112 protein-coding genes, 4 tRNA genes and 1 pseudogene (1 of these 117 running past the window's edge) are annotated in these 114344 nt (G+C 56.2%); 50 read left to right on the forward strand and 67 right to left on the reverse strand.

From position 1 onward, the window contains the following. A pseudogene (gene glyA / locus G7G_RS23240) lies at positions 1-404 on the forward strand (serine hydroxymethyltransferase); the annotation flags it as partial. 272 nt (positions 405-676) lie between these two features. On the opposite strand, the gene G7G_RS0116510 reads toward glyA, so the two are convergent. Beyond that, positions 677-1051, reverse strand: coding sequence for a hypothetical protein (locus G7G_RS0116510; protein ID WP_010442552.1), 375 nt, complete (start codon positions 1049-1051; stop codon positions 677-679). Between the two features lie 89 nt (positions 1052-1140). On the opposite strand from G7G_RS0116510, the gene G7G_RS0116515 reads away from it, so the two are divergent. Beyond that, on the forward strand, positions 1141-1899 hold the full coding sequence (locus G7G_RS0116515; RefSeq protein ID WP_010442553.1) for an alpha/beta fold hydrolase: 759 nt from the start codon (positions 1141-1143) through the stop codon (positions 1897-1899). Here G7G_RS0116515 and G7G_RS0116520 read toward each other — a convergent pair whose 3' ends face one another. The 6 genes from G7G_RS0116520 to G7G_RS0116545 all read right to left on the reverse strand — a co-directional run bounded on the left by G7G_RS0116520 (position 1900) and on the right by G7G_RS0116545 (position 10792). Beyond that, on the reverse strand, positions 1900-2085 hold the full coding sequence (locus tag G7G_RS0116520; RefSeq protein ID WP_010442554.1) for a hypothetical protein: 186 nt from the start codon (positions 2083-2085) through the stop codon (positions 1900-1902). It lies immediately after the preceding gene. Positions 2086-2170: 85 nt separating this feature from the next. Continuing rightward, entirely contained in the window at positions 2171-2563 is a 393-nt protein-coding gene (locus tag G7G_RS0116525) for a rhodanese-like domain-containing protein (protein ID WP_010442555.1), read from the reverse strand. A 72-nt stretch (positions 2564-2635) separates the two neighbouring features. Next, positions 2636-3976 carry an HlyD family type I secretion periplasmic adaptor subunit gene (locus G7G_RS0116530; RefSeq protein ID WP_010442556.1) on the reverse strand — a complete coding sequence of 447 codons (1341 nt, stop codon included), beginning with the start codon at positions 3974-3976 and terminating at the stop codon, positions 2636-2638. A gap of 3 nt (positions 3977-3979) precedes the next feature. Continuing rightward, positions 3980-6271: a type I secretion system permease/ATPase gene (locus G7G_RS0116535; protein WP_010442557.1), complete on the reverse strand. Its 2292-nt coding sequence runs from the start codon at positions 6269-6271 to the stop codon at positions 3980-3982. A gap of 36 nt (positions 6272-6307) precedes the next feature. Continuing rightward, positions 6308-8251 (reverse strand): hypothetical protein, encoded by a 1944-nt coding sequence (locus G7G_RS0116540; protein WP_010442558.1) that lies wholly within the window; start codon positions 8249-8251, stop codon positions 6308-6310. 129 nt (positions 8252-8380) lie between these two features. Then, positions 8381-10792 (reverse strand): hypothetical protein, encoded by a 2412-nt coding sequence (locus G7G_RS0116545; RefSeq protein ID WP_010442559.1) that lies wholly within the window; start codon positions 10790-10792, stop codon positions 8381-8383. 432 nt (positions 10793-11224) lie between these two features. Here G7G_RS0116545 and G7G_RS23735 point away from each other — a divergent pair, with 432 nt between their 5' ends. Together G7G_RS23735 and G7G_RS0116555 are read left to right on the forward strand one after the other, a co-directional pair. After that, positions 11225-12166: a helix-turn-helix transcriptional regulator gene (locus tag G7G_RS23735; RefSeq protein ID WP_158005279.1), complete on the forward strand. Its 942-nt coding sequence runs from the start codon at positions 11225-11227 to the stop codon at positions 12164-12166. A gap of 37 nt (positions 12167-12203) precedes the next feature. Beyond that, positions 12204-12656 carry a hypothetical protein gene (locus tag G7G_RS0116555; protein WP_238528824.1) on the forward strand — a complete coding sequence of 151 codons (453 nt, stop codon included), beginning with the start codon at positions 12204-12206 and terminating at the stop codon, positions 12654-12656. An 8-nt stretch (positions 12657-12664) separates the two neighbouring features. Here G7G_RS0116555 and G7G_RS0116560 read toward each other — a convergent pair. Next, positions 12665-12750, reverse strand: a tRNA-Leu gene (locus tag G7G_RS0116560). A gap of 215 nt (positions 12751-12965) precedes the next feature. On the opposite strand from G7G_RS0116560, the gene G7G_RS0116565 reads away from it, so the two are divergent. From G7G_RS0116565 to G7G_RS0116600, 8 genes are all read left to right on the forward strand, one after another. Further along, positions 12966-14009: a pyridoxal-phosphate dependent enzyme gene (locus tag G7G_RS0116565; RefSeq protein ID WP_010442562.1), complete on the forward strand. Its 1044-nt coding sequence runs from the start codon at positions 12966-12968 to the stop codon at positions 14007-14009. Beyond that, positions 14006-15151 (forward strand): M24 family metallopeptidase, encoded by a 1146-nt coding sequence (locus G7G_RS0116570; protein ID WP_010442563.1) that lies wholly within the window; start codon positions 14006-14008, stop codon positions 15149-15151. The genes G7G_RS0116565 and G7G_RS0116570 overlap by 4 nt, the downstream gene beginning before the upstream one ends. Next, entirely contained in the window at positions 15148-15861 is a 714-nt protein-coding gene (locus G7G_RS0116575; RefSeq protein ID WP_010442564.1) for a maleate cis-trans isomerase family protein, read from the forward strand. Before G7G_RS0116570 ends, G7G_RS0116575 begins: the two co-directional genes overlap by 4 nt. A gap of 132 nt (positions 15862-15993) precedes the next feature. Next, on the forward strand, positions 15994-17094 hold the full coding sequence (locus tag G7G_RS0116580; protein ID WP_010442565.1) for an ABC transporter ATP-binding protein: 1101 nt from the start codon (positions 15994-15996) through the stop codon (positions 17092-17094). Between the two features lie 102 nt (positions 17095-17196). Beyond that, complete coding sequence (locus G7G_RS0116585; protein WP_010442566.1) at positions 17197-18288, forward strand: extracellular solute-binding protein; 1092 nt, start codon at positions 17197-17199, stop codon at positions 18286-18288. 69 nt (positions 18289-18357) lie between these two features. Continuing rightward, the gene (locus tag G7G_RS0116590) at positions 18358-19632 is read left to right on the forward strand and encodes an ABC transporter permease (protein WP_029622103.1); all 1275 of its coding nucleotides are present in this window, start codon (positions 18358-18360) and stop codon (positions 19630-19632) included. Positions 19633-19637: 5 nt separating this feature from the next. Further along, positions 19638-20849, forward strand: a complete 1212-nt coding sequence (locus tag G7G_RS0116595) for an ABC transporter permease (RefSeq protein WP_010442568.1) — start codon at positions 19638-19640, stop codon at positions 20847-20849. A gap of 160 nt (positions 20850-21009) precedes the next feature. Further along, on the forward strand, positions 21010-22230 hold the full coding sequence (locus G7G_RS0116600) for an aminopeptidase P family protein (RefSeq protein WP_010442569.1): 1221 nt from the start codon (positions 21010-21012) through the stop codon (positions 22228-22230). Positions 22231-22325: 95 nt separating this feature from the next. On the opposite strand, the gene G7G_RS24720 is transcribed toward G7G_RS0116600, so the two are convergent. Both G7G_RS24720 and speB read right to left on the reverse strand, forming a co-directional pair. Then, complete coding sequence (locus tag G7G_RS24720; RefSeq protein WP_010442570.1) at positions 22326-22637, reverse strand: hypothetical protein; 312 nt, start codon at positions 22635-22637, stop codon at positions 22326-22328. A gap of 124 nt (positions 22638-22761) precedes the next feature. Further along, a complete protein-coding gene (speB, locus tag G7G_RS0116610) occupies positions 22762-23733 on the reverse strand; it encodes an agmatinase (RefSeq protein WP_010442571.1) in 972 nt (323 codons plus the stop codon). Between the two features lie 315 nt (positions 23734-24048). On the opposite strand from speB, the gene G7G_RS0116615 reads away from it, so the two are divergent. Then, a complete protein-coding gene (locus G7G_RS0116615) occupies positions 24049-25419 on the forward strand; it encodes a DUF3179 domain-containing protein (RefSeq protein WP_010442572.1) in 1371 nt (456 codons plus the stop codon). Here the strand turns inward: G7G_RS0116615 and G7G_RS0116620 are convergent, their stop codons facing one another. The 17 genes from G7G_RS0116620 to G7G_RS0116700 form a co-directional block, all read right to left on the reverse strand. Then, positions 25420-27105 carry a chloride channel protein gene (locus tag G7G_RS0116620; protein WP_010442573.1) on the reverse strand — a complete coding sequence of 562 codons (1686 nt, stop codon included), beginning with the start codon at positions 27103-27105 and terminating at the stop codon, positions 25420-25422. A 104-nt stretch (positions 27106-27209) separates the two neighbouring features. After that, the gene (gene recN, locus G7G_RS0116625; protein ID WP_010442574.1) at positions 27210-28859 is read right to left on the reverse strand and encodes a DNA repair protein RecN; all 1650 of its coding nucleotides are present in this window, start codon (positions 28857-28859) and stop codon (positions 27210-27212) included. Positions 28860-28894: 35 nt separating this feature from the next. Continuing rightward, positions 28895-29755 carry an outer membrane protein assembly factor BamD gene (locus G7G_RS0116630; RefSeq protein ID WP_010442575.1) on the reverse strand — a complete coding sequence of 287 codons (861 nt, stop codon included), beginning with the start codon at positions 29753-29755 and terminating at the stop codon, positions 28895-28897. Between the two features lie 126 nt (positions 29756-29881). Next, positions 29882-30802: a UDP-3-O-acyl-N-acetylglucosamine deacetylase gene (gene lpxC, locus G7G_RS0116635; protein WP_029622104.1), complete on the reverse strand. Its 921-nt coding sequence runs from the start codon at positions 30800-30802 to the stop codon at positions 29882-29884. A 214-nt stretch (positions 30803-31016) separates the two neighbouring features. Next, the gene (gene ftsZ, locus G7G_RS0116640) at positions 31017-32618 is read right to left on the reverse strand and encodes a cell division protein FtsZ (RefSeq protein ID WP_010442577.1); all 1602 of its coding nucleotides are present in this window, start codon (positions 32616-32618) and stop codon (positions 31017-31019) included. A 348-nt stretch (positions 32619-32966) separates the two neighbouring features. Continuing rightward, a complete protein-coding gene (locus tag G7G_RS0116645) occupies positions 32967-33386 on the reverse strand; it encodes a hypothetical protein (protein ID WP_010442578.1) in 420 nt (139 codons plus the stop codon). Further along, positions 33373-34707, reverse strand: coding sequence for a cell division protein FtsA (ftsA, locus tag G7G_RS0116650; RefSeq protein ID WP_010442579.1), 1335 nt, complete (start codon positions 34705-34707; stop codon positions 33373-33375). The genes G7G_RS0116645 and ftsA overlap by 14 nt, the downstream gene beginning before the upstream one ends. 8 nt (positions 34708-34715) lie before the next feature. Further along, positions 34716-35720 carry a cell division protein FtsQ/DivIB gene (locus G7G_RS0116655; protein ID WP_010442580.1) on the reverse strand — a complete coding sequence of 335 codons (1005 nt, stop codon included), beginning with the start codon at positions 35718-35720 and terminating at the stop codon, positions 34716-34718. After that, positions 35708-36625, reverse strand: coding sequence for a D-alanine--D-alanine ligase (locus G7G_RS0116660; RefSeq protein ID WP_010442581.1), 918 nt, complete (start codon positions 36623-36625; stop codon positions 35708-35710). Before G7G_RS0116660 ends, G7G_RS0116655 begins: the two co-directional genes overlap by 13 nt. A 111-nt stretch (positions 36626-36736) precedes the next feature. Continuing rightward, positions 36737-37660, reverse strand: a complete 924-nt coding sequence (gene murB, locus G7G_RS0116665) for a UDP-N-acetylmuramate dehydrogenase (protein ID WP_010442582.1) — start codon at positions 37658-37660, stop codon at positions 36737-36739. Then, positions 37657-37950, reverse strand: a complete 294-nt coding sequence (locus G7G_RS0116670; RefSeq protein WP_010442583.1) for a hypothetical protein — start codon at positions 37948-37950, stop codon at positions 37657-37659. The genes murB and G7G_RS0116670 overlap by 4 nt, the downstream gene beginning before the upstream one ends. A 22-nt stretch (positions 37951-37972) precedes the next feature. Then, on the reverse strand, positions 37973-38239 hold the full coding sequence (locus G7G_RS0116675) for a DUF2484 family protein (RefSeq protein ID WP_010442584.1): 267 nt from the start codon (positions 38237-38239) through the stop codon (positions 37973-37975). Beyond that, positions 38236-38484: a DUF2484 family protein gene (locus G7G_RS0116680; RefSeq protein WP_010442585.1), complete on the reverse strand. Its 249-nt coding sequence runs from the start codon at positions 38482-38484 to the stop codon at positions 38236-38238. Before G7G_RS0116680 ends, G7G_RS0116675 begins: the two co-directional genes overlap by 4 nt. Positions 38485-38488: 4 nt before the next feature. Then, on the reverse strand, positions 38489-39895 hold the full coding sequence (murC, locus tag G7G_RS0116685; protein ID WP_010442586.1) for a UDP-N-acetylmuramate--L-alanine ligase: 1407 nt from the start codon (positions 39893-39895) through the stop codon (positions 38489-38491). Further along, positions 39892-40983, reverse strand: a complete 1092-nt coding sequence (locus tag G7G_RS0116690) for a UDP-N-acetylglucosamine--N-acetylmuramyl-(pentapeptide) pyrophosphoryl-undecaprenol N-acetylglucosamine transferase (RefSeq protein ID WP_010442587.1) — start codon at positions 40981-40983, stop codon at positions 39892-39894. The genes murC and G7G_RS0116690 overlap by 4 nt, the downstream gene beginning before the upstream one ends. Next, complete coding sequence (ftsW, locus tag G7G_RS0116695; protein WP_010442588.1) at positions 40983-42146, reverse strand: putative lipid II flippase FtsW; 1164 nt, start codon at positions 42144-42146, stop codon at positions 40983-40985. Before ftsW ends, G7G_RS0116690 begins: the two co-directional genes overlap by 1 nt. A 170-nt stretch (positions 42147-42316) precedes the next feature. After that, positions 42317-43363 carry a Hint domain-containing protein gene (locus tag G7G_RS0116700; protein ID WP_010442589.1) on the reverse strand — a complete coding sequence of 349 codons (1047 nt, stop codon included), beginning with the start codon at positions 43361-43363 and terminating at the stop codon, positions 42317-42319. Positions 43364-43604: 241 nt separating this feature from the next. Here G7G_RS0116700 and G7G_RS0116705 point away from each other — a divergent pair, with 241 nt between their 5' ends. Beyond that, positions 43605-44783 carry a BaiN/RdsA family NAD(P)/FAD-dependent oxidoreductase gene (locus G7G_RS0116705; RefSeq protein WP_010442590.1) on the forward strand — a complete coding sequence of 393 codons (1179 nt, stop codon included), beginning with the start codon at positions 43605-43607 and terminating at the stop codon, positions 44781-44783. On the opposite strand, the gene G7G_RS0116710 is transcribed toward G7G_RS0116705, so the two are convergent. The 10 genes from G7G_RS0116710 to G7G_RS0116755 form a co-directional block, all read right to left on the reverse strand. Next, positions 44780-45160, reverse strand: a complete 381-nt coding sequence (locus G7G_RS0116710; protein ID WP_010442591.1) for a glycine zipper family protein — start codon at positions 45158-45160, stop codon at positions 44780-44782. The two genes, G7G_RS0116705 and G7G_RS0116710, sit on opposite strands and share 4 nt — an antisense overlap. Positions 45161-45266: 106 nt before the next feature. Next, a complete protein-coding gene (gene murD, locus G7G_RS0116715; RefSeq protein WP_010442592.1) occupies positions 45267-46661 on the reverse strand; it encodes a UDP-N-acetylmuramoyl-L-alanine--D-glutamate ligase in 1395 nt (464 codons plus the stop codon). Between the two features lie 150 nt (positions 46662-46811). After that, complete coding sequence (mraY, locus tag G7G_RS0116720) at positions 46812-47894, reverse strand: phospho-N-acetylmuramoyl-pentapeptide-transferase (RefSeq protein ID WP_010442593.1); 1083 nt, start codon at positions 47892-47894, stop codon at positions 46812-46814. Positions 47895-47928: 34 nt separating this feature from the next. Beyond that, positions 47929-49323 (reverse strand): UDP-N-acetylmuramoyl-tripeptide--D-alanyl-D-alanine ligase, encoded by a 1395-nt coding sequence (locus G7G_RS0116725; protein ID WP_010442594.1) that lies wholly within the window; start codon positions 49321-49323, stop codon positions 47929-47931. Beyond that, positions 49320-50801, reverse strand: coding sequence for a UDP-N-acetylmuramoyl-L-alanyl-D-glutamate--2,6-diaminopimelate ligase (locus tag G7G_RS0116730; protein ID WP_010442595.1), 1482 nt, complete (start codon positions 50799-50801; stop codon positions 49320-49322). The genes G7G_RS0116725 and G7G_RS0116730 overlap by 4 nt, the downstream gene beginning before the upstream one ends. A gap of 22 nt (positions 50802-50823) precedes the next feature. Next, positions 50824-52611: a peptidoglycan D,D-transpeptidase FtsI family protein gene (locus tag G7G_RS0116735; RefSeq protein ID WP_010442596.1), complete on the reverse strand. Its 1788-nt coding sequence runs from the start codon at positions 52609-52611 to the stop codon at positions 50824-50826. Then, positions 52608-52976 carry a cell division protein FtsL gene (ftsL, locus tag G7G_RS0116740; RefSeq protein WP_010442597.1) on the reverse strand — a complete coding sequence of 123 codons (369 nt, stop codon included), beginning with the start codon at positions 52974-52976 and terminating at the stop codon, positions 52608-52610. The genes G7G_RS0116735 and ftsL overlap by 4 nt, the downstream gene beginning before the upstream one ends. After that, positions 52973-53965 carry a 16S rRNA (cytosine(1402)-N(4))-methyltransferase RsmH gene (rsmH, locus tag G7G_RS0116745; protein ID WP_010442598.1) on the reverse strand — a complete coding sequence of 331 codons (993 nt, stop codon included), beginning with the start codon at positions 53963-53965 and terminating at the stop codon, positions 52973-52975. Before rsmH ends, ftsL begins: the two co-directional genes overlap by 4 nt. Positions 53966-53969: 4 nt before the next feature. Beyond that, the gene (gene mraZ, locus G7G_RS0116750) at positions 53970-54437 is read right to left on the reverse strand and encodes a division/cell wall cluster transcriptional repressor MraZ (protein WP_010442599.1); all 468 of its coding nucleotides are present in this window, start codon (positions 54435-54437) and stop codon (positions 53970-53972) included. 337 nt (positions 54438-54774) lie between these two features. Beyond that, complete coding sequence (locus G7G_RS0116755; RefSeq protein ID WP_139056619.1) at positions 54775-55047, reverse strand: hypothetical protein; 273 nt, start codon at positions 55045-55047, stop codon at positions 54775-54777. Between the two features lie 328 nt (positions 55048-55375). On the opposite strand from G7G_RS0116755, the gene G7G_RS0116760 reads away from it, so the two are divergent. Together G7G_RS0116760 and G7G_RS0116765 are read left to right on the forward strand one after the other, a co-directional pair. Then, positions 55376-55600, forward strand: coding sequence for a DUF1127 domain-containing protein (locus G7G_RS0116760; RefSeq protein ID WP_029622106.1), 225 nt, complete (start codon positions 55376-55378; stop codon positions 55598-55600). Positions 55601-55969: 369 nt separating this feature from the next. Next, positions 55970-56260, forward strand: coding sequence for a DUF1330 domain-containing protein (locus G7G_RS0116765; protein ID WP_010442602.1), 291 nt, complete (start codon positions 55970-55972; stop codon positions 56258-56260). Positions 56261-56263: 3 nt separating this feature from the next. Here the strand turns inward: G7G_RS0116765 and G7G_RS0116770 are convergent, their stop codons facing one another. Further along, entirely contained in the window at positions 56264-58660 is a 2397-nt protein-coding gene (locus G7G_RS0116770; RefSeq protein WP_029622107.1) for an ATP-dependent helicase, read from the reverse strand. A gap of 296 nt (positions 58661-58956) precedes the next feature. Here G7G_RS0116770 and G7G_RS23250 point away from each other — a divergent pair, with 296 nt between their 5' ends. The 3 genes from G7G_RS23250 to G7G_RS0116785 all read left to right on the forward strand — a co-directional run bounded on the left by G7G_RS23250 (position 58957) and on the right by G7G_RS0116785 (position 64835). Next, a complete protein-coding gene (locus G7G_RS23250) occupies positions 58957-60618 on the forward strand; it encodes a sensor domain-containing diguanylate cyclase (RefSeq protein ID WP_010442604.1) in 1662 nt (553 codons plus the stop codon). Between the two features lie 324 nt (positions 60619-60942). Next, entirely contained in the window at positions 60943-64380 is a 3438-nt protein-coding gene (locus tag G7G_RS0116780) for a pyruvate carboxylase (RefSeq protein WP_010442605.1), read from the forward strand. Between the two features lie 71 nt (positions 64381-64451). After that, a complete protein-coding gene (locus G7G_RS0116785; protein ID WP_010442606.1) occupies positions 64452-64835 on the forward strand; it encodes an MAPEG family protein in 384 nt (127 codons plus the stop codon). 15 nt (positions 64836-64850) lie between these two features. Here the strand turns inward: G7G_RS0116785 and G7G_RS24415 are convergent, their stop codons facing one another. Beyond that, positions 64851-65003, reverse strand: coding sequence for a hypothetical protein (locus tag G7G_RS24415; RefSeq protein WP_158005280.1), 153 nt, complete (start codon positions 65001-65003; stop codon positions 64851-64853). A 149-nt stretch (positions 65004-65152) separates the two neighbouring features. On the opposite strand from G7G_RS24415, the gene G7G_RS0116795 reads away from it, so the two are divergent. The 6 genes from G7G_RS0116795 (at position 65153) to G7G_RS24585 (ending at position 67639) form a co-directional block, all read left to right on the forward strand. Further along, positions 65153-65227: transfer RNA gene (locus G7G_RS0116795), tRNA-Gly, on the forward strand. Between the two features lie 34 nt (positions 65228-65261). Next, a tRNA-Gly gene (locus G7G_RS0116800) sits at positions 65262-65336 on the forward strand. Between the two features lie 112 nt (positions 65337-65448). Then, a complete protein-coding gene (locus tag G7G_RS23255; protein ID WP_139056621.1) occupies positions 65449-66666 on the forward strand; it encodes a RidA family protein in 1218 nt (405 codons plus the stop codon). 106 nt (positions 66667-66772) lie between these two features. Beyond that, positions 66773-66931 carry a hypothetical protein gene (locus G7G_RS24575; RefSeq protein ID WP_010442609.1) on the forward strand — a complete coding sequence of 53 codons (159 nt, stop codon included), beginning with the start codon at positions 66773-66775 and terminating at the stop codon, positions 66929-66931. A 138-nt stretch (positions 66932-67069) separates the two neighbouring features. Continuing rightward, a complete protein-coding gene (locus G7G_RS24580; protein WP_010442610.1) occupies positions 67070-67234 on the forward strand; it encodes a hypothetical protein in 165 nt (54 codons plus the stop codon). Beyond that, positions 67235-67639 (forward strand): GNAT family N-acetyltransferase, encoded by a 405-nt coding sequence (locus tag G7G_RS24585; RefSeq protein ID WP_010442611.1) that lies wholly within the window; start codon positions 67235-67237, stop codon positions 67637-67639. Here G7G_RS24585 and G7G_RS0116815 read toward each other — a convergent pair. Continuing rightward, the gene (locus tag G7G_RS0116815) at positions 67636-67875 is read right to left on the reverse strand and encodes an Lrp/AsnC family transcriptional regulator (RefSeq protein ID WP_010442612.1); all 240 of its coding nucleotides are present in this window, start codon (positions 67873-67875) and stop codon (positions 67636-67638) included. The two genes, G7G_RS24585 and G7G_RS0116815, sit on opposite strands and share 4 nt — an antisense overlap. A 154-nt stretch (positions 67876-68029) precedes the next feature. Here G7G_RS0116815 and hisB point away from each other — a divergent pair, with 154 nt between their 5' ends. Both hisB and hisH read left to right on the forward strand, forming a co-directional pair. Continuing rightward, on the forward strand, positions 68030-68617 hold the full coding sequence (gene hisB / locus G7G_RS0116820) for an imidazoleglycerol-phosphate dehydratase HisB (protein WP_010442613.1): 588 nt from the start codon (positions 68030-68032) through the stop codon (positions 68615-68617). Continuing rightward, positions 68618-69256, forward strand: coding sequence for an imidazole glycerol phosphate synthase subunit HisH (gene hisH / locus G7G_RS0116825; RefSeq protein WP_010442614.1), 639 nt, complete (start codon positions 68618-68620; stop codon positions 69254-69256). A 4-nt stretch (positions 69257-69260) separates the two neighbouring features. On the opposite strand, the gene G7G_RS0116830 is transcribed toward hisH, so the two are convergent. Then, positions 69261-69662, reverse strand: a complete 402-nt coding sequence (locus G7G_RS0116830) for a DUF2147 domain-containing protein (protein ID WP_010442615.1) — start codon at positions 69660-69662, stop codon at positions 69261-69263. A 133-nt stretch (positions 69663-69795) separates the two neighbouring features. On the opposite strand from G7G_RS0116830, the gene hisA reads away from it, so the two are divergent. Together hisA and G7G_RS0116840 are read left to right on the forward strand one after the other, a co-directional pair. Then, positions 69796-70518 (forward strand): 1-(5-phosphoribosyl)-5-[(5-phosphoribosylamino)methylideneamino]imidazole-4-carboxamide isomerase, encoded by a 723-nt coding sequence (hisA, locus tag G7G_RS0116835; protein WP_010442616.1) that lies wholly within the window; start codon positions 69796-69798, stop codon positions 70516-70518. Positions 70519-70522: 4 nt separating this feature from the next. Then, the gene (locus tag G7G_RS0116840; protein WP_010442617.1) at positions 70523-70987 is read left to right on the forward strand and encodes a DUF2867 domain-containing protein; all 465 of its coding nucleotides are present in this window, start codon (positions 70523-70525) and stop codon (positions 70985-70987) included. Between the two features lie 12 nt (positions 70988-70999). Here G7G_RS0116840 and G7G_RS0116845 read toward each other — a convergent pair whose 3' ends face one another. Further along, complete coding sequence (locus G7G_RS0116845; RefSeq protein WP_029622109.1) at positions 71000-71446, reverse strand: DUF302 domain-containing protein; 447 nt, start codon at positions 71444-71446, stop codon at positions 71000-71002. Positions 71447-71566: 120 nt separating this feature from the next. Here G7G_RS0116845 and hisF point away from each other — a divergent pair, with 120 nt between their 5' ends. The 3 genes from hisF to G7G_RS0116860 all read left to right on the forward strand — a co-directional run bounded on the left by hisF (position 71567) and on the right by G7G_RS0116860 (position 73278). Then, the gene (gene hisF, locus G7G_RS0116850) at positions 71567-72328 is read left to right on the forward strand and encodes an imidazole glycerol phosphate synthase subunit HisF (protein ID WP_010442619.1); all 762 of its coding nucleotides are present in this window, start codon (positions 71567-71569) and stop codon (positions 72326-72328) included. Next, on the forward strand, positions 72325-72642 hold the full coding sequence (locus tag G7G_RS0116855; RefSeq protein WP_010442620.1) for a phosphoribosyl-ATP diphosphatase: 318 nt from the start codon (positions 72325-72327) through the stop codon (positions 72640-72642). The genes hisF and G7G_RS0116855 overlap by 4 nt, the downstream gene beginning before the upstream one ends. Before the next feature lie 69 nt (positions 72643-72711). Next, on the forward strand, positions 72712-73278 hold the full coding sequence (locus tag G7G_RS0116860; protein WP_010442621.1) for a hypothetical protein: 567 nt from the start codon (positions 72712-72714) through the stop codon (positions 73276-73278). Between the two features lie 76 nt (positions 73279-73354). Here G7G_RS0116860 and G7G_RS0116865 read toward each other — a convergent pair whose 3' ends face one another. The 5 genes from G7G_RS0116865 to rlmB all read right to left on the reverse strand — a co-directional run bounded on the left by G7G_RS0116865 (position 73355) and on the right by rlmB (position 76254). Further along, entirely contained in the window at positions 73355-73807 is a 453-nt protein-coding gene (locus G7G_RS0116865) for a GFA family protein (RefSeq protein WP_029622111.1), read from the reverse strand. A gap of 169 nt (positions 73808-73976) precedes the next feature. Continuing rightward, a complete protein-coding gene (locus tag G7G_RS0116870; RefSeq protein ID WP_010442623.1) occupies positions 73977-74447 on the reverse strand; it encodes a CoA-binding protein in 471 nt (156 codons plus the stop codon). A 201-nt stretch (positions 74448-74648) separates the two neighbouring features. Then, positions 74649-75020, reverse strand: a complete 372-nt coding sequence (locus tag G7G_RS0116875) for a YHS domain-containing (seleno)protein (RefSeq protein WP_010442624.1) — start codon at positions 75018-75020, stop codon at positions 74649-74651. 175 nt (positions 75021-75195) lie between these two features. Then, positions 75196-75468, reverse strand: a complete 273-nt coding sequence (locus tag G7G_RS25005) for a hypothetical protein (protein WP_083829027.1) — start codon at positions 75466-75468, stop codon at positions 75196-75198. 12 nt (positions 75469-75480) lie between these two features. Beyond that, on the reverse strand, positions 75481-76254 hold the full coding sequence (gene rlmB, locus G7G_RS0116885) for a 23S rRNA (guanosine(2251)-2'-O)-methyltransferase RlmB (RefSeq protein WP_010442626.1): 774 nt from the start codon (positions 76252-76254) through the stop codon (positions 75481-75483). A gap of 116 nt (positions 76255-76370) precedes the next feature. Here rlmB and G7G_RS24420 point away from each other — a divergent pair. Beyond that, a tRNA-Tyr gene (locus G7G_RS24420) sits at positions 76371-76454 on the forward strand. A 203-nt stretch (positions 76455-76657) separates the two neighbouring features. Here the strand turns inward: G7G_RS24420 and G7G_RS0116890 are convergent. Beyond that, positions 76658-77503 (reverse strand): LysR family transcriptional regulator, encoded by an 846-nt coding sequence (locus G7G_RS0116890; protein ID WP_010442627.1) that lies wholly within the window; start codon positions 77501-77503, stop codon positions 76658-76660. 106 nt (positions 77504-77609) lie between these two features. Between G7G_RS0116890 and G7G_RS0116895 the strand changes: the two genes are divergently transcribed. The 5 genes from G7G_RS0116895 to G7G_RS0116915 are packed head-to-tail and all read left to right on the forward strand — an operon-like array spanning position 77610 to position 82404. Continuing rightward, the gene (locus tag G7G_RS0116895) at positions 77610-78209 is read left to right on the forward strand and encodes an amino acid synthesis family protein (RefSeq protein ID WP_010442628.1); all 600 of its coding nucleotides are present in this window, start codon (positions 77610-77612) and stop codon (positions 78207-78209) included. After that, positions 78181-78969, forward strand: coding sequence for an alpha/beta fold hydrolase (locus G7G_RS0116900; protein WP_010442629.1), 789 nt, complete (start codon positions 78181-78183; stop codon positions 78967-78969). Before G7G_RS0116895 ends, G7G_RS0116900 begins: the two co-directional genes overlap by 29 nt. Next, on the forward strand, positions 78956-79879 hold the full coding sequence (locus tag G7G_RS0116905) for a flavin reductase family protein (RefSeq protein WP_010442630.1): 924 nt from the start codon (positions 78956-78958) through the stop codon (positions 79877-79879). Before G7G_RS0116900 ends, G7G_RS0116905 begins: the two co-directional genes overlap by 14 nt. A 3-nt stretch (positions 79880-79882) precedes the next feature. Beyond that, positions 79883-80917: an LLM class flavin-dependent oxidoreductase gene (locus G7G_RS0116910; RefSeq protein ID WP_010442631.1), complete on the forward strand. Its 1035-nt coding sequence runs from the start codon at positions 79883-79885 to the stop codon at positions 80915-80917. An 8-nt stretch (positions 80918-80925) separates the two neighbouring features. Next, positions 80926-82404, forward strand: a complete 1479-nt coding sequence (locus G7G_RS0116915; protein ID WP_010442632.1) for an aldehyde dehydrogenase — start codon at positions 80926-80928, stop codon at positions 82402-82404. A 127-nt stretch (positions 82405-82531) separates the two neighbouring features. Here the strand turns inward: G7G_RS0116915 and G7G_RS0116920 are convergent, their stop codons facing one another. The 6 genes from G7G_RS0116920 to G7G_RS0116945 form a co-directional block, all read right to left on the reverse strand. Beyond that, positions 82532-83227: an ABC transporter ATP-binding protein gene (locus G7G_RS0116920; RefSeq protein WP_010442633.1), complete on the reverse strand. Its 696-nt coding sequence runs from the start codon at positions 83225-83227 to the stop codon at positions 82532-82534. Further along, positions 83220-83951: an ABC transporter ATP-binding protein gene (locus tag G7G_RS0116925; protein ID WP_010442634.1), complete on the reverse strand. Its 732-nt coding sequence runs from the start codon at positions 83949-83951 to the stop codon at positions 83220-83222. The genes G7G_RS0116920 and G7G_RS0116925 overlap by 8 nt, the downstream gene beginning before the upstream one ends. After that, positions 83939-84880 (reverse strand): branched-chain amino acid ABC transporter permease, encoded by a 942-nt coding sequence (locus G7G_RS0116930; RefSeq protein ID WP_010442635.1) that lies wholly within the window; start codon positions 84878-84880, stop codon positions 83939-83941. Before G7G_RS0116930 ends, G7G_RS0116925 begins: the two co-directional genes overlap by 13 nt. Beyond that, positions 84880-85806, reverse strand: a complete 927-nt coding sequence (locus tag G7G_RS0116935) for a branched-chain amino acid ABC transporter permease (protein ID WP_010442636.1) — start codon at positions 85804-85806, stop codon at positions 84880-84882. The genes G7G_RS0116930 and G7G_RS0116935 overlap by 1 nt, the downstream gene beginning before the upstream one ends. 30 nt (positions 85807-85836) lie before the next feature. Further along, entirely contained in the window at positions 85837-87129 is a 1293-nt protein-coding gene (locus tag G7G_RS0116940) for an ABC transporter substrate-binding protein (RefSeq protein ID WP_010442637.1), read from the reverse strand. Between the two features lie 90 nt (positions 87130-87219). After that, the gene (locus G7G_RS0116945; RefSeq protein ID WP_050806474.1) at positions 87220-88557 is read right to left on the reverse strand and encodes a hypothetical protein; all 1338 of its coding nucleotides are present in this window, start codon (positions 88555-88557) and stop codon (positions 87220-87222) included. An 87-nt stretch (positions 88558-88644) separates the two neighbouring features. On the opposite strand from G7G_RS0116945, the gene G7G_RS23745 reads away from it, so the two are divergent. Next, a complete protein-coding gene (locus G7G_RS23745; RefSeq protein WP_010442639.1) occupies positions 88645-89412 on the forward strand; it encodes a copper chaperone PCu(A)C in 768 nt (255 codons plus the stop codon). A 69-nt stretch (positions 89413-89481) separates the two neighbouring features. Here the strand turns inward: G7G_RS23745 and G7G_RS0116955 are convergent, their stop codons facing one another. After that, positions 89482-90285 (reverse strand): ferredoxin--NADP reductase, encoded by an 804-nt coding sequence (locus G7G_RS0116955; protein WP_010442640.1) that lies wholly within the window; start codon positions 90283-90285, stop codon positions 89482-89484. Positions 90286-90510: 225 nt separating this feature from the next. On the opposite strand from G7G_RS0116955, the gene G7G_RS0116960 reads away from it, so the two are divergent. After that, positions 90511-91677 (forward strand): amidohydrolase family protein, encoded by a 1167-nt coding sequence (locus G7G_RS0116960; protein WP_010442641.1) that lies wholly within the window; start codon positions 90511-90513, stop codon positions 91675-91677. Between the two features lie 61 nt (positions 91678-91738). Here G7G_RS0116960 and G7G_RS0116965 read toward each other — a convergent pair whose 3' ends face one another. The 7 genes from G7G_RS0116965 to G7G_RS0116995 are packed head-to-tail and all read right to left on the reverse strand — an operon-like array spanning position 91739 to position 99246. Next, positions 91739-92164 (reverse strand): MarR family winged helix-turn-helix transcriptional regulator, encoded by a 426-nt coding sequence (locus tag G7G_RS0116965; RefSeq protein WP_010442642.1) that lies wholly within the window; start codon positions 92162-92164, stop codon positions 91739-91741. Between the two features lie 8 nt (positions 92165-92172). After that, positions 92173-92757 carry an amino acid synthesis family protein gene (locus G7G_RS0116970; protein ID WP_010442643.1) on the reverse strand — a complete coding sequence of 195 codons (585 nt, stop codon included), beginning with the start codon at positions 92755-92757 and terminating at the stop codon, positions 92173-92175. Continuing rightward, positions 92754-93335, reverse strand: coding sequence for an amino acid synthesis family protein (locus G7G_RS0116975; RefSeq protein ID WP_010442644.1), 582 nt, complete (start codon positions 93333-93335; stop codon positions 92754-92756). The genes G7G_RS0116970 and G7G_RS0116975 overlap by 4 nt, the downstream gene beginning before the upstream one ends. Then, positions 93322-94185, reverse strand: coding sequence for a UPF0280 family protein (locus G7G_RS0116980; RefSeq protein ID WP_010442645.1), 864 nt, complete (start codon positions 94183-94185; stop codon positions 93322-93324). Before G7G_RS0116980 ends, G7G_RS0116975 begins: the two co-directional genes overlap by 14 nt. Further along, positions 94182-95666, reverse strand: coding sequence for a hypothetical protein (locus G7G_RS0116985; RefSeq protein WP_010442646.1), 1485 nt, complete (start codon positions 95664-95666; stop codon positions 94182-94184). The genes G7G_RS0116980 and G7G_RS0116985 overlap by 4 nt, the downstream gene beginning before the upstream one ends. Then, positions 95666-98401, reverse strand: coding sequence for a molybdopterin-dependent oxidoreductase (locus G7G_RS0116990; protein ID WP_010442647.1), 2736 nt, complete (start codon positions 98399-98401; stop codon positions 95666-95668). Before G7G_RS0116990 ends, G7G_RS0116985 begins: the two co-directional genes overlap by 1 nt. After that, positions 98401-99246: an FAD binding domain-containing protein gene (locus tag G7G_RS0116995; RefSeq protein ID WP_310793661.1), complete on the reverse strand. Its 846-nt coding sequence runs from the start codon at positions 99244-99246 to the stop codon at positions 98401-98403. The genes G7G_RS0116990 and G7G_RS0116995 overlap by 1 nt, the downstream gene beginning before the upstream one ends. Before the next feature lie 154 nt (positions 99247-99400). On the opposite strand from G7G_RS0116995, the gene G7G_RS0117000 reads away from it, so the two are divergent. Genes G7G_RS0117000 through G7G_RS0117030 form a run of 7 tightly spaced genes read left to right on the forward strand, consistent with a single transcriptional unit; the run spans position 99401 to position 105912 of the window. After that, the gene (locus G7G_RS0117000) at positions 99401-100132 is read left to right on the forward strand and encodes a GntR family transcriptional regulator (RefSeq protein WP_010442649.1); all 732 of its coding nucleotides are present in this window, start codon (positions 99401-99403) and stop codon (positions 100130-100132) included. Between the two features lie 5 nt (positions 100133-100137). Further along, on the forward strand, positions 100138-101163 hold the full coding sequence (locus tag G7G_RS23270; protein ID WP_010442650.1) for an ADP-ribosylglycohydrolase family protein: 1026 nt from the start codon (positions 100138-100140) through the stop codon (positions 101161-101163). Then, complete coding sequence (locus tag G7G_RS0117010) at positions 101160-102092, forward strand: PfkB family carbohydrate kinase (RefSeq protein ID WP_010442651.1); 933 nt, start codon at positions 101160-101162, stop codon at positions 102090-102092. Before G7G_RS23270 ends, G7G_RS0117010 begins: the two co-directional genes overlap by 4 nt. Before the next feature lie 41 nt (positions 102093-102133). Further along, positions 102134-103174, forward strand: a complete 1041-nt coding sequence (locus G7G_RS0117015; protein ID WP_010442652.1) for an ABC transporter substrate-binding protein — start codon at positions 102134-102136, stop codon at positions 103172-103174. A 28-nt stretch (positions 103175-103202) separates the two neighbouring features. Beyond that, positions 103203-104066: an ABC transporter permease gene (locus G7G_RS0117020; protein ID WP_010442653.1), complete on the forward strand. Its 864-nt coding sequence runs from the start codon at positions 103203-103205 to the stop codon at positions 104064-104066. Then, a complete protein-coding gene (locus G7G_RS0117025) occupies positions 104063-104848 on the forward strand; it encodes an ABC transporter permease (protein ID WP_010442654.1) in 786 nt (261 codons plus the stop codon). Before G7G_RS0117020 ends, G7G_RS0117025 begins: the two co-directional genes overlap by 4 nt. Beyond that, on the forward strand, positions 104848-105912 hold the full coding sequence (locus G7G_RS0117030; protein WP_010442655.1) for an ABC transporter ATP-binding protein: 1065 nt from the start codon (positions 104848-104850) through the stop codon (positions 105910-105912). Before G7G_RS0117025 ends, G7G_RS0117030 begins: the two co-directional genes overlap by 1 nt. A 418-nt stretch (positions 105913-106330) precedes the next feature. Here the strand turns inward: G7G_RS0117030 and G7G_RS0117035 are convergent, their stop codons facing one another. The 4 genes from G7G_RS0117035 to G7G_RS0117050 form a co-directional block, all read right to left on the reverse strand. Then, positions 106331-107848 carry an ABC transporter permease gene (locus G7G_RS0117035; protein ID WP_010442656.1) on the reverse strand — a complete coding sequence of 506 codons (1518 nt, stop codon included), beginning with the start codon at positions 107846-107848 and terminating at the stop codon, positions 106331-106333. Positions 107849-107858: 10 nt separating this feature from the next. Then, the gene (locus G7G_RS0117040; RefSeq protein ID WP_010442657.1) at positions 107859-108908 is read right to left on the reverse strand and encodes a quaternary amine ABC transporter ATP-binding protein; all 1050 of its coding nucleotides are present in this window, start codon (positions 108906-108908) and stop codon (positions 107859-107861) included. Between the two features lie 64 nt (positions 108909-108972). After that, a complete protein-coding gene (locus G7G_RS0117045; RefSeq protein WP_010442658.1) occupies positions 108973-109941 on the reverse strand; it encodes an ABC transporter substrate-binding protein in 969 nt (322 codons plus the stop codon). Between the two features lie 35 nt (positions 109942-109976). Then, positions 109977-112298 (reverse strand): DUF1989 domain-containing protein, encoded by a 2322-nt coding sequence (locus G7G_RS0117050; RefSeq protein WP_010442659.1) that lies wholly within the window; start codon positions 112296-112298, stop codon positions 109977-109979. 104 nt (positions 112299-112402) lie between these two features. On the opposite strand from G7G_RS0117050, the gene G7G_RS0117055 reads away from it, so the two are divergent. Continuing rightward, on the forward strand, positions 112403-113416 hold the full coding sequence (locus G7G_RS0117055) for a LacI family DNA-binding transcriptional regulator (RefSeq protein ID WP_083829028.1): 1014 nt from the start codon (positions 112403-112405) through the stop codon (positions 113414-113416). Positions 113417-113520: 104 nt separating this feature from the next. On the opposite strand, the gene G7G_RS0117060 is transcribed toward G7G_RS0117055, so the two are convergent. After that, on the reverse strand, positions 113521-113874 hold the full coding sequence (locus G7G_RS0117060) for a winged helix-turn-helix transcriptional regulator (protein WP_010442661.1): 354 nt from the start codon (positions 113872-113874) through the stop codon (positions 113521-113523). A gap of 41 nt (positions 113875-113915) precedes the next feature. On the opposite strand from G7G_RS0117060, the gene G7G_RS24730 reads away from it, so the two are divergent. Both G7G_RS24730 and G7G_RS24735 read left to right on the forward strand, forming a co-directional pair. Then, positions 113916-114269: an FAD-dependent oxidoreductase gene (locus G7G_RS24730; RefSeq protein ID WP_259462656.1), complete on the forward strand. Its 354-nt coding sequence runs from the start codon at positions 113916-113918 to the stop codon at positions 114267-114269. Between the two features lie 72 nt (positions 114270-114341). After that, positions 114342-114344 carry the 5' end (the start) of an FAD-dependent oxidoreductase gene (locus tag G7G_RS24735; protein ID WP_238528825.1) on the forward strand. 693 nt of this gene lie beyond the right edge of the window, so 3 of the gene's 696 nt are visible here — the first part of the coding sequence; its start codon is at positions 114342-114344; its stop codon lies off the right edge, out of view.

Genomic DNA, 114344 nt, shown 5'->3' on the forward strand with positions numbered 1-114344 from the left:
TTGTGAACGCTCAGGCCCTTTCAGATCAGCTGATCAAGGGCGGTCTCGACACCGTGACCCACGGCACCGACACCCATGTGGTGCTGGTCGACCTGCGCCCCAAAGGCGTTAAGGGCAACGCGACCGAGAAAGCATTGGGTCGTGCGCATATCACCTGCAACAAGAACGGCGTTCCGTTTGACCCCGAGAAACCAACTATCACCAGCGGCATCCGCCTTGGTTCTCCTGCTGGCACGACACGAGGTTTTGGAGAAGTCGAGTTCCGTCAAATCGCAGATTGGATCATCGAAGTTGTCGATGGTCTGGCCGCCAATGGCGAAGAAGGCAATGCCGCAGTCGAGGCAAAAGTCAAAGCCGAAGTCGCTGAGCTTTGCGCCAAGTTTCCGATCTATCCGAACCTCTGAAAAGTCCGGACTTTGGTCATTAAAGCGGCGTCCTTCGGGCGCCGCTTTGCTATATACATTGACGTGCACGTGAGAAATCAGTGGTGACTGATGCATCCAGTGTCGTTGGCAAAATCTGCTGGGTGCACATCAGATAAACAGATGCGGGCAATACAAGCCTCAACCGCCTCAAAAATATTGTTCTCGGAGGTGTGACGTCTGATCTGGGTTTTAGCCGACCGGAGGCTTTCTTCATGAGCCTCGCACTTGCGCGATCGCGCCTGAATTGCGAATCAGATCAAGCCGCGCGACCTGAGGATAAAGATCGACACGGCGGTCAAAACCAGCAAGCCCAAAGCAAGCGACCCCAGAAAGCTTAGAAACCACCCCCAGCGCCGGTCAGCAAGGTTGATAGCATTCAGATGGCTTTGCACATCCTCCGATGCCTGCTCGAGTTTGGGTGTATCCAGCAATAGCCGTAGCTTTGGATGAACTGCCATCTTCTCGGCCTGCGCAAGCACCAGTGCCTGCTTATAGACCTTACGCGGCAATCTACGTCTCGCGCGGCGAACCGATGCTGTCAGGGTTTTGTCCCGCACACCAAGCTTTTTACGCAGCAGTAAGATGGTCTGCGCGATTTGGCTCTGTATATCGAATTCCTGCGACATTCACGTCTCCTGACGGGGCAATCTAACCGCGCTCAATGCTGACGACAATGGGGCTGGTTGTTCCATGTGGTGGCAGGTATCACATAGCCATGTTGAACACGATCATCCATGGTGACCCGACCGACCAACCTCCTTTGTTGATTGCGCATGGCCTATATGGCTCGGCGCGAAACTGGGGTGTGATTGCGCGGCGCTTGTCAGACGAGCGGCAGGTGATCGCAGCCGATATGCGCAATCATGCCTACAGCTTTTGGAATGATCAGCATGGATACTCCGAATTGGCGCAGGATTTGGCCGAAGTGATCGACAGCATAGGCGGTGCCGCAGATGTCGTCGGGCATTCTATGGGCGGAAAGGCCGCAATGGTGCTAGCCCTAAAGCACGGAAACAAGGTTCGCAAACTGGTGGTCGCCGACATTGCACCGGTTTCCTACGGACATAGCCAGATCAAATACATTGAAGCGATGCGCGCTGTTGATATGTCACATGTTGAACGACGATCTGATGCTGAATCGCAGCTGGCGGATCAGGGAGTTGAAAAAGCACTTCAGAGCTTCTTCACGCAATCTCTGGATGTCGAGAACAAGAAATGGCGTTTGAATCTTGATGTTCTGGCTCATGAAATGCCCAAAATTATGGGTTTTCCAGAGGTGTCTGGCAATTGGGATGGTCCGACTCTTTTTCTTTCTGGTGCCGCATCGGATTATGTCTTGCCCGAATATCGCGACCAAATCCGTCAGATGTTTCCCGCTGCACGCTTTGCCAAAATTCCCGGCGCAGGCCATTGGCTGCACGCCGAGAAACCTCGTGAATTCGAAGCGGCCGTCAGAACCTTTCTGAACGCGTGATCATGCACCTTGATAGAGACGCTTGGCCACGAGCCATGACGCGGGTGCGGCAACAACAGCACCTGCAGCTGCCGCGGAAATGATCGCCACCGAACTGACCATCCCGGCGGCCAGAACGGCGATTACAGCACTACCTGCAATTGCGGTAGCGATCAGAGAATAAAGCATGGCTGCAAGGCGTATCATGGCCAGTCGTCCTGTCTTTTGGTTCCTGTCCAAGTCATTACACCCCTAGTACATTCGTGGCTTTGATTTGGGTCAGAATTCGTCGCTACATTCCGCGATCCATCGGACCGATGGTTTCTCCGCCACCCTCAACCCAATCTGAGTAGCCACCCAAATTGTAGACATGAGAAAATCCCATATCCTTAAGCAGTTTTCCTGCCAGCGCTGCCCGGCCTCCTGACGCGCAATGCAGGATGATCACCCTGTCCTTGCGCAATTCAGGATCATGAGACGGCAAATCTGGATCAGCCCGAAATTCCAACATTCCGCGTGGGATATGGTGCGAACCAACGGCGCGACCGGTACGTTCCAGTTCTGGTGCGTCGCGAATATCCAAAAGTAATGCCCCCTGTCCCAGCAATTCCTGCGCCTTGCTGGCACCAATACGCTCAACCGCGGCGTTCGCTGCTTGCATCATGTCCTTGACCGTCAGTGCCATCTTCGTCTCTCCTGCTCGTTGATCCGCTAAAGGCTAACATGCAGAAAATTGAAGGTGTAGAGGTTCAGGCAATCAATGTTCCCTGAAGGCACGTGACATACTGTCGACAACCGGTTTGGCGATATAAGCGGCAAATGTGCGCTCTTCGGTTTGGATCATGATCTCGGCAGGCATTCCGGGCGTGGGAACAAACCCTCGTACGCGGCTCATCTCATCGGCGGTCAACGAGATGCGCGCCAGATACACCTCTTGCGGCATGCCAGCAGAATCTTCGACAAGCGAGTCGGCCGATACGTAGAACACCTCACCTTCCAGAACAGGCGTCGTACGCTGGTTGAGGGCCACGAGCCGTACCGTCGCAGTCTGGCCAGTTATGACGCTGTCGATCTCGGTTCTCGGGATTTGCGCTTCGATAATCAACGGCGCGTCAGCGGGTAAGATCTCGGCGATCTGTTCGCCTGTTTCGATAACGCCACCGGGCGTGTGATGGTGTAACCTTACGACGGTTCCTGTGACCGGCGCCCGCACCACAGCACGGTCAAGAACACTGCGGGCCTGGCGCGCCTTTTCGCGCACACTTTCCAGATCGGCTTCGATAACGCCCAATTCGTCCAGAGCGGCCTCACGATAGGCTGATCGTGTCCGCAGAATCTGTTCTTCGTATTTCAACAACATCTGATTGACCTCGGCAGTCTCTGCCCGCAGGCGTGCCAATTGACCCTCAGCCTCGGCCTGTACCCGGCGGATCGTGTTCAGATCGCCCTTGCGCACAAGCCCTTTCTCAAACAGTGAAAGTTTGGTGTCATATTCTTCCTTCAATATGTCCGAGCGGCGCTCCATACTGGTCAACTGCGCCTCAAACCCCGAGGCACGGATTTTCAATGCCTCCATGTTCCGCTGAAGCAGGGCGATGTCGTTCAGTAAAGTCTTGCGCGAAACATCAAAGCTGAGTTTCTGATTGTCGAGGATCGTCATGACCTCAACGTCGTCTGACGCATCAATCAGCGCTGGCGAAAACACCAGGTTTTCCTGTTCGCTGTGCTCGGCCAGAAGCCGCTCAGTCATCGCTTGAAGGCGGATCTTGCGGATGAACAACTCGCGCTCATTTGCCTCGGCCGAGGTCTGGTCCAATGTCATCATGATCTGTCCGGCCTGAACGGATTCTCCTTCCGCGACCAGAATGTTCTCGATGATCCCACCTTCCAGGTGCTGCACGATTTTATTACGACCGGTGGCGACAAAGCTGCCTTGCGCGATGACCGCAGCCGCCAGAGGTGCGCGGAATGACCAGACGCCGAAGCCACCAAAACAGATGATCAGCATGGCTAACCCAATCACTATGAACTTGGTGATCGAGCGCGGAACCTCGGCATACCAAAGCCCGGATTCGTCGGTGCGTGCCACTTCGTTCATCGCTTAATCCCCCTTGCCCTGAATTTCGGGTGGTTGCTGGCGCGGCCCGTTGAGCTTTTCCAGCACCTGTTCGCGTTGCCCGAACAGCGCCACACGTCCGTCAGTCAGCAGCATGATCTTGTCGACCACATTCAGTAGTGTTGGTTTTTGTGTGATGACGACCACGGTGATCTTGCTTTCCTTGGCCTGTTCAATCGCCCGTGCCAGCGCCTTGTCGCCCGCCACATCGAGGTTCGAGTTCGGTTCATCCAGAACAACCAGTCGCGGGTTTCCGAAGAAAGCCCGTGCCAAAGCGATACGTTGCTTTTGCCCGCCAGAAAGGGGCGAACCGTCTGCGGCCACCACGGTTTCATAACCTTGTGGCAGCGTCGCGATCATGTTGTGTACGTCTGCCAGAACGGCGGCATCGTGGATCTGCTCATCTGTGGCGTCCGCACGCATCCGGCCGATGTTGTCCTTGATGGTACCTGGGAACAGCTGCACGTCCTGCGGAAGATAGCCAATATTCTCGCCAAACTGGCGTGGATCCCAATTGCGGATATCCATCAGATCCAACCGGACGCTTCCCGAGGTCGGAAGAATCGAACCCACCAGCGTTTTGCCCAGCGTAGTTTTCCCCGCGCCTGAATTCCCGATGACTGCCAAAGTTTCCCCGGGGTTCAGTGCAAAGGTAATCCCGTTTAGAACGACACTCTTGGTTCCACCCGGGACATAGAGCAGACGCTCTACATCCAGCCGTCCCTCGGGCCGCGGCAGGCGTAATTTTTCGTATTGCAGAGCCGAACTCGACAGCAGAGCCTTGATCCGGCCAAAAGCACCTCGCGTCAGCAGGAATGTATTCCAGCCCTCAATCGATCCCTCAATCGGAGCGAAGGCCCGGCCCGCGATGATCGAAGCGGCGATTACCATTCCTCCGGTGATCTCTCCCTGCAGGGCCAAAAAGGCGCCCCACCCCAAAATGCTGATTTGTGTCAGCAAGCGAACGGCACGGGAAATAGCAGCGAAGATGACATTGCGGTCCTGCGCTTTGACCTGCCAGGTCAGCGATTGTGCGGTGTCACGACCCCAGATGCGCACCGCCTCGGGGATCATCGCTAACGCGTTGATGATCTGACTGTTGCGCGACATCGAATCCAAATGCTGGTTGGCCAAAGATTGCGCCTGATTGGCCTTGGCAAAGGGCTTGGCCGTCATCTTCTGGTTGATCAGCGCGATCACCATCAGGATAAGAGCCGTCGTCACGACAATCATCCCCAATTGCGGGTGGACCAGAAAGATCATCAGGATGAAGAGCGGCGCAAACGGAACATCGAGAAACGAAATCAATGTGCCAGAAACCAGAAAGCCCCGCACCTGCTGCAGATCACCCAAGGTCTGATATTCACGTCCATTACCATGCAGAGAAGCGTGTGCAGCGGCACTCAAAACCGGAGCACCAAGACGCGCGGCCACTTCAACCGCCGTGCGCATCAACATGAATCGCCTAACCGCATCAAAGGCTGATTGAAAAATGACCGCCCCGGCGACGATAGCGGTCAGCATGATAAGCGTATCCAGCGACCGGCTGGTCAGAACTCGGTCACTGATTTGAAACAGGTAAATTGGGATCGCAAGGATCAGAACATTAGTTGCGCAAGTCAGAACCAGCACGAAAGCCAGATTACGCCAAATCGCCCGCAGCGATGTGCGCAGCGTCTTCTGGAAATCTTCGGGCGGGGTGCGTTTGTGAAAAGTTTGGGGTGGCCCTTTCCCGTCGCCGCCTCCCGTTTCCAGGCGCATCAACGGTTCATTTGCCTTAGCCTCGATCGTGGTGCCCATGCGATTTTTGCCGTCCGACGGCACAGAGGGGGTCATGCGCGCAGTCGATTGATCGGCGGCGTCACGATCAGGGGCTTCCGCATCGGCCACCCCAGCGTCGCCACCCACAGGATCCTTGTCTTTTTTGGGCCGCGACCGCGTGCGCCGAAGGGGAGAGCCAGCGCACGATTTTGAATTTGCATTCTGCTGCTCTGCCTCTGCTTCTGCCTGCGTCGGTCTGTATGTTTGTTGCGCCGCACGTGGCAATTCTTCTGGATCATTGGGGTGCGTCGCAGGTTCTGCAGCTGCCGTTCCAACGCAAGGCTCAGGCATCCGCATTTCAGGGGTCAACCGTAATCGTGCCTCTGTTTTCGACAAAGAATTCCCGTTTGACTTGGCCACGCGATCACGGGTTTTGAGGGTCAGCGGACCCCCTCCTCCGTGCCTGTCCAATGGGCTAGCAAATCGGGTGCGGCGCGACGAAAAAACGATCGACATAAACTAACCTTCCGGTCACTCGTAAATCAGGGAAAATCAGGCCAGCATGGTTTGCAGGCCATCAGAGGAATTTGCCATTTCGCTGGGCGTGAGGTCATTGCCGTTTGGAGCGATGTCGCCTTGGTGTCCGGGCATCCCCGCCTCTGCCATAATCGCGGCAATGGCTTCGTTAGTCATTTCCGAGACTTCCTCATTGGTCGGCATGTCAATCAGGCTCGCCTGATGCAGCAGCAGGTCCGAAAATGCACCGTCCTGCGCCATCACGACTGAATCCACGCCAGCCTTGGTGATGTTCGCCGCGTTCAACATCGCACTACTGCCAGCTATTACTTGAGTCTCATCAGCGTGTTGGCCATGCAGGTGAACGTCATCCTGATCAGCGAGGACCGTCGATTGTTCGGTCACATTGACCTGAACCAGAGAACCATCCACTTTGAGTACCCGCATCTGTTCCATGCCGGCGAACATCGGATCGTTCATCAGCGCTTCTTCCAGCGCGGCCATGTCGTCTTCACCAAAGGCCATTGCTTCGGCCATTGAACTATGCATCTCCTGATGCGTGTCTTCGCCTTCTTTCTTCAGAGAAACCTCGTTCATGACCAGGTTCTCATCCGATCCTTCGATGGGCCCAGGCAGTCCACCCATAACCACATCGTCATCCATCAACACATGGGTCTGGATGAACGCATCGACCGTAATCATGTCGCCTTCGATCATGATCAGATCATAATAGCTGCCAAGCTGGAGGATATTTGTGACATCCACCATCTCATTGTCGCCCAGTGCATAGAGCGTCGTCGTCGCGTTGATCTCGGTATCAATGTGATCGATATCTGTCGCATCAATGTTCTGCTTCACAAAATTAGCGACGATCAGGTCAGTGGTGATCCAATCAACATGTATGAATGCCGGAGCGTCGTCGTTTGCCCCCTGCATCAACCAAGGGGCTGAATTACCTTCTACTTCGATCGTCGATGAGTGCACAACATTGGTGCCCGATCCGCCATTCGTGCCTACATCCATATCCGACACAACAGCAACTTGGCTGATCATGGCCAACTCGATCGATTTACCACCCACCGCGATGTAGGGCGCGTCGACCCACGCTACAGTTGCGTTCACTTCGTTGATCGCCAGATTGCCGCCTGCAATCACCGTGTGGCCATCGGCAAATTCGGAATCCTCATCCTGATCCCATTCCGCGGGCATCGCATCAGGCGTTTCGTCCTCTTCCTCTTCGTCGGGCCTGTGATGCTCTGGCAATAGGTCATCCCAAACCGGGGCTTCGTCCACATACTCACCATTGACGATTACACCCATCGCGTCTTCGCCGTGGAACTGATAAACAACTGCGCCTTCAACTTCGATATTGATCGGTGCGAGCATCTCTGCGGCCAATGTCTCCACATATTCGATAGACAGATAGTCGGAGATCGAGAATGAAGGCACAGCAAACCCATGCATCGAGGCCGCAACCTGCGCTGCTGCTTCTGCCTGGGCGATAAGTTGGTCGACGTCGCGAAAATCCCCTTCGCCAACGACATCATTGTCGCGTAGAAAAATGTTCTGGAATGTATAGGTTACTGCCGAGCCGATAAGTTCGGTCACAATTTCAAGCTTCTGTTCGATTATGAACGTTGCGCCAATGCCGGTGGTCGTCTCAGGCAACGGTGGACCGTCAGTGAGTGGTGGCTCTAGTGTGATGGCCGTTTGAATGTCCGGTCCCTCAACCAGTGGTGGAAGTTCAGGAGTGGCCGGGGGGGTGTTGAACCCATAGGGTAGCGGGCCAAATTTGCCCGGGTCTAATTCAAGATCTGCTTTGACCCGGATTTTTGCGGGCTCTTCCAGTTCGTCGAGTTCCGCCTTGCGTCTGACGGCGGTGAACTCTTCGTACTGATCCCTCAGCCGGGCTTTTTCAATCGTGAGATCAAAAGTTCCAATAAAGTGTGCAATCTTTTCGGTAACACTATCGAATGACATTTCGATGATCCCTTACCCCCTTACCTGCATAAATTTCCGGTTCGGGATTTACTGGGCCAAGGCCACATCGTGTGGCCCCGGCGATTTCATTTAACGGGGGCCGAGAATGCGGCTCCCGAAAGGTTGGTCTTACACGTCGGTGTCGTCGCTTGCGTAGGACGATGTCATCGAACCACCAACCATGGTCGTATCGACCGAGTTACCAAGCACGTTGGCACCCATGACGATCGATTGGTTGAAGGCCGATGTATCGACTACTGCAGCTGCTGATGCGTAGGACTCACCGTTGACGATACCATCGCCACCGTTGTTCGAGCCCCACATTCCGCCGTCACCACCAGCACCACCGGCACCTGAATATGCGCCGGAAGCTTCGCCACCGGTGTTCATCGCACCCGTGGTTGCACCGCCAGTCGACGAGCCCATGACGTCACCACTGGTTCCGCCATTCGACGCCGCTGCACCGCCTGCACCACCGGCGCCGGACGTTGCGGTACCGGTTGCGTCACCCGAAGCCGACGAGTCTGCATCATTGTCAGATGACGCGTCACCACCGTATCCGGCAATCGCTTCGGCAAGGCTTTCTGCATAACCGTCATTGGCTGCATCGGACCACGCTTCGGAATCGCCACCGTTTCCGGCTTCGTTGGTTGCGTCAGCAGAACCTGCGCCGCTTGCCGCCGAGCTTGACTCGGGGTTGGCTGTTCCGCCTGCACCACCAGTACCTTCGGCGGTTGCCATACCATCACCGCTGGCGTCCGCAGATCCATTGGTTGTGTTGGTTCCACCGTTACCACCGGAACCATCAACGTCCTGATCGTTATCAGCCGAGCCGTCGATGTCACCGGGTGACTGCGTGATTACCGGACCAGCGGCATCTTGGTCACCAACGCCTTGCGCTGCCGCATCTGTGTCTACGTAACCGCCACCTGCGCCCCCGGTTCCTGTACCACCAGTACCTGTACCACCAGTACCTGTACCACCAGTACCCGTACCACCGGTACCCGTACCGCCAGTACCCGTACCACCGGTACCAGCACCACCAGTACCACCGTCACCGCCGGTACCGTTCGAGTTACCAGCTGCAGCTTCTTCTTCACCGTCTGGATCTTCCTCTTCGACAAGGAGTACCGGGAATGGGAAGGCTTCTTCTACAGAGCCCGAATCTCCACCGGTACCGTCACCACCGTTGGCGTCGCCACCAGTGCCGGAACCGCCTGTGCCTTCGCCACCAGAGCCTTCGCCACCAGAACCTTCACCACCTGAGCCTTCACCACCTGATCCTTCGCCGCCAGAACCGCTACCGCCATCGGCATCGTTCAGGCCAAGTGCACCCGCACCCGCCAGACCCAGACCGATATTACCACCAGAGGAAGATTCGTTAGCTTCGTTGGTTCCTTCGCTGGAGTTGTCAGCCGAACCGTCATTTTCAGCGTCACCATCTCCACCATCAGCATCTCCGGTTGACGAGTCATTGCCTGCTAGGCCGAGACCGGCAGCCAGCGCGCCTGAGGCGTTATCACCACCATCTGCATCGCCATCAGCGTTCGATCCGGACAGAGCAAGGCCAAGACCAAGACCAAACGATTCAGCGTTACCACCGTCGCCACCGGTCGAGTCGCTGTCTGCGCTTGCTTCACCGTAGTTATCCGCATTGGACTCGCTATCGGCGTCACCGCCATCACCACCAGTGCTGTCACCGCTGGAGTGTGCACCGGAAAGACCAAGACCAAGGCTTGCGTTATAGGCATCACCCGAAGATGCGCCATCACCACCGGTCGCTGAACTATCAGCACTTCCAGAATGACCACCGAGTGCAAACGAATGGCTGCCGCTGGTGTCGCCATCGGCATCACCTCCATAGCTCTCTCCGCCATCACCCGAGTCGCCACCATCGTTATTTACGTCGATACCGTCTTCCGCGTAGGCCTCACCTCCATGAGCGTTGCCACTTTGGCTAAAGTCACCTGAATTTGATACCGATGCGTTACCTAGTGAGTCGTTATCCTCTAGGCTCGCGTACTGGCTGTTGATGGATGCGAAGTCGTTTCCTGGGCCATCTTGTGAGATATCAATGTTGATATCATCACCGGGATCATAGTCCAGGTCGTCACCAGCGGTGATTACGTCGCCTACATCACCATCAATATCTTCGATATCGACATCTACTTTGTCGTCATCGCGCGGAATCCACTCGCCGCCACCGAAGTCGATGTTCACTTCGTTGTGGTTCGAGTTGTCATTGTTGTTGTTGTCTTCTCCACCGTTGGTGTTTTGCTGGTTCTGATTTTGGTTTTGGCGCTGATCCTGATCGTTGTCATTATCATTTCTTGAACGTTGTGATTGATCTTGGTCCTGTGAGTCAGAATTGTTCGCAGAATTATCAACATCTTGCTCTTGTTGCTGTTGTTGAGCGTTGATGTCCGCTTCGATATTTGCTTCGTCTACCGCGATATCAGTATCAAAATCGGCGTCCAGATCGTCGATTTGGACTTCATCAACTGTTGTTACGGTTGTCGTTTGATTAGGCTGGCGTCTCATAATAAATTCCACTTTTACGGAAGCACCCGACCGCCATTCATCTACAAAGCGGTTACTGGCGCGGTTAAAACAAACGTCGCGCACAGAGCGTCAAACTGGACACTCGCGCGGCAGTGATCGTCTTCTGTTTGGTTTGCCCCCCTTTCTCGGCTTAGCCGATTCCGTGACCACGGGGGTCTCGCCAAAATACGCGAATCCATGGGCACGTCAGGTTCAAGTGCGCTTTACAAATCAAAGCACCATCATGGTTGCAGTCATGAGCGGGCATGCATAGCTGGTCGAAAGCATTAGTTTCTTTAACTGCTTATTATTAATGCGCTTTATTGGGAAAATTGCCCCTTCCATCGCCAAATCGAAGGGGAAACAATCTCGGCAGATCGAACATTATTATTAATGAAGCCATTTCATCAGGTTAGGCAATCTGGAGTGAAGTTGAACCTGATCAAAGGTTCTAGATATGCGGCTCCTAAGTACTGCCTCTGGTTGCTGAAACCCGTACTTTCAGGTATGATGAAATGTAATTTGAATAAAAAAATTTTCTCACGTCGCTTAACCCTGTGCCCGCATTTTTTGGCTTCAGAAGGTGACGTTTTTACTAGTGGGGGAAGATCAGTGAGTTATTCCTTACAAGACCATGCCCGTAGTCAGATCGAATATCCCGAAGAGCTTTCGATCATATTTATCGGTAAAGAACTGTTCTATTCGGACCAAACCCTAAGAAGTGTTCAAACTGAATTCGGTGTTGGTGCAGAGCGTTTTGATCACCTGGAAGACGTGCTGGCCAAAAGTAGTGTCGCGAGTTCCGCCGAACGAATAATCGTGGTGGATCAGATGATGCTGGATGAGCTGCTGGCTCGACCCGCCGATTATGCAAAAATTGCCGAAAACGGCTGCCTTGCCTTCGCCTATCGCAAGAAAGGCCCCGCTCGGATATTGTTCGAACACTGGGACCGCACGAGTTTTGGCAACATCGGATATCTGCCGATGAACGTCGCTCCGGATGTGTGGCGGGCGATATTGCGGCTTCTCATGCATGAGGAACTACACCTACCTTGTTTTCTGGCCGACAGTATGGCGGCATCGCCAGGCGCAGCGGACGTACCAATCGAAAAACAGCCTGCGACCAGAACTCGGTCACCCGACAAACTACTGCAATACGCAAAGCTTACACGCCGGGAAAAACAAGTTTTGAGGCTTGTTTCCAAAGGCCAAAGCAACAAAACGATTGCGACCAGGCTGGGCATTACTGAACATACAGTCAAACTGCATATGCATAATGTTTCGGGCAAAATCGATGTGAGCAACCGGACCGAGGCCGCTCATTTCTATTTCGAGGTCGCGCCGAACGAAGCGCGTAGCGCAGCCGTTGGATGAGGCTTTCGAAACCCGATTTGACCGGCTCATCCTGCTGGTGGGTCGCCTCAATTACATGTGGACAAATACCGAAAGCCTTCTGATCCATCTCATTGCTGGGCTAACCGAGGCCAACAAAGATGTAGCAGTGATCATTTTCCTGACTTTGAACACGACGCGAGCCCGCATCGATCTGGTCGAGCGTCTTGCGAAGATGGAAGGTCGCGCACCTGAAATCCGTGATCCGATCCTTGAACACACCCAGCGATTGTCTCGCTTGTCCTCCATCCGGAATAAGTACAACCACTGCATTTACTCCTTTGATCAGGAAAGCGGAAATCCCAAGACCATCCTGATGAGAATCGCTGATCGCAAAACTGATATTAAATTAGGGCGGGAAGATACGGTGGATGACAAAGCGATGAAAGAAATCGAGGATGTCGTCTCTCAGCTTTCGGACGCGAACAAAGACATCTGGAAACTGATATCCCGGCTGGGTTTCCCGGTCTGAAGCTCAACTGGTGCGGGCGGTGGGACTCGAACCCACACGGCGCTAAGGCCTTCGGATTTTAAGTCCGATATGTCTACCATTCCATCACGCCCGCATATCACCTGAGCGATAAATTCAAACCACACTGATGATCTAGGCAATCTCTTACAAGCAACCAAAACGATTGAAAAGATACTCAATGGATTGATCCATAAATTCGAATGTCGGTGCGATCAAAATTCAGGACCGGACGTGTCAAGGAAACGCTTTACTTGACAGGGTTCGGGCAATTCGTTCACGTCTGCGCATAAACCGGTCAGGGAGCGAAGAATGAAGATAATCAGCAACCCGTTTCGAAACGGATCCAAGCTTGCAGATCAGGCCCCCTACCCGTCAGTCGAAACCGTTCGACTGGGGCGGCACCGTTCGTTCTGCCCGGATTTTGAGCCAACGCCCTTGGTTGATGCATCAGCGATTGCACCGGTCGCAAGCCTCTGGGTCAAAGATGAACGGCCCCGCATGAGTCTGGGATCGTTCAAGGCCCTGGGCGCTGCTTATGTTATTGCCTGTCAGGCGAACGAGGCTTCGGACAAACCAGGCAGCGACACCCTCAAAGGGCGTACATATGTCACGGCAAGCGCGGGCAATCACGGGATGAGTATGGCCGCCGGTGCTCGTGTCTTCGGGGCCGATGCGGTGGTATACATCGCGGAAACCGTTCCCGAGAGCTTTGCCGAACGTCTGCGCGCGCAAAACGCACAGGTGGTTCGGGCCGGTGCGGACTACGCAGCAAGCATGGAGGCCGCCAACCTTGCCGCGCAAGAAAATGGATGGACCCTGCTCTCGGATAGTTCTTGGGACGGGTACACCGAACTCCCACATCTTTTGATGGAAGGGTATCTACAAATGGCTGTCGAAGCAGCCGAGCAATGCCCCGAAGCGCCCACCCATATTCTGCTGCAGGCCGGTGTCGGAGGCATGGCTGGCGCTGTCGCCGCCTATGCACGCGTGGTTTGGGGTGACGAACCACAGATCATTGTTGTGGAGCCGACGTCCGCCCCTGCGCTTCAGGCCAGCATCGAGGCCGGGCACCGCGTTTTTGCAGATGGGCCAGACAGCATCATGGGTCGGTTGGATTGCAAAGAACCGTCGCTTATTGCGTTGAATGGGCTTGCGCGGGATGCTGATGCATTTCTGACCATCAGCGACACTGACGTAGCAGCCCTATTGCCTGTCATGGCAGAGGCAGGGTTGGAAACCAGTGCCTCGGGAGGCGCTGGAATTGCTGCTGTCTTGAACGACGCCAGCCGCACCGGTTTGGAAATTGGCCCTGATGCCAAGGTGCTATGCATGTTGACCGAGCAGCCGGCATGACTGGATTCGCTCCGGCAGAGTTCGAGGCTCGGGTTGCGCGCGCTCAAACGCGGATGCAGCGGTTAGGTCTTGCAGCCCTTTTGCTGACAACGGAGCCCGAACTACGATACTTCACCGGCTATCTCACTCGGTTCTGGGAAAGCCCGACCCGACCCTGGTTTCTGATTGTACCGGCCTCCGGCAAACCGGTTGCAGTAATTCCCTCCATTGGTGCCGCGCTCATGGCGCAGACTTGGATTGATGACATTCGCACCTGGAGCGCACCCGACCTAATAGATGACGGGGTATCCTTGTTGGCGGATACGCTGAGCGAATTGACGGCCGAGGGCGATGAAATCGGCTGCCCCGATGGGCATGAGACACATCTGCGCATGCCTCTGGCCGATTTAAGACGCCTTCAATCAGCTATAGGAACGCGCAAAATTGTCGGGGACCATGGCATCCTAAGGGGGCTGCGCATGGTGAAATCTGATGCCGAAGTCGCCAAGATCCGAGCTGCCTGTCAAATCAGCGCGCGCGCGTTTGCACGGGTGCCGGAAATTGCCTCGGCCGGCACACCGCTGGATCAGGTTTTTCGACGTTTTCAGATGCTTTGCCTTGAGGAAGGCGCGGACTGGGTCCCCTATCTGGCCGGCGGTGCCGAACAAGGCGGGTACATAGACGTGATCTCCCCTGCCAGTCAAACGCCACTTAGGTCGGGTGATGTTCTGATGCTGGATACAGGCCTCGTACGCGATGGATATTTCTGTGATTATGATCGCAACTGGTCGGTCGGTCCGGCAAGCGCGCCGGTTCGTGCGGCGCATTCGCGGCTGATCGAAGCATCGGACGCCGCCTTTGAACAAGCTCGTCCCGGTGCCACCGCGTCGCAATTGTTTCACACCATGAATACAATCTTGACTGACGGAGGTGTTGGTACGGATGCTGGTCGACTGGGCCACGGGTTGGGGATGTCACTGACTGAATGGCCCTCGCTTATCCCTGATGACCATACAGAATTGGAGGCCGGGATGGTGTTAACTCTGGAGCCAGGCATCGCCGTGAACGATAAGATCCTCGTTCATGAAGAAAACATCCTGATCACCGATGGCGCGCCCGAATTCCTAAGCCCGCGTATCGGACCGGAGATCCCTGAGCTATGAGCACCTTGCCCTATATCCTAGATGCGGATGATCCCTCAGCGGTGCCAATGGGCCTGATCGTGCTACAGACGGATGAGACAATCGAGCCTGAGTTTCGTACACTTTTCGCGAATGACAAAAGCCCGCTCTATGTCAGCCGCATCCCCAGCGGGAATGAGGTTAACACTGATACTCTGGCGCAGATGGAAACCGACCTGTCAGCAGCGGCCGATTTGCTGCCCAAGGCACGGCGTTATCGGGTTGTGGGATATGGCTGTACGTCCGCCAGCTCAGTTATCGGTTCGGATCAGGTTGAGAAAATGGTCAAGCAGACCTGTGATGTTCAAACGGTAACGAACCCTTTGCGCGCAGCGACAGCTTGCGCCGAGGATCGAGGGGTATCGAAGTTTGCGCTGCTTTCCCCCTACATCGAAGAAGTGAACACCCCGCTGCGTCGCGCATTTGCGGATCAGGGAATCACAATGGATGTATTCGGCACTTTTGGCGAGGCAGAAGAGGCCAAGGTGGTGCGTATATCAACCGAATCTGTGGTCGAAGCCGCGGTCCGTCTGGGCAATGATTCAAACGTCGATGCGGTGTTCTTGAGCTGCACGAACCTGCGAACCCTTGCTGCGATTCCCCTGATCGAAAAGGTGATCCGCAAACCGGTTCTTTCAAGCAATCAAAGCTTGGCCTGGCATATGAAGAAGCTGAACATGTCGCAAAACTAGGCAAAAGCGGCGTTATCAGTAATCCATTTGCTTTACGGGCTTGCGACCATTTGTTAGCCTCGGGTTTAATACACGAGAAGATCAATGAAATCCGGACCAACCGGATAGTCAATTGACGCAACAGGGGGTCTTGTGACCGACACAAATAGCGACGCTGCGTTTGTCGAATTTCAACGCGTGCAAAAGTCTTATGACGGCGAGAATCTCGTCGTTAAAGATCTCAACCTGGCACTGCCAAAGGGCGAATTCCTGACTATGCTCGGGCCGTCCGGTTCAGGCAAAACAACCTGCTTGATGATGCTTGCCGGATTCGAAACCGCCACACATGGCGAAATTCTTCTGGATGGGAAACCTATCAACAACATTCCGCCGCACAAACGCGGTATCGGGATGGTGTTCCAGAACTATGCTTTGTTTCCGCACATGACCGTAGCCGAGAACCTCTCGTTCCCGCTTGAGGTTCGCAAGCTTGGCAAGTCTGAACGGGAAGAGAAAGTTAAACGGGCTCTGGATATGGTCCAGATGGGCGCCTTTGGCGGCCGCCGTCCAGCGCAGCTTTCTGGTGGTCAGCAACAGCGGATCGCCCTGGCCCGAGCACTGGTGTTCGAGCCCGAATTGGTTCTGATGGATGAACCGCTGGGTGCGCTTGACAAGCAACTGCGTGAGCATATGCAGTTCGAAATTACCCGTCTGGCGCATGAGTTGGGTATCACAACCGTTTACGTGACCCATGACCAGACCGAAGCCCTGACCATGTCCGACCGCGTGGCGGTATTCGACGATGGCCGCATTCAACAGCTGGCGCCACCGGATCAACTATACGAAGAGCCTGAAAACAGCTTCGTTGCACAATTTATCGGTGAAAACAACACGCTAGAAGGCGTTGTTAAATCGATAGACGGTGACACTTGTCTTGTGCAGTTGGATGACGGATCGGAAATCGATGCTGTTCCGATCAACGTACATAATCCGGGTGAACGGACCAAGGTCTCGATTCGGCCCGAACGTGTGGAATTCAACAAAGACCGACTGCATGCAGACGCACATACGCTAAAGGCCACAGTCAAAGAGTTCATCTATATGGGTGACGTGTTCCGCTTCCGCATGTCGGTGGCCGGGAATGACGAGTTCATCGTCAAGACGCGCAACGCCCCCGATGCCGTTCGCCTGCAGCCCGGCCAAGAGATCGATATCGGCTGGTTGGCCAAGGATTGTCGTGCGCTCGACGCATAGACCAAACCGCGCGGCACAAGCGCGGTTTCACCGAGGGACCGGCTGGCGAAAACCCGTGCGTCAGCTGACACTATGATAAACGGGAAGTACTGGGAGTAACACATGAAACCAACCAAAACACTGCTGACCGCAGCGGCGCTGGCGACAGCGGCTGGCGGGGTGTCTGCTGAAGAGATGACAATCGTTTCTTGGGGCGGAGCCTATTCCAAATCGCAGCTGAAGGCTTATCACGAGCCCTATTCGGAAAAAACCGGCGTCACCATCCTGAACGATGACAGTTCAGCCGAAGCGGTTGCCAAACTGCGCGCGATGAACGAAGCGGGCAACATCACCTGGGACGTAGTTGACGTTGTTGCGGCAGATGCGATCCGTCTGTGCGACGAAGGTCTGGCATTGGAAATCGACCCTGACACCATGCTGGCCCCTGCCCCCGATGGCACTTCTGCGGCGGATGACTTTGGTGACCTGCTGGTCAGCGACTGCTTCATCCCTCAGATCGTCTATTCGACCACCTTCGGCTACCGTACCGATCTGGTTGGTGACACTCCGCCGACTGACGTCTGTGCAGTATTCGATACTGAAACCTATCCGGGTAAGCGCTCGCTTGAAAAGCGCGCCATCAACAACATGGAATGGGCCCTGATCTGTGACGGCGTCGCCAAAGATGATGTTTATGACGTGCTGGCGACGTCTGAAGGACAGGATCAGGCGCTGGCCAAGCTGGCAACGATCAAAGACGATGTTGTCTGGTGGTCTGCTGGTGCGGACACACCGCAACTTCTGGCTGATGGCGAAATCGTCATGGGTTCGACCTATAACGGTCGTCTGTTCAGCGTGATCGAAGAGCAAAAGCAGCCCGTCGCCATGCTGTGGGACGCGCAAATCTTTGACCTAGACGGCTGGATCATCCCGGCAGGTCTGAGTGAAGAACGTCAGCAGCGCGCACTGGACTACATCATGTTCGCGACCGACACCCAGCGTCTGGCAGATCAGGCCAAGTACATCTCGTACGGTCCGGCCCGCGCTTCGTCGGCTCCGCTGGTGGGTCAGCACGCCGAACTGGGCATCGACATGGCACCGCATATGCCGACCGATCCGGAAAACGCCAAGAACACGTTCCTGTATAACTACGAGTTCTGGGCGGACTACCGCGACGATATCGAAGCCAAGTTCCAGGCATGGCTGGCGCAATAAGCGCTTGATTTTATGATACAGTCTGGGGCGGTGCGCCGCCCCAAACCCAAGCAGAACCAAGGGGCAAATATGACCGACGCAAGCCAAAACGCGGGGCCGATGCTGGCAGCGGATGGGACGCCGCTCAAGCAATCACTGGCACGTTCACTGCGGCGACAGAAATTGCGGGCGCTGATGCTCATTGCTCCGCTGCTGCTATTCGTCATATTCTCGTTCATCGTGCCCATAGCATCGATGCTGTTTCGGTCTGTGGAGAACAGCATCGTTCAGGAAACGCTGCCGTTGACGGTCGAAGCATTGCAGAACTGGGATGAATTCAGTGGCGAAACGCCCGACGAAACCGTCTATGACGCCTTCGTGCGCGATATGGTCGTGGCCGTCGACAACAAAACCCATACCCGCCTGGGCTCGCGTTTGAACTACGAAGAAACCGGTATGTCCTCGTTGTTCCGCCGTTCAGGGCGCAAGCTTGGCAAGCTGGACCCCGAGACCGATGGCCCGTTCAAAGAACAACTGATCGAGATTCATGAGGGTTGGGGTGAGCCGCAAACCTGGGCGGTCATCAAGACCCATTCGCCAGCTGTAACTAACGGTTATTTCCTTAACGCGGTCGATATGCGTCGCACTCCTGAAGGAGCGCAGTCGCAACCTGAGGACAAACAAATCCTGATCAAACTGTTCGGCAGAACCCTGTTCATGTCACTGATCATAACCGGAGCCTGTATCCTGCTGGCCTACCCGGTTAGCTATTTGCTGGCGACGCTTCCGATGCGGGTTTCAAACATGCTGATGATCCTTGTCCTGCTCCCCTTTTGGACTTCGCTGCTGGTACGGACATCAGCCTGGAAGGTGATGCTGCAGCAACAAGGCGTGATCAACGAAACGCTAGTCTGGCTTGGACTGGTGGCTGATGACGCGCGACTAGTGATCATCAACAATCAATTCGGCACGATAATTGCGATGACGCATATCCTGCTGCCGTTCATGATCCTGCCAATGTATTCGGTGATGCAGACCATTCCGCCCTATTATACCCGTGCTGCAAAATCCATGGGCGCAACCAACTGGACGACCTTCTGGCGCATCTATTTCCCGCAATCCATTCCGGGCATCGGCGCGGGCTCGATCCTCGTGTTCATTCTGGCTATTGGCTACTATATCACACCCGAAATCGTCGGCGGCACCAAGGGTGTCTTCATTTCGAACCGGATCGCTTACCACATCTCGTCCTCGCTGAACTGGGGATTGGCAGCGGCATTGGGGACGATCCTTCTGGCGGTCGTTATGCTGCTCTACTGGTGCTACGACAAGATCGTCGGCATTGATAACGTGAAACTGGGATAATCGACATGGCCGCACTTACTCCGATATCCCGCAAACCACTTTCAATGGTCCTACCCAGCGTCGCGCTGGCTGGAGCCTTCGCCGGTATCTTTGTCGGCGCGGGCAATGGGTCGATACTGCTCGGCATAATAGGTGGGGCTGCTCTGATCGCAGCCGTGGCCTGGATCTACATCACTGTCCTCAAGAATGAAAAATTGGCCCGCTGGATTAACATTCTGGGCTTTGGCATTATCGGTTTTCTGTTCTCTGGCGCGATGGGTGGCGTTCTTGGCCTGCTGGGCGGATGGTTCTTCGTCTGGTTTATCTATTGGCTGTACGAAGGCCGTTATCGTCAGAAATTGTTGCCGTACCTGACCCCGAAACAAGTGTTCTATCACTACCTGTTCCGGGTGATCTGCGGTGCGATTTTTGTCTTCCTGATCACCCCGATTCTTGTGGTGCTGCCGCTGTCGTTCAACGCGCAGGACTTCTTTACCTTCACGCCCGAGATGCTGCGTCTGGACCCTGAAGGGTATTCGCTGAAGCATTATCGCGACTTCTTTACCAACAATGAATGGCAGCGCAGCTTCAAGAACTCGCTGATCATCGCCCCGATTGCGACAATCATCTCGGTCTCGCTAGGTACGTTGGCAGCCATCGGCCTCAGCCAGAGCCATGTTCCCGGCCGGCGCGCCATCATGGGCATTCTAATCTCTCCCATGATCGTGCCGCTGATCATCTCGGCCACCGGCATGTTCTTCTTTTACAGCGATATCGGTCGCTTCATGGAGGGCACGCTAGGCATGAACAAGAATTTCGTTGGCTATGTGAAAGTTATCCTTGCCCACGCCGTTCTGGGAATTCCATTCGTGATTATCACCGTGACCGCGACGCTGGTCGGTTTCGACCGTTCACTGACACGGGCGGCGGCGAATATGGGCGCGGGTCCGGTGCGGACGTTCTTCAAGATCCAGATGCCCTTGATCCTGCCGGGTGTAATATCGGGTGGACTGTTCGCCTTCATCACATCGTTTGACGAGGTGGTTGTGGTGCTGTTCGTCGGCTCGGCCAGCCAGAAGACCCTGCCGTGGCAGATGTTCACCGGCCTGCGTGAACAGATCAGCCCGACCATTCTGGCGGTGGCGACAATCCTTGTTGTGATTTCCATCGCGCTGTTGACCACAGTTGAATTGCTGCGCCGCCGGTCCGAGCGTCTGCGGGGGCTTTCCCCGTCTTGACGCAGGCCCGCGCGTGATCTAACGATTCACCCGTTCATCCCAGCCGCGATGGCGTCGCGGACACACTGGGATGATCGGCTCTCGGAACCCGAGACCGCCTGTCCTGAACGCCGGGACAAGTGGCCGGGTTTGCCGCCCGGCAAAGATGAGAGACCTTGTGATGACAGACATAACAAAACGCCCCGAATTCTTCACCTGCCACAATGGCGACAAGGCGCCCCTGCCGTTCAGCAAAGGTGAATATGACCGCCGCCTTGGCAAACTGCGCGCCATCATGGCCAAGCATGACATCCCCGCAGTCCTGCTGACCTCGATGCAGAACATCGCCTATTATTCTGGCTTTCTATATTGTTCCTTTGGTCGCCCTTACGGCTGCGTGGTGACGCAAGACGCCTGCACCACCGTCTCGGCCAATATCGATGCGGGCCAGCCGTGGCGGCGCTCGGTCGAAGACAATGTCATCTATACCGACTGGAAGCGCGACAATTACTGGCGCGCCGTGGCCAGCCTGATCGGCGGGGCCAAACGAATTGGGATTGAAGGCGACCACATGACTTTGGCGGCGCGCAACACGGCGCTGGACATGCTGGGTCAGCCCGAACTGATCGACATCGCACCTGACACAATGTTCGCCCGCATGGTGAAATCCGTAGAAGAGATCGAGTTGATCAAAGGCGGCGCACGTACCGCTGACGTCGGCGGGGCTGCCATCCATGCGGCCATCCGCGAAGGCGCAACCGAGATTGAAATCGCCATGGCCGGTCGCGATGCGATGGAAGAGGAAATCGCCCGCGCCTACCCCGACGCAGAATACCGCGACACATGGGTTTGGTTCCAGTCGGCGCTTAACACCGATGGTGCCCATAACCCGGTGACCAAACGCGCGCTGCAAAAGGGCGATATCCTGTCGCTGAACACCTTCCCGATGATCTCGGGCTATTACACCGCGCTGGAGCGCACCCTGTTCCTGGGCGAACCCGATGCAGACAGCCTGCGCCTGTGGAAAGCCAACGTCGCGGCACATGAGCTGGGCCTGAGCCTGATCAAACCCGGTGCTACATGCTCAGGCATCACCGCCGAGATCAACCGTTTCTTTGCCGATGAAGGCCTGCTGCAATACCGCTCATTCGGGTACGGCCATTCCTTCGGCATCCTCAGCCACTATTACGGTCGCGAGGCTGGTCTGGAACTGCGCGAAGATATCGACACGGTGCTGGAACCCGGCATGGTCGTCTCGATCGAGCCGATGCTGTGGATCCCTGAGGGCCAGCCGGGCGCGGGTGGGTATCGTGAGCACGATATCCTCGTGGTCGGTGAGGACGGGGCCGAAAACATCACCGGTTTCCCCTACGGCCCCGGCCACAACATCATCGGCGCGTAAGGAAACAGGTGGGGATCTATCGTAGCCCCATTCTACTCGCAATCCAGTTAATTCGCACAATCGCTCAGAGCGCATAGTCCGCTCTGAGCCCAGAGCTACGGATGGTGTATTGGAAAGCCCATCACGTAGTAGACTGGCAAAACAAACGATAAAAAATGAGCAAATGTTGCCAAAGGGTGTTCAATCGCAACGCGCAACGTCGATTTTTCCAAGTGGAACATCTTTACCGTATCAGCTCGATATCGCGGAGAAAATGCCAACAAAACTCCGTACGTTCCAAGCATCGACAAGGCGACAACGGCAAAGCTTTGATCCTGTGTCATAGTGAGGCCCTGAATTTTGTTTGAACAATTTTTGCGCAAAGTTTGCTCATATTTCAAGGTCAGCAAAGTCCGCGTTGCGGACATTCAATCCATTAGGTTCCTTCAACTTTTTGGAAAGCCTCTATTTAGAATGGATTCTCAATGGCAAGGTTTTCATCCTGGCCTAAATCACCGCATGCCAAGGCCTGTGGTGCAAGGCCCCGGCCTTCTAAAGCCTTGCGCGTTCGTGAAAGATGAAACCCAAAAAATTCAACAACAACTGTGCGGCCAGAATCTGGGTGCTTTCGGTCGGGTCATAGGCAGGAGCGACTTCGACCAGATCGATGCCGACCACATCGCCACGTTTTGCCAGCCCCTGCAGGACCTCCAGCACGTCATAGTATAGAAATCCGCCATGGCTGGGCGTACCAGTGCCTGAAGCGATTGAAGGGCAAAACGCGTCTATATCGATCGTCACATAATACCGCGCCCCTTGAGGAATGCGTGCTAGAACGGCCTCGGTTCCCAGCTTACGTACCTGCCTTACCGACAAGATGTCCGAACCACGTGCACGGGCGTCCTCGTACCCCTCCTTCGCGGTGGAGGATACATTGCGAATACCAAGCTGCGTCATGCCCGAGACATAGTCTTTCTCAATCGCGCGCCGCATGGGGTTGCCATGCCCGGCAGTGACCCCATGACGTTCATCCACGAAATCCAAGTGGGCATCGATCTGAACCACATGTATGGGCCCGTTCTGAGCACAATCCTGGGCAAAGGCGTTGATGCAGGGGATGTTGATCGAATGATCGCCGCCGATGGTCACGGGCATAGCCTTCGCCTGCAGGATTTTACCTACGCCATAACCGATATTTGCATGGCTCTCTTCGGTCTTGGTGTGGATAATATCTGCGTCCCCAAGATCGACCATCCGCACCGAGCTATCCAAATAGGTCGCGTCATCCTCGTGGTCATAAGCACCGGCATGACCAAAACTGAACAGGGTCGAGGCCTCGCGCACGGCCCGCGGACCAAACCGCGCGCCGGGCCGCCACTGGGTCCCGAAGTCGAACGGCGCCCCCAATATCGCAACATCTGCATCGATAACATTCCAATCCGCGAGGTATGGAGATTTTGCGAAGGTAGAAATACCAACAAACGGTAGATTCAATCTGCCAGATTCATAGCCATGATCCTGCATGGGGTGTTTTCCTTTTTGTATTTCCCGGCAACAGTTATCGAAAAAATCCGATCCCCAGAGCTTTGTCGAGCATCATGTGCAGAGAAACGCACGATGTCGAGCCAACGAAACCTGCCAACATCCAAATTACGTTTTGGGGGTTCATAATAATAAGTCGCTACGAATGTCAGGTCGCGGCACGTAAGAAATAATTGGCTTCATAGTACCAACAACCGACCTCTTTAACTCGGGATGTTACGAACGCCTCACGCGGGTGTTTCGTGTATGTGAAGAGGTTTGCGGGCAGAATGGGCACGAACGAAACCGGAGGATGCGATGTCGATCACTCGCCGAGGATTTGCGGGACTTCTTAGCGCTGGGATGGTCTTGCCCACAACGCTATGGGCACAGGAAGACCCTGTATATGAGGCCGTGCGTTCAACCGTGTTTGGAGATAATGCGGAATTCGAAGCCGGTATGGAGTTTCTGACCGAGAGAGATAACCCCGATGTTGTCCCTGCGCTTTTGACTTCGATGCGGTTCAGCGGACGTCGCGTACGCGACATCGCCAAAGTCATGGAAGCTTTGACCGGGGAAAACCACGGCACGGATTGGTTCGAATGGATGCTATGGCAGGAACGGAACGCACAGATTGTTCCCCACCCGTCACTCGCGCCCTTCAAACGCGAAGTTCTGTTGGGAATTGATCAGAATTTTGACCTGTTTCTGCGACCTGAGTATCTGAAACGCGACAAAATGAAGATCCGACTGGAAGAGATTTCCTGGGGCGGCGTGGTCAAGGATGGCATCCCGTCACTGGATAATCCCCAACTGATTTCGGCAGCGCAGGCAGATTATCTGAAAGACGATGATTTGGTCTTTGGCGTTTCGATCAACGGAGACGAGCGCGCTTATCCTCTGCGGATCATGGGCTGGCATGAGATGTTCAATGATGTAATCGGTGACGTTCCGGTTGCGCTGGCTTACTGCACACTTTGTGGTTCGGGAATCTTGTTTGAAACGCAGGTCGCAGGGCGACGGAAACCCTTGATCTTTGGTTCATCCGGTTTCCTTTATCGTTCAAATAAGTTGATGTTCGATCGTGAAACGCATTCGCTCTGGAACCAGTATACCGGCAAACCTGTTGTAGGCCCGCTGGCAGAAAGTGGGATCGAGCTTAGGCAGCGCCCGGTGGTGATTACACGTTGGGATAGCTGGAAAGCTTCACATCCCAATACCCGGGTTCTGTCGCTGAACACTGGTTATCGACGCAACTATGGATCCGGTGTCGTGTATCGTGACTATTTTGCCTCGCCTGATCTGATGTTCCCTGCGCTGGTCGATCAATCCAAGCATCGACAAAAAGACTATGTGTTTGCCGTTCGCCAATTTGGCGCAGCGCGGGCCTGGCCTCTGGATGCGTTTAAGGGCAAACCGGTCATCAATGATGTAATCGGCGGGCGGAACCTGATGCTGATGGGCGATCCAGACAAACGCAGCGTGCGCGCGTACGAACGTGGTCCGCATCAGTTCCGTGCAACACCGAACGGCGGGTTGCTCGACGAAGCAGGGACCAAATGGACCGTCACCGAAGAGGCGCTGGTCTCCCCGAATGGTACGCAATTGCCGCGGGTAGCCGGGCATATTTCCTACTGGTTTGCCTGGGATAACTATCTGGGTGATGCAGCCAGCGTTTATGACGGCTGATCAAGAGTGTTCTTCGGCCGCTGTCGCGGCCAGTGCGCGGTTATATGCCTTGAGTGCGTCGACGTGATAGAGCGCTCCGACAGGATCCTCACACCCCTCTTCGTCGACTATGACAACCGGGATACAGGGGATGTCGTCGCGATCAAAATAGGGCATGGCAGCCTCGAGCGTGGCGCTGGCCTTGACGCAAAGCCCTTGTTCGATCAGCGCCTGCGCTTCTTCTTTCGTTATTGAGCGGGTGCCACCAAGCGGTCGCATCACGGTGCCCGCCCGCAGCATGGCCAGCAAATAGGCCTGAGGCCCGGCGGCCAAATGCACATTGCGACGTTCCAGCTGTGTCAGGAAGAACGACCGATCCACCAGACGCGAGGCCAGCGCTGTGGACATCGAGACCGAAACCATCACGGCGAGGCCGATCTGCCAATCTCCGGTCAATTCAAAAACGATAAGCGTTGTCGAGATCGGAGCACCCAAAACCGCCGCAGCAACGGCACCCATCCCGGCAAAGGCATAAAGCGTATGAGTTCCCGACACGTCGGGTAGCAGGCCGGTGGCGATCAGACCAAAAGCCAACCCGGTCAGCGCCCCAATCATCAGTGAAGGGGAAAAGACTCCACCCCCCATGCGCCCACCCATGGTGATGGCAACTGCAACTGTTTTCACAACGGCCAACACAATTGCCGCAGTTAGCACTATGTCACCTGTCAGGGCGCGTATTGTCGTTTCATAACCCACGCCGATGATATGGGGGAACCAGATCGCCAATAGACCCAGCATCGCACCAGACACTGCCGGGCGCAGCCAGCCTGGTAGCGATAATCGATTTTGGATGTGTGTGCCGATATCTTCAGCAAAAAAAATCGAGCGCATCAGCAGCAACGATACCAACCCACAGATCAGTCCGAGGATCAGAAAGGCAGGCAATTCGACATAAAACTGCAGCGAACCGGGCGTGTCCAACGTAAACTCGGTCACGTCGCCATATGCCAGACGGTTGATCACTGTACCTGCGACCGATGCGATAACGATAGGGGCAAAGGCATGCACGGCGAAATGGCGCAGCACAACTTCAAGCGCGAACAGCGCTCCTGCAATTGGGGCATTAAAGCTGGCTGAGACAGCGGCAGCCACAGCACAGCCTAAAAGATCACGCCCAGTGATCCCATCTGCGCGAATACGGTCGCTGACCCAGGTCGAAATAACCCCTGCCATATGCACGACTGGCCCCTCTCGGCCCGTCGAGCCACCCGAGCTTAGCGTGATCAACGAGGCAATGAATGATGCGATACCGGCCTTTTTCTCGACGCGCCCATCAGTTATGGCCGATCCCTCAATCACATCCGCGACTGAACGTACCCGTCCATCATCTGTAAATCGGTTTAATAGAACCCCGACAACCAATCCGCCTATGACGGGTGTGATGAATATCCAGAACCAGTGCAGTTTCTCAGCATGGCTATGAAGGAAAAGAATGTTGTCAGTGCTATAGAGATAGGCTTGCAGCGACGCGATGGACATGCGGAACCCCAGCGCCATGAAACCAGCAGCGATCCCGATGATCAGCGCGATAAACCAGAATTGTATCTGGCTGGGACCACGATGGAGCATCACGCGCCAAGCATCTTTCAGGGCCGACAGCGCCTGATTGAATTGATTACGCAGCACAGTGCGGGTGGACTGGGTCATTGGCCCTCATGGGGATCGCGTAAGAATGGTCGCTGACCTTTAGTAAGCGACGTGGAGCGCAGAGAAAAGTCGGTTCACGGTGGTTTGTTTACAGTCGTTGCGCGTTAAGCCTCAAGCAGGGCACGGGCTGCAGCGCGCGCCTCATCCGTAATTGTGTCACCCGCGACCATGCGCGCAATCTCATCAATGCGATCAGGAACGGACAATGGGGTCACGGTTGACAGGGTCTGATCCCCTGCCACCTGCTTCTGCACCCGCCAATGATGTGCTGCGCGGGCAGCGACCTGCGGCGAATGCGTCACCACCAGCACCTGCCCGCCATGGGCCAGCGACGCCAGACGCCGCCCGACCGCATCAGCGGTGGCTCCGCCAACGCCCCGGTCGATCTCATCAAAGATCATTGTGCGGGCACTATCCTCGCCGGTCAGGCAAACCTTGAGTGCCAGCAGAAAGCGGCTGAGTTCCCCGCCCGAAGCGATCTTATTAAGTGGCCCTGAGGGCGCGCCGGGATTCGTGGCGACGGTAAAGGCTACTGCATCGATGCCGTCGGGACCGGGATCGCCGGGCGCAATCTCGGTCTGGAAAACCGCGCGTTCCATTTTCAACGGCGCAAGTTCCCCCATGACCGCTTTGTCGAGCGCTCTGGCTGCAGATTGCCTTAAAGAACTAAGAGCTTCAGCTGCCTTGTCATAAGTCGCCTGTGCAGCGGCAACGGCAGCGCGCTTATCGCTGATATCTGCATCGCTGGCGTCTAACCGGTTTAGACGGTCGCGCAGCGTATCAGCGAAGGGACCCAATTCGTCTGGTGCCACATCGTGTTTTCGGGCCAATGCGCGGATCGCAAAGAGTCGCTCTTCGATCTGCTCCAGCTCCGAGGGGTTAAACTCAAGCACTTGCAGGCAGGAATTCACACCATCCTGCGCCTCACCCAATTCGATTAGGGCACGGCCAAGCGCAGCGATGGGTTCTTCTAACTGCCCCTCCGCATGGTCCGAGACACCTTCCAGCCAGCGCACTGCGTCGGCCATGGCGCCTTCGGCCCCATCTCCGCCCATCAACGCAAAAGCGCGGGCTACGTCATCGCGGATGCGCTCGGCCCCCTGCATCATACGGCGGCGAGCGTCGAGGTCGGCATCTTCACCCGGCTGCGGATCTAGCTTGTCCAACTCAGCCACGGAATGACGCAAGAACTCTTCCTCCGCGCGCATGGAGGTCAGCGCAGCTTCGGTCTGAGCCAACACTTTTCGAGCAGTGGACATTTGACCCCAGGCGGAGCGAACAGCGGCTAGTTTGTCCTCTGCCTCTGCATACGCATCCAGCATTGCGCGATGACCACGCGGATTCAGCAAGCCCCGGTCATCATGTTGGCCATGCAACTCGATCAGGGTTCCTGACAAAGCCCGCAACACCTCACCCGAGCAACGACGATCGTTGACCCAAGCAGTCTTACGTCCCTCAGCCGTATTGACCCGACGCAGGATCAACTCCTCGCCCCCAGGCAAACCGGCGTCTGCCAACACGGCATGGGCAGGATGGCCTTCAGGTAACTCGAACTCAGCGACAACCTCACCTTGTTCAGCGCCTTGACGGACCAGTTCAGCCCGCCCGCGCCAACCCAATACAAAACCCAAAGAGTCCAGAAGGATCGACTTGCCTGCCCCGGTTTCACCGGTCAAAGCGTTCAAGCCCGGCTGGAACGTCAGCTCCAACCGGTCGATGATCAGCATGTCGCGGATATCAAGGGCGCGCAGCATCGGGTCTTAGCGTCCCACGCCTTTAGCCATCGCGTTTACAACCACTCACCTTTGATGGTCTGGCGATAGATCGTGCTGAGCCAGTTATTGCCTCGGCTCTTCAGATCCAGCCCGCGTGAGGTCAACAGTGTGTAACCTGCATCGTACCATTCAGAGGATTGATAGTTGTAACCCAGAATTGCTCCGGCGGATTGCGCTTCATCTACCAGACCCAGTGCCAAGTAGGCCTCGATCAGACGATACAGCGCCTCAGCAGTGTGCGAGGTGGTTTGGAAGTCTTCCACCACAACACGGAATCGGTTGATGGCCGCAGTAAAGTGGTCCTGACGCAGGTAATAGCGCCCGATCTCCATTTCTTTTCCGGCCAAATGGTCAAAGGCCAAATCAAACTTGAGAACGGCAGAAGTGGCATATTCGCTATCAGGGTAGACTTCGATCACCGTACGCAAGGCCTGCAGCGCCTGAAAGGTCAGGCCCTGATCGCGACCAACCTCATCGATCTGGTCATAGTAGCTGAGCGCCAGAAGATATTGCGCATACGCCGCATCTTCGTCGGTTGGATAAAAATCGATGTATCGCTGTGCAGCGGCGCGGCTTTCTTCGTAGTTTTGATCCGAATGAAAGGAAAACGCCTGCATGATCAGAGCTCGCTTGGCCCAGTCGGAATAAGGATAAAGCCGCTCGACCTCAGAGAAATACCACGCGGCGTCGTCAGAACGGTTCTGAGACAGCTCATATTCACCACGGGTATAAATCTGCTCTGGTGTGAAACCTTCGAGGTTCTGGTTGCGGTCAGCGCCCTTTTTGCTGAAAAGGCCTCCGTCCCCGCACGCCGTCAAAGATGCTGCCAGAAGAATCGCCGCTGCGAATCTGACTGCCGCTTTGGTGCCAACCATTCCGCCCATCCTTGTCGTTAACTTAGCGGGATTTATCCCTGATCGGACCTCGGTCTAGCACATAAAATTCCAGTGCAAAACGCCTTATCCACCCTATTGACGCAAATGTCGCCAGAGTTGACCGGGTCACGCAACTTGTGGAATTTCACTCCGCACCAGACCCTGACCCGGCAAGCGTGCGGTTTGTTCAGGCGTGCATAGGATCGGGCGCACCGCACCAGGTGTCTCGAACAGCTTGCGCAGCAGCGTGTTGGTCATAGAATGACCCGACTTTTCACCGGTAAAGCGACCCAGGATCGGACCGCCTGCCAGATAAAGATCACCCAAGGCATCCAGCATCTTGTGACGCACGGCCTCATCATCGTGGCGGAAACCACCCGGCGTCAGAACTTCATCACCTTGCACAACGACCGCGTTTTCCAGCGTTCCACCCAACGCCAGACCGTTCTCGCGCATCGCCTCAACATCCGTACGGCGGCAGAAAGTGCGGCTGTCGCACAATTCTCTCGCAAAGGATCCGTTGCGCATATCCAGAACTTTGGTCTGACTGCCAATAGCGTGATCTTCAAAATCAATGTGGAATTCGATCTCAAGCCCGTCGGCAGGAACGATCGACGCGCTTGCGCCCTCGCGCGAAACGGTGATCGGTTTGAGAACTTCGTAGGCCAGCACGGGGCTCGCCTGACGACGCACACCTTTAGCCATGATACCGCGAACGAACTCGATGGACGAGCCATCCATGATCGGAACCTCGGGACCGTCAATCTCGATCAGAGCGTTATGTATGCCGCACCCGGCGAGTGCCGCCATGATATGCTCAACGGTCGACACCGAAACATCCGCTTCGTTCACGAGACGGGTGCAAAGCGGCGTACGTTCGACGACATCGTAGATCGCGGGAATCATCGCATTGCCCAGCTCGATATCAATCCGTTTGAACCAGATTCCATGACCTGCGGCCGCAGGCTTCAGAACCATCGTCGCAGGCTTGCCGCTATGCAGCCCAGTGCCCGTAAACGTGACTGAAGATTTGAGCGTATGTTGCAATGTGAGCCTCGGTGAATTGTGTCCAGCCTGCCAGGGGCTGTGTTGCACCCTCAACTAAGGAAGGGGGCGTCAAGGCTCAACTCACTCTTTGCAACCGAATGAAACATGATTGTTACACATCGGCAAATCCCTGCTTACATGGGTTTAATACCTTGTGTTTCAACAGAAAAGGGCCGCATGTTTGCGGCCCTTTGAAACGATTTTGTTACCGCGATCAGTTGGCTTGACGCCGCAGGAAGGCCGGAATTTCGATGCGCTCCTGGTCTGGATCAACCTCATCCTGCGCAGGTGCCGTGGCGTCAACCGACCGCATAGCAGGCTGTTGGCGCACCGGTTGCGCAGGCGTATCGGCCGCATGACCAGTCATACGATCGATCAGTCGGTTAAATCCAAAACGCGGACGATCCTCGGCTGCCTGCTGCGGCTGTGGAGCAGGTTCACGAGGGGCTGCAGCCGTTGGACGTAGCCGGTTATGCGGTACCTTCTGTACGGCTGCCTGCAATCGCTGCATCGCTTCTGGCGACGGAGTGCCGGGGGTCGGAGCACGCTGATCGACGTAAGCCTCGGGGGTTTCTTCCACTTCTGGCTGCGGCTCGAATTGTGCCACTTGTGGCTGATAGGCAGGCGGAGGCAGCCCGTCATCATCCTGTTCAGCCGCGGGCTGTTCGTCTTGCCAGCCCTCGTTGAACTCAACGTCTTCGATGGATTCAAACAGCGTCGGAGCAATGTTGTCCTCTTCTGCTGCCGGGGCGCCGGCAACCGGCTCCTGCGGCTGCTCTTCCGCTGAAACCGTGCGGGTCAGCGGAGCCGACATCGAACGGCGTGCGACTGGCACGTCGTCGGTTTTTTCGCTGGCATCAATACCCGTCGCAACAACAGACACGCGCATGCCACCTTCCATCTCGGTATCGAGGGTCGAACCGACGATAATGTTGGCCTCGGGATCCACTTCCTCGCGGATGCGGTTGGCGGCCTCGTCCAATTCGAACAGGGTCAGGTCGTGCGAACCAGTGATGTTGATCAGAACGCCCTTCGCGCCCTTGAGGCTGATTTCGTCCAGCAGCGGGTTGGCAATGGCCTTCTCGGCGGCCTGAATGGCGCGGTCTTCACCAGTGGCTTCACCCGTACCCATCATCGCCTTGCCCATCTCATCCATCACAGCGCGGACGTCGGCAAAGTCGAGGTTGATCAAACCCGGACGCACCATCAGGTCGGTCACGCCCTTGACGCCCTGATACAGAACGTCATCCGCCATCGAGAACGCTTCAGTAAACGTGGTCTTTTCATTGGCCAGACGGAACAGGTTCTGGTTCGGGATGATGATCAGTGTGTCGACAACTTGCTGCAATGCGTCAACGCCGTCTTCGGCCTGACGCATCCGCTTGGCCCCTTCGAACTGGAAGGGTTTAGTCACAACACCAACGGTCAGAACACCCAGTTCTCGCGCAGCCTGTGCTATGATCGGGGCCGCCCCGGTACCGGTCCCGCCGCCCATACCTGCAGTGATAAAGCACATATGTGCCCCTGCCAGGTGGTCAACGATCTGTTCGATGCTTTCTTCGGCAGCCGCGGCTCCCACGGTCGGGCGTGCCCCCGCACCCAGCCCTTCTGTGACTTTGACACCCAGTTGCACCCGCGCTGATGAGCGGCTTTGCTGCAACGCCTGCGCGTCTGTATTGGCGACGACAAATTCGACGCCGTCCAACTGCTTTTCAATCATATTGTCGACAGCATTGCCCCCAGCGCCACCAACGCCAAATACGGTAATCCGAGGCTTGAGTTCGTCGTGCCCGGGCATCGAAAGATTTAATGTCATGCTCTGTCCGCCTGTTTTATATGTTGCCGCAAAATGCGGTTTATTCTGACCTATCCACAATTGATTTTACTGTGTCATTTCGGAAACGTCACCAGAAAAATCGCCAGATTCCACAAAATATGGAGGAAATAAGGCAACAAACTGCCGCATTTCGCTGCAACCGCGATATGTTGCGGCGAATGGTTCATGTACCACTACGTACGGAAAACCACACCCGCCCTACGGGGGTGCGAAACTCGTTGATCATTCAATATGGTCGCTGAAAACTGCTCAACGTCCTGCCGCTAGGCCTCTTTCGGGCCTTGTGGATATCTTGCGGGATTCTGGCACGGGCTGCAACCGATTTCTTTAGCCTACTGGAGTACTTGGGCAGTTTAGACTGTCGTCTGTAACACTTCGGACTTCTTGCGTTTCGCTCCCTACAAAACGCGCGAGACGCACCATCAGCCGGTCATCATGAAGGAAGGGCCACCAGCAAACTGGTACGCCATCGGGCGCATCATCATAGAGAAAGCAAATCTGGCCGTTTGGCGTGGTGATCTGACCATAAACGCATCCCCGCCCCTCCATCCGCCAGACAGAGAGAGTCGGGCTCAGGAACTCTTCGGTTCCGACCAGCATACCGCTGCGGATTTCGTGAAAGGTGATCGTTTTACCTACAACAGCGTTCAGAAACGCCTCAGGCGTGATCAGTGTCTGGGTCTCTGCGACGGTGGGTAAGAACGCCGCGCAGAGCGCCACCCGGCGCAGTTGTTTACCAATTGTCACGGAACCAGCGCACAGCACGTTTGAACGGGCGCGCAGCGTAGGTGTCAACCGGGATTTCAAAGTCCCACCATTCGTCCTGTGGATGCGCAGCAAACAGGCTAAGCCCAACCGCCGAGGAAAAGCCCGGCCCCGTCGCCGATTGCGGCAAACCATGGACGCGCAGCGGGCGACCCAAACGAACACGCTGGCCCAGAATACGACTGGCCAACCCGTCGAGTCCCATGATCTGGCTGCCACCGCCAGTCAGAACGATTTGCTGGCTGGGCAGGTGATCAAATCCCGCTGCATCCAGGCGGGTGCGGACTTCTTCGAGGATTTCTTCGACGCGTGGTCGCATAATGCCGATTAATTCGGCACGGCTGACGGTGCGACGGTCATGCTCCCAATCACCGGTGTCGCCGCCAATATCGATCAGGTCGCGGTCGTCAGCACCCGTTGCATGAACGCCGCCGTTAAAGGTCTTGATCCGTTCGGCCACTGCTGCAGGCACTCCAAGGCCCATTGAGATATCGCTGGTCACGTGATCGCCGCCCATGCGCACGCAATCGGCATAGATCATATGTTTCTTCATGAAGATTGAGATGCTGGTGGTGCCGCCGCCCATGTCGATACAGGCGGCACCCAATTCCTGTTCGTCCTCGACCAATGCCGAAATGCCCGAAACGTAGGCTGAGTTAGCGATCCCCGCCAATTCCAGATCACAGCGCTTGATACAGCGAACGATGTTCTGGATCGCGACCGCATCGACGGTCAGCATGTGCATATCCACTGCAAGACTTTGACCTAACTGTCCACGCGGGTCGATCAGCCCCGAACGGTTGTCCAGTGCAAAATTCACCGGTTGGGCATGCAACACTTCGCGTCCTTCGCCATAATCCGGCACATCACAGGCATTCAGCACGCGCCCCACCTCGGCCTCGGTGACCAGCTGGCCTTCCAGATCGACCTGTGCGTCCAGACCGTATGAGCGTGGATTGGCCCCTGAGAAGGAAGCGATGACGTGATCAACACGGATATCGGCCATTTTCTGCGCCGCCTGCAGGGCGGTGCGGATGGCGCGCTCGGTTTCTTGCATCGCGGTAACTTCGCCGAACTGCACCCCGCGTGAGCGAGTAGTCGCGGCACCAATCACCCGAAACCCGGTCTGACCCGCCATGGAGCCAATCGAATTGTCCTCGGACAACCGCCCCGTCCCGTCGAAGCGCAGGACTAGGCAGGCGATTTTGGAGCTGCCCACATCCAAAATGGCGACTACGCCGCGTTGCATTGCCTGCCGGCGCATCTGCCGCATAGCCCGTTGGGACTGATAAAGATCGGTCATCATGGTCGTTACTGCCCGCTACTCACATCTACTTTTGTGTTCCACCAGTCTTCGCTGGCTGTTTTGTTCATTCGGATGGTTGGTCGCTGGCCAAGGCGCATATCGACCGCAGCCACATCGCGTTCCAGAAGGTCCTGCACCTCGTTTACTGCCAGTACGCGTTCCAGTGCACGCGCAGGTCGCTCGGTTGGCAACATGATGCGCTGGTTGCGATCCAACACCAGATCCCAGCGGCGTTCACCAACACGCACGAGCCCCCGGACCCGCTCGCCCAAACTGCGGGCGGTTGTCAGAATCTGCAGCGCTTCGGGCACATGCTTGTCCGCGCCTTTCCCGGCAATCAAAGGCAAGTTTGCGTGATCAGCACGCGCCGCAATCATATCCACGTGGGCACCGGTTTCATCCAGTAGCTCGATCCCGTCACGCGTACGCCAGACGATGACCGGCTGACGTTCAACTATGTCCACCTGTAAGATACCGCCGGGGCGAATGCGCACAGTTGCCGACTTCACCGGATCGAGCCCAGTGATGGTGTCGCGGATCATCTCGACATCCAGGTCCCAGGAACTGAGCGGGAAATCGAGAGGTACAACCTCGCGGATATCTTCCGATAGCGCGGTCCCCGCACCGTCGATGGCCATCAGGTTGACCATGAATTCCGGACGTTCCTGAATCGAGGTCTTGATGCTGATGACATAGGCACTGACGGCCTCGCGGCGTTCTTCAGCGGCAAAGAAGCCTCCGACCAATCCGACGACCGCCAGAACCGGTAGACCAATCTTCACCCCGCGCCGGATGCCGGGGGTGAGCATCCAGCGCTGAAAACGGTAGCTGAGGCGCGAAGGCGCAGGATCAGACAAGCGTCCGCGACCAAAGAATCGGGTGCCTCGCAAGCGCAGTTTGGGTTCAGCTTCGGATTCCGACTTTGGAGCAGCACCAAAATCCGCATCTGGCCCCGCCAGCGGTTTGGTCCGGTGGATCACTGGCGTGCGGGTGGCGGTCAGCGGTCGCATGAGGCGTCCTCCACCATCCAGGCGCAAAGCTCGCCGAATGTCATGCCCAGATGCGCGGCTTGTTCGGGCACCAGCGAGGTTGGCGTCATGCCGGGCTGCGTGTTGGTTTCCAGCAGGAACAGGCCATCCGCACCCATGCTGTCATCCCAGCGATAATCGGTACGGGATACGCCGCGACAACCCAGTGCATTATGGGCTTTCAGCGCGTAGTCCATGCAGCGGTCAAAGATATCCTGCGGGATGTCGGCGGGCAGCACGTGCCACGAGCCGCCGGGTTTGTACTTGGCGTCATAGTCGTACCAGCCACCATCGGTCATGATTTCGGTTACCGTCAAGGCGCGGTCGCCCATCACCGTCACGGTCAGTTCACGGCCTGCGACGTATTTCTCAACCATCACCTGATCGGGCATCGCCGCGTCCAGTTGCGGCGGGCCGTTGGCATTTTCGTGCACGATATAAATGCCGACGCTAGAACCTTCGTTGTTGGGCTTGGCCACATAGGGTGGTTCCATCACGTGGACTTCGACCACTTCGACCTTGGGCACGATCACGCTGGGCACAACAGGCAGACCCTCGGCCTGATAAACCTCTTTACTGCGCTGTTTGTCCATCGCCAAAGCCGAGGCCAGCACGCCGGAATGCGTGTAGGGAATGCGCATCCATTCCAGTAGACCCTGCACACAGCCATCCTCGCCCCAGCGGCCATGCAGGGCGTTGAAAACTACATCTGGCTTGATCTCCAGAAGGCGCGCGTAGAGGTCGGGACCCGCGTCCAGTTCGACCACTTCAAAGCCTTCTCCCACAAGGGCGGCTGCGCATTCGCGCCCAGAGCTGAGAGACACCTCGCGTTCCGCCGAGGGGCCGCCCATCAATACCGCCACTTTGGGGTTTGTCCTGCTCGACATACCCAATGTGCGCCTCAATGTCCCCGGACCTTATGTAGTGGTCCGTATTGCGTTTATGCCTTTGATCCGTCGCCTGAATTTGCCTGTTTTGGTCTGACGGTTGGGGCTATATTATTTCAGCGGATCACCGACCCGCATGATTTCCCACTCTAGCGTGATGCCGCTTGTTTCGTAAACCTTTTTTCTGACCTCTTCGCCCAGTCCCTCGAGGTCAGCGGCAGTCGCGTCACCGGTATTGATCAGGAAATTCGAGTGCTTGGGGCTCATTTGCGCGCCGCCTTTGGTAGCGCCGCGCATGCCCGCGTTGTCGATCACCTTCCACGCCTTGAGGTCGTGCACATCATCTTCGCGCCCGGTCGAAGAAAACCCAGCCGGGTTGCGGAAGGTCGAACCAGCGCTTCTGTCCTTGGTTGGCTGCGTTTCGTCGCGCTTCTTAAGCTGCGCTTCCATGCGGGCGTGCAGCTCGGCCGGATCGCCCGAGAGGGCTTGGAAGGTGGCTGAAACCAGCACCGCACCTTCGGGCAGATCGGACTGACGGTAGCGGAAGTTGAAGTCATCGGAACTGAGTTCGACAAGTTCGCCCTGCCGTGTGACGATGGTGGCTTTTTGCAGCACATCCGCCGTGTAGCTGCCATAGCAACCCGCGTTCATGCGCACCGCCCCGCCGATAGAGCCGGGGATCGTGCGCAGAAATGTCAGGTCAACGCCTGCATCTGCAGCCTTCCGCGCCACATGGGCATCCAGCGCCGCCGCGCCTGCAGTGACGGTGTTGCCGTCGACTGAGATACCGTTGAACCCACGCCCCAAACGGATCACCACAGCACGCAGGCCGCCATCCCGTACAATTAGGTTTGATCCGACACCCATGGGAAAAACCGGAACGTCTGCGGGCAGGGCGCGCAAAAAGGCCTGCAGGTCTTCGGTATCGGCAGGCTGAAACAAATAATCAGCAGGCCCACCAACGCGAAGCCAAGTCAAATCATTGAGCGCACGCGCCTCGGTCAGGCGACCTCGGACCACGGGTAGATCGGTCATGCATTTGTCCTAGCTGACAGGCTGCGTCCTCCAACGCCCCCCATAATGACGGCAAACAGGAACGGTAGGACACCACCTGTGAGCCAAACAAATGGGCCAAATGCCTGTTCCTCTTCGCCTGTTTCGACACCAGCCAACATCACGATCAGCACCAATGCCACAGCCGAAGTCAAACCGATCAACCAAATCAGCGCTTTTATACCGATCCAGCGTCCGGCAACAAAACCAGATACGGCACCGAAGATGAGAGAGATCAATGGCAGATAAGCAAAGGTGGCAATGTCGACCATGGAGGCCTCCTGATAAGGTCGGTTACTTGTTGACCGCCTTCATGCCCTGCAATTTCGACTTTGTCCAACGGGTCAGGTATATCACCGGCCAGCGCAAGATCGACATACCCGCAGCCAGCACCACAAGCCCGATCCAGGGACCGCTTTCATAGGTGACATAACCAAGAATCGGAATTCCCACGGCGATCAAGAAATATGCCCGTTTCCAGTGATTATCTTTGCTAGGAAGCATTGCCAATATATTGGCAACAACGCCCCAAAGACCGGCAAGCGCGAGCGACCAACTCATTCCGATACCTCTTTACCTGTCCATTTACGCAAGTAGTAGCGGATCGGGTTGCGGTACATCGAAGCGAAACCGGCAATGGCCATCACACCGATAAACCAGCCATAGTCATATCCCAACCATAGGATTAGGAACGGCGCACTGCCAAATAGCACTACGCCCGGCGGGAACTGCAAACGCATCGGTAGCATTGCGACGATGGTTGAGGCAAAAACCCAGGCGCAGGCGATGATGAGCGAAAGCGACACGAGCCTAACTCGCCTTCGCAATCAATTGGTCAGGCAACCCATTGGCCCAGGCGCTGATGGTCCCGGCACCGAGGCATACAACCATATCCCCCGGTCGGGCCTGTTCGCGGACGAGCCGCACGAGGTCACTTTCATCCAGAATGGCCCGCGCATGGCGGTGGCCGTGACGGATCAGCCCTTCGACCAGTGCGTCGCGGTCCGCCCCTTCGATCGGGTCTTCTCCTGCCGCAAAGACCTCGGCGATGGCGACCACATCGGCATCGTTGAAACAGGTGCAGAAATCATCAAACAGGTCAGACAATCGCGAATACCGGTGCGGCTGGTGGACGGCGATGACGCGGCCCTCGGTAGCTTGGCGCGCAGCCTTGAGAACGGCTGCGATTTCTACTGGATGGTGACCATAATCGTCGATGATGGTGACACCGTTGATCTCTCCGACCTTGGTGAAGCGGCGGTTAACGCCACCGAAATTGGCCAGCGCGTCGCGAATTTCCGAAGCTTTCATCCCCAGATGACGGGCAACGGCCACTGCGGACAGAGCATTCGATACGTTATGATCACCTGGCATCGGCAGGGTGCAGCCTTCGATCACCTTGTCTTCGTAGCGCAAATGGATGTCGAAATGTGCAACGCCACCTTTATAGGTCAAGTTCTCGGCCCGTACATCGGCCTGTGCGTTGAAACCATAGGTGCGCACGCGACGGTCCGAGATGCGTCCGACCAGAGCTTGCACCTCGGCATGATCCGTGCAGCAAACGGCCAGACCATAAAACGGCAGGTTCGAGACAAATTCGTAAAACCCGTCGCGCAGTTGGTCGAAATCGCCCCAATGCTCCATATGCTCGGGGTCGATATTGGTGACGATGGCGATGGTTGCAGGCAGGCGATTGAACGAGCCATCGCTCTCATCCGCTTCAACCACCATCCATTCACCCTGCCCCATGCGCGCGTTGCTGCCATAGGCGTGGATGATGCCGCCATTGATGACGGTGGGATCGAAATCACCCGCAACCATCAGTTCAGCCATCATCGTGGTCGTGGTCGTTTTTCCGTGGGTTCCGGCGATGGCAATATTCGAGCGCAGCCGCATGAGTTCGGCCAGCATGTCGGCGCGGCGCACCACCGGTAGGCCTTGCGCGCGCGCCTCATCCAGTTCCGGGTTCCCCGGTTTGATCGCGGTCGAGACCACGACCACCGCGGCGTTCTGCAGATTCTCGGCACGCTGGCCTTCGAAAATCTCAGCGCCGAGCCCAGCCAGTCGGTCAGTAATCTTCGAGGTCTTCAGATCCGAACCTTGTACCTGGTAGCCAAGGTTCAAAAGCACCTCGGCGATGCCTGACATCCCGATCCCGCCGATACCCACGAAATGGATCGGTCCAACGTCCTGCGGCAGTTTGGTTGCTGGATTCATGAGGTCTCCTTCTGCGCCAGTTGCTCGACAAGGGCGACCAGACGCTCGGTTGCGTCCGGAGCCCCGACCGATAGCGCGGCATGGGCCATTTGCTGTGCGGCTTCGGGGTTGGTGAGAACCGTGGTCATCTGCTCTGTCAGCGCGGGAACGTCAAGGGCGTTTTCGGGGATCATGATCGCCCCACCCGCCTGAACCAACCCGCGCGCATTGGCGGTTTGGTGGTCACCAGCGGCGGTAGCAAGCGGGATCAATATCGACGGACGGCCAATCACCGAAATGTCGGCGATACTGGAGGCACCCGAGCGGCTGACAACCAGCTGCGCATCAGACATGCGACGCGGCACATCGTCAAAAAATGGCTGCACATCGGCGCGGATGCCGTGATCGGAGTAAAAGGCTTTAACCCGCTCGCTATCCTCTTCGCGGGCCTGGTGCGAGACGCGGATATGGTCGCGTACGGCTTCGGGCAACGCCGCAATCGCACCGGGGACCACATCGCTGAGAATACGCGCGCCTTGCGAGCCGCCCATTACAAGCACCGACATCGGGTAATCTCCGGGCGGAATAAAGGGCGCTCCTTCACGTTCCAGTACCGCGCCGCGCACCGGGTTGCCGGTGTGGATACCGTTGGCCCCGGCCGGCAGATCGGTGGGCCAGACACCGCAGGCCACCTGCGCAACCCGAGTTGCAAACACTTTATTCACGCGACCCAGAACACCGTTCTGTTCATGGATCATTCGCGGGATTTTCAACAGCGTTGCTGCGCCCAGCGCCGGGATCGACGGATAGCCTCCAAATCCCACCACAACGTCCGGCTTGTCGCGCATCATCTGCGCCGCCATACCGGTCACACCAGCAGCAATCTTGGGCCCGACCAGCACTTTGGCGGCCAGACCACCGCGGGCAAAGGTTGCCGAGGATGCCTCGACAATTTCAACACCTTCGGGGAACGCACCGGTATAGCGCGCTCCTCGCGGATCGGTGGACAAGCGCACACGCCAGCCTTTGGCCAGCATCGCCTCTGCCAGTGCCTGCGCCGGGAACATGTGTCCTCCGGTGCCACCTGCTGCGATCAGAAGATACGGCATCATCCTCGCCCGCGCAAAATATCACCGAGTTCGCCTTGCGGGCGGGTTCGGGTGAAGGCCAGCAACATGCCGACCGCGATGCCGCCTGCGATCAGCGACGAGCCACCATAGCTTACGAAAGGCAACGTCATGCCTTTTGCAGGCAACAGACGTACAGCAACGCCCATGTTGATCATCGCCTGTACACCGAACATGCAGGCCAGCCCGGTACCCGCCAGGCGAATGAACATGTCGCGTTCGCGCATCAGTCGCAGCAGCGAACGCACGACGATCAACGAATAGAGTGCGATGATGATCAGAACGAGGATCAGACCATACTCCTCTGCCGCCACTGCGATGATGAAATCAGTATGCGCGTCAGGCAGCGACCATTTCACCTGCCCCTCGCCCACGCCAACGCCGAACAATCCACCCTCGCGGATTGCGTTCGTCGCGTAACCAAGCTGCGTGGTCGGGTCGAGTTCCTGATTTAGAAAACCGTCGATACGGCGCGCAAAGTGCTCTGAGTTGGAATAGGCGAACATTCCACCCAAAACCACGGCCCCCGCCATGCCAACCAACAGCAACATCGGAGCGCCCACCACGAAATACATTACCCCCCAACCAAAGAGGATCAGGCAGGCCTGTCCAAAATCGGGTTGCATCACCAACATCGCAACAATGGCCATACACAGCGCGAATGACCATAACCGCCCCGGAGGGCCATTGATTTCCTGCGAAGCAGCCAACAGCCACGCTGCCACGACGACAAATCCGGGCTTGAGAAATTCTGATGGTTGCAGCGAGGCAAAGCCCAGCGAATACCAGCGCACTGCGCCTTTGCCAAAATCCGTGCCAAAGATCGGCAGAAATGCCAGCGCCACGAACGAGACAAGAAAGCCCAAGATCGCCAGACGCCGCACCAGCGTGGGTGACATCATCGAGGTCAGAAGCATCGCAACCAGCGCGAGCCCTCCGAACAGCGCCTGCCGCTCGACATAGTGGAAGGGATCAAATCCGTTGCGCCCCGCGAGCGGCGGAGAAGAGGCCAGCCCAAGCAGAAGCCCTATGACAAACAGGATCAAAACGCAGGACATCGTCCAGCGGTCAATCGTCCGCCACCACTTCGGTAGAATCGGTTCGCCGCGCTGGTCCTGGACCGCGCCATACACCATCTCAGTCATGAGATACCGCCACTATCTGCCTCGTCAACGTCCCGTTTTCGGGATCTGTTCGGGAGTCTACAGTGATTTTTGTTTTCAGACCAGAGGAATGACGGATTAGATTTTCAATACACTTTTCCCGACATGATGACATCATTGTCAAAAACAGCGCCGCACGCTGGGACCATCTGTCAGGACAACAACGGCTTGTCGTTTTTCACGTGGCGATGGATCAGAGATTGCATTTTCCGACCCTGTTGCGGCACGAGGCGCGCCATCTGAGGCTCGTAGTCTTTGGCAACAATTTCGGGAAACAACTCGGTGATTTCCGCCAGGGCGTCTTTCCCAACGCTTTTTAATGCTTCGGGCCCGGTTAACAGGCTTTCCGATGGTGCGCCTTCAGCGAAGACCACCTCGTGCCTGTCAAAGAGGAGGTGAACATATGTTACGCTCTGCGCCTCCTCATCCACCGAAACCCCAGGCAGCCCCATAAGTTTAATTGCTGGAACCAGGATCTCGTGACTGGAAAACATACGTTCAGCAATGGCTGAGCGCAGCAGCATCCGATGTTGCGGAGAAACGCGCAATGTGCGTTCTGGCAGACCCTCGCCCAACGCACCCTTGGCGATTCTGACGGGGCGCAACTTGGGTTTTATATTCAGGTCAATACTGTCCAGAGTGCACCTTCCGATCCAACGGATGGCCTGAGGTCCATTATCGAGTGTCAGAACAAAATCACCTGCTTCGAGGGTTTCAACCGGTCTCGGGCCAGACGGGGTATCGATCTTAGTCCCCGAAGTGAAACATGGTACAACGGTATCTACATCAATGCTGGGTCCATTATCGACAATCGCCGTGATCGTCAGCGTCGTATTTAACGGCGGAATAGACCCACCGATAAATGCCATGAAATATCCGTCTTCGCTGTCAACTCCGATCGAGTCACCATCGCCGTTGATATCATAGTCAAACAGGCCGATCTGGTAGGTGTTGGTCCCATCTGTCACCGTAACCGTAAAATCCCAGAATATGATTTCGCCGTTATAAGTCTGCGTCGGATCGTTTGAGACTTCGTTGGAATTGCTGTCACCGCTGTAAATCGTACCGTCGGCACCATCTTCGACGGTGATTTGATCATATGCAAAAATCTGGAAAGTTGATCCCACGACGGTTGTTGAAGCGCCTGCGTCGGACAACGTGGTGTTGCTGCGAAACGCACCATAGATATTCGTTGGCATCGGGCGTAACTCCACAACATTTCAAAACACACGCACATATCCAGTATATGTGCCATTTTTTGCTAGAGCCTGGTCTACGACGGGTCAAGCTGAGCTCACGGGATATTTCACCCCTGTGGCGCGTGCGCACTGCTCCAATACTGGACCATGAGGCTTGTAGAACAAGTTCTATCCGTCTCACTTCAACGCGCGTGGTCCGGTGGCCCTTGCCATCTGGCGGATAACAGGCCAATGGCCATACATGAATTACGATACAATCATCCTTGGTGCCGGGGCGGCTGGCATGATGTGCGCGACCCATTGCGGCGGACGCGCGCTGGTGATCGATCACGCAAAAGCGCCCGGCAAAAAGATCCGTATATCCGGCGGCGGGCGGTGCAATTTCACCAATTTGCATGCGGGGCCAGGAAATTTCCTGTCGCAGAACCCCCATTTTAGCAAATCGGCTTTGGCGCGGTATACACAATGGGATTTCATCGATCTGGTAGAACGTCACCACATTGACTGGCATGAGAAGACTCTGGGGCAGTTGTTTTGTGACGGTTCGTCAAAACAGATTATACAAATGTTGCTGGACGAAATGGCGCGTGTCGGGGCCGAGCTGTGGGTACAGACTACCTTCCACTCGCTGCGCAAGACCGAGAGCGGGTTCTCGCTGGAGGTCGAGCGAGAAGGCAATCGCATTTCCCTGACATGCCGCAATCTGGTTTTGGCCACGGGCGGCAAGTCGATCCCCAAGATGGGCGCAACAGGGTTGGCCTACGACATTGCGCGCCAATTCGGGCTAAAGGTGACCGAAACCCGGGCAGCACTGGTGCCATTCACCTTTTCAGATGGACGGTTCAAAGACCTATCCGGTGTCTCGCTGCCCGTGCGGCTGTCAAATCAACGCACCAGTTTCGATGAAGCCCTGCTGTTCACCCATCGCGGGCTGAGTGGCCCTTCTGTACTGCAACTATCTTCGTATTGGCGCGAGGGCGAGGTCATTCGGGTGAATCTGATCCCGGGTCTGGGGCTGTTCGAGCTGTTGCGGGATCAGCGGCAGGCGGGTGGACGCAAGGCGCTGACCACAGAGCTTGCACGCCATTTACCTTCGCGTCTGGTGGACTACCTCAAGCACCATTTCCAGATGCAAGGCAATCTGGCGGATCAATCCGATGCTGCGCTGACCGATCTGGTCGCGGCTCTGTCGGACTGGCACCTCACCCCTGCTGGCACTGAAGGTTATCGCACGGCCGAGGTAACGCTCGGTGGAATCGATACTCAAGGGTTGTCGTCCAAAACGATGGAGGCCAGGGAAGTCCCCGGCCTCTATGTTATTGGTGAAGCGGTGGATGTCACCGGTTGGCTGGGTGGTTACAACTTCCAATGGGCGTGGTCTTCGGGTCACGCTGCAGGAAGTGCCATCGCAGGCCGTTAACCAACGACGTTATAGCCTCGTCCGCGCATGCAATTGCGCACCAGCACTTCTTTGTTCTGGTTCTTGTTGATCACGTCCGCGCCTGCCCCAACCAGAGCGCCGGCAACGGCTGCGCGACCCAGATTGTCGCTGCTGTCCTGAACGATGCCCGTTACGGCAGCTGCGCCTACCGCGCCGATGGCCGCATTGCCAGCAGTGGACCCATCAACGCTGGCCTGTGAGGCCGCCAGTTGCTGGCATTGCTGCAGATCGACATTGTAGTTCGGGCCTACAGGACCATCGATCACGGGCTGATAGTTGGCACCGGTATTGGTGCATGCCCCCGCCACAAGCAGAGCGGGAACGATCAATAGAAACTTACGGTTTGGCATTTTCATAACCTCGTGTTGAATTTCCTGAAGGCAAAAACCAATGCAGATTGCGCGTCAAGCAGATAGGCGCTCAGCTTCGCCGAACCGGCAAACAATTGCAAACGCCTTGCTTTCAGAGGCGTTTTTTCACCTCAGCGGTGAAGTCATCACCGCGCTGTTCGAAATTGTCATATTGATCGAAACTGGCCGCTGCAGGGGCCAACAAGACCACCTCGCCCGGCTGCGCGTCTGCCATGGCTTGTTCAACAGCGGCAGTCATGGTGGTGCAAACCTGAGCATCCGCAGTTAGCTGCATGGCAAAGCCCGCAGCTTCGCGTCCAATGACATAGGCTTTGATCACGTGACCTTCGGCCCCGTTCAGCGCCTCAAGCCCACCCTCTTTCTCAAGCCCGCCACAGATCCAGCGAACCTTTTTGAAGGCGCTCAGCGCTTTCAAGGCGCTGTCCACATTGGTGGCTTTGGAGTCGTTCACGAAGGTCACCCCATCCGCTTCGGCAATAATTTGACTGCGATGCGGCAGACCAGGAAAACTATGCAGCGCGTGTTCGATCACGCGGGGGGCAAGGCCCAGAGAACGGCAGGCAGCATAGGCAGCACAAGCGTTCTGGTGGTTATGCGCGCCAGGCAGGCCCTTAATGTCGCGCAGATCAATTGATCCCGTCTGACGTCCCTTGCGGTATTCAGACAAGTATCCCTTGCGTGCAAAAACCTGCCAGCCCGGTCCAGTCAGTTTACGCGCAACCGAAATGCGGATCACCCGATCATCAGACGGCCCCTCGGCCAACTGACCAGCCAAAAACGCGCCTTCAGCCTCATCGATCCCGATCACGGCGCGATCCGGCCCGCCTTCGGCAAAGAGGCGGCGTTTGGCTGCGAAATAGCCACCCTTACCTCCATGCCGGTCAAGATGATCAGGTGAGAGATTGGTGAAAACCGCCACATCTGGCGTCAGGGCGCGGGCCAGTTCAGTTTGATAACTGGACAGCTCTAACACCACCACCGAGCCATCACCGCCCGGATCGATATCCAGAACACCGCGCCCAATATTGCCCGCCAACTGCGAGTCGCGTCCGGCCTCGGTCAGGATATGGTGGATCAGGGCTGCAGTCGTTGATTTGCCGTTCGATCCCGTCACTGCGATGACACGCGGCGGGGTGTCATAGTTGTGCCATTCAGGCCCGGCGAAGGAGCGAAAGAACAAGCCAATATCATTGTCTACCGGGACGCCAGCATCCGTTGCAGCAGCCACGACCGGATTGGGCATGGGATAAAGATGCGGAATACCAGGTGAAACAATCAGAGTAGCAATATTTTCGAACGCTCCATGTCGGCGCAGATCAGAGCAGACCAGCCCCTCTCCTTCAGCCGCCTCACGCGCGGCCGGGTTGTCATCCCAGCACACCGGTTCGGCACCGCCCGCCTGCAATGCACGAGCCGTGGCCAAACCAGACCGCCCTAGCCCCAGAACCGCAACTTTTTTCCCTGAAAACCCTTTGACCGGGATCATCTGCTGTCCACCTTCATCGCATAGAAATTTGCGCCACACTGCACCGAAGGATTTCCCAAAGGCAAGGGGGCGCTCAGGCTCGCGCGGCAGCGCGAGCCGGGCCCAACGGGTGGCAGGCGGGCCACAGGCCCTCCGAACCCGGCGGGAGTCCTACCGCACTTTCAACGTCGCCAGACCAATCATCGCCAGGATCAGCGAGATGATCCAGAAGCGGATCACAATCGTCGGCTCAGCCCACCCCTTTTTCTCATAGTGATGATGGATTGGGGCCATCAGGAATACACGTTTACCAGTGCGCTTGTAGTAAAGCACTTGAATGATCACGCTCAGCGCTTCGACCACGAATAGGCCACCCACAATGGCCAACACCAGTTCGTGCTTGGTTGCAACAGCGATTGCGCCAAGTGCACCGCCCAGAGCCAACGATCCTGTATCCCCCATGAACACTGCTGCCGGAGGGGCGTTGTACCATAAGAAGCCAAGCCCCGCTCCAAAAAGCGCTGAGGTGAATATGAAGATTTCACCGGTGCCGGGCACATAATGCACGTCAAGGTATTCGGTGAAATCGACCCGCCCCACCGCATAGGCAATCACGCCCAGCGTCGAGGCGGCGATCATCGCGGGCATGATGGCCAACCCGTCCAATCCATCGGTCAGATTTACCGCATTGGCAGCCCCGACGATCACAATGACCGCGAATGGGATATAAAATAGGCCCAGATTGATCAGCGTATCCTTGAACACCGGCATAGCCAGTTGATTTTGCAAATCGGCAGGATGGTGCAATCCAGCCCAAAAAGACGCCAAAACCGCAATCAGAACTCCCAAAGCCAAACGCATCTTGCTCGAAACGCCTTTGGTATTCTGTTTTGATACTTTGGCGTAGTCGTCAGCGAATCCAATGGCCGCATAAGACAGTGTTACGAAAAGAACCATCCACACATAGGGATTGTCCCAACGCGCCCAGACCAGCGTTGAAGTTACCAGTGCGCCAACAATCAAAAGGCCACCCATAGTAGGGGTTCCGGCTTTGGACAGGTGCGCTTCGGGGCCATCATCCCGGATTGGCTGGCCCTTGCCCTGCTTGCGACGCAGTACGTTAATCAGAGGTTTTCCGAAGAGAAATCCAAAGATCAGTGCCGTCAGAAAGGCTCCACCTGCCCGGAACGTAATGTAGCGAAAGAGGTTCCAGAAATCCCCTCCGTCCGACAGGGCGGTCAACCAATAGAGCATACCAAGACCTTTCTCACACGGGCATCACGGGCGCTTACGGCTCAAGCGCGCCCCCTTGCCCCATTTTCCGCAGACCGTCAACAATCTGTGCCAATGCCATGCTGAGCGAACCCTTTGCCAGCACTGCGTCGCCGTTACGGATCAACTCGGGCAGTTGCCCGACCATCTCGGCGCTGGTCTCAGTCCAAAGCCCACGCTTGCCCTCCGGCAAGGCCTGATGCAGCGCCTGCATCAGTGGACCGATGCAGTGAACCTGATCGACCTGAGCCATCGCGGCCACATCGGCCATGGCCGCGTGCATCGCGTGTTCCTGCGCACCCAGCTCTTTCATGTCGCCCAGAAAGGCGATCTTTCGATTACCTTGCGATGCAGCCAGCACGTCCAATGCGGCCTCCATCGATGTTGGGTTGGCGTTGTAGCTGTCATCAAACAGCTCGATCTGATCGCCACCAGGCAGCGTGATAACTTCACGCACCCCGCGACCTTTGACTGGGGACCAGCGGCGCAGGCCAGCAACGGCCTGATCCAGATCGACGCCCAGTTCGACGCAAGCCGCCAGAGCGGCCAGCGCGTTCATCGCAAAATGCGTTCCCGCCGATTGAACGTTGAACGAGATATTGTTTTCGCCAACCTTACCCTGCGCCTGAAGGCTGTCCGTGCCCTGCTCCACCTCGGTCAGAGCGTAATCTTGGGCCGTTCGACCAAAATCGACAATCTTCGCGCCCAGCGCCTGCGCACAGCTGCGCAGGATGTCGGCGTGTTCGATATCGGCGTTCACGATGGCGGCCCCGCCCTTGGTCAACCCGTCGAAAATCGCGGCCTTCTCATGGGCGATCCCCGCGACCGAGTCGAACGCTTCAAGATGCACCGCAGCCACCGTCGTCACCAGCCCCACATGCGGCTGCGCCTGACGCGCCAGAGGGGCGATTTCGCCCGGGTGGTTCATGCCGATCTCGATCACGGCAAACTCGGTATCGCGCGGCATCCGCGCCAATGTCAGCGGGACACCCCAATGGTTGTTGTAGCTGGCGACGCTTGCATGGGTTTTCCCTTGCGTTTCCAATATGCTGGCCAGCATTTCCTTGGTTGAGGTTTTGCCGACACTGCCGGTCACACCCACTACGCGCGCCGCCGTCCGGGCACGGGCCGATTGCCCCAAAGCTTCCAGCCCGGTTTGCACGTCATCAACGATCAAGAGCGGCGCATCTTCGGATACGCCTTCGGGAATGCGGGATACCAGCGCGGCACCTGCCCCTTTCTCCAGCGCTTGCGCGACGAAATCATGGCCGTCGCGGGCAGCTTTGAGCGCGACGAACAGATCTCCGGGATGCAAGGTGCGGGTGTCGATCGAGACTCCGGTCACCTGCCAATCGGTGCTGGCGCGTCCATCGGTGGCCTCGGCGGCCTCGGCTGCGGTCCAGAGCGTCATGCGACCCTCCCGTCCAACGCGGCGACCGAGATACTTGCCTGTTCCACGTCGTCAAAGGGCAGAACCTGATCGCCGACGATCTGACCGGTCTCGTGACCTTTGCCCGCGATCAACAGGGCGTCACCCGGTTGCAGCGCGTCGATGCCACGAAGGATCGCTTCGGCCCGATCGCCGACTTCAGTCGCTTCAGGCGCACCCAACATGACAGCGGCACGGATGATCGCCGGGTCTTCGCTGCGGGGGTTATCGTCGGTAACGAAGACCAGATCTGCATTCTCTGCGGCCGCCTGCCCCATGAGAGGGCGTTTGGTGGCATCCCGATCCCCACCTGCGCCAACGATGGCGATCAGACGACCCATCACATGAGGGCGCATCGCTTTTAGCGCTGTAGCAACCGCATCCGGCGTATGCGCGTAATCGACAAACACCGCCGCGCCGTTGTCGCGGGTGGCGGCCAGTTGCATTCGGCCCCGGACCGTTGTCAGATGCGGCAGGGTTTCGAAAACGCGGTCGGGGTCCTCTCCTGCCGCGATAACCAGACCGCAGGCCAGCAGAACGTTTTCAGCCTGAAATCCGCCGATCAGGTTCAAACGGGTTTGATAGGTCTTGCCTTTCCACGAAAAACGCAGGTCCTGTCCAGTCCCGTCAAAGCGTTGATTTAGCAGGCAAAGATCAGAGCCTTCAGGCCCAACGGTGATAATGCTTTGCCCCCGCGCCTCAGCGATCTTGCGCATCTCAACGCCTTTCGGGTCGCCAAGGTTTATCACCGCGACCCCGTCCTCGGGCAACACACGGTCAAACAGACCGGCCTTAGCGGCGAAATAGGCCTCGAACGTATCGTGATAGTCCAGATGGTCTTGTGTGAAATTCGAGAACCCGGCGGCGGCCAAATGCACACCATCCAGACGACGTTGTTCAAGGCCGTGAGATGAGGCCTCCATCGCCGCGTGGGTCACACCATTCTCGGCGGCCTCGGCCAGACAGCGGTGCAGTGTGATTGGTTCGGGCGTGGTATGTGCCAAAGGCGCGGTCCATGCGCCCTCAACCCCGGTGGTGCCCAGGTTGACGGCGGCGAGGTCCAGCTCGGACCAGATTTGACGAACGAAGCTGGCCACGGATGTTTTACCGTTAGTGCCAGTGACCGCCACGATAGTTTGCGGTTGCGCACCGAACCACAGCGCCGCCACCCCGGCCAATGCCTGGCGTGGATCTTCGGTCACGATCAGCGCAGCGTCGGATGCGGTCAGTTCTTTGGCAGCGAGATCAGCCCCTTCTGCGTCTGTGAGAATGGCAGCTGCCCCCATACGCAGGGCGTATTGGATAAACTCTCCGCCATGAACGCGAGTGCCTGGAAGGGCAGCAAAAAGGAAGCCGTCTTTCACCTCACGGCTGTCGACGGCCAGTCCGGTGATGTCGGGATTCGCCCCGCCCCGCGCGGTCAGGGCCAGTTGGCTAAGTTTCTTTGACCGATTGCCCATGACCCACCTCTTGTCCGACGGCCTAATTTGAGGTCAGCGTTATAGCAGCGCGCGCCTCAGGCTCAAGCCGGGGTCTGAGCCCCAAGAGCGGTGCCACGCGCCCGATCAGTTCAGCGGCAACCGGAACAGCAGTCCAGCCTGCGGTGCGGCGCTTTTCGCCATAGGCGACAATCGAGGGCTCATCCAGCGTGACGATCAGCACATATTTCGGATCATAAGCCGGGAAGATGGTGGCGAAAGTGGCGATGACCTTGTCGTCATAATACCCGCCGCGTGGCTTGGGCTTGTCGGCAGTGCCGGTCTTGCCGGCTACGTCATAACCTTTGACATCCCCAAAGCTGGCGGTGCCATCCGTGACCACTTTGCGCAGCATGTTCTGCGCTTGTTTTGCCGTGATTTCGGACATCACGCGTGGGCCGTACTGCGGACCGTTGCGGCGCAGGATGGTCGGGCTGACATAGTGCCCGCCATTGGCAATCGCAGCGTACCCAGCGGCCAGATGCATTGGGCTGGTCGACAAGCCGTGGCCATAGGAGATGGTGACAGTGCTCAACTCGCCCCATTTCTTGGGCTTGAGAGGCTGCCCGCCTTTGGCTTCAACGATTTCAAATGGGGTTGGGTCGAACATTCCCAATGCGTTCAGGAAGTCCTGCTGCCGCTTGGCCCCAATTTGCAAGGCCAGGCGACCGGTGCCCCGGTTTGAGCTATGGACGATCACATCGGCCACGCTGATCTCGCCATAGTTCTTGCCGTTGAATTCGCCGATCGGGAAACGCCCGATTTTCATCGGGCCGGAAGTGTCGATGATCGTGTTGGAATTGACCAAACCCAACTGAACGGCCTGCGCGGCGGTGAAGATTTTGAAGACTGAGCCCAACTCATACACACCCTGCACATAGCGGTTAAACAACGGGCTGTCCGAGGGGTCAAAGCCCGACGTCGGTGGGCGTGGACGATCATTGGGGTCGAATGATGGCAGTGAAGCCGCCGAGACGACCTCACCCGTATGGGCGTTCATCAGTACCGCCGATGCCCCCTTGGCATTCATGATCCTCATGCCACCATAGAGCACCTGTTCAACGGCGGCCTGAACGGTCAGGTCCAGCGACAGCTGCAGGGGTTTGTTGCCATTGGCCGGATCGCGCAGATAGTCGTCGAATTGTTTTTCGACGCCCGCAACGCCGATCACTTCAGCTGCACTGACGCCCTCACGACCAAATCCCGAGCCACCCAGAATGTGCGCCGCCAGTCGGCCATTGGGATATAGCCGCATTTCACGTGGTCCGAACAGGATACCTGGATCGCCAATGTCATGCACGGCCTGCTTCTGCTCGGGCGAGATGCGTTTCTTGATCCATAGGAACTTACGCTTGCCGGTGAAGTCCTTGACCAGCCGCTCTTTTTCGAGATCGGGAAAAATCGCCACCAATTGATCCGCGGCGGCAATCGGGTCAATCATCAGCGGCGGCTGGGCGTAGACGGAATAGGTGTCGAGATTGGTCGCGAGAATGCGTCCCTCGCGATCAACTATGTTCGCGCGTTGCATCGCGATGGTAGCACCCGGCGCACTGGCTAGCGGTTCCTGCGCTTCAGACGTGGCCAAAACGCCCATGCGGAAACCCACCACCGAGAAAGCGCAGAAGAAGAACAGACCCAATACCAGCAGGCGGCCTTCGGCGCGCGCACGGGCGCGGTCTTTCATGTCTTCGTGACGTTTGCGGATATTCTCCCGCTCGATCGTCTTCGGGTTCTCGCCCTTGGCGCGGGCATCGAGAATGCGGGCCAGAGGGCGGAGCGGTGTTCGGGTCATGGGAACTGCACCTCACCAAGTGCCTGCGTCTCGGCAATCGCCTGCAGTTCAAGCGGGTCGACTATGGGCAGGTCCGGATCTTCACCATAAGAAATCTGGTCCGCGCGGCCAAACTGTTCAGCGCGCAGAGGCAGCAGCCCGAGACGCTCGAAATTCAGGTCTGCTAGTTCACGTAGACGATCCGGTCGGTTCAGATAGGCCCATTCAGCGTTCAGCACCGCCAGTCGTGCCTGCGCCATACCGATCTGGCCCTGCAATGACTGAGTTTCCTTCACCACCTGTTGGGTGCGGTAGTTTTCCTGATAGGCCCAGAGCGCCAGCCCAAAGACAGAAAGGGCCGTCAACATATACATAATACTCTTCATCTTGCCCTTCCCCCCAATTCCGGCATCCCGATGGCCCGAGCCTCAATTTCACCCGCCGGAGCATCTGTACGAACAGCGACACGCAACTTAGCCGAGCGTGCGCGTGGATTTTCCTGCAGCTCCGGCTCATCCGGTCCCACAGCTTTACGGGATTTGAGGGTGAATTGCGGCTGTTCCTGCGCCATCTCGGGTGCATAGCGGTTCGCGCGGCCTGTCTTGCCCGCGCGTGATTGGAAGAACCGCTTGACCATCCGGTCCTCGATGGAATGGAAAGTGACCACAGCCAGCTGCCCGCCCGGCTTCAAAGCGCGTTCTGCTGCCATAAGACCTTGGAACAGCTCTTCATATTCCGCATTCACAGCAATCCGCAGCCCCTGAAAGCTACGCGTCGCCGGGTGCGACTGACCGGGCTTCGGGCGCGGCAGGCAGGATTCGATGATCTCGACCAACCGCAAAGTCGTTGTAATCGGTTCATCGGCCCGCGCTTTCACGATGGCTTTGGCAATGCGACGGCTGGCGCGTTCTTCACCGAAATGGAACAGGATGTCGGCCAGTTGCGTCTCGGTTGCCGTATTCACCAGATCAGCGGCGCTTTCACCCTCCTGGCTCATCCGCATGTCGAGCGGGCCGTCTTTCATGAAAGAGAAGCCGCGTTCTGCCTGATCCAATTGCATTGAAGAAACGCCGAGGTCCAGCACGACGCCGTCCAGATTTTGCGCATAATCATCCATGCGCGAAAACACACCCCGCTGCATCACCAACCGATCACCGTATTCACTGGCCCAATCCGCGGCCATTTCAAAGGCCAGTGGATCGCGATCCACACCAATGACCTTCTCGGCCCCGGCCTCGAGCAGACCACGCGTGTAGCCACCTGCACCAAAGGTTCCGTCCAGCCAAATGCCGGACACAGGTGCCACAGCAGCCAGCAACGGGCGTAACAGAACAGGGATGTGAGGTTTGTCCGATGAGCTTTGAGCGCCGGCCATGCCGTCACCCGTCCCCAATGCCGTCGAGATACTGCATCGGATCGAAATCCTCTGGCAGATCGTCCAGCCATTCCTCGGTCGTGGCCAGTTCCTCGGCCTCGTATGTCTCGGGCTTCCAGATCTGAAAGGTATCACCAGCGGCGATAAAGAATGCCTCGTTCTCAAGATCGATCTTGTTACGCAACTTGGCGGGCAAAACCAGACGGCCAGTTTCGTCCACATTGGTCGGAAAGGACTGACCGTGGAACATCCTCTGCAGCATCCGACGCTGCATCGAACCACGCGGCAGCGCGTCGATCTTGGCGTCCACCTCATCGATCGCTTCCATCGTATAGCATTCAAGGTATTTGCGGCGGTGGTCGCCATAGACAATCACCAGTTCAGGATTGTCACCGGGCTGCCAGTTGGAATCGGATGCTTCAAGCACACGGCGAAACGAGGCCGGGATCGAGACCCTGCCCTTCGTATCCACCTTATGGTGGCTTTCACCTCTAAACCTGCGCGCCAAGACGACTGTCCCTTTTGCTTGCGCCCCACCTCAAAATTCACGTTCCCCCCCGGATGAAAAACGGCGGGTTGATCTGCTGCCACTGATCAACCCGCCGCATTGACCCGCTTTGCGGGATGTCCAGCTGCGCGCGCCACCTGGGGGGATGTCTGCTCGCCCGCGCGCCGGATCTGTTAAGTGATGAAAGCGAGATGCCTGTATGAAACCTGTTTTTGTATTTTTGGTTCGGGGTCGTTTGGTGCCCCTTAACTGTCCTCGCCCTCATCGGGTAAACAAGGGATGCCATGGGAAATTATGGAAATCAATAAAAAATTTGTAAGAAGAAAACTGATTCTGGCTTCAAAATAAGGTTAATGCAATCAAAATCCGGGCTGAATGCACCATAAATTGTTATCTTAAAACCCATCAACACCATATATACGCAAATCAGCGTTGAAAAATTTTTTCCCACGATTTCCCAATAAACTTCCCAAATGGTGATAAAACTGGCGCAAGCACCCATGAAATCCGGCCAAGCAGGGCGAATCGCGATCGCTGAGGAGGCCATTCCCACAGGCGACCCATGCTTTCCCATGGCACCGTTACACCACGGGCTGGATCAGAAGCGAACAGCTCTGCCCCCTCTTGATCTGACACAAAATGCCCAAACAAATGCCAATCCTGCTTAAGGGATAAGCACCTTTAATCACGGCACCTGAACTGACAAAAAGCCAACCGCATGCGAAAACCTATATTTTAAAGGCAATTATTGGGGAGGCCCGGATTATCCCGACAATCCATGCATTTGCTGCATAGCAGCATTGACGGCGCGAACTATTGTGCAATCGCAGCATTTGCCTATCTTCAGTCTCAAGCAAGCGCCGGACGATGCCGGCAGCAACAAGAATGAACGGATGATGAAGATGGCAGTCGCAAGCACACAAACAGGTCTGAAGAGCGCTCCGGTATTTGGAGTCGCAGCACTGGTTGAAACCGTAAAGACCCGCGTTGCGCGCTACCGCCTGTACCGCCAGACGGTAAACGAACTGTCGGCACTGTCGGATCGCGAGCTGGCCGATCTGGGCCTGCACCGTTCGATGATCCGTCGACTGGCCCAGCAGGCCACCGAAGAGCAAACCGCGCAGTAAGCGCGACACAGATACTGAGATCAGGCCCATCCTCCTCCCTATTGGGTCTGTAATCAGCGGCAACGTCTCTCCTCCTCCCTGACGTTGCCGCACCTAATACCGGCTCTGACTGCCGGAAGCCGATACATCGGGGCTCTCCTCCTCCCTGCCCTGATGTTGAAAGCGCGCGGCGACGCCTTCCTCCTCCCTGACGTCGCCGCGTCTTCCTCATACCGGGATCAAACCCGGGCTCGGATACATCAGGGCTACCTCCTCCCTGCCCTGATGTAGAAAAGAACGGCGGTTCCCCTCCTCCCTGGGAACCGCCGTTTTTCGTTTTTGACGCACAAGATGTAAGCTGGGGCCGTGAACGATTTTCAGGAGTGTCCCATGGCCGCCTATTTCATCGCCCAGATTTCCATTCATGACCCGGATGGATACCAGAAATACCTTGAAGGCTTCATGCCGATCTTTGACCGGCATGGCGGGCGCCTGCTGACCATATCCTCAAAGCCCGTCGAAGTGATCGAAGGCAGTTGGGCAGAAGACGGTATTGTCTTGATGGAGTTCCCAGACATGGCTGCCGCAAACGCGTGGAAGGACGATCCGGACTATGTTGAGTTGGCCAAGATCAGGCAACAAACGGCGACGGCAAATCTGGTGCTGGTCGAGGGGCTGTAAGCGTCAGAACGGCACGTCATCCTTCGCGGTCAGAAAGCGCGAGACGACCTTTTTCGTTCCGGCCTTGTCAAAATCGACCTCAACCTTGTCGCCCTCGATGCCGATTACTGCCCCATAACCGAACTTCTGGTGAAACACCCGCTCACCCAGAGTAAAGCTGGCGACCGCTGTGGCGTCGATCACGGTATTCCGGCTTTCTTTCGGTTGAGACATTCCATACTGTCCCTGCCGCGCCTGCATCCGTTTCCATCCCGGCGAGTTATAGACATTCGCCTCGGCCGCGCGGGTTTCGATACCGGTAGTGGTCTGACCACCACCATACAGACCTGGCGGCGTCAGTACTTCCACATGATCTTCGGGTAACTCATCAATGAACCGGGACGGCATCGAGTTCTGCCATTGTCCGAACACCCGTCGGTTGGCTGCAAAGGAAATCGTACAGACCTCTTCTGCCCGGGTGATGCCGACATAGGCCAGCCTCCGTTCTTCTTCGAGGCCTTTGAGACCGGATTCGTCCATCGAACGCTGCGAAGGGAATAACCCATCCTCCCAGCCCGGCAGGAACACGGCAGGAAACTCCAACCCCTTGGCCGCGTGCAGCGTCATGATCGAGACCTTGGCCCCGTCGCTGTCCTGCTCATTGTCCATCACCAGACTGACATGTTCCAGAAACCCTTGCAGGTTCTCGAAATTGTCCAGCTGATTGACCAGCTCCTTGAGGTTCTCCAGCCGTCCCGGAGCCTCGGGCGTCTTCTCGTTCTGCCAATGGGCGGTATAGCCGGATTCGTCCAACACGATCTGCGCCAGCTCGATATGCGTATGCTCAGGCGCGCCATAGCGGATCGGCGACGCGCCGTCATCGATCACCGAATCATCATCCACTTCAATCCGAGGTCCGCGCGTCATCGCGTTCCACCGAGCCAACCCGTCGATCAACTCGCGCAGTGCCTTGCCGCCCTTCCCCTTGATCAACCCGTTCTCAACCGCGATCCGCGCGCCTTCGACAAGAGATACCCCGTTTTCGCGCGCCACCACCTGAATCGTCTGCTGCGCCTTGTCGCCGAGGCCGCGTTTGGGGGTGTTCACGATCCGCTCGAACGCCAGATCATCCTCGGGGCTGACCACCAGCCGGAAATAGGCCATGGCATCGCGAATCTCCATCCGCTCATAGAACCGAGGGCCACCGATCACTTTGTAGGGCAGGCCAATGGTCAGGAACCGGTCCTCGAATGCGCGCATCTGGTGTGAGGCGCGCACGAGGATCGCCATCTCATCAAGGTTCATCGGTCGCACGCCGCGCGTGCTACCCTGCATCGCGTCGATTTCCTCGCCGATCCAACGCGCCTCTTCCTCGCCATCCCAATGGCCAATCAGACGAACCTTTTCGCCCTCTTCGCGGTCGGTCCAAAGCTCTTTGCCCAAGCGGCTTTCATTGCCACGAATGACATTGGACGCCGCGGCCAGAATATGCGGGGTCGATCGGTAGTTTTGTTCCAGCCGAACTACAAATGCGCCGGGAAAATCCTTCTCAAAACGCAGGATGTTTCCCACCTCGGCACCGCGCCAGCCATAGATCGACTGATCGTCGTCACCGACGCAGCAGATATTCTTGTGTCCACCGGCTAGCAGGCGCAACCAGAGATATTGGGCGACGTTGGTGTCCTGATACTCGTCCACAAGGATGTAGCGGAACCAGCGCTGGTATTGCTCCAGCACGTCCGGGTGGGTCTGGAAGATCGTGACCATATGCAACAGCAGATCGCCGAAATCCACCGCGTTCAACTCGCGCAGGCGGGTCTGGTACTGGGCATAAAGCTCGATACCCTTATGATTATAGGCTCCGGCATCTGCGGCAGGCACCTTATCGGGCGTCAAGGCTCGGTTTTTCCAGTCATCGATGATCCCTGCCAGCATCCGCGCGGGCCAGCGCTTGTCATCGATATTGGCGGCTTGAGTAAGCTGTTTCAGCAGCCGTTTCTGATCATCGCTGTCCAGAATGGTGAAATTAGACTTTAGCCCGACCAATTCCGCGTGGCGACGCAACAGCTTGACACAAATCGCATGAAACGTGCCCAGCCAGGGCATTCCCTCGGCGGGTCGACCCAGCATGCGCCCTACGCGCTGCTTCATCTCGCGCGCGGCCTTGTTGGTGAAGGTCACCGCCAGAATCTCGTTCTCACGCACGCGGTGGGTTCTAAGCAGATGCGTGATCCGTGCGGTCAGCGCTTTGGTCTTACCTGTTCCCGCGCCCGCCAGCATCAACACCGGACCATCCAGCCGTTCAACAGCTTCGCGCTGTGCCGGGTTGAGATTATTGAGATACTCTGCCGAGGGCACAGGCATCGCCCGCGCCGACAGTGAGGCGCCCTCGAAGGCGTCCATTTCATCAAAACTGCTCATGGGTTCAAACTACGCTGGATGCGCGCCAAGGGAAAGGGTTTGTTCACGCCTTGTTCACAAGGATTTTGCCGCCACATCCGTTAAATTCTAAACAATCACCCACCGCCGTTAACCCCCTGTCAAACCTTGGCAATGATGCTTGGTTCAATGCAGTGGGAGTGCGGAATATGAAATTGAAGGATCGGCGACCGCTTGGCCATCGCCTGAAATAGGCGGGAATCACCATTCTGCTTATAGCGCTGGCTGCGACCGCGGGATGGAGCATTTATGCGCTGCCCGCTCCGGTCGTAGACCGTATGCTCAGAACCGATATTCTTAAACAGGCCGAGCTTTGGAAGCGCCGGGTTGTGTTGCATCTGGAGGATCCAGAAACCGCCCTGCGCACAGGGCAAATCGATCATCATGATGCCGAGTTTCTTTCGACTATGCCCGAGGCTTCGGATGTTTATCGATTCAAACTATTCGACACGTCCGGACGGGTGGTCTGGTCGACCCGCCCCGAGGAAATCGGCACCTCGGAACCGCGAAACTTCTTTCGCAGTGACGTGGCGCGGGGCATGACTCACTACATTCAGGAAACTGTTCCTTTGTCCGAAATTGACGGGCTTGATCTGCACACGGAAAACACCAGCAAAACCACCCAGCATCACGTGGCCGAGGTGTTCATGCCGGTCACCAAGAACGGCCGCTTCATAGGCGCGATCGAGTTCTTTACGGATTTCACCGACCTGCGCAGTACATTCATCTACCGGTTGCGGGTTTCTCTGGCCATTCTAAGCGGGATTGCCCTGCTTGCGTTGAGTGCGGTGAGTCTGGTGACATATCGCACCAACCGGTATCAGCTTCAGTCGCTGAAAAACAGGTCAGACAAGGAACGCGAGCTTATGGATGATCAACTGCGCCTCGCGCGCGAGGTGCGTCTGCTGGGTGAGTTGAATGAATGGCTGCAATCCAGCCGGTCATTGGATGAGCTGTTCGATATGGTATCGCGTTTCATGACCCACATTCTGCCTGAGGCCGAGGGCAGTGTATATGTCTACTCAAACTCGCGCGATGTGCTGGATGGCTGTGCCAGCTGGAATGGTGGCTCGCACAAAGCGCACATTCATCCCGAGGGGTGCTGGGGTCTGCGACGTGGACGGACTTATGAATTCGGTGCCTCCGAGGTCGATTTTGTCTGCGAACATGCCGAACCTCATGACGGGCGGCCCTATTTCTGCTTTCCCATTCTTGCGCATGGCGAGACAGTGGGTTTGCTGCATCTGCGCGCTCATGAAGGCAGCGGAGAGGCGTTCCATGACAGTAAAAAGCTGGCACAGCTGTGTGCAGAGCAAATCAGCATGGCCATCGCGAATGTCAGAATGCGGGATCAGTTGCATGATCAGTCCGTCCGCGATCCTCTGACCGGATTGTTCAATCGCCGCCACATGACTGAGACACTGCGCAAAGCCATCAGTCGCAGTCAGCAAACCGGCTCTCCGCTGAGCCTGATCGCGGTGGACGTGGATCATTTCAAAAAGTTTAACGACACGCATGGGCATGACGCAGGTGACATGGTGCTGCGCGCGGTTGGATCGGCCCTTGAAACTGGGTGTGATCGGGATGAAGTGGCCTGCCGGATCGGCGGCGAGGAATTCATGCTGATCCTACCGGACAATACTCCGGATGATGCGATGACCCGTGCGGAACAGATCCGGCAGGCAGTCGAAGCGATCACGGTTCGGTATGGCGAGAAATCACTACCGCGCATCACCATCTCAGTTGGGGTTGCACATTATCCGACCCACGGTGTGATGCCGCAGGATCTGATGCGTGTTGCTGATGATGCGCTGTATGCGGCAAAGGACAAAGGTCGCAATCAGGTGCAGGTTGGAAAATCCAATCAGACCGTCACGGACATTGCCGATCGAAAAAGGCCGGTGGTTTCAGGTTCCTCGACCTCCCTTGCTAAGCCTTAAGCCTATGCCAGTCGTTGCCTGCTTGCGACCGGCATGGCGTCTAGGAATTCGCTGACCTTGAAATCTTGGCCCTGTGCGCTTCCGAATCACTCGGATTGAGACGGATTTCAGAAGTGAAATCCACAGCCCTAAGCACATAGGGTACAGAAAATCTGACATCATAGATACAGTATTTGATGCTGCGGCGCAGCGCGTGTAAAGAAAAGCGGCAATAGGCGGCGATTGCGAGCGTTAACATGCCGGTTCTACCCAGAACTACATATGTACGTGGCTGTATTGTCCGCCTATTCACAAGGCCACACCTAGTAAAGACCGGGACCTGCAATGACAGACTTCAAGAAAATCCTGATCGCCAACCGCGGCGAGATTGCCATTCGCGTGATGCGCGCTGCCAACGAGATGGGCAAACGGACCGTCGCGGTTTTTGCCGAGGAAGACAAGTTGGGGCTGCATCGTTTTAAGGCGGATGAGGCATATCGTATTGGTGCGGATCTGGGACCGGTCGCGGCCTATCTTTCGATCGACGAGATTATCCGAGTTGCCAAGGAATGTGGCGCGGATGCAATCCATCCCGGTTACGGCTTGCTTTCCGAGAACCCGGATTTCGTAGATGCCTGTGTTCAGAATGGCATTACCTTTATTGGTCCCAAGGCCGAAACCATGCGCGCATTGGGCGATAAGGCCAGCGCCCGGAAAGTGGCGATTGCGGCTGACGTTCCAGTTATCCCGGCAACTGAAGTATTGGGCGACGACATGGCCGCCATCAAAACTGAAGCGGCCGAGATTGGGTACCCATTGATGCTGAAAGCCAGCTGGGGCGGCGGCGGGCGCGGAATGCGTCCGATCCTGTCCGAAGATGAGCTGGAAGAGAAGGTTCTGGAAGGTCGTCGCGAGGCCGAAGCGGCGTTTGGCAATGGCGAGGGTTATCTGGAGAAGATGATCACCCGCGCCCGCCATGTCGAGGTTCAGATTCTCGGCGACAAACATGGCGAGATCTATCACCTCTATGAACGTGACTGCTCGGTCCAGCGCCGCAACCAGAAAGTCGTCGAACGCGCCCCTGCCCCTTACCTGACCGACGAACAGCGCGCCGAAATATGCGAGTTGGGCCGCCGCATCTGCGCCCATGTGAACTATGAATGCGCGGGCACGGTTGAATTCCTGATGGATATGAACACCGGTAAGTTCTACTTCATCGAGGTCAATCCGCGCGTGCAAGTCGAGCACACTGTCACCGAAGAGGTAACGGGCATCGACATCGTGCAGGCGCAAATCCTGATTGCCGAGGGCAAGACGCTGGCCGAGGCTACCGGCAAAACCAGCCAGGACGAGATCCGCCTGAACGGTCACGCCCTGCAAACCCGAGTGACCACCGAAGACCCGCTGAACAACTTCATCCCCGACTATGGCCGCATCACTGCCTATCGCTCGGCTACCGGCATGGGCATCCGTCTGGACGGCGGCACCGCTTATGCGGGCGGGGTGATCACGCGGTTTTACGATTCATTGCTGACTAAGGTCACCGCCTGGGCGCCTACCCCCGAGAAAGCGATCGCCCGGATGGACCGCGCCCTGCGCGAATTCCGGGTGCGTGGCGTTTCCACCAACATCGCTTTTGTCGAGAACCTGCTGAAGCACCCAACCTTCCTGTCGAATGAATACACGACAAAGTTCATCGATGAGACACCGGATCTGTTTCAGTTCAAGAAGCGTCGCGACCGCGGCACCAAGGTTCTGAACTATATCGCGGACATCACCGTGAACGGGCATCCCGAAACCAAGGATCGCCCCGAACCACGCGCCGACCTGAAAGAGGCCAAGCCCCCCGCGCCCAAGGCCGAGCCCCAAATGGGCACACGCAACCTGCTGGAGCAAAAAGGCCCGCAGGCAGTTGCCGACTGGATGAAGGCGCAGCGGCAACTGCTGATCACTGACACCACCATGCGTGACGGGCACCAGTCCCTGCTGGCCACCCGGATGCGCTCGATCGACATGATCAAGGTAGCGCCAAGTTATGCGGCGAACCTCCCCCAGTTGTTCAGCGTTGAATGTTGGGGTGGCGCGACTTTTGATGTGGCCTATCGCTTTCTGCAGGAATGCCCGTGGCAGCGTCTGCGCGACCTGCGCGAGGCAATGCCGAACCTGATGACCCAGATGTTGCTGCGTGGCGCAAACGGGGTTGGCTATACAAACTATCCCGACAATGTGGTGCAGGAGTTCGTGCGGCAAGCCTCGCAGAATATCGACGTGTTCCGCGTTTTCGACTCGCTGAACTGGGTCGAGAACATGCGCGTCGCCATGGATGCAGTGATCGAGAACGGTAAGATCTGTGAAGGTACAGTCTGTTATACCGGCGATATCCTCGACCCGGATCGCGCCAAGTATGACCTGAAATATTATGTCGGTATGGCAAAAGAGCTGCGAGATGCGGGCGCGCATGTTCTTGGCCTGAAAGACATGGCGGGCTTGTTGAAACCAGCCTCGGCACGCATTTTGATCCGCGCGCTTAAGGAAGAGGTCGGCCTGCCGATCCACTTCCACACCCACGATACGGCCGGTATCGCCAGCGCCACTATTCTGGCGGCCTCTGAGGCGGGCGTGGACGCGGTGGATTGCGCGATGGACAGCTTCTCCGGCAACACCAGCCAAGCAACATTGGGCACCGTGGTCGAAGCACTGCGTCATACCGAACGTGACACCGGGCTGGACATCAAGGCCATCCGCGAGATCAGCGACTATTTTGAGGCCGTCCGTGGCCAATACGCGGCCTTCGAATCCAGCCTGCAGGCCCCGGCCTCCGAGGTCTATCTGCACGAGATGCCCGGCGGTCAGTTTACCAACCTAAAGGCACAGGCGCGTTCGCTGGGTCTAGAGGAGCGTTGGCACGAGGTCGCCCAGATGTACGCCGATGTGAACCAGATGTTCGGTGATATCGTCAAGGTGACACCGTCGTCCAAAGTGGTCGGCGACATGGCGCTGATGATGGTAAGCCAGAACATGACACGCGAACAAGTCGAAGACCCTGACACCGACGTCGCCTTCCCCGACTCGGTCGTGGACATGATGCGCGGCAATCTGGGTCAACCTCCGGGCGGGTTCCCTAACACGATCATCACCAAGGTACTAAAAGACGAAGTACCGAATACGGAACGCCCCGGCAAAAATGTCGAAGCCGTCGATCTGGAAGCCACCCGCGCCGATCTGTCCAAACAGCTTGAGGGCAAAGAGGTCGATGACGAGGACCTGAACGGCTATCTGATGTATCCCAAGGTGTTCCTGGATTACATGGGCCGCCACCGGACCTATGGCCCGGTCCGTACCCTGCCCACGCGCACCTTCTTCTACGGCATGGAACCCGGCGAAGAAATTACTGCCGAGATTGACCCAGGCAAAACGCTAGAAATTCGCTGTCAGGCCATCGGCGAGACCGACGAAAACGGCGAAGTGCGCGTGTTCTTTGAACTCAATGGCCAGCCACGTGTGATCCGCGTGCCGAACCGGATGGTCAAAGCCACTACCGCGCAGCGGCCCAAAGCCGAAGTTGGGAATCCCGACCATATTGGCGCGCCCATGCCGGGCGTTGTGGCCACCGTTGCCGTCTCGGCAGGTCAAGAAGTACACGAAGGCGATCTGCTGCTGACCATCGAAGCGATGAAGATGGAAACCGGCATCCACGCCGAGCGAGACGCAACGGTCAAGGCCGTCCACGTCCAACCTGGCGGCCAGATTGACGCCAAGGACCTGCTGGTCGAACTGGAATAAGCCAGTTATCACATTGGGGCATACAGGGCCGCGCAGTTCTCTGCGCGGCCTTTTCAATATCAGGAGCTGTCATGCTGTCCATCACCCCGATCTACGCTGCACTGATTGCATTTCTGTTCATTGCGCTCAGCGTGAACGTCATCCTGCAGCGTCGCAAAGGCAAAATCTCGGTCGGAGACCACGGCGACAAGGCCATGATCAAAGCCATGCGGACGCAGGCCAATTGTGCCGAATATGCACCTTTCGCATTGCTGCTGATCGCCATGGTTGAGTTGCAGGGCGCTGAAGCATGGCTTGTTAATCTGCTGGGTCTGCTGTTGCTGGCTGGGCGTCTGTCGCACGCCTACGGTTTCGGAAAGACGCCACAAACAATCATCTTGCGACAGATCGGAATGTTACTGACATTCTTGGCGATTTTAGTCGCGGCCAGCGCGGGTCTTATTCTGGCGCTTTGAAGCACCTGATCGCTGCTATCCGATAGGATCGTGCCAACCAGGCTGAGCGCCGCTAAATCGGTGCGAGACTTCGGATCCCATGCGCTCGCTGTCAAATTTCGAAACCATGATCACTAGAATGATCATGACACCCAACGCTATGGCTTTCAAATCTGAGACATCGATCATCATAACACCTTCCCGCGCAGCTTATTTTGCTTTCCATTTGCTCTTGAACGCGTGAGGGGCAAGCATTCCGTCGAAATAATTTTCCAACGGCCCCATTTTCCTCTTGCAGCCACGTGTGGGAATTAATACATCCCTCCTCACTCAACGGCGCGGGCGTAGCTCAGGGGTAGAGCATAACCTTGCCAAGGTTAGGGTCGGGCGTTCGAATCGCCTCGCCCGCTCCATTGAGAGGTCTTCGGACCGACATAAGTATCTGATGCGGGCGTAGCTCAGGGGTAGAGCATAACCTTGCCAAGGTTAGGGTCGGGCGTTCGAATCGCCTCGCCCGCTCCAGATACCAGACCTTCAACACCAGTTTGAATGTGGTGCTTTACGGAACACGTTACTGTTTTGACATCGCATTGGCTTCCATCCAACAGTTGCCAAATCAGGCGCGGAGGTTGGATTGACCAGACGATACAGTTTTCCTGACGGGCATTGGGATTGGCCCGTCAAATTGACTCATCACCACGCCGTCCGTGCCGGGGACATGATTTTCACTGGCGGGCAAGTCGATCTGGATGCGCAAGGCAATGTGCGCAACATTGGCGATCTGACAGCGCAATGCAGAAACTCTATGGCCTATATGGCCAACCTGTTCTCTGATTTGGGTGTCGATTTCGATGATCTGGTGCGCGTGGTCGTCTATTACGTAGGGGATGCGAATGACGAAGGCCATTTACTGGAGCTTCTAAGCCAGATCATTGGCGACACGGCCCGCCCCGTGATCAGCATGATCAACATGCCAGAGCTATGTTATCCGGACATGCTCACAGAAATCGAAGGCGTTGCCATGCGGCGTCCAGACGATGCCAGAACACCAAAACAATGCCATCGACTTGAGGACATGCCGTATTTGCCAGACGGGTTTTCACATGTGGTTCGTGTCGGGGACACGGTTTTTACCAGCGAGATGTCTGCCCTGACACCACATGGAACGGTTGAGGCCCCAGACAATATTCCAGCGCAAACTGCCAAAAACATGGAGCGTTTGAAGCGGGCGCTGTCGACGGTCGACGCGGGCTTGCACGACATCGTCAAGCTCAACACATTTTATCAAGATGATCTACATGGCAGGAGCTGGAAGAAAGCCGCAAGTCTAAGAGCTTCGTATTTCTCCGATCCCGGACCTGCAGCGACAGGCATACCGGTTCCCAGTTTTGCACAAGAAGGTCTGAAGACCAAAATTGCGGCAACGGCAATTTGCTCTTCGGCGACTGATGAGCCCAAAAATTTTGCCTGGCCCGACGGGCATTGGAACTGGACCACACCGCTTCCGTACAAACACGGTAACAGGTGTGGCAATGTCATCCACATTGGTGGGCAGGTCGCCCTGGATAATCAGGCGCAAGTCCTTCAGCCCGGAGATATGGTCGCGCAAACCAAGATCGCAATGAAAAACCTATCCAAAGTTCTAGCCGAGTTTGGTGCGACACTGGATGACGTCGTAAAAGTAACGACCTTCTATCAGGGTAATGCTTCAGCAGAAGCATTGCATGAAAACCTTCTGATACGCTCGAATTCTTACACGGCGCCGGGGCCTGCTACGACGGGTATCCCGATTCCCGCGCTTTTCTATGAAGGCATGGTGATCGAAATCGAAGCGATCGCAATTTTGGATTAAGCAGTACCGCTCTGGACACGCGCGCTCGCCGAGCCAGCAAGGGTCTGGTTCTTTTCGGCGGGCTGGGCCACTCTGACCAATACAGCCATAAAACAGGGACCTGACCATGCCGCGCTATGACATACGCCCTCTCACCGAAGCCGAGGTTCAGCACGGCGTGGATTGGGCCAGGCACGAAGGTTGGCACCCGGGTGTGCATGATGCCGAGTGCTTTCGCCCGACAGACCCTGATGGGTTTCTGGTGGGTTTCTGGATGGCGAGATGATCTCATCTGTTTCGGCAGTGAATTACGACGACAGATTTTCTTTTTTTGAGGTTCTACATCGTAAAGCCCGAGCTCAGGCACCACGGCCACGGGCTTGAAATCGCACAGCATGCGCTGAGCCATTGTACGGGCTGAAACATGGGCCTGGATGGCGTGGTCAAACAGCAGGATAACTATTTTAAGTCTGGCTTTTCTTTTGCTTATAACAACAATCGTTTCGCAGGGACAAAACACCAGATTCTGGCAAAGCTAGAGGCTGAGCCGAACAGCCATATATCGGATCTGAAACAAGCGTCTGATTAATTGAAGGTATATGATCGCGCTCTGTTCCCCGCACCACGCGATCTGTTTCTGGAAAGCTGGCTTGGTGCTTTCAGCCACGTTTCAAAGCTTTATACCGAGAACGGCAGGACCAGGGACTATGCAACACAGCGCCCTTGTCTAACTGGTTATAAGATCGGCCCCCTATTTGCGGACACTGCAGAAATCGCGAGGGCGTTGCTGGCCGCTGTTCTCCCGTCGATTCCCGAGGTTCATAACGCACACGAAGTGTTCATCGATATGCCACAGCCAAATGTATCGGCGTTCGCGTTGGCCGAAGAGCTTGGGCTGGAGAAGGTCTTTGAGACCGCGCGGATGTATTCCGACCACGAACCCGAGATTGACCTGAACCGGGTCTTCGGCGTGTCGACGTTTGAACTGGGCTAAAAAGCCTTAAACGTCATCGTGGTCAGCGAGCGTTCGATATTGGGAATCACCAGCAGGTTTTCGTTGATGTAATGGCCCACATCATCGGTTTCAGGGATGTAGAGCTTCAGCAAAAGGTCATATTCGCCGCTGGTGGAATACAGCTCCGAGTGGATTTCGCGGAGGGCAATCTCTTCGGCTACCTTGTAGGTGGTGCCGGGTTTACAGCGGATCTGGATGAAAACGCAGGTGGACATGGGCCGGGCCTTGTTGGTTCGTGTTGACCGCAGGCTGGCACGGGCCGCGCCCGGGTGCAATCCCCTGCAACAGTTTGCACCGAAGGCTCAAAGCGGTCTGGATAGGTCGTTCATCCGGGTCTATAAGCGCCCCAGAAGAAAAAGGAATTCGCCCATGCGCAGCGCTAAGATCAGCCGTCAGACCGCCGAGACCGAAATCTCGGTCGAGGTCAATCTGGACGGCACAGGCCAGTATGACAACCAGACTGGTGTTGGGTTCTTTGACCACATGCTGGATCAATTGGCGCGGCATTCGCTGATCGACATGACGATCAGCGCCAAGGGTGATTACCACATCGACGACCACCACACGGTCGAGGATACCGGGATTGCTCTGGGTCAGGCGCTGACACAGGCCTTGGGCGATAAGAAGGGAATCCGACGCTATGGCGAATGCCACCTGCCCATGGATGATGCACAGGTGCGCTGTGCGCTGGACCTGTCCGCCCGCCCTTTCCTGATCTGGAATGTGGACCTGCCGACACCCAAAATCGGTACGTTCGATACAGAGTTGGTGCGCGAGTTCTTTCAAGCGCTCAGTACACATGGCGGCATAACCCTGCATGTCGACCAATTACACGGCTTCAACAGCCACCATATTGCCGAGGCCGCCTTCAAGGCAGTCGCCCGCGCTCTGCGTTTGGCGGTCGAGACCGATCCGTGCAAGGCGGATGCGATTCCCTCGACCAAGGGCACGCTGTAGATGCTGACAGCCATCATTGACTACGAGAGCGGTAACCTGCACTCGGCAGAGAAGGCGTTTCAACGCATGGCGCGCGAGTTGGATGCTGGCGAAGTCGTCGTGACCTCGGACGCTGACGTTGTTGCGAGGGCGGATCGATTGGTCCTACCGGGAGATGGAGCCTTTCCGGCTTGCGCCACCGAGTTGCGCGGCCACAAGGGTATCTATGACGCGATGATCGAGGCGGTGGAACAGAAGGGCCGCCCGTTTCTGGGCATCTGCGTTGGTATGCAGCTGATGGCGACCAAGGGGCACGAATACTCCGAGACCAACGGTCTGGGTTGGGTTGCCGGTGATGTCGTGAAGATCGAACCCTCGGACAGTACCCTGAAGGTTCCGCATATGGGCTGGAACGATCTGGTTTTGGAAAGCGACCACCCGGTTTTTGACGGGGTGAAATCAGGTGATCACACCTATTTTGTCCACTCCTACCACTTTCGGGTGACCGATCCGGTCCAAAGATTGGCATATGTGAATTATGGGCAAGAGGTCACGGCCGTGATTGGCCGTGACACCATGGTCGGGATGCAGTTTCACCCTGAGAAAAGCCAGGACGTTGGCCTGCGCATGATCGGGAATTTCCTGACCTGGACTCCGTGATCGGTTATTGAACTCGGGTCCAATCCTGTCCACGACAGATCAACCCGCCCGCAACGCAGCCTTTCACCGTCAGTTTGTTCTGCCCGTTCAGCGACATTTTTGAGTTGTAGGTCTTATCGCGATCCGGTGCCCAGATTTTGCCGCCGCTATAGGCACCGGCACCATCTGGCACCATGTCCCAGATGATCTGCTTCCCAAGGTTCTCGTATTCCAGTTGCTGATTGCCTTCAGCGTCAAACGCACTGTCGATGGTACCGCAAATGGCACTGCCGCATTCGGAAATCGTCACATGCAGATAACCGCCCGTATCTCCTGGGGCAGTCTTCCACAAACCGTCCACCGGATCGGCGGCAAAGGCGGTTGTGGCCATCGCAGCGAATATAGCTGCAAGAGTGTATGTCTTCATTGTTGTCTCCCTGTTTTGCAGACAGTCTGACCTGCCGGTCTGTACCCCGCAAGATTGACTTTGCGTCGCGTTGCGCCCCTGCCCCGCCTGTGCGATATCCCGCGCGTGTAACAAAGATATAGGGCCGCCTGACATGATCCTCTACCCCGCTATCGACCTCAAAGACGGCAATGCTGTGCGCTTGCTGCGCGGTGAAATGGACAAGGCGACGGTCTTTAATGAAGACCCCGCCGCGCAAGCCCGCGCCTTTGTAGAAGCTGGCTGTGAATGGCTGCACCTGGTTGACTTGAACGGTGCTTTTGCCGGTGAGCCGGTAAACGCAGCCCCGGTTGAAGCTATTCTGAGGGAGTGCAATGTTCCAGCTCAGTTAGGTGGCGGCATTCGTGACATGGCAACAATCGAGGCCTGGATCGAGAAAGGCCTGGCGCGAGTGATTCTGGGCACTATCGCGGTCGAGAACCCCGATCTGGTGCGCGACGCAGCCAAAGCCTTTCCGGGTAAGGTCGCTGTCGGGATCGATGCGCGTAACGGCATGGTTGCCACCAAAGGATGGGCCGAGGAAACCAACGTTCAGGTCACCGATCTGGCACGCAGTTTCGAAGACGCCGGGGTCGCTGCAATCATCTACACTGACATCAATCGGGATGGTGCGATGCAGGGACCAAATATCGAAGCCACTGCTGACTTAGCCAAAGCTGTCGACATCCCGGTCATTGCCTCGGGTGGTGTGTCTTCTATTTCCGACCTGATCGCCCTGCGCAATTGTGGCGCAGATTTGAATGGTGCGATCTCAGGGCGCGCGCTTTACGATGGCGCCATCGATCTGAAAGAGGCTCTGACAACACTCAGAGAATAGTCCGATGCTCAAATCACGCGTGAAGCGATCCGAACTGCCAACCAAGAGTCTGCTGCATAACCGGCTGGAAGATGGCGATTTTCTGGATTGTTTCAGCGTGGTTTCTGATCTTTCGCCGCGTCAGGCGGCAGAGATTATCACCAGTTTCCCTGCTTGGGCCAAAATGTTGGTTCGACTGCGCGGCATCCTGGTCGCCCCGTTTGGGCTTGATAATACAGGGCCAGAAGCAACTGATAAGGTGGGTATTTTTCCGGTTGAGCACGATGACGCGAGCGAGGTGATCGCTGGCTTCGATGACCGTCACCTCGATTTCCGAGTGTCTGTCTTTTCCGAAGACGGTCGTATTTCCCTCGCGACCTGGGTTCATCGACACAATCTGGGTGGGCGACTATATCTGGCGATTATTTTGCCTTTCCACATCCTGATTGCGCGCAACGCGCTTGCACGGGTGAGCCGCGCAAGCGCCTGACACGAAGCCATATTAGCCCGCTGCGGCTGTGGTCAGCTTTTTCAATGCGCCACGCATCTTTTCGATGACCGGTGACTTTTCGACCTCATCGAGTTCATCCATGGTCTCTTTTGGGTCTTCGTAAGCCAGCCATACCTGACCATTCGCATCCTCATAAGCCTGCACCTTCAGTGGCAGAAATAACCCGGCGCGCGGATCGATCAGCATCGCAGGCGTGCCCAGTGCTGGGTTGCCGAAGATAAGCACCTGATTGGGTGCAATCGGAGTACCGACCTTTTCTGCCCCAGCGGCGTGATCGATACGGGCAAATACAGTCGCGCCTGCATTGCCTACCGCAGCTTCGAGGGCGTCCAGCGCCTCGGCCACTGTTTTATTGGTTTGTACTTTGATGATGTCGTCAGCCATGGCGGACAGCGCACCTCCGAATGTGATTATTGAAGCCAAAATAAGATGTCGCATCTGGATAATCCTTTTCATGAATTTCATCTCTAATTTCCATGGCTTCTCGGTAGATCACAATCACAAGTCTGGCATCGGCGAGGCTTTGCCGGTAGAGGTGCCAGCAACAGAGGATACCCAATGCTGAAAACCCGTATCATTCCCTGTCTGGATGTCGCTGATGGCCGCGTGGTCAAAGGTGTGAATTTCGTGGGCCTACGCGATGCGGGTGATCCGGTGGAGTCCGCCAAGGCCTATGATGCTGCTGGAGCCGACGAAATCTGCTTTCTCGACATCCATGCAACCCACGAAAATCGCGGCACCATGTTTGATGTCGTCCAACGCACGGCAGAACAATGCTTTGTCCCCCTGACCGTGGGTGGCGGAGTTCGCACCAAGGATGATGTACGTGCCCTGCTGTTGGCAGGAGCGGATAAGGTCAGCTTTAACTCGGCCGCTGTGGCCAACCCGGATGTGATTGCTGAGGCGGCGGACCAGTTCGGCAGTCAGTGTATCGTCTGCGCCATCGACGCCAAAACCGTTAGCCCCGGCAAGTGGGAGATTTTCACCCATGGCGGTCGCAAGCCCACCGGTATCGACGCGGTTGAGTTTGCCAAGACCGTTGTCGCCAAGGGCGCGGGAGAGATCCTGCTAACCTCGATGGATCGCGATGGCACCAAGGCCGGATTCAACCTGCCCCTGACCGGCGCGATTTCAGATGCCGTCGATGTACCAGTGATCGCAAGCGGTGGCGTCGGCAATCTGGACCATCTGGTCGAAGGCGTCACCAAGGGTGGGGCAAGCGCTGTTCTGGCGGCCTCGATCTTCCATTTCGGCGAATACACCATCCAAGAGGCCAAAGAACATATGGCCGCCGCCGGCATTCCAATGAGGCTGACATGAGTATTCTACACGATTTGGCCGCAACCATTGAGGCCCGCAAAGGGGCGGATCCTGACAGCAGCTGGACCGCCAAGCTGTTGTCCAAAGGCCCTGAGAAATGTGCTGAGAAATTTGGTGAAGAGGCTATCGAAGCGATCATTGAGGCAGCCAAAGGCGACAAAGAAAAGCTGACCTCTGAGGCGGCGGATGTGCTTTACCACTTGCTAGTCATGCTCGCCGCGCGCGATGTAGAACTGGACGATGTGTTGGCCGAACTGGCCCAACGCCAGGGTACCAGTGGCATCACTGAAAAGGCATCCCGACCCAAGGGGTAAGCGGGTTTCGTGCGATAACCCAGCTCGCTATACTCCGGGTTCGGGTGCATTGAGGCAAAGGGCGCGCAGATGATCAGAGCTTTGGTGTTCGCAGCAGCACTTGCCACCCTCACGGCCTGCGCCACCCCTCCCCCTTCCTCTGGAGATGAGGTCCAGCGGCTTGCCGCCGAGATCCAAAGCCTCGGTCCCGATATCGACCCGGAAGAAGCCACCCGCGCCGCCCGCATCGCCCATGCCTATACTGCGCAGCTGGTGCAGGAATACAAAATCACAGACCCTCCGCTGATCCACAATGCCAAGGTCAACAAAGGCCTGCGCCCGCGCGGCTTGTGCTGGCATTGGGCCGAGGATATCGAGCGGCGACTGGATCAGGAACAATTCCGTACGCTCGAGATGCACCGCGCTATTGCCAATGCGGATAACCCGTTCCGCATCGACCACAGCACTGCCATTATCAGCCGCAAAGGCGAGAGCATGTATGATGGCGTCGTCCTGGACCCCTGGCGCTATGGTGGAGTGCTATTCTGGTCGCCCCTAGTTGAGGATACCCGTTACGAGTGGGTTCCACGCGAAGAGGTTCTGGAAAAGCGTCGTCAGGAACAAGTCGGGCAACTGACCCGATTGGCTTTGAACTGAACCCGTTGTGCATCATCAGGCTCCGATGTGTTCGACCTCGAAAGCCCGTGACAGTTCAGTCTGTCTCCACCGGGATTCAGCGTTTTGAATAGTCGCGCATTAGCGATTGCAGCTCTTCCGGTGTTTCCGGAAATCGGGAGTAGCTGCGAACAGCAGGAACATCCACCCAAGGCATCTTCGCCTCTGTCATCACTTCGAGAAATGGCTCGAATGAAGCTGCTTGATCTAAGATCGACGTCCGCAGGTTGACCCGTTCCGGTGCTCCTTTGAGCTGAGAGTAGATGAAGTTCAGACACGATTTGCAGAAATAATGCGCGCGTTCGACCGATCTAAGACCACCCAGAACCAGTTCGCCGTCATAGGAGAAACTATCGCTTGGGAACATGGTGGTAAGAGAAAAAGCGCTCGCACTGAATTTTTGGCAATCACGGCAGTGGCACGCAACGGTTAACAGGGGGGATGCCGTCACACGAACGCGCACCGCACCACATAAGCAAGCACCTTCAAATGGTGGTTCTGGAATTGACATTGTTCTTAGCTCACTTTCCATTTCACAAGCCCCTCCGCAGGGATCAGACAGGTTCAATTTCGGGAGGCTGGGAATCAGCGGATTGCACCAAGGCGGCACTCAACCAAGACCGACTGGCAATCCAATCATAGCGCGATATTGCTGTGAAAGCGCTATAGCCATGAATTGCTTAGAGTTTGGACGAAATGACGCCCGTTGCAAACCCACCCATCCGCAGCTCGCCAAACAGGCGCTGATATTCGATTTTGGGGCAGCGGTTCATGACCACGTCAATATCGCGGGCCTGCGCTCTGGCGGCGGCCTCGGCATGCTCTACGCCGATCTGCATCCAGATCGTGCGTAGATTCGGCAACTCGGCCAAAGCCTCGTCAACGATAGGCGGAACGGCTTCAGAGCGTCGAAAAATATCAACCATGTCTACCGCTTCAGAGATCTCGGATAACGACGCCCTGACCGTCTGACCAAAGAGAGGTTTACCGGCATGCCCCGGGTTCACCGGAATCACCGTATAGCCTTTGAGCGACAAGTAACGCGCAACGTAGTAGCTGGGCCTTACCGGATTCATCGACACGCCAACAACGGCAACAACCTTGGTACGTTTCAACACTGTGGTCAGGAACTGGTCAGAGTAATCAGGCATGATCGCACCCTAGACGCCATGCCAAAAAGAAAAAAGCGCTCAGGTCTTGCCTGAGCGCCAGTTGTTGGAACGAGGGACAGTGAAATGACCCGCGGCAGTTCCATTCCGCGGTCACTGTGACATTTAAGCCTAAGTTTGTGAAAAAAAAGAGGGGGCGCGCATTTTTGTGATGACAAGTCACAATTGGCGGAGATTTGCCGATCAGTTATACAGAACTTGAGGCCAATGCCCCTCGGCCTCGCGAATGTTCTGCGACACGTTCTGTTTCCAGATACGCTCAATCGCTTCCGAATGGGTCAAGTACAACTTTCCGTCAACGATCTGCCATGCTTGCGGGTCAGTGCTGCTGAGCATCCCCTGCACCATCGCATACGCACAATATCCACCAAACTGAGGAGCAAAAGCCCGTGGGTTGCGCTCGAATCTGTCACGATTTTCTTCCGATGTGAACTGCCACACGGCCCCCTTCCACATCAGGGAAAAATCAGATTTCCCCAGCGTAGGCGTTCCGATCCTGAAGTATGAGACCGCATCATAACCAGAAACAGCCAATCCACCGTCCGAATAGAACATTGGCTTTTCCTGCGCTCTTACTGAAGGCGCTACGGCAAGACATGCGAGACTGGTCAAAAAGGAACGTCGGGACAGCATCACTGATTCATCGATTGAATTTGAGAGGGTTTTAAGTTGCACATTTCATCTAGTCACGAAAACCCCCATGACGCCCTTGTGAACACGCGTGCGGTCTTCAATCGAAAACGTCTTCAATAGCATCCCAGGCCTCGTCCAATACGCGCGAAAACAGGCCCTTTTTCTTCTTCCTATTCTTTATATTGTAATGGGTTGGCCTGGATTTCTGGACCGGACGATCAACAAGCTTGGCCTTTGGAACCATCTTGAGGTTATGCAAAGGCGCACCACAGCTTGAGCAACTTAGTTCATGTTGCTGTTTCCCCCTAAGAACCAGCGCGGCGCGGGTTCCACAATAACAGCAGGTGGCGATTTTGTGCGGCGTGGAAATGTGAACCTCCTGTCATCTCGGCTGTGACGCATATAGTGCAATTGCGGCAGCATTTGAGACATTGAGTGACCCAAATCCGCCCGCCGCGTCAATCTTGACCAGCTGGTCCACAGTTTCTTTGGTCTTTTGACGCAGGCCCGGTCCTTCGGCCCCCAATACTAGCGCTACTGGCTGCGCTCGTTTGCCCTCCAATACGGTTTCGATAGTTTCGTCTGCCTCACCATCCAAACCCAGAACCAGAAAGCCCATATCCTGCAGCGCATTGATCGTGTCAGCCAGGTTACGGACACGCAGATACGGTTGCCGTTCCAACGCACCGCTGGCAGTTTTTGCCAGTGCGCCCGTTTCAGGGGCCGAATGGTGCCGCGTGCCAATTACTGCACTTGCGCCAAATACTTCCGCTGAACGGAGAATCGCCCCAACGTTATGTGGGTCCGTTACCCGATCCAAAAGCAGCACACGCGGGTTTTCCTGCCCGATACAATTCTCGGCAAGTCCACCCCAGTCCAGTGGCTTGACCTCAAGCGCAGCCCCCTGATGAACAGAGCCCGGATCAATCGGAGCCGTGAATTTCCGTGGATCAACTACCTCGGCCTCAATCCCGGAAAAATCAATGGATTCCGCTAGCTTATCGCGGGCGTTTCGGGTCACGATCAAACGCAACTTCTGCCGTTTCGGGTTCATCAAGGCATCACGAACAGCATGTAATCCAAACAGCCATACGGTTTCCGCAGCAGCAGCTTTTCGCGCCTGTTCTTTCTCAACGACCCACTTTGGTTTCTTCATTTTACGGGCCTCCGGGCCGGGAATTCGGTTTCCTGCGTCAAAGCGGTATTTTCCTGTTGACGCCCTTTAGACGCGCTAGTAATCACGCCTCCACGTCAGGTGCAACGCCTGACAGTGGGCGACAGGCCGCAAGGTGTGGCAGGGGACTGTAACTCCCTCGCGGAGACGCACGCCTGGTTCGATTCCAGGGTCGCCCACCATTCAGCTTCTCAGTCTTTGGGTCGGTAAATGCCATTTAGGGTGTTCCAATAAGCTTTGCGCCCGCTTTGGTCGACTGTTTGTTTGTTGCAAAGTGGGAATCTAGACTAATGCGAATGGCCCACATCCATTAACTGGAAATTTGTCTCTGGTATCAAATAGGGCAAACCACTCGTAGATTAGTGTTTTCGAGACATTGATCTCTTTATTGTCGTGGTAATTGTTCCAACAGCCAGCCCTGAAATTGCCTTGCAAATTCATTCTCTTCGTTGCTCGACAGGTAATATCCTTCGTTACTTTCGACGGTTGCCGGATGCGCCCTTTCAAGCACACCAGAATTGATCGCGTGTTTGATCAGAAGTTCGCTCACAAGCGCAATTCCATTGCCGTGGGCAGCAAAGTGCAAGGCCACACCGTACGAATCCGCAAAAATCTGAGGCTCCGGAACAGGCTCAACCTTTGCGGACCATTCTTTCCATCCGCTGGATGTGCCGACCGCTTCGATCAACGGCAAATCACTTACCCCACCTTTAAGGCTGGGTGATTTGAGGGCAATGAGCTGGTTAGGTGTGAGCAATCTGGCATTTCTTCCTACCTGTTTTTCCGATCCGAAGCGGATTTCTACATCTGCGCGTGCAGAACTGAACTCGTCCGGCCAGACCGCACTTAGAAGACGAACGCGGATATTCGGATGCCTCTTCCTAAATTCAGCAAGGTTTGGCGCGATAATCCACTGGGCAACACTGACTGACGATGCGATGGTCAAAAGGTTCTCTGACGGGCCAGTATCAAATGTATCTGTCGCTGCAGACAACACCCCCAGTGCCGCCCCGACCTGAGGCAGCAGTTTGCGCCCTTCGTCGGTCAGCGACAATCCACGCGCATGGCGCGTAAACAAAGCTGCACGCAGCCGTGTTTCAAGGGATTTTACCTGTTGGCTGACCGCAGATTGGGTCAGGCCGATCTCTTCACCGGCAGCGGTAAAACTCAGATGGCGCGCAGCGGCCTCGAACGCGCGAAACCAGGTCAGCGGGGGCAGCGATTTTTTCATGGGTCAAGTAAGCCATTAGTCTTATTAATACATAAGCCCTTAAATCAATCGTTTGTCAAAATCGGTGTAATCTCTGAATTTCTCGGGTAGCGAACAGGAGAAATTTATGCGCCCCGAGATACGGAAGATCGTGACCTATGATGAAGAGGTTCTCATCGAAGGTTTCAAAGAAACACAACAACCTTCGCGCATGTTCGCTGTTGCCGCTGTTGTCAAAAACCCGTGGGCGGGGCAGTTTGTTGAGGACCTGAAACCCGAAATACAGGCCTATGGCCCTGTTTTGGGAGAGATGATGACCAACCGGATGATCACCCTGGCCGGCGGCGGAGATGCAATCGAAGCTTATGGCAAAGCCGCCGTGGTTGGTCTGAACGGCGAGGTCGAACATGCCTCGGGGCTAATTCATACGCTGCGCTTCGGCAATTTTTATCGTGAGGCGGTCGGCGCCAAATCTTATCTGGCATTTACCAATACACGCGGAACGGCCAATGCACCGATCATGGTTCCGCTGATGGACAAAAACGATGCAGGCCGGCGATCACACTACCTCACCATCCAATTCTCAATCCCTGATGCGCCGCGGGATGACGAGATCGTGGTGGTGCTGGGCGCAGCTACCGGTGGACGCCCCCATCATAGGATTGGAGATCGCTATCAGGACTTGAAGGATTTGGGCCATGATCTGGACAACCCGGCCGCGGTCTGATTTCGGACGCCTCCGCGCGATCAGCCAAGGTGACGGTCCTGCGGTTCTGTTGATACATGGTGTCGGGCTTCGGGCCGAAGCGTGGAACGCGCAACTGGACACCTTGTCGTCAATGTTCCGTGTCACCGCAGTGGACATGCCGGGCCATGGCGCGAGCGCCTTGCCAGCCGGAGCACAAGACCTCCGGGGTTATACAGATACGATTGCATCCGGCCTGGATACCCCGGCAATCGTCATTGGTCATTCCATGGGCGCCATGATCGCACTGGATTTGGCTGCGCGACATAAGGGAAAGGTACTGGGTGTGGCGGCACTGAATGCCATATTCAATCGAAGTGATACAGCTGCCAAAGCCGTAAAAGCGCGCGCATCTCTTTTGGACACGGAAACAGGCGCTGACCCGACGCCTACCCTGGCCCGTTGGTTCGGTGATGCAGATGTCATCGAGAAAGAGGTTTGCAGAAATTGGCTCACAAACGTCGACCCGATGGCCTACCGCAGAGCCTACAGCATATTTGCGCATGAAAATGGCCCAGATATCGACACGCTCTCTGCGCTGACCTGCCCCGCACTTTTCCTGACGGGGAGCGCCGAACCCAATTCGACACCCGAGATGTCTGAAACCATGGCCTCGCTTACCCCGAAAGGAAAAGCCCAAATAATCACAGGTGCTGCGCACATGATGCCCATGACACATGCAGCCGAAGTCAATTCTGCGCTGCTGGAATTTGCTAGAAAGTCAACTCATGGCAGAGATTGATCCCCGCACCCTACGCAGCGCGTTTGGCCGTTTCATGACGGGCGTGACCGTGGTGACCTGCCGTGCAAATGACGGAACGCTTTGCGGTTTCACCGCCAATTCCTTTTCGTCGGTCTCGCTTGACCCGCCTCTGCTTCTGGTTTGTCCGGGTCGGTTTCTGTCGACCTTTGACCAGTTCTCGAACTGCAGTCACTTCGCCATTAGTATTCTGGCCGAGGGGCAGCAAGAAGTATCCAATACATTCGCCAGTTTCACCGGAGATCGTTTCGCCGCGGTCCCCCATACGCTCGATCTGAACGGCATTCCTTTGATCGATGGGGCTATTGCTCAGTTTTCTTGCAGCACATGGCAATCCTTGCCTGCAGGGGACCACCAAATCCTGATCGGAGAAGTGCAAGCGTTCACTGAATCCGACGCCCTTGGGCTTGGATATACCGGCGGGCAGTATTTCAGCCTTGGCCTCGAACGCGCCGCGATGGACCGGAATGGTGGCACAACAACTTGTGGCGCAATTATTAACTCAAACGACTGCGTTTTGCTGGAACTCACTGACAATGGATACCGACCGCCTCAGATCAGCCTAAGCGACAATGGCAATCTGCGGCAGGACCTGACCGACGCCCTCGCATTGCAGGGAAGCCCCGTCGAGCTTGGCCCGGTTTATTCTGTCTATGACGATGCGCAAAGCCAGACCCACCATGTTTACTTTCTGGCCCAAAGTGGCGTGCAAACCGGACAATCTTCGTTGCAACCCATCCCAACCGCTACCCTGCCGACCCTCTCATACACGACCTCCGCGATTGCCGACATGATGCTGCGGTATGCGCTCGAATCCCGCACGAACAGCTTTGGGTTTTACCTTGGCAATGCGGATCGCGGCGATGTTCATAGCTTGATTGAAAGGAACTGATCCATGGATTTTTCGCTTTTTGCGCATATGGAACGCATGACCCCTGATCAAAGCCAGGAAAATCTTCACAGCGATTTCATCGAGCTGTGCAAAATGGCCGATGACGCCAGAATGCGCGCGGTCTGGACGGGTGAGCATCATGGAATGGATTTCACCATTTCCCCTAACCCTTTGTTGGAACTGGTCAACCTCGCCAATCACACCAACCATGTGAAACTTGGGACCGGTACAGTCATCGCCCCTTTCTGGCACCCCATCAAACTGGCAGGCGAAGCTGCATCGGCGGACCTGATTACAGGTGGCCGGATCGAGCTTGGCATCGCGCGCGGTGCTTACTCTTATGAATACGAACGTCTCATGCCGGGTATGGACGCGTGGGAGGCCGGGCAACGCATGCGCGAATTGGTGCCCCTGATCCCCAAACTATGGGCTGGCGATTGTGCACATGAAGGAGAGTTCTTTCAGTTTCCCGCAACGACCTCTGCGCCGAAACCTGTTCAGAAAGACGGGCCTCCGATCTGGATCGCCGCGCGTGATCCCAACAGCCATGAATTTGGCGTTCACAACGGATTTAACATCCAGGTCACCCCACTCTGGCAAGGGATGGAAGAGATTGAGAGTCTGGTCGGCCGTTTCAATGACGCTTGTGAAGGGTATGCTGGGCCACGCCCCAAAATCATGCTCTTGCACCACACATATGTCGGAAAAGATGCAGCCGATGTAGATTTAGCTGCACAAGAGTTGTCGCGGTTTTATTGCTATTTTGGTGCATGGTTCCAGAACAAGCGGCCAGTGAAACAGGGTTTGATCCAACAACTGACCGCAGAAGAAATCGCTGCCAACACGCTGATGGCCCCGGAAAACCTGCGGCGTGATCTGACGGTCGGAACCGCAACTGAGGTGATTGATCAGATTAAACGCTACGAAGATTTAGGGTATGATGAGTTCTCATTCTGGATCGACAGCGGCATGAGTTTTGAGCGTAAGCGCGCCTCGCTTGCCCGCTTTATCGACGACGTCATGCCAGCATTCCAGTGAGGGAAGAGATGGACCAGAAACCACATTACCAGCTTTTCATCGACGGGGAATTTACCGACGGTGCCCAAGGGCAAACCATGTCCTCGGAAAACCCCGCCACCGGAACACATTGGGCCACCTTTGCCTGTGCGGCACCCGACGATGTTGATTGCGCGATCAGTGCCGCTCGCCGGGCCCTCAACGACCCTGCATGGCGCGACATGACCCAAACTCAGCGTGGCAAGCTGTTGTATCGTCTGGCAGAATTGATCGAGGAGCATGCCGAACAGATCGGCCGCATCGAAACTACCGACAGCGGCAAGCTGCTGGCTGAGACTGCGGCGCAATCCGCCTATGTCGGGGATTACTATCGCTATTATGCGGGACTGGCAGACAAGATCGAAGGTGCGGTTCTGCCCATTGATAAACCCGACATGCATGCGTTTACCCAGCGCGAGCCGATCGGCGTTGTGGTCGCGATCGTCCCCTGGAACGCACAAATGTTCCTGACCGCAACCAAGTTGGGACCGGCCCTGGCTGCGGGCTGTGCAGTTGTACTAAAAGCCTCAGAAATCGCTCCTGCGCCTCTGCTTGAATTTGCCCGTCTCATTAAAGAAGCCGGGTTTCCGCCTGGCGTTGTATCGGTCCTCACTGGTGATGCCGAAAACTGCGCCATACCCTTGACGCGCCATCCGGATGTAGACCGTATTGCCTTTACCGGCGGGCCGGAAACCGCGCGTCATGTCGTTCGCAACTCGGCCGAAAATTTCGCGGTTACCTCGCTTGAGCTTGGGGGAAAATCCCCGATGGTCGTTTTTGATGACGCTGATCTCGATGGTGCCGCGAATGGATTGATTGCAGGGAATTTTGGCGCATCAGGGCAAAGCTGTGTGGCTGGTAGTCGTGGGCTTGTCCACCGCCCGGTATTTGAAAAGATCGTATCTCTGATTGAATCCAAAATGGAGGGCGTCACTGTCGGCGATCCTCTTGCGCCCGATACGCAAATCGGACCTCTTTGTACGTCAGCGCAGATACAGAAAATAGAGGCCGCGCTAAATGCCGCCCGTTCCGCGGGCGCGCGAATCCGTTTTGGTGGAAGCAGGTTGGAGCGCGCTGGCAACTATATGGCGCCGACGCTTGTGGAATGCCCCAATACCGACATCGAGACCCTGAAGGTTGAGATGTTTGGCCCGGTTATGTCCTTGATCCCGTTTGATACGGAAGAGGAAGCCATCGCAATCGCCAATGAAACGCCATATGGGCTCGGCGCGGGGGTATTCACCCAAAACGTCGCCCGTGCACATCGTGTGTCAGGACGGCTCAAAGCAGGGATTTGCTGGGTGAACACGTATCGCGCAGTCTCTCCCATTGCCCCATTTGGTGGGTTCAATCAGTCCGGCTATGGGCGAGAGGCCGGGATTGACGTGGTTTATGACTACACGAGAACCAAAACCACCTGGATCAATACGTCAGATGCGGCAATGGCCAATCCATTCACCATGCGCTGACATTTATATGAACTGGAATTTTTTGAGCCAACTTCTGACGGATTGGTGACGGAATAGGCACCGCTTACAGCGATGATTTCGATCCAAATCCAGAAAAATCTACAGAAGCTTATCTGGGTCGATGCTGTTAGACACCGAGGTAACGTGTAAGGATCGTCTGATCTTCAGCGACATCTGCGGGTTGGACAGTCACACGATCTTGGCCGTTTTCAATAAAGGTGATCCGGTCAGCAATCGACAAAACCGCATCGATACGCTGTTCCACAAGGACGATAGCGTAGCCTTCTGCTTTCATTTTAACCACGACTTGCCGGATCTGTTCGATCATTGAAGGCTGCAAGCCTTCGGTCGGTTCGTCCAAAAGCAATACCTTGGGGCGCAGGCATAACGCTCGGGCTGTGGCCAACATCTGCTGTTCGCCTCCTGAAAGTGTACCAGCGACTTGGCTCAGACGTTCCTTGAGCCGGGGAAAGAGTTCAAGCACCCAATCTCGTGTATCTGCACCTTCACCCCGTGCCAAAAGGCCCATTTCGATGTTCTCTGAAACCGTAAGCTCAGGAAAAAGCCGCCGTCCCTGCGGGATATAGCCCATTCCGCGTTGTGGCACGAGGTGTGCAGGCAGGCCGCTGAGGCGTTCACCATCCAAGATGACCTCACCTTGGCTCAGCGGTAGTTGCCCCATGATTGCTTTCAGCAATGTCGTTTTGCCCGCCCCGTTGCGGCCCATCAGGCAATGAATTTCCCCTGCACTGACGGTCAACGACACGCCAAACAGCACTTTTACCTTGCCATAGCCGGTGTGGATATTCTGGACCTCAAACATCGGCGGGCGCCCCCAAATAGGCGGATTGCACGGCAGCGTTCGCGCGAATTTCGTCAAAGCTACCCGAGGCCAAAAGGCGACCCTGATCCAGCACTGCAACATGATCGGCGGTTTCAGCGACCACCCGCATATTGTGCTCGATCAGCAGGATCGTAGTTTCTTCGGCCATCGTCCGCATGAGCGCCACAAACGCTTCAACTTCACCTTCGGCCAGACCTTGGGTCGGCTCGTCAAGGATGAAAAGTTTGGGATCCTGCGCCAGTCCCATGGCAATTTCAAGAACCCGTTGATGGCCATAACTGAGGTCCGAAGCAACCTGGCCAGCGCGATCCTTCAATCCAATTCTATCCAGCACAGTAGCCGTCTTTTCAGCATGGGCTACTTTGTCATGCGCAAGCCTGCGGCCGGCAGCAAGGGCGACGTTGTCTTCAACCGTCAGTCCGGGAAAGATCGAAGTGATTTGGAACGTATAGGCCATGCCGAGTTGCATGCGTTTATGTGCGGGCAGTTGGCTGATGTCCCGGCCTTCGAATGAAACGCTGCCGCGGGTTGGTGGAGTCCGCCCGCTAACCATTCCAACAAATGTCGACTTACCCGCGCCGTTGGGCCCTATCAACGCTGTAATTGCATTCCTTCGCAGAGAGAAATCTATGTCAGTATTGGCCTGGAGCCCGCCATAGATCTTGGTCAGGCCTTTGGTCTCAAGGATATTTACGGCAACCATGACACAGCTCTCTTGCGTATTGTGCCCGCAATACCTTGGGGGGCGAACAGGGTCAGCAGAACCAAAGCAACACCGGCAACAAGCATATATGCGTTGGTGAAACTGCTGGAAATGTCAATCAGATAGAACATGAAGATGACACCGATGAGAGGTCCGATCGTGGTTCCGGCCCCGCCCAGCAAGACCCACAGTAGCGGGAAGATAGAATAATGCACCGCGGCAAAGCTTGCACCGACATAGCCGAACAGCATCGCGTAGGCGGCGCCTGCGACACCTGAAAACAGGCCAGATACAACCAGCGCAGCAAGTTTCAGCCGCCCTACGTCATATCCCAACATCCGGGCTCGCTCTTCGTTTTCCCGTATGGCAACCAGTCGCTTTCCAAATGGGCTTTGCACCAAACGCGCCATGGCGAGAAAGCAGATGGCGAAAAGGGTAAATGCAGCGAAGTAACGTGCCGTTTCCGTTGTCAGGTCAATCCCAGCGAGGTTGCGTTGGGCCTGTTGAATGATGAAGCCTTCGTCACCGCGCGTGTATTCTCCGAAATACAGGATCACGAGATAGAAGGTTTGAGCAAACATCAGCGTCACGATCATGAACGCGACACCGATGGTACGCAGCGCCAATAAGCCTACGCCCAGCGCCAACAATCCCGCAGCAAGGACGCCAACTGCAAAAGCTGGCAGCACTGACAGTCCGCCGAAATTCATGCTCAGCCCAAACCCGTACATTCCGGCGGCAAAGAACATGGCGTGGCCAAGGCTCAGCAGGCCGGTATAGCCAAACAGCAGATTGAACCCGATGGCATAAATCGCAAGCACCATGATTCGCGAGAAGGCTCCGACGTGATAGGCGGGCAGCACGAAGAACAATGCGATAAGCACAAGTAAGGTGCCGAAATGCAAAGCGGTTGTTCTGGACACCGTCATCAGGCCGCCACCCGCCCCATCAAGCCTTGCGGCCTAAACACAAGCACCATTGCGACAAGGAAGGTCGCGATGATTTTGGCCAGAGTCGGCGAGAAAAAGACCGAGATAATGCCGTCGCTCATTCCGATCAGCACCGCTGCAATCACAGTGCCGGGCAAACTTCCGAGACCGCCGATGATTACCACGATAAACGCCAGCAACAATGGATCTCCGCCCATCAGATAATGGGCCTGCTGAATTGGAACCACCAACACAGCACCTAGTGCTGCCAGCCCTGCACCCAGGCCAAATACCCAAGAGTACACACGATTGACCGGCACCCCAAAGGCCTGAGCCATCTCGCGATCCTGCTGCGTTGCACGCATGATCAATCCGATCTTGGTGCGCGTCAGCACAAACCAAAGCATCCCCAACACGGAAATCGCCGCTATTATCACGAACAGCTTGTAGGTCGTCACGCTTAGCCCCCAGGGCCAGATCATTTGGAATCCATCTGCACCAAATTCGAACCAGGGCAGTGCCAAGCGAGTGTTGAACGGTGGCGCGACGGGCCGCGCCTCGGGTCCATACAGCATCAGCGTCGATTGCTGCACAATATAAAGTACGCCAATCGTGGCTACGATGGTCCGGTCCACGTCATAGTCGATCCGCTTTAGGATCAGCTGATCGACCCCCGCCGCAATGCAGCCGACCAAAACCGGCACTATAAGCAGGGCAGCCACGAAACCGAAACCAGCATGGCCGCCGATCAACGTGCTTACCGCCCAGGCAAATACCGCACCCAGCATGAAGAACTCGCCATGGGCGACATTCACAACGCGCATGACGCCGAACACAATGCTGAGCCCCATTGCCGTCAGCACAAGAATAGCCGAAATGACCGCCCCCTCGATGGAGGCGAGCATCAGGTGAGGCCCGAAGTCCATACCCAGTCTCGCTTTTGCCTAATGTCGGGATCAGAAGGATTGCGTGGTGTAATCCACCTCATCTTCATAAAGGCCATCCTCGATTGACGCGGTATGCACCACATCAAGACGGCCATCACCAACCTTTGAGATATACTGTTTGCCAAAGGTCTGATGGGTCTTGCCGTTAAAGACTTTTTCACCCTGCGGATGTTCGATGGATTCCGGCATGTCAGTCATCGCCTCGACCGCTTCGATCAGTTTGGAGCGATCTGCAGGCCCTTGGTAGTCCGCTGCTTCCATACCAGCTTTGATGATATGCATCGTTTCCCAACACCCGAACATATGAGCGTAAGTGGCAACATTGGCCGGGTCATCGATCGCAGCGCCACTGTCATTCACGCCAACTGCCGCACGATAGGCTGAGGCCGCCTCCGATTCGTTGGCTTGCTTATAGCGCGGCATGCCTTCCCAGAAATACGTGCCTTCGAGGAACTCAAGCCCGGGGCTTTGTATATCAACCGCTTCAAGGCTGTCGATAAAACCAAAAATCTCGGGTCGGCTGGGCCCGAAGAATTCGCCCATTTCCTTGACGAATGTCAGTACTGCCGGGCCCACCATCACATGATAGATCACTTCGGTTTCGCGCGGGATGCTTGGGAAATAGCGGGTAAAGGTTGTCTCGGTGGGCGGAATAGCAATCTTCGCAACAACTTCGCCCCCCTGCGCTTCAATCGCTTGCGAGAAAAAGTCGCGATGATCATGACCAAAAGCAAAGTCAGGATAAATCATCGTGACCTTCTTACCCAGATTGTCGGCGACGAAGGGTGCCATCGAAATAACCTGACTTTTCACATCAGTGATACCTGGTTGCAGCGTATAGCGATTCAGCATGCCGCTGGCGACATGGTGACCTTCGGAGACAACAAAATAAGGCAGTTTCAACTCGCCCGCGCGGGGCGCAGAGCCAATTACCACGTGGCTGAACAAGGTACCGAAAGCGACGTCTACCTCGTGTTGGTTGGCAAATTTTTCAAGCACTTCGGCCCCACGCCCAGGATCGGTTGCGTCGTCTTCAGTGATGATCTCGACCGGGCGACCATTGATGCCGCCCATTTCGTTGATGCGCGCAGCAGCGGCGTTAGTTGCCACGTCATACCAGCGGCCATATGCAGCGCCAATGCCAGTCGCGTGCTTTTGGAATCCGATTTTGATCGGCGCCGAACTTTGCGCTTGCGCAAAACCAAGAGAACCAGGCAACACCCCACCCGCGGCCAGAGCACTTGCACCGGCCCCGAGACCAAGCAGTGTACTACGGCGACTGATCTTTGAAGTCTTTGTCATGGCGTTCATCTCCTCTGTTGTTTTTAGGGCGATGTTTCGCCTCTCTTTTGTGATCAGTTTGTATGTATACTAACGAGTTGTCTACATTTTTTAGGCTCCGCGCGGGCTGGAAAGCAGCCACAGCCCGAAAATCGTATAGAAAATCATCAAGATAGACAGACCCAATTGCAACAGCAGAATGTCCCGGCGGGATGTGCAAAGAGCCTCAGCTGTCCTGTGGCACAAGATGACGGCCAAAACATGCGACAATACAACGACACCGGCCTGGGTGAGCCAGATGGTCTTCACAGTGTCTGGAACCGTCAGAAACCCGACCCTGACGGGGCGGCTGCCTAGTCCGAACAGATTCCAGCCAAGCGCGAAAGGATCGGCCAGTGTTGCGACTACAACCTGAATTTGAACCAGAAACGTCACGAAATAGTGGGCAAAATGATAGCCGATCGCAATCGGCAGCAAGGTGATGGAAAAGCGGATGAAGGCTATTTTGAAGGAAGCGGTCTCGTTCACCAGTACCGTTCCCAAGTAAACGGCGAGCGCAAAAATACACGTCAGCAGTAGCATACTGGTGTAGAGGCCAAGCGTCGTTGGCCAGATCATCGCGGTTCGCCCCGGATACTCCAAGGGATTGACCCCTAACTGATCTAGCCACCAGAAGGTCTCGTAGAGGCCATCGAAACTGCCGGATGCGAGAATAATTATTACAAAGGCCGCATGGCTTAGATCAAACTGATTACCGTGAAAGACTTGCCATCCCGGCACGCCAAATGCTGACCCGCGCACCGATCTGATTGTGCCGATCAGTGCGAACAAGACCGAAAAGCACTCGACCTGACCAAGCCAGGATTTGCGCCCAAAAAGGGTCATACCCAGTACTGTAAAACCCCAGTATCCAAGCGCGAAACTCGCAAGCCTGCCCGGATCGTTTGGTGCTGCATCGGCAAGAACAAAGCCCTGAAACGCCGCCATAAGAACAACAGCCGGCCAAATCGAAAGTTTTTTTGCAAGTGTCAGAGGTGCTTTGTGATCTGGGGCCAACAGACGGTGCAAGCCCGGCCAGGGATTAACCCATTTCCAGACATCGAAGATCAGCGCTTGCACCATGAAAAGCAACATCCACCATATGGTCCACAACACCAAAGGCATGAGGTTCGCTTGCGGGTCCGTTGGGCCCCTTAGACCAATCAGTATCAACAACATCAGACAAAGGGAGGCTGCGATCTGACCCCAGTTGCACCATCGGCCTCGACCGCGCTTGAGAGGCAATGTAATGGGCCGCAGTATAACCTCAATCTGCCCTGGTCTCAGGCAAACAAGCAGCAGGATTGTCGCAGCCACAGTCGCTGCACCACCAGTGATGTAGGCGGTGGTGGGCAAAAGAAGCACAAAACCCTGATCGGCGGCATGGGCAAAGGCTGGTCCAGCAACCATAGTGGCGCAAATTAACGCTAGAAATGACTTCACAATCAACTTCACTTCGTTAGCATACACACAAATTCTTGCAAGGAGGCAAGTCAGATGAGCAAACGCTGGTTCGCTGTGGCAGGTATCGCGGCCGCGTTGGGTTTCGCCTACATATTCGCAGGTACGCCGCAAACTGCTGTAAAGGTCAGCGACGGGCGCGCCGCGCCGATGGGGGCGTCGGGATCGCTGTTCATGGTCACTCTTAAGCTGCAAAATGACGGTGACCCTCGCATTCTTCAAAGCGTCACGTCGCCATCTGGAGCCCACACGTCATTAATGAACCCTGGCCATGACAAACCACTTGTAGTGCCTGGTGGCGATCCGGCGCAACTGGCAATGGACGGGGCCCATATCATGTTGCAAGTGCCCGACGGAAGCTTTCCCGAAGGCACTTATCATTCGCTGGCGCTCACGTTTGACGATGGCAGCGAGGTGGTGACTCGCATCCTGAATCCAGAGGCAACCGGCAGTATGACGTTAATGGACCACAGCAATGCCAACGGCATCGAAATCTCCCCTAGCCCGACGATCGCGCTGGTTCAGGACCCGCAGGTCAGCACTGACGGATTTGCTGTTCAAATTAGCGTTAAAAACTTCGAGTTTGTCCTTGTCGAGGACGGCACACCGCATATCGACGGTCAGGGTCACGCCCATATCTATCTGAACGGCCTGAAGCTTGGCCGACTTTACGAAAACAGCTTTCAAGTCGGAGCGCTGAAGCCCGGCGATTATGAATTAACTGTTGCGCTGAACTCTAACGACCACCGCCCTTATATGTCCGATGGCGCACCCATCTCGGTAACCTATAGATTTACACTATGATGCGGATTGCCTTTGGCAAGTGACAAGCCTTCAGTGAATCACAGAAAAGCAGAACACAAGCAGTTGTTCTTAATCGACAAAAGCACGCTCAACAACAAACGTGTCTGGTTTACTGTTCGATCCCTCGACCAGACCGAACTCCTCGAGTAGAGCCTTGGTATCTTTGAGCATATTCATTGAGCCGCAGATCATGCCCCGGTCGGTATCTGGCGAAATTGGGGGAACCTCTAGGTCTTCAAACAGTTTGCCATTGGTCATTAGATCGGTAGTGCGACCCATGAATGGATAGTCTTCGCGTGTGGTGGTGGCATAAAGGCTCAGGCCATGCGCAAACTCTCCGCACAACGGATCGTCTTTCACAGACGCAACCAGGTTCTTGCTATAGGTAAGTTCAGCGACTTCGCGGCAGGTATGGGTGACGATGACCTCTTCAAACTTCTCATAGGTCTCAGGATCTCGGATCAAACTGGCAAAGGGCGCAAATCCCGTACCTGTAGAAAACATCCAGAGCCGTTTGCCCGGCAACAACGCATCGTTCACCAAGGTGCCCGTTGGTTTTTTGCGCATCAATATGGTGTCACCTTCCTTGATCTTTTGCAGATGCTCGGTGAGCGGGCCGTCCGGAACTTTGATCGAATAAAACTCCAACTCCTCATCCCAACTGGGAGACGCCACAGAGTAGGCCCGGAACACAGGCTTCTCGGCATTTGGCAGGCCAATCATCACAAATTCACCGGACCGGAAGCGGAAAGATGCAGGCCGTGTCATACGGAACCGAAACAGCCGATCAGTATAGTGCTGCACTTCAGTTACGGTCTGGGCAAATACACCCGCCGGGATCGGGAACTTTGTCTCTTTGGAATCGAGCGCCATCAGATCACCTCCTCTTGCCACCAAGAAAGCGGCCAGATGCCCTAACCATGAGGCATTATTTGTCAACCACCTTTGTCAGGCCATTCATTTCATTAGTATACTAATGATTATGAGGCAATGGAATATCCTGTCAATTGATTTGTGAAGAATGCCTCTCGTCCCAGAATTATCTTGACGCATGCCCGCTAATTATATTCGTATACTAATGAATAGTGGGAGGATCTTATGGAAAAACTTGTCATAAAGAACATCGGCATGATCCTGTCAGGAAAAATGGAAGAACCGATTTTTGATGGCGATTGTCTGATTGCCATAGATGGTAAGATAGACGCATGGGGTAATGAAAAGGACCTCGATACCGACGGCGCTACCAGCATCGTAGACGCCCATGGTGTGACGCTTGGCCCCGGTCTGATCGACAGCCATGTGCACCCGGTGGTAGGTGACTACACGCCCCGTCAGCAACAACTCCACTGGATCGACTCCACTCTGAACGGCGGTGTGACCACAATGATCTCGGCCGGAGAGGTTCATATGCCGGGGCGACCTAAAGATGTGATCGGCCTTAAGGCGATGTCGATCGCGGCACAACGCTGGTATGAGAATTTTCGCCCCTCCGGTGTCAAGGTCCATGCCGGCGCCCCTGTCATCGAACATGGCATGGTCGAGGAGGATTTCGCCGAACTGGCCAACGCCGGAGTGAAATATCTGGGCGAAGTTGGTCTGGGTTCGGTAAAAGATGGCAAAACCGCAAACCAGATGGTCGAATGGGCCAGAAAACATGGGATTCAGTCCACGATCCACACGGGAGGCCCATCCATCCCCGGGTCCGGCCTCATCGACGCGGATATGGTGATCGAGACAGGTACCGACGTGATCGGGCACATCAACGGAGGTCATTCGGCGCTGCCGGATGATCAGATCATCTGCCTTTGTGAGACCTGCACCAAGCAAGCCTTTGAAATCGTTCATAACGGCAATGAGCGCGCCGCGGTGCTTACGGTGAATACCGCGCGCGAATTAGGCAAACTGGATCAGGTGATCTTGGGCACCGACGGGCCGGCAGGGTCAGGCGTACAGCCCCTTGGCATCCTAAGGATGATCGCCATGCTGTCGGCCTTTGGCAACGTCCCTGCTGAGATCGCTTTCTGCTTTGGCAACGGAAACACGGCACGGCAGCGAGATCTGGATGTGGGTCTTATTGAAAAGGGTCGTTGCGCCGATTTCGTCCTTCTGGACCAAGCGCAGCACGCGCCCGGAAAAAACATGCTTGAAAGCGTCGCGCAGGGGAACCTGCCGGGTGTCGGCATGACGATCATTGATGGCGTGATCTGCTCGGAACGTTCTCGCAACACACCGCCCGCACAACGCCTGCCGGAACGTATTCTGTAAACTCGATTTTCGGTGACTTGGGTTGTTTGGCGCAAAATGCGGGCAACGCGATCTTTGAAGGTCAGGTGATCTTTTTGAGCAATGCCAGAAGCGTCTTTTGCTCGGACTTCTTGAGAGGTGCGAGGGTTTCATGCGAAATCCCGAACCCGTCAGCGTATAGCTGTTCCATCAATTGCGCCCCCGCTTCGGTCAACGAGATGATCGAGCGGCGTTTGTCCCCGGGATCGGCAGTCGCCTGCAATAGTCCCTTAGCCTTCAACCGGTCGACCACGCCCTTGATCGTCGCAATGTCCATTGCCGCAAGTCGGCCCAGCTGGTTTTGCGACACCTCTTTCTTCTCGGCCACCCGGATCAGCGTGGCAAATTGCGTCGGCGTCAGATCTTTGGAAATTCGGTTCTGAAAGATGATCGAATGGCGCTGACTGGCCAGCCGCAAAAGATATCCGACCTGGTCTTCAAGATGGTAGGGATCAACGCTGTTTGACATAAGTGCTCCTAACGAAGCCCGTCTTTGCCTTCTGCTTCATCGTGGGTCAAGCCACCGACACGGGGTAATGGCCGCCCGCTGTCGGTCACAGCCACGGCCACCATGATTTCATTTGCACGCGGCGCATCGTTCAGCCGCACTTCGATGCCGTCAAAGTGGCTGCGCACATAGGCTGCGTCCTTGTGCCCAAGCGGTACATCAAGCACCTGACCGGGCGAACCCATCTTTTTCGAAGACGGCACCAAGGCGGCCCCTTTTTCCACTTCTTTACGCAACGGCGCGCCCAACTTGGGATGGAGGATCGCAGCGGCATGTTCCAACTCGCCATTTTCGCCGACCATGGCCGACTTGCCATAGCTCTCTGCCTGCTCTGGTGTGATGCCAAGGGCTTCTACGCATTTGCGACCCAACAGCGTTCCCAGCTCTGCACCGATCTCCATCAATGCGCTTAAGTCCTCAGTATAGGTGCCCGCAAACGGGTTCTCGATTACTGCAACGGCGACGGCCTTGCGGGTGGCCGGGTCGATCTTTCGTCCGATTTCGGAATGCGTTTCTTCGATGTTTACAGCGATCTTGCGAATCTTAGCTCTCATCTCAGGCCGTCCTCTCCTTTGATATCCTTGGCTGCCAGGCCGCCAGCGCGGTCGTGGATGCGTGGTCCCGTGCTCATGACCAGAATGACGGCCAGTTCATGAGCTTTGGGCGCGTCGTTCAGGCCGACCTCCATACTGTCAAAATGGCTTCGAACGTAAGAGGCATTTATATGGGTGATCGGCACATCGAGCCGCCCGCCAACGCCCGTGACTTTCTTGGTAGAGGGTACGATCGCGTTGGAATCATTGAGAAGTTCGCGCATAGCGTACCCCCCCGGAGCGTGCCACAGGGCGCCATGTTCCAGCTCACCCGCCTCACCTATCAATGCGCCTTTGCCATAGCCTTCAATCTTGTCCGCCCCGCCCAGCATCTCAACCAATCGCCTCGCCATCTGCAAACCAAGTGGCTTGAGGTCCTCCATGAACCACTGAATATCAGGCTCGTAACGCCCGGCAAATGGGTTCTCGATGATCGCAATCGCCGCCGCCCGACGCAGAGGGTTCGCCGGGGCCGGGCCACCTTCGTGGAAAATCTCTTCGACAGAATAGGCTGTTTTCCGGACATTAAGCTGGGACATGTTGTATCTCTTGTTGGAACGAAAATGCGTGTGCACCGGTTGTGACAGATCGGCCATGGAGGAACAAACCCGCAGACGCGATCCGTCCCAGGGCCTGAAACGACGTCGCGCGGTTGAGACCACGGGCCAAAGCGCGTTCACAATCCTCGGCTGACAAAACACCACAGCTAACAGTGACCGGCAACTCCCCCAAATCACTGTTCTCGTCGATATCGCAAGCGGCGCGACGTGTGATCGATGGATGACCCGGCAGGTCCACCGCATTGGCGATGAGTGTTGCCGCAACGTCAGCCTCAGCGGCCGATGAGGCGAGCACCGTCACGCTGTCCGCAATGCCCAGAGACAGGCTGCGCCCATGGCGACCAGAGGTCGCAATACCCCCGATACGATCCTTGTCCGCAACTTCAATCCGACCCAATTCGCCGCCGTCATGGGCTTGGATCGAGGTTTTGAAGCTCGTTCCTGGGGTCAGATACAGAGCGATATCTCCACCGTTATTGACATAAGCGCGCGTGATATTCGCGCTTTGGGTCATTGCCGCAAGCACCTCATCCGCAATGCTTCCAGCCACGGCGGCCATCCGTGTGACGTACCCCACATCAGTCAACGGCAGACACGCGTCATGCATTCGACGCGCAACTGTGCCGTTGGGACGTTTTGTTAGCGGAGACAGCATCGCCCGGAGGTCCGGCAGTTCCTCAACAATTTCGGCAATGATCGTTTCGAACCGCTTTGCTGCGGCCCGGTACGCCTGATCCCGATCCCCTTCCACCCAAACAATCAGATCACTGGGGCCATGCTGCAGATGCAGCCGTTGGCCATCGGGCAAAAGGCGCGCGCGCGGCCTCATTCTGCGTCCGCCTTCCAGTTGTAATTTCCAAGATCCATCGGATCCCCGGCATTAGGTTTTTGTCGTACGTGGCGAGCCTGATCCGAATTGATGTCACTGACGCGGCGCATGTGGTCCACATGTCCGCCCAGAGCAGCGTAATCTCTGACACGCAAGGTAAACTCGATGGGGGCGACAAGCGCGGGAGTTGGAACATAGCCAAAAGAATTCGTGGGCATATCCAACACATCTACCATCACAGTGATCCCGCCTCCGGGCCACACATAGGCATCTGCACCACCACAAGACACATGGGTCAGCGCGTCCTTAACCGATTTGGTCAGGCGCACGGGGTTCTCAGTAACGCCCGCGCGCAGCGATCCCCCTGCCCCACCCATGAACAGCACTGAACAAACCGAAGGTTCGCAGTTTTCCGCAATCAGCGCAGCTGAAGCCGCCAGTTTCGCGGGTACGTCCCGCAGCTGCGGGACAAGATCGGCGTCGAGTTCATAGTATGAAAACTGCTCACCCGTTGTGGACACCATAAACAGCCGCAAGCCTTCCCATGCTGTTTTGGGGTTGAAGGGGCCAAGGATCGCAAGAGGGTCCTCGATATCTGTCCCGCCCCAACCGGTGCCGGGCTCAGCCACTTGGAAGTATCGCCCAGGCGTCGAGCGCCGTCCTTTGATCTTGATCCCCGTTGCTGGGACATCAAGCTGCTTGCCGGTCTCGTGCTCGCTAAGCACTCCGGTGATGTGGTCATCCACCACCACGACGTCGTCGACATGACCGATCCACTGTTTCGGGAACATGCCTATCGTGGCAGAACCGCAGCCTACGCGCATCAAGCTTTCTGTCACACCGTTGATGATAGGTGGTTTTCCCGCCTCAACCACAACTTCGGTGGCGTGATCCTCTTCGCCAATGACCATCGTGACAGGTTCTCGGTTGCACAGCCGCAGCAGCGCGTCACAGGTTACGCGGCCTTCTTTCTTGCTACCACCTGTGAGGTGTTCGACACCACCCAAGGATAGCATCTTTGAGCCATATTCAGAGGTCATGACATGGCCGATCGGTTCCCCGTCGACGCGCACCACGTCTCGCTCATGGCCGATGTGGCGATCAGTGTCGATCTTCACCTTCACACCGCAATAGCTAAAGATACCCTCGGTCACGACGGTGACCATATCGACGCCTTCGACCTCTTGGCTGGCGATAAAAGGCGCGGGCTTGTAGTCGGGATAAGTGGTTCCCGCTCCTACAGCTGTCACAAACTGACGCTCACCTTTGAAGATATCGCCATCCCATTCCTCTGTCGCGCCCTCGCCCATGAACGGAACGAGGTCTTGGCCGCTTTGGATGATGGTCAACGGATCAAGCCGAACCAGCTCGCCACCGTGGTTGGCATAACGGTCGCAGGCGCCCGAATTGCCCTCTGCGATATAGCACATCACCGGGCAGGCGTCGCAGCGGATCTTTTCTGGCTTCGCTACATCCGTCATCAGGTTACACTCTTCTTGAGGGTTGCATGGACGACGCTGGGGATTGCCGGTCCCTTGAACAATCGTACCCCTGTTGCATGTTTGATTGCGTTCAGGATCGCCGGTGCCGTTGGGATCAAAACATGCTCTCCCAGACCCTTGGCTCCATAAGGTCCATGCGCGTCGGCTTCTTCGATGATAATGGTCTCAATCGGAGGGATGTCACCGAATGTCGGGATCAGATAGTCATGCAGGTTCTCGGTCCGGCCCGGGATGTATTCCTCCATTAGCGCCATCCCCAGACCCTGAGCAATACCGCCATGGACCTGTCCTTCGACCAGCATCGGGTTGATGGCCTGACCGACATCATGAGCCGCGATGAATTTCACTGGCGTGACTGTGCCCAGCGCGGTATCCACTTCGACAACAGCCAGATGCGCAGCATAGCCGAATTGGGCGTAAGGATGCCCCTGCCCATTTTTATCCAAGGGCTTTGTCGGCGGATCATAGCTTTCTTCGGCGCGAAGAACATACCCATCCGAGTCCGCTTCTAGAGCCGAAAGATCCAGCACACGAGCCCCCCCGGCATCAGTCGCCTGAATTTCCCCGGCGCTGAACTCCAAGGCAGCATCTTCGGCAACGTTCAGACGCTCCAGTATCATGGCCCGCAATGCCTCACCCGACAGCCGCGCCGCATTGCCCGAGACAAAAGTCTGGCGCGAAGCCGAGGTTTTGCCCGCATCGGGTGTCACATCCGTATCCGCTCCGACAAGCGTAATCTGACCCACCTCGGCCCCAAGTGCGGTGGCAAAAATCTGGGTGATGACGGTATTGGCCCCCTGACCGATATCCATCGCGCCTTGATGCAGCACCACCGTGCCATCAGCGCGAATGCCGCATTTGATGGCCGATGGGTTGGGCAAAGACGTGTTGCCACAGCCATACCATCCGCTGGCGATACCCACACCGCGTTTTACAGCGTCATTTTGTGCGTTGAATGCCTCAACACCTGCGCGCTCTTCCGTCCAGGCAAACCGCAATGCCTCAAGGCAGGCCTTGATCCCGACCCCCTGGTCAAACACCTGTCCGCACACGGTCGGCACACCATTATCCAAAGCGTTGAGAACACGGAACTCCAGCGCATCCATTCCCAGCTTCTCAGCCAGATCGTCGAAAAGACATTCTTGTGCAATGGCTGCCTGAGGCACACCAAAGCCGCGAAACGCCCCCGACGGCGGGTTGTTGGTATGCACACCCTTGGCCTGCGCGATGTAGTCAGCGACGCGGTACGGTCCCGAAGCATGGACCGGCACCCTGTTCGCCACTGTCGGGCCCCAACTGGCATAAGCCCCCGTGTCAAAGCGGCCACAAAAGTCAAAGCCGCAGAGGTTGCCCGTCTTATCAGCACCGATCCTAAGCGTGATGTCTGAGGGGTGCCGCTTGGTCGAACATTGCATGGATTCAGTACGCGTGTAGCAAAGCCGCACGCGCTTGCCTGTCTTCAGTGCCGCGAGCGCCAGATAGGGCTGTACACTCATATCCAACTTGGAACCGAAACCGCCTCCGGTGGCCGTTGGCACAACGCGTATGTCCGACCGGTCAAGCCCCAGAACACGCTCGAGCCCTTCGAGATCCATAACCGGGGCTTGCGTGCAGGCATGCACCTCAACGCGACCGTTCACGACTTCGGCGAAACCGGCTTCAGGTTCGATATAGGCGTGCTCGACAAAGCCGCTTTCAAACCGGCCTTCCACGATTACATGCGCGCGTCCTAGGGCCGCATTTGGATCGCCACAGGTCACAAACCCTGTGCACATCACGTTATTTTCCCGCCCGTGATGAAGTTGATCAGCTTTCTGGTCTTCGGCCGCATCCATGTCTTGTAAGGCGGGCAGTTCGGTCCAGGTAATCGGCACCATTTCCGGATCGATCGCACGAAGCACATCCCGAGCACCAATCAGGGCCGCGACAGCCTCTCCCCTGAAACGCGTTTCCCGCTCGGCAAAGACGGGTTGGTCTTCAAATCCGGGTATCACGCCAAAGTTGTTCTGGCCCTTCACGTCTTCCGCAGTCAGTACCGCGTCCAGTCCAGCCGCCTGCGCGAACCCTTCGAGGTCACCGATTTCAAAGACCGCCCGGGCATGGGGGGAGCGAATGACCAAAATCTCAAGGCACCCCACGGGTGCAATATCATCGCCGTACTTGACGGTAGCCGAAACTTTTTCGATCCCATCCAAATGCTGAACCGCATCGCCCACCTTACCTGCTGTCGCGATAGCAACCGAGGGCGCACCCATCACCGCATCGATGATTTTGCGATAACCTGTACAGCGACATAGCACACCCCCCAACGCATCCTGCACTTGCGCCTCGGTGGGCTCGGGCACGTCCCGCAGCAGCGCAACGGCAGATACCATCATGCCGGGCGTACAGATCCCGCATTGCGCCGCGCCATGATCCAGAAAGCTCTGCGCCAGCTTGGCTGCCACGGGGTCATTGGCATGTAATCCTTGCACAGTTTCGACCTCGCGCCCCGCAACCTGATGTGCTGGGGTCAGACAGGCGCAAACGGGCTCACCCTCAATCAGCACAGTACACGCACCGCAATCCCCAGCATCACAGCCAATCTTTACATCGCGTTGACCCAACCCTTCGCGCAGAACTTCGGACAGTCGTTGGCCGGGGAAAAGCATTGGGGCAGCTTCACGTCCATTCAAACGAAATGGGGTCGGGGTGTCTGAAAGCGCTTTGTTCATCACGAAACCGCCTTGTGAATTGCACGCTGAATTTGATGACGCACTGCATCAAGCCGATACGAACTTGTCCCTCGGACATCATCGATCGGCGTTAATGCTGCGACATCAATCGGAGAAATCCCGACATCAGCGGGATCCTGACCGATCAGGCCCGCCTCTAACGCCGTAAGCCGTTGCGCTACAGCGGAACAGGACCCAACTGCGATGCGAGCCTCGGCTATTCTTCCCTTTGCATCCAAAAGAACATTTGCCGCTGTCATGGCAATAGAAATGACCAAATAGCGACGGCTCCCTAATTTTTCAAAACCAGACGTCATGCCAGCATGGGGTTTCGGCACGATGATCGCTGTTACCAGTTCGTCATCCATTAACGCTGTTTGCCGCACACCCCTGATAAATGCCTCGAGGGGAAGAACACGCTTTCCCTTTGCTGCACTGGCCAGCTCAACCTCAGCATTCAATGCAAGCAGAGGTGGAACACCATCGGCGGCGGGAGAGGCGTTGCAAATGTTTCCGACAACCGTACCTGCATTTTGAATTTGCAGGCTTCCGACCTCGCGCGCCGCCTGCTTCAAGGCATCAAAGGCCCGAGGAAGATCAGTTCTAACAACATCCGACCATGTGACGGCTGCACCAATTCTTGTGCCCCCTTCAGATTGCGTGATGTCCGAAAACCCATCTATTCTTGTTACATCTAACAGATTTTCGGGATGCTGGCCTGCTTTCAACGCCGGATAGAAATCTGTCCCACCTGCAATAATGCGGACCCCAGCCTGCTTAAGAATGCCCAGCGCATCAGGCAACAAGCTTGGTTGTGAGTAGGCCATGCACATATCCACTTTCATTAGCACACTAATGATAAGTGTGGACGTTTGCCAGAGTCAACAGAACTGTCCTGAGAACACATCCAATCATACATGGGCCGCAGTTTGAGCCAAGTGGGCCTCCGTATACCCAAGTTGACAGATAATCGAATCCAGATAAGGTACAAGGATGAACATGTCTGAACAAGAATCAACAAGCACTGACCGGATCGGAGCACCGAAATCTGTCAGGATCGCACTCATGCTAGAGGAAGAGATCCGGTCAGGTGGGTTGGATACAGGCGCACCGCTGGACAGTGAGAACGCGCTGGTCAAACGGTTCTCAGTCAGTCGAAACACAATACGCAAAAGCCTCGATATCCTCAGCCGCAAGGGTCTGATAACGACCCGGCGTGGCATCGGATCATTTGTTACCTTTGGGGGAAAAACGATCGACGACCGCAAGGGATGGAGCGTTGCACTATCCTCGGGTGAAACAGAACTTGCGACGCGGATTCTTCGCCTGACACGCGGTAAAATGGATTTAGCAGACGCACCTGAAAGTGTCGGCACCGATGTCCTGATGGTCGATCGTTTACGTTTTCGTGTGAACACCGGTCAGGGAGTTTCGCTGGAACGCAGCCGTGTCCCATGGCGTTCGGAGTTTTCCGAGATAATTGAGACCGGTTTGGAAAACGGCTCTTTGACGGAAACGCTTCGCAGTCGCGGGTTGGCAGTCAACGGCGGTAGCGAATGGGCGCGTGTGTTGCCCGCGCTCAGCGCGGAAGACGCGGCTGTCATGGGGCGCGTGTCAGGAGAACCGATGTTGCGGCTGTGCCGGTTGACCCGTTCAGCCGACGGGGACTCCCTGGAATTCGTCGAGAGCATTCTGGACCCAGACCTGTTTGGTCTGCACATGGAGTTTTGACGGCTATGGCCACTGGAGAACTGGCTTTCAGTCGCGCTTGTGGCGCTCTTGCCGGAATGGCCATCGGGGATGCGTTGGGTATGCCCTCACAAACGCTGTCGCGCCCAGAAATAGCGCAACATTATGGCGAGATCACAGCTTATGTCGCCCCCTACCCCGACCATCCGGTCTCTCATGGCCTACAGGCGGCGCAGGTGACGGATGACACCGAGCAGGCATTTCTGTTGGCTCAACGTCTTGTGAAAGATGGCGAAGGTTTTGACGAGGCGCTTTGGGCGCAAGACCTGCTGGATTGGGAGAGTGACGTCCGAGCGCGTGGTTTGCGCGACCTGCTGGGTCCATCTTCCAAAGCGGCTCTTGCAGCGATGCTGAACGGAGAACCAGCCAGCGAAACGGGGCGCAACGGAACGACAAACGGCGCTGCGATGCGAATTGCGCCAGTTGGGATCGCCACGCATTTCTCGCCAACGCAGAAATTCTTGGACCGCGTGGAACTGGCCTGCCGTATGACGCATAACACGGGCGAAGCCATCGCCGCCGCTGCTGCTGTTGCCACTGTCGTCAGCTGTGGTGTGGATGGTCTTGATTTCGACGCAGCGCTCGACACCGCGCTGGACGCCGCAGAGCAAGGGCAGAAACGCGGCCATCGGTTTGGCGAAGCAAACATGCGCCGTCGGATTTCAAACGCACTTGATCTCGCTGATCAGGGCCTGACCGATGTCGAATTCGCGCAGCTCGTCGGAACTTCTGTCTCTTCGTTTGAATCTGTCCCGGCGGCCTTTGGCATCGTAAGGATGGCGTCGGGGGATGTTTGGAAGGCCACCCGGATTGCTGCGAATATTGGGGACGACACAGATACGATCGGCGCTATTGCCGGAGCGATGGCAGGGGCATGCGCCGGAATTGAAGCCATCGCACCCGCTGTACTCGAACCTGTTCGTGCTGCCAACAACCTACCCGTCGAAGCAATAGCGGAACAGTTGCTTTCTCTTCGCAATACGTCTGACGCAAAGACGGAGGCCGCAAGATGACCACTCGTCTTCTTCAGATGTCAGGTGTTGTGGCCGATCTGCTCTATCAGGTCAAAGCTGTTCCAGCGGTTGGTGAAGAAGCTATCGTCAAGGGTTTCTCCATCGCACCTGGTGGCGGGTTCAACGCCATGGTGGCCGCGAAACGCGCGGGTATGATGGTATTCTATGGAGGCTCTATCGGATCTGGCCCATTTGCCAAGATTATTCGCGAAGGTCTTAACACCGAAGGTATCCCGTTCCTGCGGGCACAAGACCTAACACGCGATCAGGGCTGCTGTACCGTGATGATCGACCCTCAGGGTGAGCGGACCTTTGTGGCAAGCGACGGTGCTGAAGGGCACGTGACTGCCGAGGACTTAACGCAGATCAGCTTTGCCGAATTCGACTGGACCCTTTTGTCTGGCTACGCTTTGCACTACACGGGCTCGCGTGATGCGCTGCACCAGAGGTTATCTTCGGATGCCCGCATCAATAACCTGGTGTTCGATCCTTCGCCCATCATCGCCTCTCTCCCACATGAGGTGCTGCAGACGGCATTGAGACGGGCCACATGGATCAGTGCAAATGCGCGCGAAGCTGCGGTTCTGACTGGTCACACGGACCCTATTGCTGCAGCCAAAGCACTTGCTGAAACGCGCCCTGATGACGGTGGAACTATTGTGCGGCTGGGGGAAGACGGCTGCATTCTGGCCCGGCCCGATGCTCTTCACCATATCCCACCTTACCGCGTTCAAGCGGTGGACACCAACGGCGCTGGTGACACCCATGTTGGCAGTTTCATCGCCCGAATGGCGCGCGGTGATACCCCAAAAGAAGCCGCCATTTACGCAAATGTCGCTGCGGCGTTGTCAACCACACAACAAGGACCCGCAACGGCGCCGACCCAGGCGGTCGTGACGGACGCCCTAAACAAGAAAGAGGCGGGTTGATCGAGAACCAAAGCTAAAGACCATTCAACCGGGAGATCACAATGAACAAACGTATCCTATTGGCAACCACAGTTGCTTTGACAACAACGGGCGCGGCCGTTCTTGCCGACGAGATCCGAGTTCTCAATTGGCAAGGGTATGGAACCGACGAAGACTGGGCCATTTCTGCCTTTACCGAGGCAACGGGCCACACCGTCGTTCATGAATACTTCAATTCTGAACAAGAGATGTTGACCAAGCTTCGGACCAACCCCGGTGCCTATGACGTCGTGCTGATCAACGCGGCCTTTACGCCACAGGCGCAGGCCGAGGGGCTGATAGGGCCAGTGGACAGCTCGATGGTCGCGAATTTTAGCGACGTGCCCGAAAATCTGGCCGCCAATCCGGACCTCAACGCCGGAGGTGCGCTGCATGGAATGCCTTGGACCTGGGGCCTGACATCCTTTGCTGTGAACACCAATGAATTCAACGAGATGCCAACGTCGATTGAGGTATTTTGGGACACGGCGCACGAAGGCAAAGTCTCGATCCGCGATGACGCGTTGGAAGCCGTACAATTCGCAGCTATCGCAACGGGCCAGGATATCAACGACATCCTGGATCTCGATGCCATCGAGGCCAAACTTGCCGAGTTGATGCCTCAGATCAAAACCTATTGGGGTTCGGAGAACGACTGGAACCAGTTCATGGCCGCGGGCGATCTGGATGTGGCGACCTTCTGGTCAGGTTCTGCGAGCCGCTCGATGGCTTCCGGACTACCGGTTCAATTCATCGTGCCGGACGAGGGTGCAATCGGCTGGTTGGATGGTCTGTCGATCCCAACATCATCGACCAAGAAAGAGGCTGCACACGCCTTTATCAATTGGATGATCGACCCTGAGTTCTACGTCAAATGGGCCGAAAGCGGTGCCCCAGCTTCGGCCAATGCCAAGGCAGCCGCTGCGTTGCCTGATGATGCCTTCAACAAACGCGTTCTGGGCGATCCCGCAGTCGTGGCACGCGTCCAGTTCCAGCGTCCGGTCTCGGATGAAAACCGCGAGAGATACCTTGAGCTCTGGCAAGGGTTGAAAGCCGCCCAATAAGCCCTGGCACGCTAAGGAGAAAGCAGACATGTCAACGGTTCTCGCCCGACAAAACAGGCTCAAGATCGTCAGCCTGCTTTCTCCGGCTTATATTTGGCTGACGGTGGCAATATTTTTGCCGCTGTCGGCGATGTTGTATTTCAGCTTTTTGTCCGATGTGCCTTTTGGCGATGCCGAATGGCACTACACTTCTGAAAACTATCAGGCCTTCTTCCAGACCTCGACTTACGCAACGCTGCTGTGGAAATCCATAAAGCTGGGCCTGACTGTGACGGTGATTTCCGTGCTGGTTGGCTTTCCCTGCGCCTATGTTTTGGCCAAGGCGATTAAGGGTAAGTCGCGCGAAGCACTATTCCTTCTAGTCATCCTGCCCTTCTGGTCGAATTCGCTGGTCCGGATATTTTGCTGGGCCATCGTTCTGCGCGGAAATGGAGTGCTAGAACTCGGCCTCAACGCGATCCTGCCGTTCGAGGTCGATGTGAACCTGATGTTCTCGACCCCTGCGATCGTTATCGGCCTGGTCCACTCTTACCTGCCTTACGTGATCTTGACTTCGTATCTGGCCTTACAGGCCATCGACGACAATCTGATCGACGCCGCGCGGTCAATGGGGGCGAACAAGCTGACCATCCTATGGCGCGTCATCCTGCCTTTGTCCCTGCCCGGGCTGCTGGCCGGTGCGGTACTGATTTTTGTACCTGTCGTCGGCTCTTTCATGGAGCCACGCATATTAGGTGGTCGTGTCGGAACTTATTTTGGCACCGTGATTGAGGATCAGTTCGTGGCCGTATTCAATTGGCCCTTAGGGGCTGCCTTGTCCTTTATCCTGCTTGCGGTGGTTTTGGTGATCCTGGCAACCGCCAGCCCGGCGTTGCGGAGGGCACAGACATGAAGAACACCTATCTGGTCTGGGCAGGTAAGGTTTGGCTTGGCTTGATCCTGTTCTTTCTTTACGCCCCGATCATCGTCATGGCGTTCATGTCTTTCAACGCGTCACAGTATTATCAACTGCCCTTTGATTTTTCGCTAAAATGGTACGAAAAACTGGGCCAGAACACCGAAATTCTGAATGCCGCGACCCGCTCAATTTTGATCGCACTGGCTACAACAGTGATTGCCACCATCTTGGGCACAGCCGCCTCGCTGGCCCTGTTCCGGTTCGAGTTTCGAGGCAAGCGCTTCCTGCAGGTGATGCTGTTCCCGCCGATCGCAATTCCATGGCTGATCACCGGCACGGCGATGCTGATCTTTTTCTATGGCGTCGGTCTTGGCCGCGGCACACCGTCGGTTCTGATCGGCCATGTCGCGCTTGCACTGCCTTACGTGATCGTCGTCGTCAGCGCCCGTTTGGCGACATTTGATCCCACACTGGAAGAGGCCGCAAGGTCCATGGGTGCCGACAGCTGGACTGTGACGCGCCGCGTTACCTTGCCCTGGATCGCCTCGGGGATCATTGCCGGTGCTCTGTTCGCTTTTGCGGTCAGTTTTGACCAGTTCGTTGTATCGTACTTCCTCTCCGAACCCGGCGACAGCACGTTGCCAGTGCTGATCTACACCTCGATCCGCAAAGGCTTCACGCCGGAAATCAATGCAATCTCGACAATCATTATCGTAATCTCGATGGCCGTGATGCTGTTTGCAGCCCGGTTCTCAAATTTCGGAGGAGAACGCTGATGGCCGATGTTTCTGTCCAAAACGTCACCAAAACATTCGGGTCACTCAAGGCTTTGAATGACGTCACCATGCACTTTCCGGATGGTGGTTTTTTTGCCCTGCTCGGCCCGTCAGGCAGCGGTAAGACGACGTTGCTGCGTGCCATTGCCGGATTCATCTTTGCGGATAGTGGTTCGATCCATATCGGTGATCAGTCGGTCGAGCACATTCCCGTCGAAAAGCGCGACATCGGAATGATGTTCCAGAACTATGCTCTGTTTCCCAATATGACCGTCGCCGACAATGTGGGTTTTGGCTTGCGTGTACGCAAAGTAGGTGCCGCTGAGGAACGCCGCCGCGTGAGTGAAGCGCTGGAATTGGTACAGCTTGGGCAACTGGGCGACCGCAAACCTCATCAGTTGTCTGGTGGTCAACGACAGCGCGTGGCATTGGCACGGGCTATTGTCACTAATCCAAAGGTGCTTCTATTGGACGAGCCGCTATCGGCCTTGGACAAATCTTTGCGCGTCGACATGCAGATAGAATTGAAGCGTATTCAGCGTGAGATTGGCATTACAACGATCTTTGTGACCCATGATCAGGAAGAAGCCCTTACTTTGTCAGACAAGATCGGCATCCTCAGACAGGGCACGATGATTCAGGCTGGCCCGCCACGCGAAGTCTACAACAATCCCGTCGACGTCTTTACCGCCGAATTTCTGGGCGAAGCCAATATTCTGACAGGTCAAAGCGGCTTGGCTCTGAGTTCTGGCGGTGCGGATATCAAATTACCACACAGCGCGACACCGCAGTCGACGCTGGCCGTCAGACCCGAGAACATGAGCATATCGATCTCAGAGCCTGACGGCGACGAGATCTCAAAACTCCCCGCCACGCTGGTCCGTCGCATCTTCGCCGGAGCGATGGCGACCTGCGTCCTGAAACACAACGACAACACCTTCAAAGTCATTGCGCGCGATCAGGACATCCCGGATTTGCCCGAAGGCGGCGAAATATGGCTGAGCTGGAAACCCGAGCACACGATTGTTGTCCCGGAAGGATCAGTTGGGTTTGACCCCAACTGAGCCGAGCCAGATCAAGATCTAAAACCCTCGTGCGTGACGCTAGAACAAACACGGCCTGATGTGCGGTGACCTCGTGACAATCGACGTGACTGCATCTGGCCAGTTCAACTTATTAATTGAATGACGCCTCACTGGGTGGCGAATGCGATTATTAGTCCGACGATCTGGGTTCAAACATCAATCCAACGTATGCGGCACTGGATCTGCGCTGCCACCGGGTTGGAAAACAATTCGAACCAGCTTCAATCAGATTGGTAGAACAACATAGCCTGCCACCTTGTAGGTGCCTGCGCTGCCCACATGCCCGGACCAGAGAGGTTGCTTCAACTAAGGGTTCAGACGAAACCGTGACATCTGCGAAAAAATCTGCATCGCCACCTCGAAATACTGTCGAGTGATCGTGCGCTTGACGTATTTGTCATTTTCTTCCAGCCACAATTCGATCCAGGATGAGCGCGCAGAACAGGATCGCCAATCCAGCCAAAATTCCTTGTCCTGCAGCGGCATATTGAAGCGCCTCCAGCACGTCCTCGCCCAAGCCTTTTGCACCGATCAGCGAGGCGACGACCACCATCGCAAGAGACATCAGGATAGTCTGATTCACACCCGCCATGATAGTCTTGTGCGCCAGGGGCAGATCTACCCTCCATAGCAGATACCGGGGCGTCGCTCCGAAGGCCAAGGCGGCCTCCCGCACGGTTTCGGGAACTTGCTGCAGGCCAAGAACGGTAAAACGGATCACCGGGGGGCTGCCGAAGATCATTGTTGCGACCACGCCCGCTGGCTTGCCTGATCCGATAAAGGCCACGACCGGGATCAAGTAGACGAAGGACGGCATCGACTGCATGAAATCCAAAATCGGTCGCACGATTGCAAACGCCCGCGGGCGGCGCGCACAATAGATGCCCAGCGGGATACCTAGCGTGATCGAAATCAGCGCCGCCGCGCCCAGCAGGGCAATCGTGGTCATCGCTTTTTCCCAGAAATCCAATAGGCCCAGATAGGCCAGCGCTGCACCGGTGAAGATTGCCACGCGCGGTCCGGCAGAGAGATAGGCCAGCATGATAATCACCAGTGCCACGACCGGCCACGGCGTATCGACCAGCACTACCTCAATCCAGTCCAGCAGGGTGCGCATCCCAAAGGTCAGCCCATCGAAGAAGCCGCGCCCGGCGGTTTTGGTCCATTCAAACACTGCTTGTACGCCATCGCCGACGTTTAAACGCCAGTCCCGGTTGGTTGGGAAAGTTTTGAGTACCGCTAGCGCATCGGGTTGCGCAAACTTGATCATCGACAAGATTACTACCACGGCAGTCAGCGCCGTCGCGACGACTACCCGAGGCAGCGACCAGCCATGCGCTACGCTCGGGTCCGAACGCCAGCGCGCGAACTGCCCTTCAAGCGTCCAGTTGGCCAACGAGGCGGCCAGGAACTTAAACGCCAGCAGAAGGACGATCCCGATAACCAGATAGGTGAATCCTGTCGAATCCGCCGAACGTGCGGCCTCCTGCGCGCCTGCCAAAGCACCCTCAAGCGATTCCGCGGCGCGCTTCAATGACTCCAAAGTGGTTAAACCGGATTGCTCTGCCGCTGCAATTTGCTGGCGGCGCAGCTCCAGTGTCTGCTCAATCTGTTCCGCGCGTTCCCGAAACTCACGGCCCAGATCACCGAATAAGCCCAGACCGATTTGGATATAGGCAAGCGTTTCCAGCACCAAAAACCCAAGGAACCACGACCACAGCCCCCGCGCCCCGAACCATATCGGCCCCAGAATTGCGGCGGCCTTGTTCAGCGTAAAGCGGTAGCCGGGGGCCTGCATCATGTAGGCAAACGTCTTTTGGTAATAGGACTGCCCCTGCCCCACGAAATCTCCGATCAAGCCATTCAGGCGGTCGGCGGTTTCCGGTTGGATCTGTTGTGTATCAACATGTTTCATAGCGGCCCCCTTAGGCTTGACTGTCCTGAATCGCGCGGATCAGACCCGCTCGGTTGATAACACCCACGGTCTTGCCATCCTGAGCGACGGCTACAACTCCATGACCATCAACGCAGAGGTTCATCAGATCGGACAAATCCATGTCCGGATGCGCCTCTTTGGCATCTTCGGGCACTTCGCCGTGATGCGCCTCGAACTCTTCGACCGGTTTCATCACCGCATGGGCGAAGATCATGTTGAGTTTGGAAATCCCTGCCACAAAGTCGGCCACGTAGTCATCGGCGGGGTTGAGGATGATTTCTTCCGGCGTACCGATCTGCACAATGCGCCCGTCCTTCATGATCGCGATACGATGTCCGATGCGGATCGCTTCATCTAGATCGTGGGTGATGAACATCGTGGTCTTGTTCAGCTTGTGGCTGAGGTCCATGAACTGGTCCTGCAACTGCTTTCGGATCAGCGGGTCGAGGGCCGAGAACGGCTCGTCCATCAGCAATATCTCGGGGTCGGCGGCGATGGCACGGGCCAGACCCACACGTTGCTGCATACCGCCCGACAGCTCATGAGCGTATTTGTCTTCCCAGCCATTCAGTTCGACCAGTTCCAGCACCCGGTCCGCTTCTTCCCAGCGGCGCGCCTTGCCGGTGCCTCGGATTTCCAGCGGCATCGCTACGTTGTCGCGGACAGTACGGTGGGGCATCAGGCCGAAGTTCTGGAACACCATAGCGACGCGCCGGTTGCGCAGGTCGCGCAAGCTCTCATCATTCAGGCCCATCACATCCTCGCCATCCAAATAGATATGGCCGTCCGTGGGCTCCAGTAGACGGTTCACATGCCGCACAAGGGTCGACTTGCCCGAGCCCGACAGGCCCATGACACAGAACAACTCACCCCGCTCGATTTCGAAACTTGCATCGGCGACGCCGACAACGCAGTCGAAGTGCTCCAGTACTTCGGTCTTGCTCAGCCCCTCGCTGTGGATGGCTTGCAAAGCTTCCTGCGACCGCGCACCAAAAACCTTCCAAACGCCTTTTGCGTCGATTGCGATATCCGCTGTCATACTGACCCCACCGCAGTTGAATGAATCGAGCAACGCCCCCGAAATCATCGGGGGCGCACAGGTTTTAGTTGGTGGTCAGACCAAGCCAGCTGTCGACGGTATCGCCATTGGCGGCGATCCACTCGGCCACGACCTCGTCTGTATCACGCCCTTTGACGACGACCTCGTAAGTCAGACCGCTTAGCTCGCCGGCATCCATGTCGATATTAGCCAGAAAGGACGCCGCTGCCGGGTTGCGCTGCTCAAGCGATTTGGAATGGGCGACGGTCACGGTCTTGACCGGTTCACCGGTGCTGATATGGGACTTGTTGAACCAATCTGCGTCCTGATCGGGCTGCACCATCTTGTATGTGGTCGCATCATGTTCGGGTTCTTCCAGAATTGTCACATCATACAAAGCATGCACGTAATGCGGCGCATAGCAGTAGAAGGCCGCACCCTTCTGTTGGTCAACCTGATCCTTCAAGCGCGAATAGAACACGGTTTCATCCTCGGTCGTTGGTGTCAGGAAGGTCTCGATCCCATAGTCCCGCACCCGCACTTTGAATGTGTTGGTTGAAGCCCAGCCCGAAGCACCAACCCAAACCTCACCCATGCCGTCACCATCCGAGTCGAAGAGCTCTTGCGCCATTGGGGTGGCCAGATCGTAGATTGAACGGATGTTGTGATCCTCAACCATATAATTCGGCACGCAGATGCCGGCGCGCCCCTCGTAGCTGCCAGAAGACAGCGCGACAGTGCCCTTCTGATCGACATACTCGTCGGTGAACGAAGACTGGTTCGGCAGCCAGACATCCGGGTGCACGTCGATATCGCCACGCCCGCCATCCATCGCTGCAAAGATGACCGCATTGGCGCCAGGCGCATAGCCAACTTCGCCGCCTAGACGTGTTTCGATAACCTGACCAATGACGCGGCTCATAATCTTGGCACCGGGCCAGCTGGGTTCACCGACCATCACTTTGTCCTGTGCGATCGCGGTTGTAGCGCCCAAAGTCAGGGTCAATGCTGCCGTTAGCATTCCTTTTTTCATATTATTTCTCCCGTTTCGTTGAGTTGCATGCGCCATCAGGCGCGCGCCCGCTTGCGTTGCGGGTCTATGAATGGAATGTCCGAGACAGTCGCGCACAGGCGTTTCATCCGTCCGTCGAGCTGTCCGATCTCCAATTGAATGCCGTTTTCCACCTGCTCGACCGACAATCGGGCCATCGCAATCGCATGCTCCAGCATCGGTGAACGTATAGCCGAGGTCACCACACCCACCTGCCGTTCTCCCGCGTAGACCGGGGCACCGTGGGCTGGCACGTCATCGCAACCGATCAGCAGCCCTTTGAGCACCCGGCGCGGGTCGCGTGCGTTGCGTTGCAGAGCCGACTTGCCGGTGAAGTCAGACTTGGTCAGATCGACCGCAAAGCCCAATCCAGCCTCGAACGCATCGACGCCCGGTGCGAATTCGGCGTTTGCGGCGGCCAGACCTGCCTCAATCCGGATGATGTCTAGTGCGGCTGAACCCATTGGGGTGATCCCGAATTCTTCGCCGGCTGCCATTACCGCATCCCAGATCGCGACGGCATCGGATTTTGAGCAGAAAACTTCATACCCTAATTCGCCGGTATAGCCCGATCGCGACAGCATGAACGGCGCACCTTCGCGATCGTTCAGCCGTGCGACGGTGACACCGAACCATTTTAGATGATCCAGGCTGGGTACATGCGGTTGGGTAAAAGCGATCTTGCGTAGCAAGTCGCGCGATTTCGGCCCTTGAATAGCCAGGTTTGGCATCGTTCCGCGCAATGCGTGGACCCGCACTTGCAAGCCGCGCGAGTCTGCCAGTTCCTGCAACACCCGCCCGCTTTCCTCGGACCCGCAGCACCAACGGAAAATCTCGGGCGCCAGACGGAACAAGGTGCCATCGTCAATGACCGATCCACTTTCGTCGCACATCAGCGTGTAAGATCCACGCCAAACCGGCAGTTTCGCCACGTTTCGAGTGGTGGCCAGTTGCAGCAGCGCCTCGGCATCCGGGCCGACGATGTCGAATTTGCGCAGTCCGCTCATGTCCTGCACTGTCACAGCCTCGCGGCAGGCCCAATATTCACCCAAAGTACCATGGGCCGGGTAACTGACCGGTGTCCATAGATCACGCGCTGGCGCGAAATGCTGGGTCAGCGGGGCCAGACGGTCATGAAAAGCGGACTCCTGGCTGATCGACATGAGGGCGTCTTCCTTTTCGCGATAGGCAACCGCACGGCGGATCGGTGTTTCAGGGCGGTAGATACGTACATGCACATCCGTCGGGTTCCAGCCGTTGATCGGATCAATGTCGTCTGGACAGGCGGTCGAGGTGCAGACCAGATCCTCCAACGCTCGCATGGCAACATAATCACCGGGGCGCGAACGGGATTCTTCAGTCAGGATATGATGCGAAGCCGGGTCAACCCACGTGCTCCAGAAGAAATTGATTGCGGGCCAAGCGGTCCGCTTTTTGACACCGTAGGACACCAGAGCATTGGTCATGTTGTCGGAACAGTTTAGATGGCCGGGAAAGCCTCTCTCTTCGTAACCACGAGCGGTGCACGCCAGACCGAATGTATCGTGTTGACCACAAGTGTCCTGAACCACATTCAGTAACGGGCGCATATCGCGATCAAAGAATTTATCCAGCAAACCGGGACCGGGAAAAGCCCGTCTAACCATGGACCGAGTGGCAGTGGAGTCGATCATCCATTCCTCGCCACGGTCCAGGCCATCAGCCCGCAACGCCATGAAATCGGAACATTGCTGGCCTTCAACATCGATGATTTGAACGAATTCGCCAGCTTTAAGCTCATACGCCATGGCGCTGCCGCGAGGGATGGTGAATTCGTCTCGTGTATCACCCAGCAAAGGCGGCAATTGCACATCACGTTTGGCTGCGGGTTTGTGCAGAACCGTCACATTTCCAGCGCCTGAGCCTTCGATTAGCCCGGCAACTCCGACGGGTCGGATCAACCAGACCGTCATCGTCTGACTGGCACGTATAATCACTGGCTCGGATGATTGATCAAATCTGTAACAGGGAACCCGCTGATCCCCATCCCGCGCTGCTATCCAACCCGAGAACTGGGCACTGTCAAAACCGTCCCATTCAACCAACCCGGTTTGGCTCAGCCCAAGTGCCGCAAGCATCGGCTGCCCACCCTCTGCCAAAGCAGCAAGATCCAATGGCTGCATTGAACCAGCCCCTTCTACTGACAGCAAATCTCCGGGTTTGATCGACAGCTTCACCGCCTCGCGCGGCGACAGGACATGCGTGCGTGCGTCAAAGGCATTTGGGAAGCCCGGGAACCGGCGACCGGGGCCGTCGTACCCCGTGTTAGTAAAAGTATGTAAAACCGTAGACCCGTGCATCGCGCAGCCAGATTCCTAAAATGTAACTAGTTACAGAGCTTGATGAAACCAGTTACATATGTCAACTCTTTACTTATAGATCGGCAAGACGGGCCCTAAAATCAGTGACGCAGAAAACCCCCGAGCCTAAAAAACGCTCAAATCTCAGAGATGTAGCAAAAGCAGCGGGCGTGTCCGTCGCAACGGTGTCCAGGGTGCTTAATGAACCGACCGTGGTGAAGAAGGAAACGCTCGAAAAAGTTCAGACCGCCATTGCCGAGCTTAAATTCGTTCCTAGCGCGGCTGCCAGGGCAATCAATTCTGGTCGCACCCGCTTTGTTGGGGCTTTGGTCCCTACGCTGGACAATGCGATCTTTGCCCGTTTCCTTGCTGCTCTGGAGCGTAAGCTATCAGACCATCAGTTGTCTCTGATCGTTGCGACAACCGAGGCGAGCCTAGAGATTGAAGCCGAGAAAGCCAAAAGCCTGCTGGATATCGGGGCAGAAGGACTGATCATCACTGGCATTACGCACAGCCCGGCGTTTCACGAACTGATCGAACGGGCGTCGTTGCCAACGATCGTCACGTCTTTCTTTAATCCGGAAAACCCGCTGCCGACCATCGGGTATGACAACGCGGCTGCGGCGCAACTTGCCCTACAACACCTTGTTGAACTCGGACACCGAGACATTGCGGTCGTGCATGGCCCCGTTAACGACAATGACCGTACCAGAGCGCGCCTAACCGGCCTCAAAGTCTTTCCCTTCGACGGAAAGCTCTCAACCTTCGAGACCGAGATCAGCCATCAGGGTGGCGCAGACGCTGCAAAACACTTGGGCAATCTAAGCAGCAGGCCAACGGCAATTCTATGTCTATCCGACGTCGTCGCCCTGGGGGTTTTGCTTGGTCTTCAGGCGCAAAATATCATCGTCCCGGACCAAATTTCCATGGTCGGGGTTGACGATCTTCCAACTTCGTCTGTGACCGTTCCGCCACTGACAAGCGTACATTTACCGGTTTCTCAGATGGGTGAACGCGCGGCGGACGCACTTGCCAACTGGATCACGACTCATCAGGCGCCCAAATCCGAAGAGTTGTTTACACAACTCGTTGTTCGGAACTCTACAAAACGTTGTTGAGGCAAGTGGGCCAGACCAGACATTGGCCGACCCGTTCGATACCGGGCTTCAGTGTCCCGAAAGCAACTGTTGGAAGGATGCAATTACTGCAGGAACGTACGCAACTAAATGCGCTCCTTGCTGTCTTTCGGATGTGCCATTTTGCCCGCGTTTGTGGCCGCCCATTCATGCATGGCCTGCAACAAAGGGATCAGGCTTTGCCCCAATGATGTCAAACTGTATTCCACATGTGGAGGGATAGTCCGAAAGTCCTTGCGGGACACAAAGCCAGCATCCTGCAGCTCAACAAGTTGTCGGGTTAGCGTGCGATGGGTGATGCTACCGAGGTTGCGCTGAAGCTGATTAAACCGTGAGGTTTCCTGCGCCAGCCAATAGATGATCAAGAGTTTCCACTTACCCGAGATCGCCTCTATCAGTGGCTCAATCAGACAGTTTTCATCTGGTTCGAGCGTTGCCATAGCGGTATCCTATGTGACCGTACTTGTCGTTTTGATCTTGTATTTTTAACTACGCCTCAGACTTACCGAACGCAACGAGGAAGAAGATGACCCAGAAGAAAGTCGTGATAGTCGGCGGTGGATATGTTGGCTTTGAGGTCGCCAAAGCACTGGACGGATACGCTGATGTTACGCTGATCGAGCAGCGCGAAGCCTTTGTGCAGGCACCAGCGACCATTCGTGCACTTTTGCAGCCCGAATTGTTGGATCAGATCATACTGCCCTATGATCGTTTGCTGATGCGCGGACGCGTCATTCGCGGTCGGGCCTCAAGGGTTACACAATCCGAAATTACGTTAGAAGACGGAACCATCTATCCTGCCGATTACATCGTCCTGGCGACAGGTTCGTCCTAAGCCGCGCCTTTCAAGCCCGAAGGGAACAGCATTAAGGATTTTCGCGAGGCGAGTGCTGAGGTTAGTTTGCAATTG

It is taken from the genome of Ruegeria conchae (assembly GCF_000192475.1).
GTDB classification, from domain to species: Bacteria; Pseudomonadota; Alphaproteobacteria; order Rhodobacterales; family Rhodobacteraceae; genus Ruegeria; species Ruegeria conchae.

Bases quoted from the DNA above. Each gene is read 5' to 3' on its own strand.
- hisA (WP_010442616.1), top strand. From the start codon at position 69,796: ATGATCCTCTACCCCGCTATCGACCTCAAAGACGGCAATGCTGTGCGC.
- G7G_RS0116570 (WP_010442563.1), top strand. From the start codon at position 14,006: ATGACTGGATTCGCTCCGGCAGAGTTCGAGGCTCGGGTTGCGCGCGCT.
- ftsW (WP_010442588.1), bottom strand. From the start codon at position 42,146: ATGACTGAGATGGTGTATGGCGCGGTCCAGGACCAGCGCGGCGAACCG.
- hisH (WP_010442614.1), top strand. From the start codon at position 68,618: ATGCTGACAGCCATCATTGACTACGAGAGCGGTAACCTGCACTCGGCA.
- ftsA (WP_010442579.1), bottom strand. From the start codon at position 34,707: ATGACCGATCTTTATCAGTCCCAACGGGCTATGCGGCAGATGCGCCGG.
- G7G_RS0117025 (WP_010442654.1), top strand. From the start codon at position 104,063: ATGAAGAACACCTATCTGGTCTGGGCAGGTAAGGTTTGGCTTGGCTTG.
- G7G_RS0116575 (WP_010442564.1), top strand. From the start codon at position 15,148: ATGAGCACCTTGCCCTATATCCTAGATGCGGATGATCCCTCAGCGGTG.
- G7G_RS0117000 (WP_010442649.1), top strand. From the start codon at position 99,401: ATGTCTGAACAAGAATCAACAAGCACTGACCGGATCGGAGCACCGAAA.
- murD (WP_010442592.1), bottom strand. From the start codon at position 46,661: ATGATCCCGGTCAAAGGGTTTTCAGGGAAAAAAGTTGCGGTTCTGGGG.
- speB (WP_010442571.1), bottom strand. From the start codon at position 23,733: ATGCAGGATCATGGCTATGAATCTGGCAGATTGAATCTACCGTTTGTT.
- ftsZ (WP_010442577.1), bottom strand. From the start codon at position 32,618: ATGACATTAAATCTTTCGATGCCCGGGCACGACGAACTCAAGCCTCGG.
- G7G_RS0116530 (WP_010442556.1), bottom strand. From the start codon at position 3,976: ATGAACGAAGTGGCACGCACCGACGAATCCGGGCTTTGGTATGCCGAG.
- G7G_RS0116660 (WP_010442581.1), bottom strand. From the start codon at position 36,625: ATGTCGAGCAGGACAAACCCCAAAGTGGCGGTATTGATGGGCGGCCCC.
- G7G_RS0116995 (WP_310793661.1), bottom strand. From the start codon at position 99,246: ATGAAAGTGGATATGTGCATGGCCTACTCACAACCAAGCTTGTTGCCT.
- G7G_RS0116900 (WP_010442629.1), top strand. From the start codon at position 78,181: ATGATCTGGACAACCCGGCCGCGGTCTGATTTCGGACGCCTCCGCGCG.
- G7G_RS0116980 (WP_010442645.1), bottom strand. From the start codon at position 94,185: ATGAGGCCGCGCGCGCGCCTTTTGCCCGATGGCCAACGGCTGCATCTG.
- G7G_RS0116525 (WP_010442555.1), bottom strand. From the start codon at position 2,563: ATGGCACTGACGGTCAAGGACATGATGCAAGCAGCGAACGCCGCGGTT.
- G7G_RS0116915 (WP_010442632.1), top strand. From the start codon at position 80,926: ATGGACCAGAAACCACATTACCAGCTTTTCATCGACGGGGAATTTACC.
- G7G_RS0117045 (WP_010442658.1), bottom strand. From the start codon at position 109,941: ATGAAAAAAGGAATGCTAACGGCAGCATTGACCCTGACTTTGGGCGCT.
- G7G_RS0116565 (WP_010442562.1), top strand. From the start codon at position 12,966: ATGAAGATAATCAGCAACCCGTTTCGAAACGGATCCAAGCTTGCAGAT.
- G7G_RS0117060 (WP_010442661.1), bottom strand. From the start codon at position 113,874: ATGGCAACGCTCGAACCAGATGAAAACTGTCTGATTGAGCCACTGATA.
- G7G_RS0116515 (WP_010442553.1), top strand. From the start codon at position 1,141: ATGTTGAACACGATCATCCATGGTGACCCGACCGACCAACCTCCTTTG.
- G7G_RS0116520 (WP_010442554.1), bottom strand. From the start codon at position 2,085: ATGATACGCCTTGCAGCCATGCTTTATTCTCTGATCGCTACCGCAATT.
- G7G_RS0116600 (WP_010442569.1), top strand. From the start codon at position 21,010: ATGACAGACATAACAAAACGCCCCGAATTCTTCACCTGCCACAATGGC.
- G7G_RS0116675 (WP_010442584.1), bottom strand. From the start codon at position 38,239: ATGAGTTGGTCGCTCGCGCTTGCCGGTCTTTGGGGCGTTGTTGCCAAT.
- G7G_RS0116870 (WP_010442623.1), bottom strand. From the start codon at position 74,447: ATGCCTGATTACTCTGACCAGTTCCTGACCACAGTGTTGAAACGTACC.
- G7G_RS0116585 (WP_010442566.1), top strand. From the start codon at position 17,197: ATGAAACCAACCAAAACACTGCTGACCGCAGCGGCGCTGGCGACAGCG.
- G7G_RS0116865 (WP_029622111.1), bottom strand. From the start codon at position 73,807: ATGTCAATTCCAGAACCACCATTTGAAGGTGCTTGCTTATGTGGTGCG.
- G7G_RS0116875 (WP_010442624.1), bottom strand. From the start codon at position 75,020: ATGTTCTATTCGGACGGTGGATTGGCTGTTTCTGGTTATGATGCGGTC.
- ftsL (WP_010442597.1), bottom strand. From the start codon at position 52,976: ATGAAGAGTATTATGTATATGTTGACGGCCCTTTCTGTCTTTGGGCTG.
- G7G_RS0116595 (WP_010442568.1), top strand. From the start codon at position 19,638: ATGGCCGCACTTACTCCGATATCCCGCAAACCACTTTCAATGGTCCTA.
- G7G_RS0116925 (WP_010442634.1), bottom strand. From the start codon at position 83,951: ATGGTTGCCGTAAATATCCTTGAGACCAAAGGCCTGACCAAGATCTAT.
- G7G_RS0116780 (WP_010442605.1), top strand. From the start codon at position 60,943: ATGACAGACTTCAAGAAAATCCTGATCGCCAACCGCGGCGAGATTGCC.
- G7G_RS0116895 (WP_010442628.1), top strand. From the start codon at position 77,610: ATGCGCCCCGAGATACGGAAGATCGTGACCTATGATGAAGAGGTTCTC.
- G7G_RS0116760 (WP_029622106.1), top strand. From the start codon at position 55,376: ATGGCAGTCGCAAGCACACAAACAGGTCTGAAGAGCGCTCCGGTATTT.
- murC (WP_010442586.1), bottom strand. From the start codon at position 39,895: ATGAATCCAGCAACCAAACTGCCGCAGGACGTTGGACCGATCCATTTC.
- G7G_RS0116840 (WP_010442617.1), top strand. From the start codon at position 70,523: ATGCTCAAATCACGCGTGAAGCGATCCGAACTGCCAACCAAGAGTCTG.
- G7G_RS0116985 (WP_010442646.1), bottom strand. From the start codon at position 95,666: ATGACGGATGTAGCGAAGCCAGAAAAGATCCGCTGCGACGCCTGCCCG.
- G7G_RS0116730 (WP_010442595.1), bottom strand. From the start codon at position 50,801: ATGGGCAATCGGTCAAAGAAACTTAGCCAACTGGCCCTGACCGCGCGG.
- G7G_RS0116855 (WP_010442620.1), top strand. From the start codon at position 72,325: ATGAGTATTCTACACGATTTGGCCGCAACCATTGAGGCCCGCAAAGGG.
- G7G_RS0117020 (WP_010442653.1), top strand. From the start codon at position 103,203: ATGTCAACGGTTCTCGCCCGACAAAACAGGCTCAAGATCGTCAGCCTG.
- G7G_RS0116765 (WP_010442602.1), top strand. From the start codon at position 55,970: ATGGCCGCCTATTTCATCGCCCAGATTTCCATTCATGACCCGGATGGA.
- G7G_RS0116785 (WP_010442606.1), top strand. From the start codon at position 64,452: ATGCTGTCCATCACCCCGATCTACGCTGCACTGATTGCATTTCTGTTC.
- G7G_RS23270 (WP_010442650.1), top strand. From the start codon at position 100,138: ATGGCCACTGGAGAACTGGCTTTCAGTCGCGCTTGTGGCGCTCTTGCC.
- G7G_RS23250 (WP_010442604.1), top strand. From the start codon at position 58,957: ATGCTCAGAACCGATATTCTTAAACAGGCCGAGCTTTGGAAGCGCCGG.
- G7G_RS0116620 (WP_010442573.1), bottom strand. From the start codon at position 27,105: ATGACCCAGTCCACCCGCACTGTGCTGCGTAATCAATTCAATCAGGCG.
- G7G_RS0116970 (WP_010442643.1), bottom strand. From the start codon at position 92,757: ATGAGAGCTAAGATTCGCAAGATCGCTGTAAACATCGAAGAAACGCAT.
- G7G_RS0116655 (WP_010442580.1), bottom strand. From the start codon at position 35,720: ATGCGACCGCTGACCGCCACCCGCACGCCAGTGATCCACCGGACCAAA.
- G7G_RS0117030 (WP_010442655.1), top strand. From the start codon at position 104,848: ATGGCCGATGTTTCTGTCCAAAACGTCACCAAAACATTCGGGTCACTC.
- murB (WP_010442582.1), bottom strand. From the start codon at position 37,660: ATGACCGATCTACCCGTGGTCCGAGGTCGCCTGACCGAGGCGCGTGCG.
- G7G_RS0116545 (WP_010442559.1), bottom strand. From the start codon at position 10,792: ATGAGACGCCAGCCTAATCAAACGACAACCGTAACAACAGTTGATGAA.
- G7G_RS0116770 (WP_029622107.1), bottom strand. From the start codon at position 58,660: ATGAGCAGTTTTGATGAAATGGACGCCTTCGAGGGCGCCTCACTGTCG.
- G7G_RS0116975 (WP_010442644.1), bottom strand. From the start codon at position 93,335: ATGTCCCAGCTTAATGTCCGGAAAACAGCCTATTCTGTCGAAGAGATT.
- G7G_RS0116830 (WP_010442615.1), bottom strand. From the start codon at position 69,662: ATGAAGACATACACTCTTGCAGCTATATTCGCTGCGATGGCCACAACC.
- G7G_RS0117050 (WP_010442659.1), bottom strand. From the start codon at position 112,298: ATGCACGGGTCTACGGTTTTACATACTTTTACTAACACGGGGTACGAC.
- G7G_RS0116845 (WP_029622109.1), bottom strand. From the start codon at position 71,446: ATGCGACATCTTATTTTGGCTTCAATAATCACATTCGGAGGTGCGCTG.
- G7G_RS0117040 (WP_010442657.1), bottom strand. From the start codon at position 108,908: ATGACAGCGGATATCGCAATCGACGCAAAAGGCGTTTGGAAGGTTTTT.
- G7G_RS0116615 (WP_010442572.1), top strand. From the start codon at position 24,049: ATGTCGATCACTCGCCGAGGATTTGCGGGACTTCTTAGCGCTGGGATG.
- G7G_RS0116700 (WP_010442589.1), bottom strand. From the start codon at position 43,363: ATGCCAACGAATATCTATGGTGCGTTTCGCAGCAACACCACGTTGTCC.
- G7G_RS23745 (WP_010442639.1), top strand. From the start codon at position 88,645: ATGAGCAAACGCTGGTTCGCTGTGGCAGGTATCGCGGCCGCGTTGGGT.
- G7G_RS0117035 (WP_010442656.1), bottom strand. From the start codon at position 107,848: ATGAAACATGTTGATACACAACAGATCCAACCGGAAACCGCCGACCGC.
- G7G_RS0116690 (WP_010442587.1), bottom strand. From the start codon at position 40,983: ATGCCGTATCTTCTGATCGCAGCAGGTGGCACCGGAGGACACATGTTC.
- G7G_RS0116940 (WP_010442637.1), bottom strand. From the start codon at position 87,129: ATGACAAAGACTTCAAAGATCAGTCGCCGTAGTACACTGCTTGGTCTC.
- G7G_RS0116935 (WP_010442636.1), bottom strand. From the start codon at position 85,806: ATGGACTTCGGGCCTCACCTGATGCTCGCCTCCATCGAGGGGGCGGTC.
- G7G_RS0116535 (WP_010442557.1), bottom strand. From the start codon at position 6,271: ATGTCGATCGTTTTTTCGTCGCGCCGCACCCGATTTGCTAGCCCATTG.
- G7G_RS0116960 (WP_010442641.1), top strand. From the start codon at position 90,511: ATGGAAAAACTTGTCATAAAGAACATCGGCATGATCCTGTCAGGAAAA.
- G7G_RS0116630 (WP_010442575.1), bottom strand. From the start codon at position 29,755: ATGGTTGGCACCAAAGCGGCAGTCAGATTCGCAGCGGCGATTCTTCTG.
- hisB (WP_010442613.1), top strand. From the start codon at position 68,030: ATGCGCAGCGCTAAGATCAGCCGTCAGACCGCCGAGACCGAAATCTCG.
- G7G_RS0116815 (WP_010442612.1), bottom strand. From the start codon at position 67,875: ATGTCCACCTGCGTTTTCATCCAGATCCGCTGTAAACCCGGCACCACC.
- G7G_RS0116955 (WP_010442640.1), bottom strand. From the start codon at position 90,285: ATGGCGCTCGATTCCAAAGAGACAAAGTTCCCGATCCCGGCGGGTGTA.
- G7G_RS0116860 (WP_010442621.1), top strand. From the start codon at position 72,712: ATGATCAGAGCTTTGGTGTTCGCAGCAGCACTTGCCACCCTCACGGCC.
- G7G_RS0116705 (WP_010442590.1), top strand. From the start codon at position 43,605: ATGAATTACGATACAATCATCCTTGGTGCCGGGGCGGCTGGCATGATG.
- G7G_RS0116670 (WP_010442583.1), bottom strand. From the start codon at position 37,950: ATGGTCGACATTGCCACCTTTGCTTATCTGCCATTGATCTCTCTCATC.
- G7G_RS0116725 (WP_010442594.1), bottom strand. From the start codon at position 49,323: ATGACGCTCTGGACCGCAGCCGAGGCCGCCGAGGCCACCGATGGACGC.
- G7G_RS0116905 (WP_010442630.1), top strand. From the start codon at position 78,956: ATGGCAGAGATTGATCCCCGCACCCTACGCAGCGCGTTTGGCCGTTTC.
- G7G_RS0116510 (WP_010442552.1), bottom strand. From the start codon at position 1,051: ATGTCGCAGGAATTCGATATACAGAGCCAAATCGCGCAGACCATCTTA.
- G7G_RS0117010 (WP_010442651.1), top strand. From the start codon at position 101,160: ATGACCACTCGTCTTCTTCAGATGTCAGGTGTTGTGGCCGATCTGCTC.
- rlmB (WP_010442626.1), bottom strand. From the start codon at position 76,254: ATGAAGAAACCAAAGTGGGTCGTTGAGAAAGAACAGGCGCGAAAAGCT.
- G7G_RS0116990 (WP_010442647.1), bottom strand. From the start codon at position 98,401: ATGAACAAAGCGCTTTCAGACACCCCGACCCCATTTCGTTTGAATGGA.
- G7G_RS24415 (WP_158005280.1), bottom strand. From the start codon at position 65,003: ATGATCGATGTCTCAGATTTGAAAGCCATAGCGTTGGGTGTCATGATC.
- recN (WP_010442574.1), bottom strand. From the start codon at position 28,859: ATGCTGCGCGCCCTTGATATCCGCGACATGCTGATCATCGACCGGTTG.
- G7G_RS0116945 (WP_050806474.1), bottom strand. From the start codon at position 88,557: ATGGTTGCTGGACCAGCCTTTGCCCATGCCGCCGATCAGGGTTTTGTG.
- rsmH (WP_010442598.1), bottom strand. From the start codon at position 53,965: ATGGCCGGCGCTCAAAGCTCATCGGACAAACCTCACATCCCTGTTCTG.
- mraY (WP_010442593.1), bottom strand. From the start codon at position 47,894: ATGCTCTATTGGTTGACCGCCCTGTCGGACGGAGGGGATTTCTGGAAC.
- G7G_RS24580 (WP_010442610.1), top strand. From the start codon at position 67,070: ATGGGCCTGGATGGCGTGGTCAAACAGCAGGATAACTATTTTAAGTCT.
- G7G_RS0116540 (WP_010442558.1), bottom strand. From the start codon at position 8,251: ATGTCATTCGATAGTGTTACCGAAAAGATTGCACACTTTATTGGAACT.
- G7G_RS0116910 (WP_010442631.1), top strand. From the start codon at position 79,883: ATGGATTTTTCGCTTTTTGCGCATATGGAACGCATGACCCCTGATCAA.
- hisF (WP_010442619.1), top strand. From the start codon at position 71,567: ATGCTGAAAACCCGTATCATTCCCTGTCTGGATGTCGCTGATGGCCGC.
- G7G_RS0116965 (WP_010442642.1), bottom strand. From the start codon at position 92,164: ATGTCAAACAGCGTTGATCCCTACCATCTTGAAGACCAGGTCGGATAT.
- G7G_RS0116590 (WP_029622103.1), top strand. From the start codon at position 18,358: ATGACCGACGCAAGCCAAAACGCGGGGCCGATGCTGGCAGCGGATGGG.
- G7G_RS0116735 (WP_010442596.1), bottom strand. From the start codon at position 52,611: ATGACCCGAACACCGCTCCGCCCTCTGGCCCGCATTCTCGATGCCCGC.
- G7G_RS0116920 (WP_010442633.1), bottom strand. From the start codon at position 83,227: ATGTTTGAGGTCCAGAATATCCACACCGGCTATGGCAAGGTAAAAGTG.
- G7G_RS0116890 (WP_010442627.1), bottom strand. From the start codon at position 77,503: ATGAAAAAATCGCTGCCCCCGCTGACCTGGTTTCGCGCGTTCGAGGCC.
- G7G_RS24575 (WP_010442609.1), top strand. From the start codon at position 66,773: ATGCCGCGCTATGACATACGCCCTCTCACCGAAGCCGAGGTTCAGCAC.
- G7G_RS24720 (WP_010442570.1), bottom strand. From the start codon at position 22,637: ATGTCCGCAACGCGGACTTTGCTGACCTTGAAATATGAGCAAACTTTG.
- G7G_RS0116930 (WP_010442635.1), bottom strand. From the start codon at position 84,880: ATGACGGTGTCCAGAACAACCGCTTTGCATTTCGGCACCTTACTTGTG.
- G7G_RS0116710 (WP_010442591.1), bottom strand. From the start codon at position 45,160: ATGAAAATGCCAAACCGTAAGTTTCTATTGATCGTTCCCGCTCTGCTT.
- G7G_RS0116755 (WP_139056619.1), bottom strand. From the start codon at position 55,047: ATGGGAAAGCATGGGTCGCCTGTGGGAATGGCCTCCTCAGCGATCGCG.
- G7G_RS0117015 (WP_010442652.1), top strand. From the start codon at position 102,134: ATGAACAAACGTATCCTATTGGCAACCACAGTTGCTTTGACAACAACG.